The organism is Phocaeicola plebeius DSM 17135, from assembly GCF_000187895.1.
GTDB lineage: Bacteria > Bacteroidota > Bacteroidia > Bacteroidales > Bacteroidaceae > Phocaeicola > Phocaeicola plebeius.
Window position 1 is genome coordinate 346,029 of record NZ_DS990133.1, and the last position, 115,343, is coordinate 461,371.

The following is a 115,343-nucleotide window of genomic DNA, read 5'->3' on the forward strand; positions in this document are numbered from 1 at the left end:
GTCAGTTCAGCTATCAGAAAGACTCCGGTCAAAGGGGCATGCATGACGCCCGACATCAATCCCGCCATTCCCATCAGGGCAAAGTTCTTTTCTGGAATGTATGTACCTCCCAACTGGAACTCATTGCACACATACGAGAACACAAAGCCGGCAATACAGCCCAAGAACAAGCTCGGTGCAAAAATACCACCGCAACCGCCACCACCGTTGGTCGCACTCGATGCGAAGACCTTAAACAAGATAATCAACAGCAAATACACCACCAGCAACTGCGAATTCCCATAGAAAAGAGAATTGTTCATTACCGTATCCCACTCCGCACTCGAGCGTCCGTTGAGCAACAGGGAAATGGTGTCATAACCTTCACCATACAACGGCGGGAACAGGAAAATCAATATACTCAGCATGGCTCCTCCAATAAGGAACTTCACATATGGATTATTATAACGGCGGAAAATATTCTCAATCCAGTTCATGGAACGGGTAAAATACCAGGCTACCAGTCCGCAGAAAATTCCCAATGCAATGGCGTATGGAATACGTTCCAAAGAGAACGGATAATCCAGGTGAAACTGGAACATGGCTTCCGTACCTGTGAGCAGATAAGAAACAGAAGCTGCCGTCACACTGGTAATCAGCAAGGGAAGCAAAGAAGCCATGGTCAGGTCAATCATCAGCACCTCCAGCGTAAAGACCACACCGGCAATCGGTGCCTTGAAGATACCCGAAACCGCCCCGGCGGCTCCACATCCCACCAGCAGCATCAGCGTCTTGTGGTCCATACGAAAAATACTGCCCAGGTTCGAACCAATGGCAGAACCGGTCAGCACAATCGGAGCCTCGGCACCGACAGATCCACCACAACCGATGGTAATGGCCGAAGCAAATACAGAAGACCAGACATTATGTCGCTTAATACGACTTTGCTTACGCGAGATGGCATACAAAATCTTTGTCACACCGTGGCTGATGTCGTCACGCACCACTTTTCGAATGAACAGTCCGGTCAGGAAGATACCTACCACCGGATATACCAAGTACAACCAGTTTACTCCCGTAGAATCAAAGTTTTCTGTCAGGAACTCCTTGATATATTCTACCAGGAACTTCAACAAGCAGGCGGCCAGTGCCGTACAGATTCCGACTAAAAAGCTTAAAATCAATACAAACTGCTTGTCCTTTATATGTCTTTCTCTCCAACGGAGAAAGCCCTGGAGCAAGCTGTTCTTCTCGTCTATAACTTTCATGAAAGAAAAAATTTATTCTCTAATAATTTTTACCACGCCTCCTTTGCCTAATTTGACAATGCTGGAGGGTTTGGGGTGACCGGTTTCTTCCCGACGGTAATCTACCACATAATCTACTGCCTGCTTGATTTCTTCCGTGATTTCACTGAACACGGCCGGTGCAGGCTGTCCGCTGATATTGGCAGACGTAGATACAATGGCTTTGCGGAAACGGAAGCAAAGTTGTTTGGAAAACTCTTCCGAAGTGACACGAATACCTACACTGCCGTCGGCTGCAATCAGATTCGGAGCCAGATTCCTCGCTCCGTCGTAAATAATGGTCAAAGGTTTCGTAGTCATTTCAATCAAGTCCCATGCTACGGAAGGCACATCCTGTACATAAAAATCCACCTTCACCGGACTGTCTACCAGCACCAGCATCGCCTTGCTGTCAGCCCGCTGCTTTATTTCAAAAACGCGTTTCACCGCCTCTTCATTCGTCGCATCACATCCGATTCCCCACACAGTATCCGTCGGGTAAAGAATCACTCCTCCCTTCTGCAATACTTCACAGGCTTTCTTAATCTCATCTTTCATCATATTTCTTTATTTTTTGCTGTCAAAAAAGTCACCAGAACCATTTTACAAACAGCAAAAATACAAATGATTTTTAGGATATCCCAAGAATGTTTTGTTTTTTTGCAGAAAAGCTATCCACTCATTCATGCACACCGAACGAAAAATTATCCACATTGATATGGACGCTTTCTATGCGTCGGTCGAACAGCGCGACCACCCGGAACTACGCGGAAAGCCCATCGCCGTGGGGCATGCAGAGAAACGAGGAGTGGTAGCTGCCGCCAGCTATGAAGCCCGTAAATTTGGCGTACGTTCGGCCATGTCTTCACAGAAAGCGAAAAAACTGTGTCCGCAACTGATTTTCGTGGAGGGACGGATGGAGGTTTACAAAAGTGTGTCTGCACAGATACATGAAATCTTTCACGACTACACTGACCTCATCGAGCCTATCTCGCTGGACGAAGCGTTTCTGGATGTCACGGAAAACAAGAAAGGAATTCCATTGGCGGTGGATATAGCCAAAGAAATCAAGCAACGTATCCGCCAGGAACTTCATTTAGTGGCCTCAGCCGGTGTATCCTACAATAAATTCTTAGCTAAAATCGCCTCCGATTACCGAAAGCCTGACGGACTTTGTACCATTCACCCCGACCAGGCCGATGAGTTTATCCGCCGGCTGCCTATTGAAGCTTTCTGGGGAGTAGGCCCCATTACGGCCAAAAAGATGCATACCTTAGGTATTTATAACGGAGAGACCCTGCGTAAATGCTCGTTGGAAATGCTGCAACGGCAGTTCGGGAAAAACGGATTAATTTATTTCAACTTTGCCCGTGGCATGGACGACCGTCCGGTAGAAGCTGTACGCGTCCGCAAATCTATCGGCTGTGAACATACATTGGAAAAAGACCTTTCGGCAGAAATGTCACTCATCATCGAGTTGTATCATGTGGCACGCGAACTCACCGACCGACTAAAAGCCAAGGATTTTAAAGGGAATACCCTCACCCTGAAAGTGAAGTTCGACGACTTCTCCCAAATCACCCGCAGTGTGAGTGTGGAACGACCGCTTCAACGCCTGGACGATATTCTTCCACTGGCCAAACGGCTGCTGAAAGGAGTGGACTACAGTCAGCATCCCATCCGCCTGTTAGGTTTGTCGGTATCCAATCCGAAAGAGGAAGCTGAATTAGCTAATTCAGCCAGCTCCACCCCTGTCCAGCTAAGATTGGAATTTAAAGATTTTTATTATTAAAACCACTGTCTACATATAAAGTGTCCTATATATAATAAGGAACAGATCAGTAAAGCCCCCGAAAATCCGTATGTAAAAAACGCAAGGACGTTTTATTCCAAACACAAGGACATTTTACTTCAAACGCAAGGGCGTTTAAAAGGAAACACAAAGACGTTTTATCTTAAACACAAAGACATTCTGAATAATATAAAAAGAGCGGTTATGCAATCTCTGCCACCGCTCTTTTTTACTATATGTAATTATTTATATCAATGCGTGTGCACAATCTCAGTAGGAGCCATTTCTGCATTACGCTTTTCAGTCTGAGTCACCACATTGCGTGCCAGCTCCATAAAGGCCATACCGGTCATGGAGTTCTCATCAAGGGCAGCAGGTGTTCCCGCATCGCCACTCTCGCAGATGCTTTGCACAATAGGAATCTGTCCGAGCAACGGTACATTCAACTCTTCAGCCAGGCGTTTGGTACCTTCTTTACCAAACAAATAATACTTGTTTTCCGGAAGTTCCGCCGGAGTAAACCAGGCCATATTTTCCACCAAGCCAAGAATAGGCACGTTTACCTTATCATTAGTATACATATTAATACCCTTACGTGCATCGGCCAGTGCCACCTGCTGCGGAGTGCTGACAATCACGGCTCCCGTAATGGCCAATGTCTGTAACAAAGTCAGGTGAATATCGCTGGTGCCCGGAGGCGTATCCAATACGAAATAATCCAAATCTCCCCAATTGGCATCTGCCACCAATTGTTTCAAAGCGTTGCTGGCCATACCTCCACGCCAGAGAGTAGCCTGATCTGGATCTACAAAGAAACCAATAGAGAGCAACTTGATGCCGTATTTCTCTACCGGTACAATCAAATCACGTCCGCCCACTTCTTCTGCATACGGACGGGCGTCTTCTACCTGAAACATCTTCGGAACAGAAGGACCAAAAATATCGGCATCCAACAAACCTACCTTATAGCCCAGCTTAGACAGAGCCACAGCCAAATTGGCGGCCACAGTAGACTTTCCTACTCCTCCCTTTCCAGAAGATACCGCAATCACATTCTTTACCTGCGGTAACATTTTGCCCGGTTCCGGACGAGCAGCCTGTTTGCTTTCAGTAGCAATCGTTACTTCTACCTCTTTCGATACATACGTATGGATTGCGGTTTCGGCCGACTTGACTACCGACTTCATAAACGGATCGGTCGGTTTCTCAAAAATCAGCGAGAAACTCACCTTCATACCGTCAATGCGAAGATTGTCGGCCACCATCTCCGCTTCTACAATGTTTTTTCCGTTACCCGGATAACGCACCGTGGCCAGTGCGTCCATAATCAATTTCGGATAAAGTGTCATATCTTTTTTCAGTTTTGAATCATTTGCTTGTTTTCAGTCCGCTGCGCTTACTCCGGTTATAGCTCCGGTAATCGTCCAGCTCAATCTCCACATCCGGTTCCTGCAATTCACCGTCCTGTGGCAGGTGGAACTGGATGTACTTGATATTCAGTCCGCGGTCCAGCCACTGCTGTTCGTAATAGGTACGGATACTGAGAATATCATCATCCATACCGGAATGATACAAATCGTCAGTAATAAATTCTACCGGAAAATGATTGGTTTCAATCATGTACTTCGTATAGGTAAACATGAAATTACTATCCGTCTTCAGGTGTACCAGTCCGTCCGGTACCAAGAAACGACGGTAACGGTTCATAAAATAGGTAGATGTCAGTCGCTTAGTCGCTTTTTTCATCTGAGGATCCGAGAAAGTCAGCCAGATTTCGCTTACCTCTCCCGGGGCAAAGAAACGGTCAATTATCTCAATGTTCGTCCGCAGGAAAGCCGCATTCTTCAATCCTTCATTCAATGCTTCCGTAGCTCCGGTCCACATACGTGCACCTTTTATATCTACTCCAATAAAGTTCTTGTCGGGATAGCGACGTGCCAGCCCCACGGTATATTCTCCACGTCCGCAACCCAATTCGAGCACAATCGGATGGTCATTCTTGAAAAAGTCCCGATTCCAGTTACCTTTCATTTCGAACGGCACATCATCCACCACCGAATACGGATATTCAAACACATGCGGATATTCCGCCATATCTGCGAATTTCGCTAATTTTCCTTTTCCCATATTTTCGTGAAACGTTTCCTTTAGTCGATGCAAAGGTAAAGTTTTTCAATGTAATGCACAACTTTGACCAAAATTACCCTCAAAAAGTGGAAACGGAAAAAGGAATTTACGTTAATATAACAAAACTGCAATTATGAAAAGAAACATCTTTTGGACAATACTTTTTTTACTGACGGGTGGATGTACAAATGAAATGATTGAAACCAGCCACCACACATTACACATCAAAGGCAATGAAATAGGGTATTTCAATTCTCATTCACACAGCAGACTCAGTGAAACAAACGAAACATTACCCACAGGAAGCAATATAACCTTTTACAGCCAAGGAGGTATCCATGCCGATGAACTTCTGTTCACCTATAACGGAACTGCCTGGGAAGGAGACACCGACCTGAAATGGGAGGACGCACAACAGCAAGCCATCACAATGTCCTACTATCCTCCTTTGTATCGAAGCCATCAGTCTTTCTATCAGGAAGGTAGTTTATGTGACCAGCTTTACGCCTCAAGCACTACCACATATGGAAATGATATCAATCTATCTTTCCGGCATTTGTTTGCACGTATCATATTCAATGTATCCAGCCAACTGAACAGCCTGATTGACCAAATAGAATTTATTCCCTCCCTATCTGTCATAAATATTACGCCTGAAACAGGAGAAATATCCTGCCAGCAATCAGACACCCCCATTCTTATGAAAAAAGACGACGGAGGTGCATACGCTTTCCTAATTCCTCCAGCCACTTTATCCATTGCCATACGCATTCATACTACCACAGGAGAAGTGCATGAAACGCAACTGAATGAATACACCTTTGCATCCGGCCACGAATACACGTGCCCCATAAAGCAAAGCGGTGAAAGCCCCGGAATTTCCACTGTAGAAGATTTCATCGCCTTCACTCATCTAATCAACGGAGAAAGCTACGAAGGCAGAAGTCTGGAAGAATTTGGCGAAAAGACTGGAGAAACCATGACCTATTACCTGCTTAATGACTTGACTTTTACAGCTGAAGAATCAGCGCAAATTCAAATGATTGGAATGTATGGCACAAGCAGCACCTCACAAAAAAGACTATTCAATGATGTGTTTGACGGACAAGGGCATAGTCTGAATGACTTACAATACACCAACCCGACCAGCGGCTATTATTATTCCGGTCTTTTCAGTGGAATATCCGCTGATGCAACTATCAAAAATTTAATCATAAACCAGGCTGTATACAATAATCCAGATGATACCAACAAATCATCATTTCTGGCAGGTATCAACAAAGGAAAGATAGAGAACTGCATCATACGCAATTGCCAGATTGAACAAATTGATGAAAAGAACGAATTCGGGAGTATATCTTCCCGTAACGAAGGAAATATCATAAATTGTCATATAGACAACATCAATCTAAAAATCGCGACTAATTATGGTAATGGAATTACACGTTATAATTATGGTGGAAAAATTATGAACTGTGCCGTCAGCAATTGTAACTTCAGCAAAGTACAATTAGGAGGTGGACTTATTTGCAACAGAACCCGAGATGGAGAGATACAGAATTGCTATATCATAGGGAGTGCAAGCAGCACAAGCAAATGTAATGCTATCAGCCTGGTAGCAGAAGAATCCAACATTATTCGTTGTTGTTTTTATCCACAAGCATATACGAAGGCTCCTGTTGGCACCAATTATACGAGTTCACCCTCCGATTCTCTCATGAAATACGGGTCTCAGCAATCTATTACAGAAGAGACATTACCCCAAGTTTTAAACCAATGGGTACTAGGCACCGGCTCCCAACTTCATCCCGACCTCTCTTTCTGTCTGTGGGAAAAAGGAGAAAGCCTGCCTGCCATCCTTGTATCCCCATAATTTTTCTAAAAATAAAAAGAAGGTATCTATAAATATTGTATTTTTGCGACAAATGCAAAAATTGAAACCATGAACAATAAAAAATTTATCATCACCATCATTATATTGGCTGTCATTGTGGCTGCTGTATCATTCTTTGCCGTAAATGAAGCCCGTAAAAACAAAGAAATGAGTCAGCTCTTTGCGGTGGAAAAACAAGAAATGGAAAATGAATACAGCACGTTTGCTACCCAATACGATGAATTGCAGATTCAGATAAACAACGACTCCTTGCGTGAGAAACTGGAAAGCGAGAAATTGAAAACACAGCGCTTGCTGGAAGAGTTGCGTCAGGTGAAGACCAGTGATGCAGCTGAGATTATGCGACTGAAAAAAGAATTGAAAACCGTACGGGCCGTATTGCGAAGCTATGTAATGCAAATAGACTCTCTGAACAAAATCAATGCTGCCTTAATGCAGGAAAATCAGGAAGTAAAAAGTAAATATACTGCTGCTACTGCACAGATTTCCAATCTGTCACAAGAGACAAAGAATCTGAACGAAAAAGTTACACTGGCCGCACAACTGGATGCTACCAACATTCAAGTGCAGACACTGAACAAAAGAGGACGCGAAACAGAGCGCGTAAAGAATATCAAGAAAATCGCTATTTCATTTACTATTGTCAAGAATATTACTGCACAAACAGGTAACAAGACCCTCTATATTCGTATTGCCAAACCGGATAACGAGATACTAACCAAGAATCCGGGCAACCAGTTTAAGTTTGAAGACCGTAATATCAGCTATTCTATTAAGAAATACATTGAATATACGGGTGAAGAACAGAGTGTCACTGTATACTGGGATGTAGAAGAATTCCTGCCAGCCGGTACATACCATATCTATATATTTGCCGACGGCAATATGATTGGCCAGGGTTCATTCCGCATGAAATAATTTTTAAGCACATGAAAAAGCACATCAGTCACCTGATATACAGCTGCCTTACACTTATGGGGCTGCTATCTTCCTGCGGAGAAGACCGCTCGGGAGAATATTATGCCTTGATTGCTACCAAGACATGGATTTACGAGGTGATGCAGGAAAACTATCTTTTCTATGAAGATATTCCGGCAGAGGAAAAACTGGATTTCTTTAAAAAACCGGCTGAATTTCTGACTTCAGCCGCCTCTTCCAAAGATCAGAAAAACGGGTATGTGTTTTCTCATGTAGATTCTGTACTTACTACCTCACGTGCAACCAGCACCTACCCTTGCTTTGGCTTTGAAGCAGCTTTGGTACGTACTGATGGAGGAACAAATGCGTTGAGAGTATTATACACACAGCCTAACTCGCCAGCAGAAGAAGCCGGATTGAAACGGGGTGACTGGATTATTGCTGTCGACAACCAAAAAGTATCTACAAGTGATTATTCTACTTATATTACCCGACCTACAAAAGCTTACAGTTTTACACTAGGAAAATATAATCCTTATCCGGAAGATGTGGATGACCCGGAATTCAACTACATAGAATTCGATACGCTAGGGGTAGTCCAAATGCCTGAGCCTCGTTATGTAGAAGAGCAGGATGTACTTAAATATGGCATTATTTCTGCAGGTACACGAAAAGCTTTTTACTTGTTATATAACGAATTTGGAGAAAGCACTGATGCTCTTAAGGAAGTTTTTTCACAATTGAACGGACAGCAGTTTGACGATATAATCCTGGATTTGCGTTATAACCCGGGAGGATACGTAAACACATCTCATCAGCTTTGCTCAGCTTTGGCTCCAGCTACGGCAATAGGGCAGCCTTTCCTAAATATGATTTACAACGATAAAATCAACAAAACAGAGACTCTGAACTTTGAGTCCAGTTCATTGACGGGAGGGACGAGTATCTCTTATCAAAATCTATATGTTCTCACATCTGGAAATACGGCTTCAGCCTCTGAAATTGTCATCAATTGCCTGAAGCCTTATATGGAAGGCCGCCTGTATCAGGTAGGAACAGCAACTTACGGAAAGAATGTGGCCCAGCAATTATTTACCAATGCGGAAGCTCCAGGCATAGAGTTGTGGCTCACTACTACCTACTTGAGCAATTCACAAGGATATTATGACTATTTTACAAACGGCCTGTTACCGGATTACGAAATAGAAGAAAACTATGGAGGTGAATTAGGTGATTTCGGCTCAGCCGAAGATCAACTTCTGCAACCGGTACTCTATAAAATGGCCAACGGAAGCTTCCCGGTAATTACCAATCCAGACGAATCAGAGGATGCCACGACTTTAAGCCGTAGCCGGACTTCCAAGCATGTACAATTGCTAGTTGACCCCATCGCCCAAAAACCTCATTACAATCGCATAAAAAAGTAAAAGTAACCGATAAGACACACACTAAGAAAAATTAAATTTATTACTGATTCTTTTCAACAAAACGCTTTGACTATTTGTTCTAATGTCATACATTTGCAATGTTGCATAAGCAACCAAATAAAAAGTCAGCATCAGTAATGAAAAAAATTACAAGTTTACTCTTACTGCTTGGCGCAACTCTCAGCAGTTATGCCCAACAAGTACTTACTCTGGACAGTTGCCGGGCACTCGCTCTGGCCAACAACAAGGAGCTGCGAATTTCACAAGAAAAAGTTAATGCCGCCCACTATGAGAAGAAGGCTGCATTCACTAATTATCTGCCCAAAATTGATCTTACGGGGGGATATATGCGCACGCAAAAAGAAATATCCCTTCTCAGTGACGCACAGAAGCAAAGCATCGGCAACATGGGTACCAACTTAGGTAACCAGTTGCAACAAGGTATGCAGTCGGCTGAGTTCCAGGCTGCCATGCAACAACTTGCAGCTGCTAATCCCGGACTGGCTGCCGGCTTGCAGGGATTGCTACCTGGTGCCATAGCCGGATTAACGGATGGCCTGAACGCTGTAGGACAAGGTCTGGTGGATGCATTCCGTACAGATACCCGAAACATGACGGTGGGAGCTGCTACTCTTACCCAGCCTCTCTTTATGGGTGGAAAAATCATAGCTTACAACAAGATTACCAAATATGCAGAGCGCCTGGCTGAATCACAGCACGCCACAGGCATGCAAGACCTTATCCTACAGACAGACCAGATTTACTGGCAAATCATCTCACTCGTCAATAAGAAAAAACTGGCAGAGAATTTTTTAGAGCTGGTACAGAAACTGGATTCGGACGTAGACAAGATGATAAAAGAAGGAGTGGCTACTAAAGCCGACGGATTAAGCGTTAAAGTAAAGGTAAACGAAGCCGAAATGATGCTTACTCAGGTAGACAATGGCTTGAACCTCTCAAAAATGCTTTTGTGCCAACTCTGTGGTCTTCCATTGGAAACCGACTTCCAACTGGCCGATGAAAGCATGAAAGACTTACCCCTTCCTAACACCTATACGGAAGCGAACGTCAGCACAGCTCTCAGTAACCGTGAAGAACTGAAGAGTCTGGAATTAGCATCGGAAATCTATCGCCAGAAAGTAAACGTAGTCCGCGCGGACTTCCTTCCTTCTGTGGCATTGACCGCCAATTATCTGGTGACCAACCCATCGCTCGTCAACGGATTTGAAAATAAATTCCGTGGCATGTGGGCTGCCGGAGTAGTAGTAAAAATTCCTGTATTCCACTGGGGAGAAGGTATTTATAAGGTAAAAGCCGCAAAGGCAGAAGCCAACATCGCCCGCTACAAACTGGAAGATATCAAAGAAAAAGTGGAACTTCAGGTGACACAGAACTCCTATAAAGTAAATGAATCGACCAAGAAATTAGCTTTAGCCGAAAAAAACATGGAGAAAGCGGAAGAGAACCTGCGCTATGCCAATTTAGGATTTAAGGAAGGAGTCATTCCAACCAGCAATGTGCTGGAAGCACAAACAGCTTGGTTCTCAGCACAATCCGGAAAAATAGACGCACAGATAGACGTCAAAATGAGTGAACTTTATTTGAACAAATCAATGGGAATTTTAAAATAATACAGATATATGGAAAAGACTCAACGCAACAATATCATGCTGGCTTTCTTTACATTGTTAGCCGTAATCGTTATCGTCAGCATCATCGGATTCTTCACATTAGGAAAAGGTCCTGAAATCATACAAGGCCAGGCTGAAGCCACAGAATACAGGGTATCGAGCAAGGTACCGGGACGTATCCTGAAATTCTTTGTCAGCGAAGGAGATAAAGTGAAAGCGGGTGATACACTGGCTATTCTGGAGGCTCCAGACGTGATGGCTAAATTGTCACAAGCACAAGCTGCCGAGCAGGCTGCACAGGCACTGAACGAGAAGGCCCTGAGAGGTACAAGAAGTGAACAGCTGCAGGCTGCATACGAAATGTGGCAGAAAGCCAAAGCGGGACTGGAGATTGCCGAAAAATCATACAACCGTGTGAACCGCTTATACGAAGAAGGGGTGATGACCGCACAGAAAAGAGATGAAGCAAAAGCGCAATACGATGCCATGAAGGCGACCGAACGTGCCGCCAATGCACAATACACAATGGCCAAGAATGGTGCACAGCGTGAAGACAAGGCCATGGCTGCTGCACAGGTAGAACGTGCGAAAGGAGCTGTAGCCGAAGTTTCTTCTTACGTATCGGAAACTTACCTGGTGGCTGCGGCCGATGGAGAAGTAACTGAAATTTTCCCGAAAGTAGGTGAACTGGTTGGTACGGGCGCTCCCATCATGAACGTAGCCCAACTGGATGACATGTGGGTGACATTCAACGTACGTGAGGATTTTCTGAAAGATTTCACCGTAGGAAGCAAGATTAAAGCCTACGTCCCTGCTCTGGAAAAAGAAGCAGAATTTCAGGTAACAGTCATGAAGGACTTAGGTACGTATGCCGCATGGAAAGCAACCAAGACCACCGGTCAGTTTGACTTGAAGACTTTTGAAGTAAAGGCAAAACCCGTACAGCCTGTAGAAAACTTACGTCCGGGTATGTCTGCTATCATTGAAAAATAAACCCACATGTCGACAACCACCTATCAATGTTACCTGAAAGTGATGCGAAGAGAAATTCTCCGCATTGCAACCAAGCCGATGTACCTGTTCTGCATGGTCATCGCTCCATTGTTCTGTTTCCTGTTTTTCACCACCTTGATGGAAAACGGGCTGCCGACCAATCTGCCTGCAGGAGTGGTGGACCTCGACAACACCGCCACGACACGCAACATTATCCGTAATCTGGATGCGTTTCAGCAGACCCAGATTGTAGCTCATTACCCAAGTGTAACAGAAGCAAGGCAGGCCGTACAGCGCGGAGAGATTTATTCGTTCTATTACATCCCAAAAGGAACGACCGAAGAAGCTCTTGCCAGCAGACAGCCGAAAGTGTCCTTCTATGTCAACTATTCTTACCTGATTGCAGGTTCCTTGCTCTACAAGGACCAGAGAACCATGTCGGAGTTAGCCTCCGCGGCAGTGGGCCAAGCTACCCTATTAGCCAAAGGAGCTACCGAAGATCAGGCACTTGCCTTCCTGCAACCTGTAGTCATTTCGACCCATGCACTGAACAACCCCTGGCTGAACTACTCGGTGTACCTGTGTAATACCCTGTTTCCGGGTATCCTGATGCTGCTTATTTTCCTGACTACCGTATATACCATCGGAACAGAATTAAAGGAAAAGACTTCAAAAGAACTGATGCAACTGGCCGATAACTCCATTGTGACGGCACTAGTAGGAAAATTAATCCCCCAAACCGTTACGTTCTTCATCATGGCTACGTTCTATAACGTGTACTTATACGGATTTTTACACTATCCGTGTCACAGCGGAATCTTCCCGATGCTGTTAGCCGGACTATTACTAGTGCTTGCCTCACAAGCATTCGGCGTATTCCTTTTCGGCTTGTTCGGTTCACTCCGCCTGGCATTGAGTGCGGCTTCCCTGTGGGGAGTTATTTCATTCTCCATCTCGGGATTCACTTTCCCGGTCATGGCGATGCACCCTACACTGCAGGCTTTGTCCGTCTTGTTCCCTTTGCGGCATTATTTCCTGCTTTACGTGAATCTGGCCTTAAATGGCTATCCGGTCATTTACGCTTGGCATTCAGTCACCGCACTGCTGCTGTTCATGCTCCTGCCTTTCTTCTTCCTGAAAAGAATACGCACGGCCATGCTGCATTATGTCTATATCCCTTAACCCTTTGCGTTCATGAAAAAAGAATCGTTAAAACAAACCATACAACAAGGCTTTGCAGGTCTCTTCCATATATGCAAGCAGGAACTAAAAGCCGTTTTCAAAGACCAGGGAGTACTGATTTTCTTCTTGCTTGTCCCGCTGGCCTACCCGCTGGTATATGCTTTTATCTATACCAATGAGGTGGTGCGCGAAGTGCCTGTAGCGGTAATTGACAACAGTAACACGGCACTCAGCCGCCAGTTTATCCGTACGGTTGATGCAAGCGCCGACGTGCATATCCAGTCGCATTGTGCGGATATGGAAGAAGGGAAAAACCTGTTGAAAGAAACAAGAGTATATGGCATTCTCTACATTCCGGAAAGTTTCAGCAAAGACATCGCTTCCGGCAAACAGACTACAGTCAGTATTTACTGTGATATGAGTGGTATGCTATACTACAAAGCACTGGTATTGGCAAGTACCAACGCCTCACTCACCTTAAATAAAAAAATCCAGATACAACGGATGGGAAATACAACGGAACGGCAGGATGAGGTCAGTACGGCTCCCATCGAATACGAAGACATATCGCTATTCAACCCGCAAGACGGATTTGCCAGCTTCCTGATTCCGGCTGTACTTATCCTGATTATTCAGCAAACGTTATTGTTAGGTATCGGGCTCTCAGCAGGAACAGCACGCGAGACCAACCGCTTCAAAGACTTGGTCCCTATCAGCCGGCAGTATCAGGGTACGCTCCGCATTGTAGGCGGAAAGTCATTGGCCTATTTCCTGATTTATGCATTAGTATCTGCGTATGTGCTCTGCCTTGTACCACAACTGTTTGATTTGGTACAAATTGCACAGCCGATGACCCTGCTGGCTTTTGTGGTGCCTTACATCTTGGCATGTATTTTCTTTGCGATGACCTGCTCAATCTTTATACACCACAGAGAGTCGTGTCTGATGATTTATGTCTTTACCTCCGTGCCGCTCCTGTTTATCTCCGGAATCTCCTGGCCGGGAGCTGCCGTGCCTACGTTCTGGAAAGTATTCTCCTGGATATTCCCATCTACGTTTGGTATCAACGGGTTTGTAAGAATCAACAACATGGGCGCAACTCTTCCGGAAGTGTTAGTCGAATATCAGGCACTTTGGATACAAGCTATCGTATATTTCTTCACAACCTGCATCGTCTACCGGCGACAAATCATATTGAGCCGCCGACATGCCATGGAGCGCCTGCGTATGTTCAGACTACGAAAACTGGTTGCAAAGACATCCAAATAACCAAACTCTATTCCTATTATCCGGCTTCGTAAATTTTACCAAGCCGGATAATTTATCTTTATTAACACCTGAACAAGAGTGAATACCCCAGAATACTCGTAGCTTTGCGAATATTTATAAACAAGCTTATGAAACACCTTATTTATATATTCGCTGGGCTGATATGTTGCCTGGTTACATTGACTCAAGTGGGGGCTTCTCCATTAGAAAACAAGAAACAGCGTTTCCGAATTACCATACTGAATACCGGAGGAGAGCCGCAACAAGGTATCATTCTGAAAGTGGCAGGCTACAGCAACGAGTATATCAGTGACGAACAAGGTCTCATCGATTTCGAACAATCCACTGACAACAATTACGTTCGTACTGCCAATTTCTACTTCCCGACAGATAAGAACAGAACAATCAAATCTTTACGACTGGACGAAGCAGCACAAGATACAATCATCCGCATAGACCGTCCGGAAGATTTGGCACGCTTCAAGCAAAGTGGTAAGACTTTACTGGTAAACGGAGTGCTGAAAGAAGGAGGCAAACCTGTTCCTCATGCAGAAATCAGCATCCAGGGTACAGGAAAACGAACTTTCTCTAATGCACAGGGCGAATTCAGCATTGAAGCGGATTACAGTCACCTGATTATGATACGGGCAGAACGCATGGAAAACAAGTATCTCGACATCGAATCTTTCCTGCAGAACCCAAACCAGCCGTTGGAAATACGAATGACAAAGAAAGGAGCTGACCGAGTGTATCACGTGGTAGAGAAAATGCCGGAGTATCCTGGAGGTATGAAAGCCTTCTTCAACTATATCAGAAGAAAGGCGCATACCACGGAACTGGCCGAGGAAACTCAGAAAGAGGGGGCGGTCATGATTCAATTCATTGTAGAAAAAGACGGTAGTATCACTTCTCCCAGCATTGTAAGAGGGCTAGACGCACGTTTGGATACGGCCGCCTTAGATGCCATCATAGTGATGCCCGACTGGATTCCAGCACAGGAACACGGAGTTAACGTGCGCTGTAAATATTCTGTTCCGGTTCCTTTCAAGAAGCCGAAACCCGCTCCTCCTGTTGCTCCGAAACCCGCTCCTGAAATAAAGAAAGACAGCATTGCGGTACCTTCAGTTCCAGCTGACTCTCTTGCGCAGGATACGATTCTTCAGGTTATCCCTATGCCATCTGCAGACTCACTGGTCACGGATACACTGGTCACGGATACAACTTTTGTAGTCTCTGCTGACAGCACAGCCATACAAAAAGAAACAGTTGCACCATTGTCTACTTCTGAAGCCACAGAAGCCAAACCGAAAAAACGGAACTTCATAGTTCGTTTCTTCCGCTGGCTGTTCGGCATAAAAGACAAGGAAAATACACCCGCAGAGCCCAAAGAAGAAAAAACATCCGAAGTTGTACCAGAAGAAGGAATTCAGAAAGAAGAATAAATGTAAAACTTAAATAACACAGTCATGAAAAAACTTTTTGTACTTTTTTATGCGCTAATGTGCCTGGTTACTCTGCAGGCGCAAAAGGTAACGCTACAGGATGTAGCCAACGGTACCTATCGCGCACAAAGTATACAGGGATTAAAACCGATGTTGGACGGTGAACATTACACCCAAATCAGCAAGGACCACAAACGAATTGTCAAATACTCTTTTAAGACCGGTAAGGAGGTAGCCACCATTTTTGACGTAGCTACTGCCCGCAACCACAAGTTGAAAAGTTTCGATGACTATATCATGTCACCGGACGAAAGCTTGATATTGATTCAAACGGAAACCAAGCCGATTTACCGTCGTTCATTCACAGCTGTATATTATATATACAACGTGAGAAACCGTACACTTGAACCTTTGTCAAACAACGGTCCGCAGCAAGTTCCTTTGTTCTCACCCGACAGTCACCAGATTGCATTTGTGCGCAACAACAACATCTATCTTATCAAACTGCTTTTTGGTAACAGCGAATCGCAGGTAACGAAAGACGGAGAGTACAACAAGGTGCTCAACGGTATTCCTGACTGGGTATATGAAGAAGAATTCAGCTATAACCGCGCCTTCGATTTCAGTGCAGACAGTAAAATGATTGCATACGTCCGCTTCGATGAAAGCCAGGTTCCCATGTACTCTTTCCCATGGTATAAGGGTATGGCTCCGGAAAAAACTGAATATACCACTTATCCGGGAAGCTATGACTACAAATATCCCAAAGCAGGAGTCGTAAACTCAAAGGTTAGCGTACATTCTTTTGACATAAAAAGTCGTGTAACCCGTAAAATGGAACTTCCTGTGGATTCTGACGGTTATGTACCTCGCATCAAGTTTACTGATGACCCAGAAAAGCTAGCCATCATGACATTGAATCGCCACCAGAACCGCTTCGACCTTTATATGGCCAACCCACGCAGTGCTATCTGCAAAGTGGCCATCCGCGACGAGGCTGAACAATACATCAAAGAACAAGCTTACTCAGACATCACTTTCTATCCTGAACATATTGTGATGATGAGTGAACGGGATGGATACAACCACCTTTACCTGTACACCATTGGAGGAAACCTGGTGAAACAAATCACAAAAGGAGAATTTGAAGTAAAAGATTTCCTGGGATGGGACCAGAAAGCAAATGTTTTCTATTACACCAGCAACGAAGGAAGCCCCTTGCGCACTGCGGTGTACAAGATTGACGGAAAAGGTAAAAAGACCAAACTTTCTACACGCACCGGAACAAACAATGCGTTATTCAGCAAAAACCTGAATTATTACATCAACACCTATTCCAGTGCACAGACTCCTACCCTTATTACGCTGAACAATAACAAGGGGCAGGAAATGGTTACACTGCTTGACAACAAAGAACTGAAAAGCAAAACAGCGCAGCTGAACATGCCGACAAAAGAGTTTTTCTCTTTCAAAACCAGCGAAGGAGTAGAACTGAACGGTTGGATGATGAAACCAGCCAACTTCAATCCTTCCAAGAAATATCCGGTAATCATGCACCAATATAGTGGTCCCGGCTCTCAGCAGGTACTCGACAAGTGGGGTATCGGAAGCTTCGGCGATGGGGGTATGTTTGAAGCCGTAATGTGCGACAAAGGCTATATCATGGTCTGCGTGGACGGACGTGGTACCGGAGGTAGAGGAGCTGCATTCGAAAAATGCACTTACCTTTCCATCGGCGTGAAAGAAGCTACCGACCAGGCTGAAGCAGCTAAATACTTATCTACTCTGCCTTACGTAGATGGAAGCCGCATTGGTATCTGGGGCTGGAGCTATGGAGGATACAACACGTTGATGTCAATGAGCGAAGGTTCTGGCGCATTCAAGGCCGGAGTTGCCATTGCCGCCCCGACAGACTGGAGATTTTATGACTCAGTCTATACCGAACGCTTCATGCGTACACCGAAAGAAAATGGTGACGGTTACCAAGCTTCTTCTGCCATCAACCGGGCATCTAAGCTAAAAGGTAAGCTGTTGCTCATCCATGGAAGTGCAGACGACAACGTACACCTACAGAATTTCATGGAGTATAGTGAAGCACTGGTACAGGCAAATATCCAGTTTGACACGCAGATTTATACCAACCGTAATCACAGTATCTTCGGAGGAAATACCCGCAACCACCTGATGAACAGAGTGGCTAATTTCTTCCTGCAGAACCTATAATATTTCATTTTAGCAGATGACACCAGCAACAAGAAGCTGGTGTCATCTGCTTTTATTTGTTCTTTTATCTTACCACTATGACACATATCAGAAAGCCTGAATGGCTAAAAATCCAGATTGGCACCAATGCCCGATACACAGAAACCAAACGCATTGTAGATACTCATAAACTTCATACCATCTGCAGCAGTGGACGCTGTCCCAACTTAGGTGAGTGTTGGGGAAAAGGAACCGCCACCTTCATGATTGGAGGAGCCATCTGTACCCGTTCCTGCAAGTTCTGTAATACGCAAACCGGAAGACCTCTCCCATTGGACCCGGAGGAACCGCTCAGAGTGGCTCAGTCCATCCAGCTCATGAAGCTTGACCATGCTATCATCACCTCTGTCGACCGAGACGATTTGAAGGATTTAGGTGCCTCACACTGGGCGGCTACCCTGATGGCCATCCGAAAATTATGCCCTGACACCACCATAGAGGCGCTCATTCCCGATTTTCAAGGACACAGCGAATTACTACAACAGGTCATTGAAACGCGTCCCGATATTCTTTCACACAACCTGGAAACCGTCCGACGTCTCAGTCCACAGGTCAGAAGTGTAGCAGATTATGATACTAGTCTGAAAGTAATCCACCAAATTGCAGAGAATGGACTAAAAGCTAAATCAGGTATCATGGTCGGACTAGGAGAAACGGCAGAAGAAGTAGAAGAAACGATGGATGACCTTTTACAAAACGGCTGCCAGATACTGACCATCGGACAATACCTGCAACCAACCGCCAAGCACTATCCTGTAGCAGAATACATACATCCAGATCAATTCAAAAAATTTAAAGAAATAGGTGAAACCAAAGGATTTGAAATTGTAGAAAGCGGTCCATTAGTCCGCTCCTCTTATCATGCTGAAAAACATCTACGCAAATGATGAACAATTTACTTTTTTCGATTGTTCAAAATTTATCAACAGATGCTTTTCAACTATGAATCTATTGCTTAAATATAAGGACAAGATTGTATCGTTTGGTTTACTTCCTATCATTATCACACTGATAGGTATTCATTTTTTCCCAACAACAGCAATGCTGGGAACAGGGTTAGCTATCAGCATTGCTGGTTTACTTTATGATGTATTGCGGCTAAAAGGACTTAACTTCTTCTTGTTACAAGGAACTATAGGTATTGGTATTTGCTTTTTATTAAGACTGTTCACCGGATATGACTATATTCCGAAAAACAGTCTGACTCCTTCATTAGAATTCATGTTGCTGATATGTGCCTTCATACATGTCACAGCTCCGGAAATTTATCGGAATTTTTTAAGAAAGTTCCACCTGAATTTTACTTCCTCCTATTTATTGGAAGCAAAAATAATCGTGATTTTTTCCAGTATCCACTTAATTGTTTTATTTTTCCTCTACAACAAGCTGATACCTTTTTCGCCTGAGAATAACTTTGGAATTATTTATTTGATCCCCACATTAATCTATGTAATCTGTTTGGTTGTCAACATAATAGGAATACAAGTTGCTGCAGCAAACTCACCTCAGGAGCAGCATGTTATCCGAATTATTCCAATTTGTAATGGAAAAATCTATCTAGCTCCACATAGCGAAAATAAATCCATTTGGGATGCCCCTATTGCGTCTTTATTTGAAGGACCACTAAGAAAAAGTCAACGCTATGCCAAACATCTGGTCAAAAAACATCAACAAAATCTTCTAAGAAGTTTATATACGAAGAAAAAGTCTCTCCCCAGACTTATTCTGAGTTACAGAGCGCAAGGTATAGCTCCTGCTTTCACACAATTATATATACTTCCTGTCAGCCATGAAGATGAATTCAAACTCACAGAAGGATGCTTCTTTACTTGTGAAGAAATCAAGCAAAATCCAGAGAAATTCAGCAATGAACTGAGAATAGAATGCGAACGCCTACAGATGGTTGCCCAGGTATGGAAAGAATTCAAATAAATTTTATTTGTAAATCAAGAAAATACAAGGAATCTTATTCAGTTCCGGCAACTTTCCCTTCCATTCCTTCACTGTTTTCGTCTGAATAAATTCTCCTTCACAAGTAATATTAGCAGCAATGCATAATTTAGTCTGGGGACGACAAGTTTTCAAGATATCTTCCAACATCTTGTGATTACGATAAGGAGTTTCAATGAATAGCTGAGTCTGATTTTCAGAATAAACACGTCCCTCTAATTCTTTTAAACGACGCATACGCTCAGCAGGCTCTATTGGCAAATACCCATGAAAGGCAAAACTCTGTCCATTGAATCCAGACCCCATCACAGACAGAATAATCGAGGAAGGACCGACAAGAGGAACCACCTTTAATCCCCGTCGCTGAGCAATAGCCACTACATCTGCTCCCGGATCAGCTACGGCCGGGCAACCCGCCTCAGAGATAACTCCCATGGAATGTCCTTCTGCAAGCGGAGACAGATAACCAGATATAGCCTCTGGAGAAGTATGTTTATTTAAAGGATAGAAAGTAAGCTCATCAATACAGATAGATGCATCTACTTTTTTTAGAAAACGGCGGGCTGAACGTACATCCTCTACAATAAAATGTTTTATATTGACAATCACCTCCCGATTATAAGCAGGTAAAACCTTCTCGATAGACGTATCACCTAAAGTGACCGGTAACAAATACAACGCAACTTCCATAAGGAATCCTTTAAGTCAATCAGTTTAATTCTTTTATCATTTCCGCATAATCCGTTCTCTCTAGCAAACGCTTTATAGACAGCTCCGGATGCTTCTTCATATATCGATCTATCACCTTCATACCCAACCATATTCCCAAGAACGGAGGAGTCTTTTCACCATTAAATAAAAGTCGTGTATTAGAAGATATATAAGAACGGATTACCATAGGATCGGTAGTTTCCATATAATGATTCAGCTTCATTTCTTTCCACAGCTCTTCTTCATGCTGCTCACACCATTTGATTTCCTCTTTGGTGTAACCTAAAGCTGTTTTTCCACTTCTATCTCCTTCAAGCACATTCTCCACTGTCCAGGCTATTTTTCCTCGATACAATAGAATGTCCATTAAAGAACGGTGACCTTCCAGCCACAGAAAAGGATATTGTCCCAGCAGATAAAAAGTAAAGCAGTCAGGCACAATATATTCTGGTGACATCGAACGACGCTGGTTGGCGTAATAATATTTTTTATAGAGAGGATAATCATCTCCCATATACTTATCCAAGCTTATTCCCAAAATACTATCACCTACCACTATAGATTGATTGAGAGCAGAAATCTGTGTATAAATCTTTGGAACAGGTAGTTCACGGATTTCCTTCTTCAAGTTTTTAAATCCATGAGTCAGATTCTCTTCAATGCTGCTGACATCCTTGAACTTCTCTCCCACATCTTCCATCAAATGCACCAATATGGAATCTGAGAAATACGTACACAAACGCTCATTCATGTCTAACATATTTACAGAACCCAAATCAAGCACATCTTCCACTAACAGACGGGTTTCCTGAGCAAATTCAGTATTCATTCTCTGCAGAGAAAAGAAACTGTTTTGCACAGTAGCCTCATACTGCAAACGGTCATATCGGGCTATTTTTATTTCTGAAAACGAAAAATCGTCTTTCTGCTTGTCAGAACGACAAGCAGAAAAGACGATTACACTCAATAATATAAAAATAAGCCGATACATTCAATATTATCCGTAAATTATATTGCCATTGGCATCCTTATATTCATCCAGACCTTTTTCATAAGTTGCCATAGCTCTCAAACTCATACCTACGCTAGAGAAACCTCCATCGTGGAACAAATTCTGCATAGTTACCTTACGAGTCAGGTCAGAGAACATTACGATACAGTAATCAGCACATTCATCAGCCGATGCATTACCCAGAGGAGACATGCGATTAGCAAAGTCGAACAATTTGTCCATACCTTTTACTCCCGATCCGGCAGTAGTCATAGTAGGCGACTGAGAAATGGTATTGATACGTACATGGTGTTCACGTCCGTAAATATAGCCAAAACTACGAGCAATTGACTCCAGCAAAGCTTTTGCATCTGCCATGTCATTGTAACCATAGAACGTACGCTGTGCAGCGACATAACTCAAAGCTACAATAGAACCGTATTCATTGATGGCATCCAATTTTTTAGCAGACTGGATCATCTTATGGAATGATACGGCTGAAATATCCAATGTTTTACTCAACATATCATAGTCCAAATCGTCGTAAGTACGCTTTTTACGAACATTTGGAGACATACCGATAGAATGAAGTACAAAGTCAATCTTTCCGCCCAATACTTCCATTGAACGTTTAAAGACATTTTCCAAATCTTCTACAGAGGTTGCGTCAGCCGGAATCACTTCACAGTTTAATTTTTCCGCCAAAGCAGAGACCTCACCCATACGTACTGCTACAGGGGTATTAGAGAGTGTGATAACGGCACCTTCTTCTACAGCCTTTTCTGCCACTTTCCATGCAATAGACTGTTCATTCAGTGCACCAAAAATAATACCTCTTTTTCCTTTCAGCAAATTATAACTCATATTATTTTCAATTATAAATTTGGGGCAAAGATACAAACTTTATTTACACTATTTACATTTATTGGGGCAAAATATTTAATCACGTAAAATTATGCTCAGTTTTTTCACTGATAAAATCAAAAATTGCAAGCGTATATCAAACAGAAAGCTTATTTTTGCATCCTGAATAAAAAAGGTTTTTCATAATATTATTTAGGTTAGAATTAGATTTATTATCCTCCTGCATGTCCCCTGTGAAGGCAGCATGTTCAGGAGGATAATAGCTTAAAGAAACATACGTGAATCACATTAATCTTAATATATAAACACATTATTACAATGAAAAAATTTTCCATTCTTTGTCTCGCCTTCATCTACAGCGGGAGTATGCTTTTCGCCCAAACAACAGAAAAGACCATCAAAGTAATAGTCGAAAACCCTTGGAAGACAGCTAAAACAGACGAACCAGTAGTCATTGATATCCATTCCTTAAATACAGGGTTTACCGTTAAATCGGCCGTTGTGAAAGAAGGGAACAATGAAATCCCTTCACAGCTGGACGATTTAAACTTCGATTTAAGAGCTGATGAACTGGCTTTCGTAACTAATTTGCCGGCGCAATCAAAAAAAGTATTCACCCTGACTCTTTCCTCTGCCAAGACAAACAAGACCTATCCAGCCCGTGTGTTTGCAGAAATGCTGTTCCGCACAGCCAAATCAAATGAATACGCTCATGGCACAGCCGTATATGCTCCAGGCGACAGCTATACATATACCATTCTACAGCACCATGGCATTGCTTTTGAAAGTGAACTGGTTGCCTATCGTATCTATTTTAACGAAAAGCAGACAACTGATTTATACGGAAAGTTCAACAAAGGCCTGGAAATAGAAGAAAGCATGTTCTATCCTACAGACGAGCAATTACAAAAAGGATTCGGAGATGACGTGATTCTAGTAAGAGGCAGTTGCGGAGCCGGAACATTAAGAGGATGGGACGGTTCACAAGCTACCGACATTCAGCCCGTTGCCTTCCGTGGACAACGCCTCATCGCCAGCGGTCCGGTACGTACCATTGCTGATGCAGAAGTAAAAGGTTGGGAATACCAGGGAAAGGAACTGAACATGATTAACCGTTACACACTATATGCCGGACACCGTGACGCACAAGTAGACGTATTGTTTGACCAGCCTTTAGATAAAGAGACATTCTGCACAGGAGTGCAAAACATCGGTTACAGTGCTACCATGTATTCCGATCACGAAGGACTGGTTGCCAGCTGGGGCACCGACTGGCCCGTAGGCGACACCATCAAATACAAAAAAGAGACTGTCGGCCTGGCTACTTACATTCCGAAGAAATACATCAGAAAAGAAGCTAAAGACAAAGAAAACTTCCTTTATACAGTCAGTGCTCCACAAGAAAAATGTTTCCGCTACTATACCATGTTTACATCACGCAAGGAAACATTCGGATTTCCAGACTCACAGACCTGGTTCTCTTACGCACAAGAATGGAAAAAATCCCTCGAACAGCCCTGCAAGATAACCATTGAAAAGTAATCATAAAAAAACAGCCTCGACAAATTGCCGAGGCTGTTTTTTTATGATTACGAAATAAATTAGTTCTCTTTTACTTCCCATCCCAATGCACTAGCACCCAATACGGCTGCATCTGCATCTTTCAACTGAGAAAGCAATAATTTTGTCTTTCCTGCATAAATCTTCAGGATATTCTCATCAATGGCTTTCTGAATCGGTTTCATGATGTAATCGCCAGATTTTGCCAAGCCCCCGAACAATACAATTGCTTCAGGGCTTGAGAAAGCAATAAAGTCGGCCAAAGCCTGTCCTAAAATACGACCTGTAAATTCAAAGATATCCTGAGCCAGTTTATCTCCCTTCACTGCTGCATCATACACGTCTTTTGACTGAATCTCATCAGCAGGAATATTTCTCAGCAAACTCGGTTCCGTACGCTGTACCAGGAATTCGCGTGCAGTACGAGCCACTCCGGTAGCAGAGCAGTAAGTTTCCAGACATCCCTTACGACCACATCCACATGCACGACCGTTACGGTCTACAATTACGTGGCCCAATTCACCAGCAAATCCGTCATGACCATAAACCAACTGTCCGTTGATAACGATACCGCTACCTACACCAGTACCCAAAGTAATCATGATAAAATCTTTCATGCCACGTGCTGCACCGTAAGTCATTTCTCCGATAGCAGCCGCATTGGCATCGTTAGTCAGTGCAGTCGGAATACCCAGACGTTCCTCAAACATTGAAGCCAAAGGAATAATTCCTTTCCATGGCAAGTTAGGTGCAAACTCAATTGTACCGCTATAGTAGTTTCCATTAGGAGCACCCACTCCCATACCTTTTATCTTTTCAGCTCCGCCAAACTGCGACAACAGAGGAAGAAGTTTCTTACATACAGCATCCACATAATCTTCAATGTTGTCATATTGCTGTGTCTTGACAGAATCAGAAGCCAACACATTACCACGTGAGTCTACTACACCAAATACGGTGTTTGTTCCGCCAATGTCCATACCTACTACATAAGGTTTTTCCATGTTTATTGTCATGACATTTCTCTATTTAGGGTTAATTATCTACGGACAAAAGTAAATAATCAGTAAAAACAGAGCAAATTTTTAACGCATTATTTTTCGGAGCATTTCACTTTTCTTATTTTTGCGAAACCTGATAAATGAATAAATTCACACAAACCAAATGATACACTTAAAAAACGTTCACAAAACCTATTACAACGGCACCCCCCTTCATGTACTTAAAGGTATTGACCTCCACATAGGAAAAGGGGAATTTGTTTCCATTATGGGAGCTTCCGGCTCCGGAAAATCTACCTTGTTGAATATTCTAGGTATTCTGGACAACTATGATTCAGGAGAATATTATCTGAACAATGTACTGATTCGCGACCTGAGTGAAAGCAAAGCAGCCGAATACCGTAACCGTATGATTGGTTTTATTTTCCAGTCATTCAACCTTATTTCTTTCAAGAATGCGATGGAGAATGTAGCTCTTCCCCTGTTTTATCAAGGGGTAAGCCGGAAAAAACGTAATCTGCTGGCTATGGAATACCTCGATAAGCTGGGATTAAAAGAATGGGCTCACCATCTTCCGAATGAAATGTCGGGCGGACAAAAACAGCGTGTAGCTATTGCACGAGCATTAATATCAAAACCTGAAATTATTCTGGCAGACGAACCGACCGGAGCGTTGGATAGTAAGACATCGGTGGAAGTCATGCAGATTCTAAAGGAACTGCATGAAAAAGAAGGGCTGACCATCGTAGTAGTAACCCACGAAAGCGGAGTTGCCAACCAGACCGATAAAATCATCCATATCAAAGACGGACTGATAGAGCGCATAGAAGACAACATTGACCACAATGCATCTCCATTTGGCAAAAACGGATTCATGAAATAAAACACTAACCATGACAGAATTAATACAAGAAATCTACGGAACCATCATGCGCAACAAACTGCGCACCTTGCTGACCGGTTTTTCCGTAGCATGGGGCATTTTCATGCTAATTGTATTATTGGGAGCCGGAAACGGTCTCATTCATGCTTTTGAAAACCAGTCGAAGGGCATGATTATGAACTCCATGAAAATCTATCCAGGCACGACCTCACAACCTTACAAAGGTATGAAAGAGGGCCGCAGCATTTACCTGAAAGAAAGTGACCGCGAACTTACTGCTACATCATTTCCAGATCACATCATTCACACCGGTGCGACCGTCAGTAAAGGAGATGTCATTCTTACTTACGGAAAAGAAGCTGTCAGTATCGGAATCAACGGAGTCTTTCCTAATTATCCTTCACTTGAAGCTATCAAAATTAAAGAAGGACGCTTCGTTAACGCACGCGACATGGAGGAGCGACGAAAGATCATCGTACTACATGAAAAAACGGTAAAGAATCTTTTTCCTCACACTTCTCCTATCGGAAAGTACCTTAATGCGCAAGGCGTACCTTATCAGGTGGTAGGCATCTACACTGACCAGAATAGTTTTTCTCCTTCTGCTCTCGTTCCGTTCACTACCCTGCAAACCATCTATCAAAAAGGCGACAGCATAGACAACATCACGTTTACGACCAAAGGCCTGACTAATGAAGCGACCAACGAACAGTTTGAAGCGGAATACCGACAGGCTTTAGGACTGAAGAAACAATTCTCGCCTACCGATGAAGGAGCCATCTGGATATGGAACCGGTTTACGCAATATCTTCAACAACAGACGGCTACCCAAATCCTGCATACTGCCATCTGGGTAATCGGAATCTTTACCCTGCTCAGCGGTATCGTAGGAGTGAGCAACATCATGCTGATTACCGTCCGCGAACGCACACACGAGTTTGGCATCCGCAAAGCCTTGGGAGCCAAACCCGCTTCCATCCTCTGGCTGATTATCTCGGAAAGTGTGACCATCACGACTTTCTTCGGCTACATCGGCATGGTGGCAGGCATTGCCGTGACGGAATACATGAATCAAGTGGCAGGCAAACAGACCATGGACATGGGTGTATTTTCGATGACCTTTTTCGAAAACCCAACAGTAGACTTATCCATCGCCATAGAGGCTACCTTGACATTAGTTATCGCCGGTACACTGGCCGGACTCTTCCCGGCAAGAAAAGCAGCCAGAATCCGACCTATTGAAGCACTTAGAGCAGATTAATCATGAGACGATTTGATTTAGATACATGGGAAGAAATTCTTCTCACTATCACCCGCAACAAAACCAGAAGCTTTCTGACTGCCTTCGGTATTTTCTGGGGAATATTCATGCTGATTTCCCTGATGGGAGGTGCCAAAGGATTACAACAAATGCTTTCCCGACAGTTTGAAGGCTTCGCTACCAATTCCGGCTTTTTAGGTACAAACAAGACAAGCAAGGCCTACAAAGGTTTTCAACAAGGCAGATACTGGGACTTGGAAAACAAGGATGTGGAACGTGTGAGAAAACAGGTCAGTGAACTGGAAACCGTGACCGCCACCCTCGCCAAATGGGGTATCAATGCCATTTATAACGAAAATAAAATCTCAGGTACGCTGAAAGGACTTTATCCGGAATACCAGAAAATAGAAGAACCGAACATCGTGTTCGGACGGTTCATCAACGACGTTGACATACGCGACCAGCGAAAAGTCTGTGTGATTGGAAAGCGTATTTACGAGACCTTGTTCCCGGGAGGAGAAGACCCTTGCGGAAAGTTTATTGAAGTCAATGGCATCTACTACCGGGTAATCGGAGTAAGCATGGCGGTAGGAAATATTTCCATACAAGGCCAGTCCGAAACGTCGGTCATCATCCCGTTTTCTACCATGCAACAGAACTATAACTTCGGACAGAATGTGCAGCTGCTCTGTTATACGGCCCGTAAAGGATACTCCATCGGTGAGGTAGAGAAAAAGGTAGAGCAAGTGGTCAAAAAAGCCCACCTGATTCATCCGGACGACGGACAGGCCGTTATTTTGGTCAACGCTGAAGCCATGTTCAGCATGGTAGACAACCTGTTTTCCGGCATTCGGATTTTGGGATGGATGGTCGGCCTCGGCACCCTGCTGGCCGGAGCCATCGGTGTGAGCAACATCATGATGGTTACGGTTAAGGAACGGACCACCGAAATCGGCATACGTCGTGCCATCGGAGCTCGTCCGAATGATATCTTGTCGCAGATTCTCTCCGAAAGTATGGTACTGACCATCCTGGCTGGTATGGCGGGAATCTCCTTCGCCGTATTTTTATTAAACGTGACGGAAATGGGAACCTCCACCCCCACTTCTCCCACTGAATTTCAAATCAGTTTCTGGGAAGCTATCGGCGCCTGTCTACTCCTGCTAGTTTTAGGACTGTTAGCCGGACTTGCTCCTGCCTACCGCGCCATGAGTATCAAACCCATTGAAGCCATACGCGACGAATAAATAAAACCACAAAACAAAAACCAAAGTTGATATGAAAAAGTACATCAAGATTATCTCGCTGATAGTGATTGCACTCATCTTTATCGGCACATTTGTATTTCTGTACCAAAAGTCACAACCCAAAGATACGGTTTATGACATTCTTCATCCTCAAACCACAGACTTGGCACAAATCACCGTAGCTACTGGAAAAATTGAGCCACGCGATGAAGTGCAAATCAAGCCACAGATTTCAGGCATCATATCCGAGGTCTACAAGGAAGCCGGAGAAACGGTAAAAAAAGGAGAAATCATCGCCAAAGTCAAGGTAATCCCCGAATTAGGTTCGCTCAACTCTGCCGAAAGCCGCGTGCGCCTGGCCGAAATCAATGGCCGTCAGGCTGAAACCGACCTGGAACGTATGGAGAAGCTTTACAAAGACAAACTGGTAAGCAGTGAGGAATATGAAAAGACCTTGCTGGCCGCCAAACAAGCCAGAGAGGAACTCCAGGCTGCCAAAGATAACCTGGAAATCGTGAAGGAAGGTATCACCAAAAGCAGTGCCTCTTTCAGCAGCACACTGATTCGCTCTACAATTGACGGATTGATTCTGGACGTTCCCATCAAGGTCGGCAACTCGGTTATCATGAGCAATACGTTCAACGACGGTACCACCATCGCCACCGTGGCCGATATGAGCGACCTTATCTTTAGAGGAAACGTAGACGAAACAGAAGTGGGACGTATTCACGAAGGAACTCCTGTAAAAATCACATTGGGAGCCTTGCAGAACATGAAATTCGATGCCGTATTGGAATACATCTCTCCAAAAAGTGTAGAAAATAACGGAGCCAACCAGTTTGAAATCAAGGCCGCCATCACGGTACCCGACAGTATCACCATCCGTTCCGGCTACAGCGCCAATGCGGAAATCGAACTCCAGCGGGCCAACAATGCCCTGACCGTACCAGAAAGTACCATCGAATTCAGTGGTGACTCTACTTTCGTATATGTGCTGACGGACAGCGTACCGACACAGAAGTTTACACGCCGACAGGTACAGACCGGTATCAGCGACGGAGTGAATATCGAGATTAAAAGCGGGCTGAAAGCCAACGAACCGATACGCGGACTTAAAAAAGAAATGTAAGCCATGAAAATCAATACAAAACTACTGACCGTACTGAGCATCAGTATACTGCTGGCCAATGGCACACAAGCCCAGGAGGCATGGGACTTGACTCGCTGCATCGACTATGCCATTGCTCATAATCTGACCGTCAAACAACAGGAGGCAGCTCGTGACAAAAGCGAAGTGGAACTGAATACTGCCAAATGGAGCCGTCTGCCCGACCTGAACGGTAGTGCCTCTCACTCTTTCAACTTCGGACGAAGCTTGCAGGCCAACAATACGTACCAGAGTATCAATACCCAGAACACCGGCCTCAACCTGAGTACAAGCGTACCCTTGTTCACCGGTATGCAGATACCCAACAACATTGCGCTCTCCAAACTGAACCTGAAAGCGGCCACCGAAGACTTGAACAAGGCCAAAGAAGACATCAGCATTGAGGTAGCCTCTGCTTACCTGCAAGTGTTGTTCAACGAAGAACTGGTCAAGATAGCCCGGCAGCAGGTAGAGTTAAGCCAGGAAATGCTGACACAAAAGGAGGCCTATTTCAAAAATGGAAAGGCGTCTGAAGCGGAATGGTATGAAGCCAAGTCGCGCGTGGCACAAGACCAATTGTCACTGGTGCAGACTGAAAACGACTACCGTCTGTCTCTGCTCGACTTAAGCCAGCTGCTGGAACTGCCCTCTCCCGACAATTTCCGGATTGTCTCTCCCGACATCCAGCCGGAACAACTGTTCGGTACACTGACTCCTCCTGCCGAAATCTACAGTCAAGCTTTACTGACCAAGCCGTCCATCAAAGCCGCACAATACCGTCTGGAAGGAGCTGCACGCAGCATCCGCATTGCACAAAGTGCCTATTATCCGCAACTAAACTTCGGAGCCGGACTGGGAACAAGCTATTATAATGTATCGGGAAGAGAAAATCCGAGCTTCCACTCTCAGTTGAAAGATAATTTCAGCCAGTATGTAGGCCTCTCGTTAAGCATCCCTATCTTCAACCGACTGAGCACACGCAATCGGGTACGTACGGCGCGCATTGAACAGACAACCTTAAATTGGCAGCTGGAAGAAACCAAGAAGAAACTTTACAAGGAAATCCAGCAAGCCTACTACAATGCGGTCAATGCGGAAAGCAAATACCAAAGCAGCCAGGTGGCAGATGAAGCAGCAGAAGCCTCTTTCAAGCTGATGAAAGAAAAATACACGCACGGAAAAGCAAATGCTACGGAATACAACGAAGCCCGGACCAACTGGATGAAAGCTGTATCCGACTGCGTACAAGCTAAATACGATTACTTGTTCCGTACCAAGATACTGGATTTCTACAAAGGAATTCCCTTAACCCTAAAATAGAACAACTTTCTATATTTCAGAAAGTTACAAAAACTTCATCAAAACGCTTTAGCTCTTTCAGAAAAACATCTTTATGTTTGGATGAAAACACCAAAGCGTTTTGATTAAAATGAACTTGCGTTTCAAATAAAGCGTACTTGCGTTTGATTTGAAACGCACTTGTGTTTTATGACGAATGTAAAGAGTTTTTTATCCGAATAAATCCGGAATAATTTCCGGCAAATATCCGCTTCGGATTCGCCACTCCTGCGGGTACAAGTTATTGGCCCGGTTACCGATATTCTTGGCAAATCCTAATACCTGACCTTGATAAGTAAGTGTCACATACCCTCTCGGCACTTCCGGTGAAAGCACTACCGCTTCTTTCCGCAAATAAGCAATGGCCTGCGGGTAAGTCAGTTCAGCCATCGGAAACGAATCTCTCTCAAAAACGGTACTCATAGCCAGGGCATGCGAAGGCTGCCAGTCCTTTCCCTTCAATTCTCCCAAAGAGATTCCGGCATGCAGTATGCGCAGCTGGCTCTTCAGCAGGTCATACGTATCTTTATAGGCAGCAGGAAAAGCCATCGCTTCACTGTCATTTACTTCAAACACATAGTCTCCGGCTCCCTGCACCCAGGCTTTCATTTCCTTAGGTACTTGAAGCGCAACCACCTTACCTCCTTTTCCTTTTTTGGAAGCCTTCCCACCGGTCTTTGTCCGCATACTTACCGCGGGTTCATCCGCTGTTTTCTGCAGAACTGCCAGAAACAGGCCCTCGCCCGTAGTTTTATGAGGCAGGAAACGATAAACCGGAAACTCCGTACCGGTCAGATTTCCCGTAATGTGCCAGTCCGGCTGCATTTCCAAAGGAAGTACTTCTGCTCCAAGTTCTTGAGCAATCCATGCCACATTATCCTCATTTTCCTCCCGATTATATGTGCACGTGCTATAAACCAGCAGGCCTCCGGTCTTCAGGCAAGGCCATATATCCCGTAAGATACGGCGCTGCCGTTGCCAGCAGGTATCCACATTCTCTATGCTCCACTCCTGCACGGCCACTTCATCTTTGCGGAACATTCCTTCACCCGAACAGGGCACATCTGTCAGAATCACATCGAACAACGGTCCTAACTCTGTAAAATCAGCCGGATCATTATTGGTTACAATCACCCCCGAATTTCCCCACTTTATCAGATTCTCGGCCAGCACCTGCGAACGGTTGCGCATCACCTCATTGGCCACCAGCAAGCTGCCTTCCGGAAGTACGCTACGGGCCAAGGTAGATTTTCCTCCCGGAGCCGCGCACAAATCGAGCATCGTGACCGGCTCGTGCACATACTGACGTAACGCCTGTTCCAGGAACATGGACGAAGCTTCCTGCACATAATAGCAGCCCGCATGAAACAAGGGATCGAACGTAAACGACGGACGACCGGACAGGTAATATCCTTCACGGCACCAGGGCACAGCTGTGCTTTCCTGCGGAACAAGGTCACTTTTATCCGTATTCATCCGAATACTGACAGGCGTATCTTTTCCCAATGCTTCAGCCAAAGCAGCAAACTCCGCATCTCCCAGCAACTGACGTGTACGGAGGATAAAATCAGAAGGTAAATTCATGTTTCCAGCAATTGATTACGGCGGCAAAAATACAAAAAAATTAGCTACCTTTGCACAAACAAAAAAATCCAATCATGAAACAATATCTCGATTTGTTGCACCGCATCCGTACGGAAGGAGTACGAAAAGAAGACCGTACCGGAACGGGCACCATCAGCGTGTTCGGACATCAGATGCGCTTCAATCTGGAAGAAGGCTTTCCGCTTGTCACGACCAAAAAACTTCACTTGAAATCCATCATCCATGAACTGCTCTGGTTCTTACAAGGAGATACCAACGTGAAATACCTGCAAGAAAACGGGGTCAGAATCTGGAACGAATGGGCAGACGAAAACGGTGATTTAGGGCACATCTATGGTTACCAGTGGCGTTCATGGCCGGGTTATGACGGCAAGTTCATCGACCAGATTTCGGAAGCAGTGGAAACCATCAAGCATAATCCCGACTCACGACGCATCATAGTCAGTGCATGGAACGTGGGCGACCTGAACAACATGAATCTTCCGCCGTGTCATGCATTCTTCCAGTTTTACGTAGCCAACGGACGTCTCAGTCTGCAAATGTACCAGCGCAGCGCCGATACCTTCTTGGGAGTACCTTTCAACATCGCATCGTATGCCCTGTTGCTGCAAATGATGGCACAGGTAACCGGCTTGAAAGCGGGCGACTTTATTCATACACTCGGCGACGCTCATATTTACCTGAATCACCTGGAACAGGTAGACCTGCAGCTCACCCGTACCCCGCGCCCCCTGCCTACCATGAAAATCAATCCGGACGTGAAAGATATTTTCAGCTTCCACTACGAAGATTTCCAGCTGGAAAATTATGACCCCTGGCCTCATATTGCCGGAAAAGTATCTGTATAACATTAAAACCCTCAGACATGACACTATCCATCATTGCAGCCATCAATCAGAAAAGAGGAATAGGCTATCAGAACAAGCTGCTCTACTGGCTGCCAAACGACTTAAAACGCTTCAAGGCACTGACCACCGGACATACCATCATCATGGGACGCCACACGTTTGAATCTCTTCCGAAAGGAGCTCTCCCCAACCGGAGAAACGTGGTACTCAGCCGTCAGGAACTGCACTTTGAAGGTGCGGAATGCTTCCACACACTGGCCGATGCCCTGCATACCTGCAAGGAAGACGAAGAGGTATTTATCATCGGAGGAGCTACCCTCTACACGGAAGCACTCCCACTGGCCGACTGCCTGTACCTTACAGAAGTAGACGATGAGCAGGCACCCGCCGATGCGTTCTTCCCGGAAGTAAGTCCGGAGTTATGGAAAGAAAAAAGTAGAGAATGCCATCCGACAGACGAAAAGCATCTCTACTCCTATAGTTTCGTGGATTACGAACGTACGCAAAAATAAGCCTCGCGATTTTAATCTTCATCATTCGCCAGATCCATTATCGGCATCTGGCGCTTGATAGCTTCACGGAAAGAAATAATTGTTTCCGAGCGCGACAAGCCCAACGGTTGAAGTTTATCGTGGATAATTTCCAGCAAGTGATGATTGTTCTTCGCATAAATCTTGATGAACATGTCATACTGCCCTGTCGTAAAATGACATTCCACTACTTCTGGAATAAACTTCAAAGCTTCCGTTACAGTATCAAACTGCTCCGGATCTTTCAAATACAAACCGATGTAAGCACAGGTTTCATAACCTATCTTTTCCGGGTCAATGATAAATTCTGAACCTTTCAGAATTCCAAGGTTCGTCAACTTTTGAATTCGCTGATGAATAGCGGCTCCTGATACATTGCAAGCACGTGCTACTTCCAAAAAAGGAATACGTGCATTGCCTGCGATCATACGCAGAATTTGTTCGTCTAAACTGTCTAATTGATGATGTCCCATCTTCTATGTTTTTGTATTCATGCAAAGGTAATACTTTTTCTTCATACAATTTCAATATTTATTACTTTTACATGCCTTTAACCATAAACTTTGCAGAAGGACCGACATTTTTCATCAGATATTTATAATATCGGCCGCTCATTTCTAATTTTTGCAAATTCCAAATAGCAAAGAAGAATCAACCTCCAGCTTATTCTTCTTTGACTTCAGAATCAGCATTTGCTTCTTTTTCCTTTTCCCCTCTTCCTCCTTTCTGATAGACGGAAGGAGTCACACCAAACTGCAGTTTAAAACATTTACTAAAATAGAACGGATCGTTAATTCCTACCTGGTACGAAACTTCGGCCACCGTCAGATTCTCCGGAGAGGAAAGCAGTTCTGCCGCTTTTTTCATTCGCATAATACGTATGTATTCATTGGGAGAATAACCTGTTACCCCTCGCACCTTACGGTAAAAGATAGAACGTCCTACTCCCATCATGGAAGCAAACTCATCCACGGTAAACTGAGGATTACCAAGTTGCGTTTCCATAATGCGCCCCATCTTTTCTACAAAGAATTTATCCTTATCAGAGGAACAAAGAGCCGGACGCACCTGATTCGGGTCATGCGAGAATTTCTCCTTCAGTTTTTCACGCTGTTCTATCAACTTAAACGCACGTGTCAACAACAGTCGCGGACTAAACGGTTTCGTGATGTAAGCGTCGGCTCCACATTCCACTCCTTTCACATGATTGTCTACAGAAGTCATGGCCGTCAGCAGAATAACCGGAATATGACTGGTATTAAAATCAGTCTTCAATTTCCGTGTCAGTTCAAAACCTGAACATCCCGGCATGACCACATCACTGATAATCAAGTCCGCATCATAATTACGCGCACGTTCCAATCCTGCATCTCCGTCGGCTTCTGCTACAACCTCAAAATATACCCCCAGCTCCTCTTTCAGGAATTCACGCACATCATTATCATCCTCCACAATCAAGACCTTGTATTTATTCAGCGGATTCACCGGAAGAACTTCCTCCAGTCCTTCTTCATCTTTCAATACCACATCTGCCAAATGCTTTTCGGCCCTCTCTTCTTCACGCAGAAGTACATTGTTCGGCACAAGAAAATCTTTTTCTTCATATACAGACTTATCCGTTGGCAAAGTCACAATAAAGATGGAACCTCCTCCCGGATTCTCTTCATACGTAATTGTTCCTTTATGCACATTGACCAGTTCATGTGTCAGATGCAGACCTACTCCTACACTGTCACCAGAGAAATTACTTTGCATGAACCGCTTGAACAATTCTCCCCGTTTTTCTTTAGGAATGCCGACCCCCGTATCAGACACACTCATTTTCAGTTTACCGGCCGCTTCGTCTACATTCACCACAAACTCAATCTTTCCTTTTGACGGAGTGTATTTAAAAGCATTAGACAAAATATTATATACTACCTTATCTACATTTCCCTTATCAATAAACATCCGGTACGACTGGCAAGAAGGAATAAAACGGAACTCCATGTTTTTTGATTCTGCCGCATCCTTGAAGCTCAAATAAATTTCATACAGGAAAGCTATCACATCTGTCTCTTCCAGTGACAAGGCCAGTTTATTATTCTGCATCTTACGGAATTCAAGCAACTGATTAATCAGACGCAACATACGTTCCGTACTCTTGTCCATAATCTTAAGAGAGTATGCCATCTCCTTAGGTACTTTCAAACGGTGAATTTTCTCCAACGCACCTTGTATCAACGTCAACGGCGTACGGAACTCATGTGAAATATTGGTAAAGAACACCAGTTTGTACTCAGTAAGCTGTTCCTCTACCTTAATCTTGTTGCGCAAAGTATTCATATTACGTATAATACGGAATACAATGTACAACAATACAGCTATCACTATCACATACAAAATATAAGCCCACGGTGTTTTCCAGAAAGGAGGATTCACCACAATCTTCAATACTGACTCCTCCGCTCCCCATAATCCGGAAGCATCAGACGCTTTTACATGAAGATAATAGGTCCCGGGAGAAAGATTTTTGTAAGCCGCAAAGTTCAATGACGAAGGAACACTCCACCCCTTATCATAGTTTTCAAGCTTATAACTGAATTTAGAACCTCCAGCTCCCGAATAGTCAAACGTAGAAAACTCTACCACAAAAGAACTTTGATAATACTGTAAATTTACCTCTGAGGCATAAGCCAAAGACATATCCAAGGGAGAATCCGGTTCATCGGGACTGACAGAAATGCCATTCAACCGCAAATCTGTAAATGTAACTTTCGTTTTACTTTCCGGATGTTTCACTCTACGCGGATCAATCACCGTCAATCCATAGTTTGTACCAAAGGCAATACGACCGTCATCCAAACTTAGTCCACAATTCTCTGCATACACATTGCCCAGCATATTTGTAGAGAAAAAATAATTCTCGAACGTCTTACGAAGTGTATCAAAACAAGAAACACCAAATTCTGTGGTAATCCATATTTTACCATTCATATCCGGCACAAAAGTTTGTACCATTCCGTTAACCAAACCATCTTCCGGTCCAAAATGCTCAAACTTCAGTTGACTATAATCCCCGTTTTTCGGAAGAGAACAAACCGAAAATCCGGCTCCCGATTCTGCTACCAGGATATGCCCTTTTCCGTCAGAAGCAATACTCCGGATTTCGTTACTTCTCAGCATTCCGTTATCAAAGGTATAGCTATAATAAGCAGAAGGATCTTTCAACAGCTTATCTGGATGGAACACATAAACACCTTCACTGGTTCCAACCCAGATCCAACGGTTATTATCTTCAAAAATCACCCGAACCTGACGTTGTCCGTAAGTAGAAGTTAAAAAATGGCGGAAACTATAACCCGTCTTACCCGGAATAGCTAAATCAAGCCCTCCTTCAAAAGTTCCAACCCATATACGGTTTTTGCTGTCTTTCAACAAACAAAAGACTTGATTTGACCCCAAAGAAGACGAATCAGAAGGATTATGTGTATACACATGATTGCCTACTATCAGTCCTTTCGTACGCGAAGCATACCATTGAACTCCATCCATATCCTCCACTACTGCATAAATATTACTCCCATAAGCAGTTTCTTCCTTCTTGTTATTCAAATGTGAATCATATGCATACATTTTTCCATCACGGGTTCCAAGAATAATATCTCCCGAAGAACGACGATGTAAGGTACGCACCGTATTCGAACGATTAAACTTCCCTTCTCCAGCCGGGAAAATACGAAGCGTACCTTCATTCAAGACTTCCAAACGGGACACACCCGTATATTCAGAACTTACCCATATATTGCCAGAATGGTCTTCTATGACACATTGCAGAAAATCAGAGCCAATCTGACTTTGCGTATTGTCTGAGTCGGCCACGATATGTTTCATTTGTCCGTTTGCCACATCATATACAAACAGACCATTTCCATAAGTTCCAATCCAAATAATTCCACGTGAATCGTGTACCACATAATAACGTTCCCGATCCACATAATTGCGTTTCTCTTCCGGCATCAATAAAAAAGGTGTCACCTTCCCCGATTGTGAGTCAATCCAAGTCAGCACTCCATTATTTCCATAAACCCACGATTCTCCTCTATTATCTTTAATAACCTTCGCTCTTTTTATTTGAAGTGCCTCTTCGGCCAAAGTCAAAGCATTCGTATCAAAGTCAAAACACCACGTGCTGGTACCACTAAAAATCAGCCATTTCTTACCTAATATCAGGTTATCATAATAAGTAAAATCTCCTTCAATAGAAACTTCCTTTTTTAATGCCCCATTCCGGAAAGTATAAACCCCTCCTTTATTTGCCAAAAAATAGGTTTTCTGCCCATAAACTGCTATTTTCCTAAACTCCATACGCTCATCTACCGCATGGAGTTTCTTTCCATCCCAATAATAAAGCCCTTTTCCTGTGGCAATCCAGACCCAGCCTTCTGCACCCACCCTCAAATCGCGAATAAGATTTGACGCAAGCCCATTACGAGTATCGAAAGCAATTGAGGTAAAAGTACGGTCCTTCTGATAACGTATTAACCGACATCCTTCTCTTTCTCCCGTTACCCAAGCTTCATTTTTATTGACAAAATAGACATTCCAATAATGACGTAAATATTCACCACTCCCCGTAAAATCTACAAAACAGTCTTTTTTCAAATCGTAGCATCCTACCAACTCGCCAGTTGTTTTTATCCATAAGAAACAATTTTGATCCTCTACAATTTCCTGTACACGATGATCCGGCAAGGAGGGTTTATTTCCTTTTCGAGGACGGAATGTAACAAAAGAAGTTCCATCAAAACGACTAAGGCCATTAAGGGTACCCATCCAGATAAATCCCTTACTGTCCTGATACATATATCTGACCGAATTGTTCCCTAGCCCAGATGTAGTTGTAAAACGAGTGGAACGTACATCCACCGAAGCCTTAATACCTTCTACACACGATACTATTAAAAAGAATACGAAGAAGAATAACCTGTTCATTCCGCCTTATTTTGTATGAATTATTTGCAAAAATATAAAAAAAGTGCATCACTAAAAAAGCCATGCACTTTTTTCATTCTTTGTATTGAACTGCCTGCTTAATCCATGTGGAAAACCTCTGGCAAAGGAATGGTAACCGGAGAATTGTCAGGATTTACTTCCATAATGTCGGCCATATAATCCCACCATTTCTGCACAATCGGGTTATTTCCCATATCCTGTGAAGATTCTTCACCTTTCGTTTTCTGGCAAGCAAACAAGATATTGGTATCTTTATCCCAATAAATAGAATAATCATACACCCCATTTTCAGACAACATCTGTTTCAATTCCGGCCAGATAGCTGCATGACGTTTTTCATACTCTTTTTCAAATCCTGGTTTCAGGAACATTTTAAAAGCTTCACGTTTCATAGTACCTCCATTTATTTTAAGTAGTTTTTCAATGTACAATCTGTTTCTTTCAAACCTTCTGCAATGCTTTGCGCATTCAAGTGCGCTCCTTTCAATGATGTATGTGTATGGTCTTTACAGAAATAAGGAGCTACATACTTCAGGCCTTGTTCATAACCTATCTGCTGCAATTTATCTGCTGACAACTTATTCAAATCAATAAAATACGCACCTGTAGCTTCAGCAGCTTCCCGTGTCCATTTTCCAAAAGACGTAGTATTACGCTGTATCTCATTATTATCCCACATATTACGTGGCGTATGACTCAGCACAATAGGGATAGCTCCTTTTTCTTGAACATCGCGGATAAATTTACGCAAATACCAGCCAAATGTATACACGACATCATAAGTTTTAGTGGCTTCCATTAGAAAGACTTTACTTTCTTCTCCAGCTCCCGGAAGTTCGGCACGCGCCTTTCCGGTATTAATAGCTCCAGCATCGTTATGTCCAAACTGAATCAATACAAAATCGCCAGGTTGCAAGGCATTATAAACTTTATCCCAGCGACCTTCCTCCAAATAAGTACGCGCACTACGACCCGCTTTCGCACAATTTTCTACAGAAATTCTATTTAAGTCAAACAGTTCGGCAATCACGCTTCCCCATCCCCACTGACCATTCTCGTCTTTGTCCTGGTTACGTACCGTACTGTCACCTACAGTAAATAACACCGGACAACCTTTCTTTCGGGTTGATCCTGTAACTGTATCTTTTTCGACCGGTTTCAGGTAACGAGCCAGTTCCAGTTTTTTATATTCACGAATTCCTTCGGCGGCAGATTCAGCATTTACCCGTGCTCCAAACACACTGGTATGAATGCGATCCAAGTAGAACATATATTTTACCTTTTCCTTGCCAAAAGTCTCAAATTTACGAGCTGTTATCTCATTAAGGTCAATAAAAGGTACATGTTCTTTTTTAGCCACTTGCTTGGCCCACAAACCAAAAGTTTTATTTACACGAGTTATTATGGTACTGTCCTTATCCTCCCAAGCATTGCGCGGAGTAAGAGAAAAAAGAATTGGATGAGCTCCTTTGGCCTTGACTTCACGAATATAACGACGCATATATTCGCCATAAGTATACACTGTTTCCTTAACTCCTGTCTCCTTAATTGTTACTTCGAGACTGTCTTTACCAATGCCAGGAATAGACGCACGTGCCCGGCCGCTATCATACGGTCCGTTATCGTTATGTCCCAATTCGATAATAACCCAGTCACCTTTTTTTACTCCTTTCAGGACATCTTTCCACAAATGAGTATAAAATGTACGGCTACTGGTTCCACCCAACGCATGGTTTTCAACTGTAATCTTATTTTCATCAAAATATTCATGGAAGAAATATCCCCATCCCCACTGTCCGTTATTTCCATTGCCTAACGTTCCGGTGCGCATCGTTGAATTTCCTACCAAGAAAAGTACAGGATTATTCCCCTTACGGGTAGACCCCGCAACCGGACGAGCCGTTTTAGCCTTGTTCAAACTATCCAGAGTCAAATCTACGACCTGGTTAACATCTTCCATTGGCGCTTTCACCTTGTTTTGCGCATAAGCAGAAAAAGAAAAGCAGGTTGCCCCCAGCAACCAGACTCCCCACATTATGTGTTTTTTCATATACAATATCTAAATGTTTTTTAACTTGTCAAAGATAGCACAAAGAGATTATACCTACATGGAATATCGTACACAATCATGTGCTTTTGTACAGAAACATGTCTGTTAAAAGCATAAGAGCGAGCCGGATGCATACCGGTTCGCCCTTTTTCTCTCTACCCTAATATTGTTAGTATACCTATTAAAACTTATAATACTCAACCAACTTACAAAAATCAGTTTCCATCAGGTTTTTCAACCTCCGTGAAAGGACTGTCATTCCACTTAAACGTATCTACCCGATCAGGTGCTGCCGGATTAAACGGATGATAATCATCTCTCAAATATTTAACCCAGGGAAGATTCAACTGCTTAATACCTTCAATCACACATTTAGCAATTTCATAAGCTCCATAAGGATTGAAATGGGTATTATCAGCCAGATCCTTCGTTTGGTTCGGATAAGTTCCTGCCGGATAATGTACAAAAGCTTTTTTAGAAGGTTCTACCCCCATAGCTTCATAAAACACACGGGTCATGTCATGCAATTCTATCACCTGCACTCCCTCACGCTGAGCAACCCAACGCATTGCATCAGGATAGTCTTCGTGTGTTTCCTGTATTTTACCAGAATTATCAAATGAACGACGTTGGGTAGGAGTCACAAAAACCGGAATTCCTCCTTTTGCACGTACTACATCTACAAAATATTTCAAATTGCTGGCAAATGAATAATAGGCTCCCTTGCCAGGCCCTTTTAACTTCTGGTCATTATGTCCAAACTCAATAAACATATAATCCCCTTTTTTCATCTGAGTTAAAGCTTTCTTCAAACGACCAGCTTTAATAAAGGTATCGGCACGTTCACCACTTTCCGCATAGTTCGCAAAACATACATGTTCATCAAAAAAGCGCGGAATCATCTGTCCCCAGCTAGCCCATGGCTCATTATCCTGGTCTACTACAGTAGAGTTACCTGCTAAAAAAACGGTTACCACATCATTTACCGGCTCAATTTTCAGACTAGCCAAACAGGGAGCATCTCCATTAAACTCAAATGTCAACTTATCATCCCAGTTCAATTTATTCTTTTCCCGTTCCTTAATCTGTACTTTTTCGCCATCTGCTATTACTGTATTACGCTTATTTACAGTAAAACGATAGGTCAGAAACTCTCCCTTCCGAGTTGGTATATTTTCCAAAAACAAACGTCTAGACTCCGCACGTACCGTGGTAGAGCCAGCTTTCCGGGCATTGCCTAAAGTTACTGTTACCAAATAGTTTCCATCAGGAACGTCTACTGAAAAGAAAAAAGGCTCGTTACTTTTCTTCGCTGGTGCAGGTAAAAAATCATACCCGTAACCACCCTCACAAGGATATATGGAATCTGAAGAGATTTTAATCACTCCCTTCTCTACTTTTTTCTTCTCACTAAAATCAAACTGGTAATCTTGTGCATAAGCCATATTTACCAAAAACAGGCTGGCAAGACTAATATTCAGGAATCGCTTTGTTTTCATACATTTTCATCTTAGGTTATTGTAAAGGCAAAATTAGAGGCTTATTACCAAACAGAATGCAGACAAACGTACGGAATCATAGAATATCGTACAAAAATACATTTATAAGGACATTCACACCTGATTTATTTCAAAAAGAATAAGTTTCTTTGCTACCAAAGATATCCTAATTAATATATTACCATGAGAAGCAGAACATTACTTTCTATTTTTGTAGCAAGCCTGATGGCGTATACAACCTCAGCACAAAAGGTGCACGTACAACCTGTACATGTGGAAGCTCCTTTCCCCATGGACTCCGTATACTTATGCACATTCCCCAATAAAGAGTTCCCCATTACAAAATATGGAGCAAGAAAAGGGAACAATCATCTAAATACCCAGGCATTTGCCAAAGCAATTGAAGCATGTAACCGTGCCGGAGGCGGACGAGTGGTAGTTCCTGCTGGAGAATGGTTCACCGGACCTATTCATCTCAAAAGCCATGTCAATCTTTTTCTGGAAGAAGGAGCTGTGGTCAGGTTCTCCGACAATCCCAATGATTACCTTCCAGCCGTAATGACTTCCTGGGAAGGACTGGAATGTTACAACTACTCCCCACTTATCTATGCATTTGAATGCGAAAATGTAGGTATTTCCGGAAAAGGAACACTGGCCCCGGTCATGGATACCTGGCGTACATGGTTTAAACGTCCGGAAGCCCATTTAAACGCATTAAGACAATTATATTCCATGGGGTCAACAGATGTACCTGTAAAACAGCGTCAAATGGCAAAAGGAGAAAATCATCTCCGACCACACCTCATTCATTTTAACCGCTGCAAAAATATATTATTAGAAGATTTTCACATTCGCCAAAGTCCTTTTTGGACCATCCACCTCTATTTGTGTAACAGCGGTGTAGTACGTCATCTCGATGTGCAGGCTCATGGACACAACAATGACGGAATCGATTTGGAAATGAGCCGGAATTTTCTGATTGAGAACTGTAAGTTCGACCAGGGAGATGATGCAGTGGTCATCAAAGCCGGCCGCAACCAGGACGCATGGCGGCTTAACACACCTAGCGAAAATATCGTCGTCCGGGATTGTGACATCCTCAATGGACATACCCTGCTCGGAATCGGAAGTGAAATTTCCGGAGGAGTACGCAACATCTACATGACCCGCTGTAAAGCCCCACAGAATGTGCACCGTCTGTTTTTCTTAAAAACAAACCATCGTCGCGGAGGATTCATCGAAAATATTTACTTGGAAGACATCGAAGCTGGAGATATGCTTCGTACATTTGAAGTAGATACCGACGTATTATACCAATGGAAAGACTTGGTTCCAACTTATGAAACTCGTATCACACGAATAGACGGGATACATGTAAAGAATATCCATTGCCAGTCGGCCGATGCCATTTACGAACTAAAAGGAGATGCCCGATTACCAATCCGTAATGTATTTGTTGAGAATGTAAAAGTAGATACGGTACGTCAGTTTATCAATCGGTTATCAAATGTAGAAAATTTTCAGGCTAACGAGGTATCCGCTACTATCTTACTTCACAAAGAAACACCCAGCATTGATTTAGACAAACTATATAAGCAAAAAGCGGAATAATAAAATAGCGAGAAGTGGCGCCACATTGCCATCTTCTCGCTATTCCATTATAACTTAATCCAAATTAGAACTGGAACAAAGCTGTAAGAACAATACGGTTATTTTTTACCAAATGAGTATCAGTAACTCTGGCCTTATCAGTATAATCACCATACCATGCTCCGGTCCAAGTATATTCCGCTCCTAACTTCCAGTTCGGACGGTTATAAGTCAGTTCGGCTCCCAAGGTATTCAACTGATCAATATTTGTCCCTGTACCCAATACTCCGGTCACATTCTTCGACGCCCCCAAGTTTTTGAGATATCCGGCAAACACTCCGCCACGGAACTTACTTCCATACATCATATTTACCCAAGTATGCGATACACGCAAAGGAGTGTACTCCTGTTCACCCGTGCGAGAGTCGGTACACGTAATGCCATACCCGCCAATTGTACTGGTTTGCGTCAGGTTTGACCCTAACACGCTCTTGGCTGCCAGCAAGAAACGGCGGTGCACATATTTCACATGCGCCTCAGCTGAAACTCCTGTCACGCGTTCGCTTACCTTGTATATATTGTCATTGTATTTCGATTCTGTACGGGGAGACATGGAAGACACATGCACACCCGCTCCGGCAAGCAACCCGGGACGATTGTAATCCATACCCAAATAAAACTCAGGCAAGCAACCGTTCTTCATAAAGCTCTGGCTTTTAGTCGTAGTAATGGCTCCAGCCTCGTTTGAAGAAGGACCTACCGACAAATATTGTGACTGCCATATAGCAGCGGCTGTCAGCTTGAAATTTTTGTTCGTAAACCGGTAACGAACCTGCGGTGCACGACTAAAAGGCTGATAAGGTGCTCCCATGTTCAAGTTCAAAATTTCAGGAGCTACATCTCCATACAAAGGATGCCATGTTTGTCCAACCAGCAGGGCTGACTTTCCCCAATCAAGATTGAAATATACATGACGAATACGGAACAAAGAATAAGTGGTACCCGAACCACGGAAATCGACTTCCACTTTTGCCGAAGTCTTTGCCTTTCCCCAGGTAGGTCCGGTCACATCCACTCCCAATCTGGTATATAATGTATAGAAGTTACCATCTGGTTTAGCATTCAAATCCTTGCCGTCCGCATCAGGAGCTACATCCTTAGGATACATGTAAAAAAGTCCGTCGACAGTTTCTGAGTTGGAACGGCTATTATAGAATAAGTCGGTCCGCACCTGTCCATAAAATTTATAACCAAAACCTTCTTTCTGAGCCATTACCCCTGCCGAAGCGGCCATCATGACCCACATTAAAAAGCATCTTTTTTTCATTGGAAATTACTTTTATCTTTACTGCCCGCAAAATTATACATAATCTATAGAACAGCCAAACAATTCTTTATAAGGAACGTATCCGGCGAAACCAGCATACAAACCAGACCGCAGCCACCAGTGCACAACACAATCCGACAGGATATGCCACTTCGGCCGACAAGGCCAGCCCTTCGGGAGCAATGAGAATATATGTGGCACAAACACAAGTCATAAACAGAGCCGGTATCAAGGTTACCCAATAGTTTTTTCGTGCACAAACCAGCCAGACCGTAATGGCCCATAAGGTAAAGACTGACAAGGTCTGATTACACCAGGCAAAATATCGCCAGATAATCTTGAATCCTTCTGCATCTCCAAAGCTGTACACCAACAACAAGATGGTAACCAAGAATATAGGGATACAAATCAACAAACGCTTAGCGATAGAGCGCTGTTCTACATGAAAAAAGTCTGCCACAATCAGACGTGCCGAACGCAAGGCGGTATCACCACTCGTAATAGGAGCCGCCACAATTCCCAATATGGCCAAAATTCCACCGAATGCACCTAACCAGTCTTTTGATATATCCGTAGCAACCTTAGCCCCAGAATAAGCTACTCCAGTCACTTTATCCACAATACCGTTCTCCTGAAAGAAATAAGTTGCCGCTGCAGCCCAGATAAGTGCCACAATTCCTTCCGTTACCATCGCTCCATAGAAAATCGGACGGCAGTGCTTTTCATTTGTAATGCAACGCGCCATCAAAGGCGACTGGGTAGCATGAAAACCGCTGATAGCTCCACATGCAATGGAGATAAACATCATTGGGAAAATCGGGTTCTTCTCGTACTTTGTGCCAAATCCCTCCCACATTTCAGGCAAGGCCGGACTTTTGACATACAGCATAACAAGGATGCCTACAGCCATAAACAGCAAGGCAAAGGCAAATAAAGGATAAATGCGTCCGATGATTTTATCAATAGGAAGCATAGTCGCCAAAATGTAATACAAAAAAATCACGACCATCCAGAAATACACATCCAGCGCAGAAGGAGTCATACCGGCCAGCAGCTCTGCAGGTCCTGAAACAAAGACCGCACCAACCAGAATCATCAGCAAGACGGTAAACACACAGGCCACCTTTTTAGTCCGGCTTCCTAAATAACGACCGATAATTTCCGGAAGGCTTTCTCCATTGTTCCGCAGTGATAAAGCTCCGGACAAAAAATCGTGTACGGCTCCGGCGAAAATCGTACCGAACACAATCCACAAATAAGAAGCCGTACCAAACTGCGCCCCCATTATCGCTCCGAAAATAGGTCCGAGTCCGGCTATGTTCAAGAACTGAATCATAAAAATTTTCCATGTAGGAAGAGGAATAAAATCCACCCCATCGGCCATTGTCAAAGCCGGTGTTTTACGTGTGGAATCAGGAGCAAACAAGGAATTGACGTACTTTCCATAAACCCAATATCCCACCACCAATAATACCAATGCGAGAGTAAACGTTATCATATCTATCAATTTATCTTTTATTATCGCGCAAAAGTAATAAAAAGAAACAAACCATTACTGTTTTCAAGAAAAATTTACTCCAAAGCCCTCATTCTTTCACCTCTTCTTCCGGCTTATTATCTTCTTTCTCTACATATCCGTAATTTATATGTATATTTGCACAAACATTTAAAAGATATGCGCATACTATTAATCGGTCTTCTATTTATAAGCAGCTTGCTTTCCTTACAAGCTCAGCCTAAAGAGGAAATACGCGCCACCTGGCTGACCACTCTGGGAGGAATGGACTGGCCTACACGGAAAGCGAATTCGGCCAAAGGAATTGAAGCACAGAAAAATGAGCTGATCCGGCAACTTGATGCCTTAAAGGCAGCTAATTTCAATACCGTACTTTTTCAAACCCGTCTTCGGGGAGACGTTATCTACCCTTCTGCAATTGAGACCTTTGCAGAAAGTCTTACAGGACATACCGGCAAGAACCCCGGATATGACCCACTGCAATTTGCAATAGAAGAATGTCACAAACGAGGACTGGAACTTCATGCATGGCTGGTGTGTATTCCTATCGGAAACAAGCGCCAAGTAACGCTATTGGGAAAGAACTGTGTAGTAAAAAAACAACCGGCACTCTGCAAGCAGTTCAATGGGAGCTGGTACCTTGACCCCGGAAATCCAGGAACAGCCGATTACCTGAGCCGGATAGCCAAGGAAATCACAAGTCGCTATGACATTGACGGCATCCATTTGGATTATATCCGCTATCCGGAGCAGGGCGAAAAGTTCCCGGACAAAGATACCTATCGGAAATATGGAAAAAAGCAGGAGCTCAAGCAATGGAGACGGGATAACATTACCCGCATTGTCGCACGAATTTACGCGGAAGTAAAACAACTGAAGCCGTGGGTAAAAGTCAGCAGTTCCCCCATCGGGAAATTCAACGACACACGGCGTTATTCATCCTTTGGATGGAACGCATACAGCACAGTATATCAGGATGCGCAAAAGTGGCTGAATGATGGTATTCAGGATGCGCTTTTCCCCATGATGTATTTCCAGGGAAATCACTTCTACCCTTTTGCACTCGACTGGAAAGAAAACAAGAATGAACGTTGGGTCGTACCCGGACTGGGAATCTATTTTCTTCACCCTAAAGAACAGAACTGGAAAGTAGATGAAATCATACGCCAGATTTACTTCTCCCGAAGAATAGGATTGGATGGACAGGCTTATTTCCGTAACAAATTCATGCTGGAGAATACCAAAGGAATACTAGACGAACTGACGAGCCATTTTTACGCCTACCCGGCAGTAGTGCCTCCCATGCGATGGACAAAAGGCAATCTTCCTTCTCAGCCGACTTCTCCTTCTTTAGTATTAAAAGGAAACAATATCGAAATGAGTTGGAAGGCATCCCCATCTTTGCTGGGAGGAGTTTATTACCGGATTTATGCATCCGCAACTTATCCGGTAGATACAGAGAAGGCTCAAAACCTGATTATTACGCGTACGGACAGTTGTCAATACACTTTTGTGCCGGATTTGTCCACAAAGGGAGGTGTCTATTGGGCGGTTACAGCCGTAAACCGTTTTGGATATGAAAGCATCCCACTGGCTTTAAACGTACCGACTAAAGACAAGCCTGTGATTTATTACGGAAGCTTTCCGGCTATCCCAAGCGGATATATGCTCATTGTGAGTGACGCCACAGGCATGGAGATTCTCCGTACAATCCAGCCGGAGAAAGACATTCCTCTGAAAACGGGAAAAGGCTTTTTCCGATTCAGTCTGTTAGCTCCTGACGGCACAATTACCCCTGCCGGAGTGACGGTGTACTGATTTTATCCCGAAACGCATGGTAATAAAAGGAATAATCACTAAATTTGCACATTCAATTGAAACAAACAAACTTACTATACTCATGAGCAATCAACGATACATGCAGCGCGGCGTATCTGCATCTAAAGAAGATGTACATAACGCTATCAAGAACATTGACAAAGGTATTTTCCCAAAAGCATTCTGTAAAATCATTCCTGATATTTTAGGAGGTGACCCGGAGTACTGCAACATCATGCATGCCGACGGAGCCGGAACAAAATCTTCACTGGCTTATTTGTACTGGAAAGAAACCGGTGATTTGTCTGTATGGAAGGGTATCGCACAGGATGCATTGATTATGAACATCGATGACTTGTTGTGCGTAGGAGCGGTAGATAATATCTTAGTATCTTCTACCATCGGCCGTAACAAGCTGCTTGTACCAGGAGAAGTGATTTCTGCCATCATCAACGGAACAGATGAATTGTTGGCTGAACTTCGCGAAATGGGTGTCGGCGTATATGCTACAGGTGGAGAAACTGCCGATGTAGGCGACTTGGTTCGTACGATTATTGTAGACAGTACGGTAACTTGCCGTATGAAACGTGCCGATGTCATCGACAATGCCAATATCCGCCCGGGTGACGTAATCGTCGGTCTGGCTTCTTATGGTCAAGCTACTTATGAAAAAGAATACAACGGTGGCATGGGAAGCAACGGTCTGACCAGTGCCCGTCATGATGTATTCAGCAAATACCTGGCTGAAAAATATCCAGAAAGCTACGACAAGGCTGTACCAGAAGAATTGGTCTATAGCGGTAAACTGAAACTGACGGATGCCGTAGAAGGCTCTCCACTGGATGCCGGTAAGCTGGTTCTTTCTCCGACACGTACTTATGCCCCGGTGGTTAAGAAATTGCTGGATGCCCTACGTCCGGAAATCCATGGTATGGTTCACTGTTCAGGTGGTGCACAGACAAAAGTACTGCACTTTGTAGGTGACAATTGCCGTGTCATCAAAGACAACCTCTTCCCTGTTCCTCCTTTGTTCCGCACCATCAAGGAACAGAGTGGCACTGACTGGGACGAAATGTACAAAGTATTCAACATGGGACACCGTCTGGAAGTTTACTTGTCACCGGAACATGCGGAACAAGTAATTGAAATCAGCAAGTCGTTCAACATCGACGCACAGATTATCGGACGCATCGAAGAAAGTGACCACAAGGAACTGATTATCCGTTCTGAATTTGGAGAATTCAAATATTAATGACCGAACATAGATGGGCGCAGGGAATTTATTACCAACCTGCCCCATTATATTTATGAAGCCACAAGAAAAGAAGGGATGTCTTATAGGAATCGGCCTACTTGTTTTATACTGTATCCTTACCTATCTTAGTATGAAATTTGACTCCCCTATTCTTAAAACAAGAAGTTTCGGGATACCAGGATTTGTCTCTTCATATGTTTTGGGAAAATACTTTGGCATTAAAGATTTTCAATGGAAAACCCAAAGAGATCTACCTCTTATCTTGCTCGGACTCATAATCTTCATTTTCTTTACTTGGATAGCCTATGGTAGATTATGGTAAATAACTACCCTTTCAATAACCCAACAGTATAAGCATTCCACTTGAATGGCAGAAAACAATACATTATTAGAAAAATTAGAAGGCTTGGTATCACGCTTTGAAGAAGTGTCTACACTAATTACAGACCCCAACGTGATAGCTGACCAGAAACGATACGTCAAACTGACCAAAGAATACAAAGAGCTGGGCGACCTGATGGCTGCCCGCAAGGAGTATCTTCAATGCATCAACGGCTTGGAAGAAGCCAAAATGATGATGAGCGAGAACGATCCGGAGATGAAAGAAATGGCTCGTGAAGAAGCGGCCTCCTGTGAAGCTCGTATTCCGGAACTGGAAGAAGAAATAAAATTATTGTTAGTACCGGCAGACCCGCAAGATGACCGAAATGCCATTCTGGAAATCCGTGGTGGTACGGGAGGTGATGAAGCTGCTATCTTTGCAGGCGATTTGTTCCGTATGTATTCCAAATACTGCGAATCAAAAGGATGGAAACTGGAAGTATCCAGCGCCAACGAAGGAGCTGCGGGTGGCTTTAAAGAAATTATCTGTTCGGTAACAGGTGAAAAAGTATACGGTACACTGAAATATGAATCTGGTGTACACCGCGTACAGCGAGTTCCTGCAACTGAAACTCAGGGGCGTGTACACACCTCGGCTGCATCGGTAGCCGTACTTCCTGAAGCCGAGCCATTCGATGTAGAAATCAACGAAGGTGAAATCAAATGGGATACATTCCGAAGCGGTGGTGCCGGAGGTCAGAATGTCAACAAGGTAGAATCAGGCGTACGCTTACGTTACAACTGGAAAAACCCCAACACCGGTATCGTAGAAGAAATCCTCATAGAATGTACGGAAACTCGCGACCAGCCGAAGAACAAGGAACGTGCTCTCAGTCGTTTGCGTACATTTATTTATGACAAGGAGCACCAAAAGTACATTGACGACATTGCTTCCAAACGCAAAACCATGGTAAGTACTGGTGACCGTTCAGCTAAGATACGTACTTACAACTATCCACAAGGACGTATCACTGATCACCGCATCAATTATACCATCTACAACCTAGCCGCCTTCATGGACGGTGACATTCAGGATTGCATCGACCACCTGATTGTAGCTGAAAATGCAGAACGATTAAAAGAGAGCGAATTATAAATACGCATGTACGATTTTATCCCACCCCGCGTACAAAAGAATACATTATTACCATTAAAATAAACGTGTCATGAACAAACAAGAATTATTTGAAAACATCAAAAAGAAAAAATCTTTTTTGTGTGTAGGACTTGATACTGATATAAAGAAAATCCCGGAACACCTTCTGAAAGAAGAAGATCCGATTTTCGCATTCAATAAAGCTATCATTGATGCGACAGCTCCCTACTGTATCGCTTATAAACCCAACTTGGCTTTTTATGAAAGTATGGGTGTGAAAGGTTGGATTGCATTCGAAAAAACCGTTGAATACATCAAAAAGAACTATCCAGACCAGTTCATCATTGCTGATGCAAAACGTGGAGACATCGGTAACACTTCAGCCATGTATGCCCGTACGTTCTTTGAAGAACTGAATATTGATTCTGTAACCGTAGCTCCTTACATGGGAGAAGACAGCGTAACTCCATTCCTTACTTACGAAGGTAAATGGGTTATCCTACTGGCACTGACTTCCAACAAAGGCTCACACGATTTTCAATTGACTACTGATACAGAAGGCGAACGCCTGTTCGAGAAAGTATTACGCAAGTCACAAGAATGGGCTAACGACCAGAACATGATGTATGTGGTAGGTGCTACCCAGGGACGTATGTTTGAAGATATCCGCAAAATCGTTCCAAACCACTTCTTGCTGGTACCTGGTATCGGTGCCCAGGGTGGTTCACTGGAAGAAGTCTGCAAATACGGTATGACTAAAGAGTGCGGATTAATCGTTAATTCAAGTCGCGCCATAATTTATGCTGACAAAACAGAAAACTTTGCCAATGTAGCTGCGGAAGAAGCTAAAAAGGTACAACAGCAAATGGAAAAAGAGCTCGCTGCTATTCTTTAAGAAACAATTAGTTTCCACATACAAAGAAGTACAAAGATTTCGTCAGAGATTTTTGTGCTTCTTTTTTTATGTACAAAAACAAGTTCCAAAGCTGTTCACATGCAAGAGCAACGAAAATTAATGGCCTTTTCAGGCAAATAATTGTGTTTTTTCACTGATATGTAAAAAAAAAATACGTAATTTGCATAATTAAGTAGTAAGTATGCTTTTTTTAGGCGACTAAATATTGAAGAACAACCAAGGAAAACAAAGGAATTAAAGATAACTAATATGGAGTTCTCAGCTAAGCAAATTGCGGAATACATCCAAGGAATAATAGTTGGTGATGAAAATGCCACCGTACATACCTTTGCAAAAATAGAAGAAGGTGTACCAGGTGCATTATCCTTTCTGTCTAATCCAAAGTACACTCATTATATCTACGATACGAAATCTTCCATTGTATTGGTAAATAAAGATTTCGAACCAGAACATGAGTTGCAGACCACACTCATCAAAGTGGATAATGCATATGAGAGTCTGGCCAAACTCATGGCTTTATACGAAATGAGTATTCCTAAAAAACAAGGTGTAAGTTCGTTAGCTTTCATTGCAGAAAGTGCAAAAATCGGAAAGAATGTATACATTGGTCCATTTGCTTGTATCGAGGAAGGTGCAGAAATCGGGGATAATGTATGCATACATCCACAAGCAACAATCGGAAGCAATGTAAAAATAGGCATGAATACGATTATTTATCCGCACGTAACTATCTATCAGGATTGTAGAATTGGGAACAACTGTATTCTTCATGCCGGAGTTGTAATTGGTGCTGACGGATTTGGCTTTGCTCCCGGAGCTGAAGGCTATGAGAAGATTCCACAAATAGGCATTGTTGTATTAGAAGACAATGTAGAAATTGGTGCAAATACTTGTATTGACCGAGCCACAATGGGACATACCCTCATTAAACAAGGAGTTAAACTTGATAATCTAATACAGGTTGCCCACAACGTGGAAATCGGGAAGCACACAGTTATGGCATCACAAGTAGGAATTGCAGGTTCTGCAAAAATTGGCGAATGGTGTATGTTTGGAGGTCAAGTAGGAGTTGCAGGACATATCAAAGTGGGAGACCATGTCAATGTAGGAGCACAGTCTGGTATTCCAGGAAACACAAAATCAAACACTACATTAATGGGTTACCCAGCAATTGACCCGAAACAGTTCGCTCGTTCTGCCGCTATCTATAAAAAATTACCGGATATGTACGTAGAACTCGGACGCCTGCAAAAGGAAATTGAAGAATTAAAAAAACAACTAAATAAATAAACCCATGTTGAAACAACAAACCTTAAAAGGCAGCTTTTCACTCAATGGAAAGGGACTCCATACGGGAGTTAAACTGACCGTTACGTTCAATCCTGCCCCAGAGCACTACGGGTATAAGACACAGCGAATTGATTTGGACGACCAGCCCATATTAGATGCTGTAGCAGAAAATGTGGTAGACACAACCCGTGGAACAGTTTTAGCAAAAAACGGGGTAAAAGTTAGTACCGTAGAACATGCGTTAGCTGCATTATACGCAGCAGGTATAGATAACTGCTTGATTCAAGTCGACGGACCAGAATTTCCTATTTTGGATGGAAGTGCCAAAGCATACGTAGAATGCATCAAGCGCGTAGGCATCGAAGAACAAGCTGCTCCGAAAGACTATTACATCATCAAGTCAAAGATTGAATTCCGTGATGAAGAAACAGGTTCTTCTATCATTGTGCTTCCTGATGACAAGTTCAGCGTCAATACACTGATTTCATACGACTCTAAAATATTGACCAACCAATATGCTACGTTGGAAAATATGGAGTGCTTCCCTACAGAAATTGCTTCAGCACGTACTTTTGTGTTTGTTCGTGAAATTGAACCGTTGCTGAATGCTGGACTCATCAAAGGAGGTGACCTGGATAATGCCATTGTTATTTACGAAAAACAAATGACACAGGAGAACTTTGATAAGTTAGCTGACGTAATGGGAGTTCCTCACATGGATGCCAGCCATTTAGGGTATATCAACCATATTCCATTGGTATGGCCTAACGAACCTGCACGTCATAAATTATTGGACATTATAGGTGACTTAGCATTGGTTGGTAAACCAATTAAAGGACGTATTATTGCTACACGTCCGGGACATACCATTAACAATAAATTTGCACGTCAGCTGCGGAAAGAAATCCGTATGCATGAGATACAAGCTCCGATTTACAACTGTAATGAAGAACCATTAATGGATGTAAATCGTATTCGAGAATTACTGCCTCATCGTTATCCATTCCAGTTGGTAGATAAAGTCATAGCTATAGGAGCAAACTATATTGTCGGTGTTAAGAACGTAACATCTAATGAACCATTTTTCCAAGGCCATTTCCCGCAAGAACCTGTAATGCCTGGTGTGTTACAAATCGAAGCAATGGCTCAAGTAGGAGGCTTGCTAGTTTTAAACTCAGTAGACGAACCAGAAAAATACTCAACCTACTTCTTGAAGATAGACAACGTAAAGTTCCGTCAGAAAGTGGTTCCAGGCGATACTTTAATTTTCAGAGTTGAATTGATGGCGCCTATTCGCCGCGGAATATCGACTATGAAAGGATACGTTTTCGTAGGTGAAAAAATTGTCTGCGAAGCTGAGTTTATGGCACAAATTGTAAAAAACAAGTAACATGATCAGTCCTTTAGCATATATAGACCCAGAAGCTAAAATCGGGGAAAACGTAGAAATAGGCCCTTTTGTCTTCATTGATAAAAATGTAGTCATTGGTGACAATAACGTCATTATGCCCAATGCGAATATATTATATGGTTCTCGCATTGGGAACGGAAACCGCATTTTCCCCGGAGCAGTAATTGGAGCCATTCCACAAGACTTGAAGTTTCACGGAGAAGAAACCACAGCAGAAATCGGCGATAATAATACCATTCGTGAAAACGTAACCATCAATCGTGGCACAGCCGCCAAAGGTAAAACCGTGGTAGGTAATAATAACCTGCTGATGGAAGGAGTACACGTAGCCCATGACACGATTGTAGGAAGCGGATGTATTATTGGCAACCAGACTAAAATGGCAGGAGAAGTGATCATCGATGATAATGCCATCGTAAGTGCTTCTGTACTGATGCACCAATTCTGCCGTGTAGGAGGCTATGTGATGATTCAGGGAGGATGCCGTTTTAGTAAGGATATTCCGCCTTTCATCATTGCCGGACGTGACCCGATTGCTTATTGTGGTATCAATATTGTAGGCTTGCGACGCAGAGGATTCTCCAACGAATTAATCGAAAACATCCATAATGCTTACCGTATTATCTACAACAGCGGAAAGATGGTGACAGATGCCATAGAAGAAATCAAGCGAGAAGTTCCAATGAGCAAAGAAATTGAATACATCATTTCATTCGTGGAAAACTCACAGCGCGGGATCATCCGATAAAAAAGATTTTGTATATTTACCCCATCAACAAAAGACAAAAAGAAAATGGTATACAAATTTAGAATCATATCTGACGAAGTCGATGATTTTTTGAGAGAAATCCAAATCGACTCTGAAGCTTCTTTCTACGACCTGCACGAAGCTATTCTGAAATCAACTGGATACAAAGATGACCAGATGACTTCTTTCTTCATTTGTGACGATGACTGGGAAAAAGAAACAGAAATAACCCTGGAAGACATGGGAAGCGGTAGTTCGGAAGAAGATACATATATCATGAGAGAAACTCCTTTAAGCGAATTGCTGGAAGATGAAAAACAGAAGATGATATATGTATTTGACCCGCTTGCTGAGCGTGTATTCTTCATCGAACTTTCAGAAATCATCACCGGAAAAGATTTGGACAAGGCAGTATGCACTCGTAAAAACGGAGAAGCTCCTCAACAGACCATTGATTTTGACGAACAAATGAATACAAACGCTGCACTCGACCTTGACGAAAACTTCTATGGCGATCAAGACTACGACATGGAAGACTTTGACCCGGAAGGTTTTGACATCAACGAAGGAAGCGGAAATCCTTATGATGAAGATAAATATTAAACAGAGCTGACACGCAGTTACATCAGTGTAAAACAATATAAGAAATGTCATCCTGGGTCTGACTCAGAATGACATTTTCTTTTTTCCCTACCGACTATACTCGCACACAAATGAAAAAGCCCGTCCTTATCGTACTTATTGGTCCTACCGGTGTAGGAAAAACAGAATTAAGTCTTTCCATTGCCGAAAAGTATCATACCTCTATCATCTCTTCAGACTCTCGCCAGCTGTATAAAGACCTGAAAATTGGAACAGCAGCACCTACTCCCAATCAGTTGAAAAGAGTACCTCACTATTTTGTAGGTACCCTTGAACTGACCGATTACTACAGCGCAGCCCAATTCGAAACGGAAGTACTAAAGAAGTTGGAGGAGTTATTCAAGGCTAATCCGGTAGTGGTTATGACCGGAGGTTCCATGATGTACGTTGACGCCGTCTGTAAAGGTATAGACGATATTCCTACGGTGGATAAAGAAACACGCGAACTGATGTTGCGCCGCTACGAAAGTGAAGGTTTGGAGCAACTTTGTGCAGAACTGCGGGTGCTTGATCCGGAGTATTACCGCATTGTAGACCTGAAAAATCACAAACGAGTGATTCACGCACTTGAAATCTGTTATATGACGGGAAAAACCTATACTTCATTCCGTACCCGTAACACCAAAGAACGTCCGTTTCAAATCATCAAAATCGGACTCACACGCGACCGTGAAGAACTATACCAGCGCATTAACCAACGGGTAGATGAAATGATAAAAGAAGGATTGCTGGAAGAAGCCAAAAGCGTATATGCTTACAAGCACCTCAATTCACTCAATACCGTTGGCTACAAAGAGATATTCAACTACCTGGATGGAGAATGGGAACTTCCTTTTGCGATAGAAAAAATCAAGCAAAACTCACGCATTTATTCCCGGAAACAAATGACTTGGTTCAAGAGAGACCCGGAAATCACATGGTTCCATCCTGCACAAGCGGAAGAGATTATGAAATTCCTAGAAGAACGAATCAATCAGGCGTAGCCGATTGGTTATCTTCCAGCAAGAATTCTTTCCGGAACATATCCACAAACAGAAGGAACAGCGATACGAGCAACGGACCAAATATCACTCCCATAAAACCAAATAAAGGGAGACCAGCCACTACACCGAAAATCGTAATCAACGGATGCACATCCGCCATTTTTTTCTGAAGCAGGAAACGAATCAGGTTATCGCACTGTGAAACGATGATAGCCCCATATCCCAGCATCATCAGAGCGTTCACCCAGCTTCCTACAATCAGGAAGTAGATGGTGATTGGCACCCATACCAAAGCAGTACCTACCAAAGGAATTACCGAAGCAAAAGCTGTCAACATGGCACTTAGAAATGGATTGGGGGCATCGCAAATCAAATAGCCTCCTAATGATATAAATCCTTGGATAATGGCCAGCAAAGGAATACCAATGGCATTGGAACGCACCATCAACTGCACTTTCTTCAGTACTTCAATCTTATTCTCTGCCTTAAAAGGCAACAGTGTGGAGACATAGTGTTCCATAGATTTTCCTTCGTAAAGCATAAAGAACAACAGCATAATAGCTACGCACAAATTAACCAGCAGGTCGCTCACTCCACTCATCACCGACTGCCCGATGGAAGAAGCTTGTGATACAAAGAACGACAAACTTTTCTCCGACAAAATATCAAAGCCGGTACGGTCTTTGATAAAATCAATCACATGCCATGCCGGACGAATGATAGCCTCCGTATCAAAGTGCATCTTTGAAACCTGACTAACCAGTGCCCAGCCAAACAAAGAAAGTGGTATCAGAATGAAGAGTGTCACTCCAATTGTCACCAGCCATACAGCCAATGCCGGCTTCATCTTGGTCTGAAGCCAGAAAGTGACATTCCGCAACAGCAAATAAAGCGTAAATCCTCCCAAAATACCGTTCAGAAACGGCTGTGCCTGGCGGAACAGCAAATACCCCAATCCAAGGATAAACACAATCAGTGAATATTTCCAATACCTTTCTTTCATGATTCCTTGATTTAAACTGTCACATTAATTCTCTTTTGCTTCTTCCTGCGGAATACGGAATGCCGTGTAAAGTTCCAATACCGCGGCCACCGTAAGGCACACAATCCATTCATTCCGTTTCCACAGCAACATGATTACCCCTGTCAACACTAGCAACATAGCTCCCAAAAGCTGCTGACGGCGCAAACGACGGATAATGATATTCTTTCCTTTATAATCAGAAACCAACTGTACGTAAGCAAACAGACAAGCCCCTACCAGATACACATACGGAGCCCATACTAGTTTTACGAACTGCAATGCCAGACCAATAAACAACACAATGGCTCCCACTACAGCCAGTTTATCTTTCATCTTTGATTCCATTACTTGTCTTCTTCAAAAATAAAAATATCCTCATTTTCTTTCTTCATCAGGTATTTTTCACGAGCCACCTTCTCTAATGCTTCCTTATTGGAGGTAATCTCCTTCAGCAATTTGCTATCCTCTTCATACTGCTTCCGGTAACGCTCAATCTCTGTATTCAACTGATGAATTTCACGTTTATGTGCAATGCGGCGTATCAGACTATTTTCATCCAACACTCCGATAATCAACAGAAAAGCACCGATGGTTACCCAATACTTATGCCTTCCGATAAAAGCCCATATATTAGCCAGTTTACCCATAAAATACACACTTTATTACCCTTGCAAAGATAGAAATTATTTCCTAGCAAGCCCATGACAAGAAAGAGATTTTATGTACATTTGCAGAAATATCAAGGAATCAAACAAAAGAATCGACACATGGAAAATTATATCGTATCGGCACGCAAATACCGCCCCTCTACTTTCGATACCGTAGTGGGACAACGTGCATTGACCACGACCCTGAAAAACGCCATTGCCAATCATAAACTGGCGCATGCCTACCTGTTCTGCGGTCCGCGAGGAGTAGGAAAGACCACCTGCGCCCGTATCTTTGCCAAGACCATCAACTGTCTTCACCCAACCAGTGAAGGAGAGGCATGCAACGAATGTGAGTCATGCAAGGCTTTCAACGAACAGCGTTCCTATAATATCCATGAGTTGGATGCGGCCTCCAACAACTCAGTCGAAGACATCCGTTCCTTGATTGAGCAAGTACGCATCCCGCCCCAAATCGGCAAGTACAAAGTGTACATCATCGACGAGGTACACATGCTGTCTACCGCCGCATTCAATGCCTTTCTGAAGACATTGGAAGAACCGCCTCAGCATGCCATTTTCATTCTGGCCACCACTGAGAAACATAAGATTCTTCCCACCATCCTGAGCCGATGCCAGATTTACGACTTCAGCCGCATCACGGTCAACGATACGGTGGAACACCTGGAGAACGTAGCCCGCAAGGAGCACATCGAAGCCGAACCGGAAGCCCTGAACGTCATTGCACAGAAAGCCGACGGGGGTATGCGTGATGCCCTCTCCATCTTCGACCAGGTAGTGAGCTTCACCAATGGCCACATCACTTACCAAAGTGTGATTGAGAACCTGAACGTATTGGACTACGAATATTATTTCAAGCTGACCGATTTCTTCCTGGAAAATAAAGTAGCCGAATGCCTGCTCACGTTCAATGATATTCTTCGAAAAGGATTTGACGGCAACCATTTCATCACGGGACTGACTTCACATTTCCGAAACCTGCTGGTAAGCCGCGACCCGTCTACCCTGCAACTGCTGGAAGCCGGTGCTTCTATCCGGGACCGATACCAAGCTCAAGCGCAGAAATGTACGCCACAATTCCTGTACAAGGCCATGAAGCTGTGCAACGACTGCGACCTGAACTACCGACAAAGCAAAAACAAACGCCTGCTGGTAGAGCTCACCCTTATTCAGGTGGCACAACTCACAGCCGAACCGGAAGATGCCGGAAGTGGGCATGGCCCTAAGAAACAGTTATCTCCCGTCTTCCATACGGCACAAGCCAGTCAGCCTGTAGCCCCCGTACAAACGACTCCGGTAGCTACAGCTCCGGTTTCTCAGCCGACTCCTCAGCCTCAACCGGCGGCAGCAAGTGCACAACCTTATACAAGCACCTTGCAGCAATCGGAAGTACCCTACACCAAAAGCAGTCCCCTGCCCAAAGTCAGTACGGAAAGAAAGGCACCGGTCATCAAAGCCGGCAGTTTAGGCATGTCTATCCGCAAGACACAAACGGCCACCGCAGAACCAGCTGCACGAACAGCATCCAATGCACCCGTGCAACAGCCCATGACAGAGACATGGGAAGATTACATGTTCAATGAAAAAGACTTAGGCTATTACTGGCGTGAGTTTGCCAGTCTGCTACCTAAAGAGGAGGCCGCCAATGCCGGACGCATGATGAACATGCACCCTCACCTGCTGGCCGACCAGCAGACATTTGAAGTAGCGGTGGACAATGACATGGTTCAGAAATACATGCAGCAGCTCGCTCCGAAGATAGAAGCCCATCTGCAAGAAAAATTGCATAACCGCAAAATCAGAATGACTACACGGGTAAGCGAAGCCAACGAAAACGTGCGTGCCTATAGCCACGTAGAGCGTTTTCAGATGATGAGCAAGAAAAACCCCAGTCTGCTGAGACTCAAGGAAGCCCTCGGCCTGGAACTTTCCTGATACCGAAGTATTCATAAAAAATACGGGCGGAGAAACATTCACATGCTGTTTCTCCGCCCGCATTCTTTTATATTTCAGCAAACTCCGGCTTACAAATCATGATTCTTCATCCGATACTCAGCCAGTTCCTCGTACTTTGTTCCCGGACGACCGTAATTGCAATACGGATAAATGGAAATGCCGCCACGTGGAGTAAAAATACCCGTCACCTCAATGTATTTCGGATCCATCAGTTTAATCAAGTCTTTCATGATGATGTTCACACAGTCTTCATGAAAATCGCCGTGATTACGGAAACTGAACAAATACAGCTTCAAGCTCTTGCTTTCTACCATCTTCACATCCGGCAGGTAGCTGATACGAATTTCCGCAAAATCCGGCTGCCCCGTAATCGGGCAAAGACTGGTAAACTCCGGACAGTTGAAACGCACCCAGTAATCATTCTCCGGATGTTTGTTTACAAACGATTCCAGCACTTCAGGCGCATAATCCTGCTTATATACCGTTTTCTTATTACCCAATAAAGTGAGTTCGTCTTTTCTTTCCATACTTACTTATTTTGTTTTGAAGCCAAATATTTTTCCAATCCCTCACGGCGCAATTTACAAGCCGGACAATGTCCGCACCCGTCACCCGGAATTCCATTATAACAAGTCAGTGTCTCGTTTCGAACCAAGTCAAGCACTCCCAGTTCATCGGCTAGCGCCCAGGTCTGTGCCTTGTCAATCCACATCAACGGTGTATGAATCACAAACTGTTCTTCCATGGCCAGATTCAGTGTCACGTTCAGCGACTTGATAAACGAGTCCCGACAATCGGGATACCCGCTGAAATCTGTCTGCGATACCCCCGTCACCATGTGATGGATGCCTTTTTCACGCGCATAAACCGCTGCAATGCTCAGGAAAAACAAGTTTCTTCCCGGAACGAACGTATTCGGAAATGAATCTTTCGGTTTTTCCTCATCCATGTGAATAGACGTATCCGTCAGAGAGTTTTTTCCCAGGTGTCCGATAAATGACACATCCATGACTTCAAACTCTACCCCGGCTTTCCGTGCAATTTCACGCGCCAGTTCTACTTCCTTTTCATGCTTCTGCCCGTACAGAAAGCTCAATGCATATACTTTCTCAAAATGCTTTTTTGCCCAGAAAAGACAGGTCGTAGAATCCTGCCCGCCGCTAAATACGACGAGGGCCTCCTTATTATTTACCATATTTCTTAGATTTCCTTGATTCTTAATACATTATACGAGATATGCTCGTCATATACATCTGTATCATCCACTCGCTTGATGTACTTCACTACACGAACAGTTACCGGCAGTACAATCACTTCATACAAAGTCTTGAGTACCACCTGCACCAGCATCATCTTGGCCAGCTCACTCACCGGCATCAGTCCGCCAAAAGCCAGCGGGAAGAAAATCAGCGAGTCGGCTCCCTCTCCGGCTATGGTCGACAATACGGCACGGGCAGAGAAATTCTTTCCATGTGAAGCCACTTTCATGCGGCTCATCACATACGCATTGATAAACGAACCAACCAGAAAGGCTGTCAGACTGGCTACCGCAATTCGAGGTGCCATGCCGAATACGAAATTGAAGCTTTCTTCTCCCTCCCAGAACGGAGCAGCGGGAAGAGCCACTGCCAACTGTCCCATGGCCACTACCATGAAATTCATGAGGAAGCCCATCCAGATAATCAGACGCGCCTTACGGAAGCCCCATACTTCGGCAATACAGTCATTAATAATGTAAGAAATCGGGAAAACAATGAGTCCGGCAGTTACAGAAATCGGACCCAGCTGTACGACTTTGGTTTCTAACAGATTGGCTGCCACCAGACAGACACAAAACACAATGCCCAAAACCATAAAAGGCACTGATACGAGATTTTCTTTTTTCATCGCTCCTGTTTTTTACGTGGTGTTCTAGAATACACGACCGCTATTCACGGCATCGCATGTAAATGTTCTCTTTTTAATCGGGCGCAAAGATACAAAGAAATTTCGGGATTAAACTCCATTCCCCTCCAATTATCTTACAAACCTGCGGCAAATATGTAACAGATATTTCTTCACCTTCTATGTTTCCCAGTGCAGAACCCTATGTTTTCCTTACGCGAAACCTACGTTTCCCGGTGCGGAAACGTAAGTTTTACCTAAGGGAAACATAGAAAAGGAAACAACACCCCAAAAACGTCACAAGGTCAATCCCCGAATACCGTTTTCTCCTTACGCTTACAGAAAAAACAAATAAAAATCGTACCTTTGTGAATAATGTATCTAAATTTATTCCACACTATGGCTCAAATACATATCAATCAGAATACATGCATACGCTGTAAGAAATGCGTCAGAATATGCCCCTCTGCTCTGTTTACCCTTCAGGAAGATAAAGGTATTGAAGTGAATACCGACGACTGCATCAGTTGCGGACACTGCGTGGCCGTTTGTCCGACCAACTCCATTGAGCATGCTGATTTTCCACCTGAAAAGGTTCATACCATCGACCGGAGCCAACTTCCCACTGCCGACCAGATGGAACTGCTCATCCGTTCCCGCCGCTCGAACCGCGCATTTTCCAAAGAAAAAGTCTCGGAAGAGTTGTTACAGCGTATCATAGAAGCTGCCCATCGGGCCCCGACGGCAACCAATGCACAAGAAGTCAAAATGGTATTGGTCACCCGCCCGGAAACTTTGAAGGAAGTCAGCCGTATCACCATCGGTACTTTTATGTCGATAGTAAACTTGGTGGAAAATCCGTTACTGAAATTGATATTGAAGCCGCTTATGCCTTCGGGCTATCGCTACGTGCCGGTGTTCAAAAAACTGCATGAGGAATTTGAACGAGGTAACGACGGTATTTTGAGAGGTGCCACGGCTGCCATCTTTTTCTATACCGACAAAAAAGAACGTTTCGGATGTCAGGACTGCAACCTTGCCTACCAGAATGCTTCACTCATGGCAGAAGCAGCAGGAGTCTCACAGTTCTACACCGGATTCGTATGCAGTGCAGCAGGAATGGACCGGAAAAGAAAGTTGCAAAAGCTGTTAGGTATTGAAGGAACCGTTCATGCCGGTATCGCATTAGGCATACCGTCTTTCCACTTCGATAAATACATCGACAAAAAAGAGGTGGTATTGAAACGTATTGATTAAACCGAAAATGCCATGACAAAAAACAACCTGCTAAGCGAAAAGCTGAATTATACGGGAGCCAGCCATACGCCGACTCACCTGCATTTCTGTACATACAACACAGAAATTCTGGAATATCATCAGGGAGCTTCCATCAAAGAGTTTTCTCCTTTCATCCGGCCGGATGCCATCAACTGGGTACAGATTCACGGATTGCAGAATACAGAAATCGTGCAGGAAGTCTGCGATTTTTTCCACATCGATTTTCTTACCACACAAGATATTCTCAATGCGGAGCATCTGACAAAAATTGAAGAGCATGACACCTACAATGTGGTCATCCTGAAACAGTTGTCGGTAGACGAAGAAAACACGTACACTCCCCAACAGCTTTGCATTGTGCAGGGAAGTAATTTCGTACTTACCTTCATGGAACACGACAGCGATTTCTTCAATGAGATTCACACGGCACTGAAAAACAATACCCTGAAAATCCGGAACCGCCAGTCAGATTTTCTGCTAAGCGTCATGCTGAACAGCGTCATGGCCAGCTTTATGTCTATCATATCCCGAATGGAAGACCAGCTGGAAGATATGGAGGAATCGTTGCTGTCACCGGAAACCAGAAGCGGACTGACATTAGAGGATATACAACCCTATCGAAAGGATGCCCGCCTCATCAAGAAATGCATCCTTCCTCTTAAAGAGCAGATGAGCAAGTTGTTTCATGCCGACAACGTACTGCTTCACAAAGCCAACCGTCCGTTCTTTAACGACGTAAACGACCATCTGCAATTCGTACTACAGACTCTCGACGGCTGCCGCGACATGATTTCGGCCCTGGTAGACCTTTACCTGTCGAACAATGACCAGCGGATGAACAACATCATGAAGCAGCTCACCATCGTATCGACTATCTTCATTCCGCTAACATTCTTAGCAGGTATCTGGGGAATGAATTTCGAATGGATGCCTGAACTGGGATGGAAATACGGTTACCTGATGGCCTGGGGACTGATGCTGGTTACCGGCATCGGAGTATACCTGTTTTTCAAACGGAAGAAATGGTATTAATCACAAACTATTCACCTAAATTATTCTACACAGTATGCGAAAAAAAGAACTTTATCAGAAAGTCATCGAATATTTTCAGACGGCCATGCCCGTAGCCGAAACGGAACTGCACTATAGCAACCCGTTTGAACTGCTGATAGCTGTCATTCTCAGCGCACAATGTACCGACAAGCGGGTCAACATGATTACCCCTCCCCTGTTCAGGGATTTTCCTACTCCCGAAGCTTTGGCTGCCACCACTCCGGAAGTAGTGTTCGAATACATCCGCAGCGTGAGCTATCCCAACAACAAGGCCAAGCATCTGGTAGGAATGGCGCAGATGCTGGTACGCGATTTCCAAAGTACCGTACCCGACACACTGGAGGAACTGATTAAATTACCCGGTGTAGGACGCAAAACGGCGAATGTTATCCAGAGCGTGGTATTCAATAAGGCTGCCATGGCAGTCGACACTCATGTATTCCGCGTGAGTCATCGCATCGGACTGGTTCCCCGCACGTGTACCACTCCGCTGGCTACTGAAAAACAACTGGTAAAATACATCCCTGAATCGCTTATCCCGACCGCACACCACTGGCTGATTCTCCACGGACGTTACGTTTGTACGGCACGTGCCCCAAAATGTGAAAGCTGCGGACTGAACGGGATTTGTAAAGAGTCTTTAAAAAGTAGTTCAGGGCTGTCTATGACTAAAAACTAATTTATAAATGTATGGTGAGAGGCCATTATCTTAATTAAACACTACTATATACAGCCAACCAATCGCAAAGATTTAAGCAAAAGCCAATCAGAGAGCTATTGGATCCTAATAATCATACATGTTAATACAGATGGAAAGAATATTCTTAGAAATTAAAAGATACTTTAAGAATATTCTTTCTATGTATATTCCCATATACTAAAACTATTCCATTATCTTTGACCAACGATTATTATTGAAACTAAACTTTTATCTAACCTAAAGAATCTTTATGAGAAATATCACAATCCTCCTAAGCACTTGTAGTCTGATAAGCAGTACTTTATACGCACAAACAACCGATAAGCCCAACATTATCATGTTTTTAGTGGATGATATGGGATGGCAAGATACTTCCGTTCCATTTTTTGAGGACAATAGGACCCTGCTCAATGAACGTTACCATACACCCAACATGGAAAGATTGGCACAAATGGGAGTACGATTTACTGAAGCCTATGCATGTGCAATTTCCTCCCCTACCCGCTGCAGTCTAATGTCAGGAATGAATGCAGCCCGACATAAGGTCACCAACTGGACGCTGGAACTCAATCAAAAGACAGACGAATCAAGCGATGTAATAAAGTTGCCCGAGTGGCATTACAACGGCATCCAACCAGCTGAATCTAACATAAACAATTCTACTCCTATTACTTCTTTTCCCCAACTGCTAAAAGAAAACGGTTATCGAACAATTCATTGTGGTAAAGCACATTTCGGTGCACGCACTACACCTGGAGAAAATCCACTCAACATGGGATTTGATGTAAATATTGCAGGAGGCGCGAATGGTGCTCCAGGAAGTTATTTAGGGACAAGAAATTTCGGAGAAGGTAGCCGATTTGCCGTAAAAGGACTGGAAAAATATTACGGTCAGGATATATTTATCACAGAAGCGCTCACAAGAGAAGCGCTCAAAGAGATTGACCAATCTGTAGAAATGAACAAACCATTCTACCTGTATATGTCACATTATGCAGTGCATACTCCTTACGATGAAGATAAAAGGTTCAGTAGTAATTATAGAGACAAATATGACAAACAGCTCAAGGCTATACTCGACGAAAAAGAAGTCAAATATGCGGCACTGGTAGAGGGTATGGACAAAAGTCTGGGAGATATTCTTGACTATTTAAACTCACATCCACAAATAGCTCAAAACACTATTATCCTCTTCATGTCCGACAATGGAGGGCTGGCATTGAATCATGCTCGCCAGGGCATAGAAAACCGTGATGCGAATGCTCCAGCCCGTGCCGGAAAAGGTTCGGCTTTCATGGGAGGTGTACGCGAACCCATGATGGTATACTGGCCTGGAATAACAAAGGGAAACAGCATCTGCCACCAAAAAGTAATTATCGAAGACTTTTTCCCTACCATATTGGAGATGGCGGGTATAAAGAACTATACGACCAAACAAACCATTGATGGAGTGAGCTTTGTAGATGCATTAAAAAATCCGGACAATCTTAAAGAACGCACACTTATTTGGCATTTCCCTAACTTATGGGGCGAAACACAAAACAAGGAAGAGGGATATGGTGCTTATTCGGCTATTTTGAAAGAAGATTATCATCTGATTTATACTTGGGAAACTCAAAAGCTCAGATTATACCATATCAAAAATGATATAGGCGAACAACAAGACTTAGCATCTCAGCACCCGGAAATCGTAAAGCAGTTGAGCAAAGAAATGTCTGATTATTTGAGAGCAAGAAGTGCCCAAAGACCTTCCATGAAGACGACGGGTAAAATTATACCTTATCCTGATGAATTATAATTCCCTACGATATAATTTCTCATTATTAATATACTTACGTCCAAGTATCGCCTATTAATATAAACTTTATTCAATTCACCATGAACAGAATATCGCTTATCCCATTTTTGTTGTGTACTACTCCCCTTTCATCACATGCCCAAAAGATACAGCAGCCCCACATCGTGCTCATTCTATGCGATGACATGGGATTTTCCGATTTAGGATGCTACGGCAGTGAAATCCATACCCCCAATATTGATAAGCTGGCTCAGGATGGCATACGCTTCAGTCAGTTCAAAAATACGGGAAGAAGTTGTCCGAGCAGAGCCGCCCTACTTACCGGCAGATACCAACACCAAGTGGGAATGGGATGGATGGCAGAAGTGGATGAGCACCGTCCGGGATACAGAGGACAAATAGATAAAGAATACCCGACCATCGCTGAAATCATGAAAGCAGGAGGATATCGTACTTACATGAGCGGGAAATGGCATGTCACTACCACTGGTGGATACGATGCTCCCAACGGCAGTTATCCTGTGCAAAGAGGATTCGACAGGTATTACGGTTGTCTGCACGGAGGAGGAAGCTACTATAAACCTGACCCGGTATACAATGATTTAAAAAGAATCACTCAATTGCCCGACGATTATTACTACACAAAAGCCATTACCGATTCCGCGGTAAGTTTTATCCATACACATGATACAGACAAGCCCATGTTCTTGTATCTGGCCCATTATGCACCTCATCTGCCTCTTCAGGCTCCAGCAGAGTATGTTGAAAAATGTATGGACCGATATAAAGTAGGATACGATGTGCTACGAAAGCAGCGATTTGAAAAACAAAAGAGACTGGGACTTATTCCTGACAATATGGAATTGCCTATCTTCAATAAAGAATTCAATGGTAAACGTCCGTCATGGAATGAATTGACACCGGAACAGCAAGAGAAATGGATAAAAGACATGGCTACCTATGCTGCTATGATTGAAATCATGGACGAAGGTATCGGACTAGTCATAAAAGAACTCAAAAAGAAAAATATGTATGAAAATACAGTGTTTCTCTTCATGAGTGACAATGGAGCTACCAACGAAGGAGGATTTATCGGACAACTGATGTCTGACCTGTCAAACACTCCCTATAGAAGCTACAAAAAGTGGGGATTTCAAGGTGGAACCAGTAGTCCGCTGATTCTTAGTTATGGTAATAAGAACAAGAATCTACAAAAAGGAAGAGTATGTAATCAACCGGCCCATATCATTGATATAATGCCTACTTGTATGGCATTGGGAAACGTAGCATATCCTAAAACATTCTCACATGCAGACCTACCTGGAACAAACCTGCTTCCGGCTATAACCGGCCAATCCATTCACAAGCGAACGCTGTACTTTGAACACCAGAGTTCATGCGCTATTATAGAGGGTAACTGGAAACTGGTAAGGGCCGACAGAAACAGTCAATGGGAACTGATAGACCTCGACAAAGATCCGTTTGAAACGCATGACCTCTCTGCCACATATCCAGATAAGGTAGAGGAACTGGAAAGCAAATGGATTGAGTGGGCAAATACACATAAAGTTTTCCCCCTAGAAGATAAACCATGGACAGAAAGAATCAATTTCTATCAGGAAAAGAATTCCTATCAAAAAGGAGATTATTAACCTTAAAATAAACCATATCGTATGAAGAAACCATTTTTGGATATTCGAACTGCCCTATGTAGTTTGATACTCATGATTACCCAACTAGGATTTGCCCATCAACCGGAATTCTCTACAGCCGGTTTCTTTGAGCTTCCTAACACCGGAAGAACCGTTTACAGCATGAACCCTGCATGGCGTTTGCATAAAGGCAGTGCGGATGGAGCCGAACGTCCGGATTTCAATGACAAGGACTGGAATCTGGTCTCTCTCCCTGACGGCATAGAATATGTGCCTTCCGAAGCCAGCGGCTGCATCAATTATCAAGGTGAGGTATGGTATAGAAAACACTTTACTCCAGAAGAAGCATGGAAAGGCAAACAACTTTTTCTACATTTTGAAGCCATTATGGGAAAATCCAAGGTATGGGTTAACGGACAACTGATAAAAGAGCATTTCGGTGGCTTCTTGCCTGTCATCGCAAACATTACTGAATACCTGCGCTACGGACAAGACAATGTGATAGCAGTATGGGCTGATAACAGCAACGACCCGTCTTATCCTCCCGGAAAACCACAGGAAGCGCTTGACTTTACCTATTTTGGGGGAATTTACAGAGACTGCTGGCTCATTACACACAACGACATATTCCTCACCGATCCTAATTATGAAAATGAGACTGCCAGCGGAGGGTTGTTTGTCTCCTTCAACCATGTATCTGAGCAGTCTGCCGATATAAAGCTGGATGCACACATCCGGAACATGTCCGGAAAATCATTCTCTGGAAAGGTAGAATACCAACTGTTTAACACCTCACAGAAACTGGTTGCTCAAGCGGAAAAAGCATTCTCTGTAAGCAAAGGAAAAGGACGGCAGACATCCCTTGTGCTGCACGTGAACCAACCTGAATTATGGGAACCTGACTCTCCTACATTATACCAGCTTCACGTCATGATAAAGGATAAAGCAGGAAACATCATCGACGGATACCGCCACCGTATTGGAATCAGAAGCATTGAGTTCAAAGGGAAAGACGGTTTCTGGCTGAATGGAAAACCTTACCCTTACCCATTAATTGGCGCCAACAGACATCAGGATTTTGCCATCATCGGTAACGCCCTGTCAAACAGTCTTCACTGGAGAGATGCCAAAAAGCTTCGTGATGCGGGATTAAGAGTCATCCGCAACGCACACTATCCACAAGACCCGGCTTTCATGGATGCTTGCGATGAACTGGGACTGTTCGTCATCGTCAATACCCCTGGATGGCAGTTTTGGAACGATGAACCTATCTTTGCACAAAGGGTATATAGCGACATCCGTAACATGGTCAGACGCGACCGTAATCATCCTTCTGTCTGGATGTGGGAGCCGATTCTCAACGAAACATGGTATCCGGAAGATTTTGCCAAGAATGTAGTAAGCATTCTCCATGAAGAATATCCCTATCCTTATTGCTATGCAGGTTGCGATGTGACCGCTAAAGGACATGAATATTTTCCTATCCATTTCACACATCCTGTCAATGGGGCTGGAGGAGCATTTAACACATCAGACTTAGACCCTGACATTTCGTATTTCACCCGTGAATGGGGAGATAACGTAGATGACTGGAATTCTCACAATTCTCCCAGCCGGGTAAACCGCGCCTGGGGAGAAGTTCCGATGCTGATACAGGCTCAAGGATATGCTAAAACAGATTACCAGTACACTTGTTACGATGCGTTATATCGTAATTCACGCCAGCACATGGGAGGATGTTTATGGCATTCTTTCGACCATCAGCGCGGGTATCATCCTGACCCATTCTATGGAGGTATCATGGATGCATTCCGACAGCCTAAACTATCCTACTATATGTTCTGCTCACAGCGTCCGGCTGAAAAAAATGATAAACTGATTGCAGAAAACGGGCCTATGGTTTTCATTGCCAATGCCATGACTCCGTTCTCTCCTAAGGATGTAACCGTATACAGTAATTGTGAGGAAGTACACCTTACCTGTTGCAAAGGAGGGAAACAATATACCTACAAAAAAGCAGTCAAAGGAGAAGGTATGCCTTCACCCGTCATTACGTTCAATAATGTATGGGACGTAATGCACGACAAAGCGTTGGCCAGAGCCAATAAACATGAAGAATCATATCTGCTGGCAGAAGGTTTTGTCGACGGCAAACTGGTTGCAACTCATAAAGTTGTTCCTGCCCGACGTCCTTCAAAAGTAATTCTTTGGGCAGACAATGAGCAGACAGAAACCACGGCAGACGGTTCTGATCTGATTACCGTAGTAGCAGCTATAGCTGACGATAACGGAAACATCAAGCGACTAAACAACTACCATATTCAGTTTGAGATTGAGGGACCAGGTGAACTGGTAGCCAATAATGAGACCTTCACGAATCCTCGTGCTATCCAATGGGGAACTGCTCCAGTATTGGTTCGTGCAAAAACACAAGCTGGAGAAATAAAGGTAAAGGCATCAGTTGTATATAATGGCGTACATACTCCTGCACCGGCTGAAATCACTATTCAAACAGTAGAAGCCAAACATCCGCTTATTGCTGCCCCTAATGAACTGAAGCTTTTACAAAACCAGTCAAAGAATGACAAAAGATTTATGCCGCTCAATAAAGTAAGCCAGGAAGCACAACAGCAAAGCCGACTAAAACTGAAAGAAGTAGAAAAGCAACAAAGCGATTTTGAATAAAAGAGTTTTTCAACAGGTATCATCAATCGTGACTTACCAAAAGTCCATATACAAAATAGGCTGCTCTGTTCCGGGCAGCCTATTCCATTAAAAAACTTTATAAATCAAGTAAGATAATCCAACTCATTCCGCATGCTCACCAGTTCCTCGCGGATTCGTTTCAAGCGTTCTACCACATTGGCTGTCTGCATGGTTCCTTCCCTGTTCTGCCGTAACCGTTGCTTGGCACCGGCCAGCGTCATCCCTTTTTCTTTCACCAGATGATATACCAGACGAATATTCTCTATGTCTTCTTTTCGGTACTGACGCACATTTCCTCCTGTTTTCTTAGGAGAAATCATCGGAAACTCTTTTTCCCAATAACGCAGCAATGATTCATTTACATCAAACATTTTTGCCACTTCGCTGATGGAATAATAAAGTTTCAGTTCTTTATCTGTTTTCAAAGCCATAACAAGCAATTCTTTTTAATCAAATACACGACCGTGGTTGGCAGCCAGTTCAATCATCTTTTCATAATCGTCAGCATTCAAATCCATGAAATAATAGTTCACCGGATTGACAATCTTTCCCTTTACACGCACTTCATAATGTAAATGCGGACCGGTACTCTTTCCAGTAGAACCTACCTGACCAATCACTTCCCCACGCGCCACATTCTGACCCACTTTCACTTCTATTTTATTCAAATGAGCGTAACGGGTCACATAACCAAATCCATGGTCAATGATGATACAATTTCCATACAATCCATCCCAGCCAGCCTGTTTTACCCGTCCGTTTCCTGTAGCATATACCGGCGTACCGATATTGGCAGAAAAATCCATTCCTGCATGAAACTTCACGGTCTTATAAATCGGGTCAACACGCATACCGTATCCCGAAGCTGTCTGTTTCAGATTCTTGTTTGAAACGGGCTGGATAGCGGGAATACAGGCTAGCATTTTGTCATGCTGTTTACAGAGCCCCACCACTTCGTCGAAAGATTTGGACTGGGCATAAATCTTCTTCTCCAAATCATCCATTTTCTGCAGGGTATGGATGACCAGACGACTGTTGGCCATGTCCATCAGTTCATTATAACGTGCATTATTAGCGGTAGCCGAACGCTGTTCATCCGGTAACGGGTCTGCCTGCATCATTACGCGGTAGATGTTGTCGTCACGTTGCTGCAGGCGTTGCATCACTCCTTCCGCCTCATCCAGACGAGAGGAAAGAATGGCATATTGCGACAAAAGTCGGGAATTTTCCGTACGAAGGTCTTTTTCCGAAGGAGAACCGAAAATCCACAACAGCAGGATAAAACTGCCTGCTCCCAGTCCCATACCGACGAAGAGCTGACGCAAGTAGCTCAAAGCCCGCTGGCGTACGGTGGGATAAATACGGTCGTAAGTACGAGTTTTCGGGTTGTAGATATAATAGACTTTACGCATGTCGTTCGATTTTGGAAATTTTTAAGCAACAAAACATTAAGTTTTTGCACCAAACATACAGACAAAAATAATAAAACCAATTATCTTTGCAAATCAATTTTGAGAATATTAACTACAAGACGATATAACGATTATGTTGACAGCAAATGAAATCCGCGACTCATTCGTGAAATTCTTTGAGTCGAAAGGACATCAGATTGTGCCTTCTGCACCAATGGTTATCAAGGATGACCCTACCCTGATGTTCACCAATGCCGGTATGAACCAGTTCAAGGATATCATACTTGGAAACCACCCTGCTAAATACAAACGCGTGACTGACTCACAGAAATGTCTTCGTGTGAGCGGAAAACATAATGACTTGGAAGAAGTAGGCCACGATACCTATCACCACACCATGTTTGAAATGTTGGGTAACTGGTCATTCGGTGACTATTTCAAAAAAGAAGCTATCAGCTGGGCATACGAATACCTGGTAAGCATACTGAAGCTTGACCCGAAAGATTTATATGTGACTGTTTTCGAAGGTAGTCCAAGCGAAGGCATCTCACGTGATGACGAAGCTGCAAGCTACTGGGGACAGTTCTTCCCTGAAGACCATATCATCAACGGAAACAAGCATGACAATTTCTGGGAAATGGGTGACACAGGTCCCTGTGGTCCGTGTTCTGAAATCCACATCGACTCTCGTTCTGCAGAAGAAAAAGCAGCTGTTCCAGGACGCGAACTGGTAAACAAGGATCACCCGCAGGTTATCGAAATCTGGAACCTGGTGTTCATGCAATACAACCGCAAGGCAGACGGAACTTTGGAACCACTTCCTGCGAAAGTAATTGATACCGGTATGGGATTTGAGCGTCTGGTACGTACACTGCAAGGAAAAACATCCAACTATGATACAGACGTATTCCAGCCTATCATCAAAGTGATTGGTGATTTGTCTGGCAAGAAATATGGAGACGATGAAAAGACAGACGTGGCTATGCGTGTAGTTGCTGACCACATCCGTACCATTGCTTTCTCTATCACAGACGGTCAGTTGCCTTCAAACGCAAAGGCTGGTTATGTCATCCGCCGTATCCTGCGTCGTGCTGTTCGTTACGCTTACACCTTCCTCGGACAGAAACAGGCATTCATGTACAAGCTGGTTCCGGTGCTGATTGAAAACATGGGTGGTGCTTACCCTGAACTGAAAGCTCAGCAGGCTTTGATTGAAAAAGTGATGAAGGAAGAAGAAGAATCATTCCTACGTACACTGGAAACAGGTATCCGTCTGCTCGAAAAGACAATGAACGAAACCAAAGCTGCCGGCAAGACAGAAATTAGTGGAGTAGATGCCTTTACACTGTATGATACATTCGGTTTCCCATTCGACTTGACAGAGCTGATTTTGCGTGAAAACGGTCTGACAGCCGACGTGAAAGGCTTCGAAGCTGAAATGCAGAAACAGAAAGAACGTGCCCGCAATGCCGCTGCAGTAGAAACTGGTGACTGGGTTACCCTGAAAGAAGGTGAAACTACTTTCGTAGGTTACGATTATACAGAATATGAAACCAGCATCCTGCGCTACCGCCAGATTAAACAAAAGAACCAGACTCTCTACCAGATTGTATTGAGCGAGACTCCGTTCTATGCAGAAAGTGGTGGTCAGGTAGGTGATACCGGTGTATTGGTGAGCGAATTTGAAACTATCGACATCATTGATACAAAGAAGGAAAACAACCTTCCGATTCACATTGCCAAGAAACTTCCGGAACACTTGGAAGCTCCAATGATGGCATGTGTAGATACTGATAAGCGTGCCGCTTGTGCAGCTAACCACTCTTGTACGCACTTGCTAGACGAAGCTTTGCGTCAGGTATTAGGTACTCATGTGGAACAGAAAGGTTCTCTTGTAACTCCTGAATCACTGCGTTTCGACTTCTCTCACTTCCAGAAAGTGACTCCGGAACAGATTCGTGAAGTAGAACACCTGGTAAATGCCAAGATTCGTGAAAACGTACCTTTGACTGAATACCGTAACCTGCCGATTGAAAAGGCTAAGGAACTGGGTGCTATCGCTCTGTTCGGTGAAAAATACGGTGACGAAGTTCGTGTCGTACAGTTCGGTTCATCTATCGAATTCTGTGGAGGTACACATGTATCTGCTACCGGAAAAATTGGTATGGTGAAAATCATCTCTGAAAGTTCTGTAGCTGCAGGTGTACGCCGTATTGAAGCAGTTACCGGTGCGAAAGTAGAAGAGATGTTCGATACCGTACAAGATACTATTAACGACCTGAAAGCATTGTTCAACAATGCACCCGACTTGAAGGCTGCCATCTCCAAGTACATTGAAGAAAACGCTGGTTTGAAGAAGCAGATGGAAGAATTCATGAAGGAGAAAGAAGCTGCAGTCAAGAACAAACTGATTGAAGGCGCTAAAGAAATTAATGGCGTAAAAGTAATCAAAGCTGTACTTCCGATGCCGGCTGACGCAGTAAAGAACATTGCATTCCAGTTGAAAGGACAGTTCACAGAAAATCTGTTCGTAGTTATCGGTAGTGTATTTGAGAACAAACCGTTGCTGACTGTAACCATGAGCGAAGATCAGGTAAAAGCCGGATTGAATGCAGGTCAGTTGGTACGTGAAGCCGCCAAGCTGATTCAAGGTGGTGGCGGTGGTCAGCCTCATTTTGCAACTGCAGGTGGTAAAAATCCTGACGGATTGAATACGGCAGTTGACAAAGTGGTTGAACTGGCTGGATTCTAATTTTCAGAAAACCCTATCAACACTTAATTTTTTACTTTTCATCCCCCCTTATTTGCCCTTTTTAGGAAAATGAGGGGGATTTTTTTCGTACTTTTGCTCACATTCTACAAGCAGACAACCTATGCCTCAAGACAAATATACGCTTATGACCACGGCACCGGTACCCCGCCTTATCCGAGGATTGGCCGTTCCGACCATCATCAGTATGCTGGTCACGTCTTTCTATGTCATGGCCGACACTTATTTTGTCGGGAAAATCAATACTCAGTCTACTGCGGCTGTAGGTATTTCTTTTTCCATCATGGCCATTATTCAGGCATTCGGTTTTTTCTGCGGACATGGTTCAGGTAATTTCATTTCCAGAAGATTAGGTGCACGTGACTATCGCAGTGCGGAAAAGATGGCTGCAACGGGCTTTTTCAGCGCATTCCTTATCGGTTGTGCCATCGCGCTTGTCGGTCTGCTTTTTCTGGACCCTATCTGCCGGGCACTCGGCTCTACCCCAACCATTCTTCCATACGCCAAGACCTATTTAGGAATTATCCTGTTGGGAGCTCCTTTTATGGCTTCCTCGCTGGTACTCAACAACCAGATGCGATTCCAGGGAAACGCTGTTTATGCCATGATTGGCATCATTGTGGGAGCCGTACTTAACATCGGACTTGACCCGTTATTGATATTCGTATTCGACATGGGAATTGCAGGAGCCGCCTGGTCGACCTTCATCAGTCAGGTATGCAGCTTCACCATCCTGCTTTTCATGGACCGGAAAGGAGAAAACATCCGTATCCATTACCGACACTTTACTCCGACTCCAGCCTATCTGAAAGAAATCGTATACGGAGGAAGTCCTTCTCTTTGCCGGCAGGGACTGGCCAGTGTGTCAACCATTCTGCTGAATGTAGCAGCCGGAAATTTTGGAGATGCCGCCATTGCCGGAATGTCCATTGTAACCCGCGTCTGCATGTTCATCAATTCCTTTGTTATCGGTTTCGGACAGGGATTTCAACCTGTATGCGGATTCAACTACGGAGCAGGGTTAAACCGTCGTGTCCGCCAAGGATTCTGGTATTGTGTGAAGGTAGGCGTTATCTTCTTGGCTATCTGCTCCCTCATCGGCTACATTTATGCCCCAGAAGTAGTCTCCTGGTTCCGGAAAGAAGACCCACAAGTTATCGCCGTAGGAGCCGAAGCTCTACGCTGGCAACTCATCACGCTCCCATTAGGAGCCTGGGTGATACTGTGTAACATGCTGTTACAAACCATCCGTCAGCCTCGCCGGGCCGTCATTCTTTCCTCCTCCCGCCAAGGTTTATTCTTCATCCCCTTGATACTGATTCTGCCGTACTTTTTGCAGTTGCAGGGTGTGGAAATGTGTCAAGCCGCAGCCGACCTATGCTCTTTTCTACTGGCTCTTCCTCTTACCATTCCAGTATTGAAGTCACTGCGCGTAGACAGGACTCCCATGAAAGAAGAAAACACCCGATAAACACGAAACTCCTTATTCGTCTTTTCTTCGATAATCATTAGGAGTCATTCCAGCCATTCGCCGAAAATATTTACTGAAAAATGACGCATTGGGAAAGTTCAATTCATCGGCAATCTGATACACCAGCTTATCCGTGTGGCGCAACATCAGTTTAGCTTCCTGCATTACCGCCTCATTTACCCAGTCCATCACCGTGCGTCCGCTGGCCTGACGAACCAGTGTACTCAGATAACGGGGCGTCAGAAAAAGCCGGTCGGCATAAAACGCAATGCTTCGCTCGCGGACTGCATATTTGTTGACTAATTCCAGAAAACGATTGAAAATGTCCTCCTGACGCGTATGCTGCTGACGTTCGGTCGATTGGCTTCTTTTCCTGACAAAATCCAGTTGATGAAAGCACAGAGAAATCAGACTCTGCACGGAAGCTCTCGGAAAAGGCCGATCGTGTACAACTTCCCACAGTAAGGCAAACAACTGCTCCATGCGTTGCACTTCTTTCGCAGTTAAAGACAGATGCAAAAACAATCGCCCCTGCAAATAGGTCTGCAACAAATCTTCTTTCTGCCAATTCTCCATTAAGCTGTTTGAAAAAGCCAGCATAGCTAAATCCAAATCAGATGATATATAAAGGAACTCAAATACCGTTCCCGGAGATACAGCCAGCAAATCGCCCTCCTTAAATTCCACTTCACGAAGATTGATACGCAGCCGAAGCGTCCCCGCACGAAAAAACACCACTCGCCCCTCGGTCAACCGATAGGGCTGCCCTTCCATCGGGATAAAATGAATTACGTCGGCTATTCCCTGAATGGAACGAAGCAATCCCAATTCGGAAGTAAGAAAGCGGGAGGTGTTCGTCCCTTCTCCCACATGTTCACGCACTTTCTTCAATGCCAGCAACAACAGATGATTCGATTTCATTTGACACCTTGTTTTCCTGCAAAGATAATATTTCAAGCCTTTTTTACAGCAAAGACAAGCATTTATCGAACAAAAAGAACATTCCGTCACACATATAGGACCGAAAGATTACACAAAACCCTCTATCTTTGTCATACAATCTTTTAATAAACACCCAATGCCTATGATACGAACATTTCTCCTTTTGTGTGCATGGAGCCTGAGTGTGATAAGTCAGGCACAAATCACCTTGGAAAGTTGCAAGCAGCAGGCCCGTGAAAACTATCCGCTGGTACGACAATACGACTTGATTCAACTGTCCGAACAATATACGCTATCAAATGTAGCGAAAGGCAATCTGCCCCAAATCAGCGTGAGCGGAAAAATATCTTATCAAAGCGAAGCCACTACCTTTCCTTTCGAGATTCCGGGATCGGGCATGAGGGGACTACCGAAAGACCAGTATCAGGCATTGATTGAAATCAAACAAAATATATGGGACGGAGGAAAAATCCGCAACCAAAAAGCTCAGGTCAAAGCCGAAGCCGAAGCAAACGAGCGACAGCTTGATACCAGTCTGTATGCACTGGAAGAAAGGGTGAATCAGGTATTCTTCGGTATCCTGTTACTGGACGAGCAGCTGGCACAAAATGTATTATTAGAAGAAGAACTCGCACGCAACCAGAAAACGGTGGAGGCTTATCGGATAAACGGCACCGCCAATGATGCGGACGTAGACGCGGTAAAGGTAGAGATTCTTCAAACCAAGCAACAGCGTATCCAGTTGGAAAATAACCGTATGGCCTATCTGCGCATGCTGTCCTTACTTACAGGAAAAGAACTTCCGGCACAAACCCAGTTAGTACGTCCAGCCCTTGTGGAAACGAATGCATCTGAATTCAACCGCCCTGAACTACGATGGTATGAAGCACAAGAACAGACCGTCGCCGTACAACGAAAGGGATTGCAAACGGGTTATCTTCCAACTTTTAGTCTTTTTGCACAAGGAGCCTACGGCAATCCGGGACTGGATATATTAAAAGACAAATTCAGAACCTACTACTTAGTCGGAGCCCGGTTTACCTGGAATTTCGGAAGCCTGTACACTCTGAAAAACGACCGGAAAAACCTGGACAACCGCATCCAGCAAATTAGAAACGAACGCGACTTATTCTTATTCAACACACACTTTCAACTGGCAGAAGAAGACGGCACCATCCAAAGTCTTCGGCAGCAGATGAAAGAAGACGAGGAGATTATCCGATTACGGGAGAACATCCGACGGTCTGCCCAAGCCAAAGTAGCCAACGGCACCATGAGCGTCAGCGACATGCTGAAGGAAATTACAGCCGAGAATCTCGCGCGCCAAGCCAAGGCCGTACATGAAGTACAATTGCTTATGCATCTACACCAAAGAAAACACCTGACCAACTAACCCGTTTCACCCTAAAATACTCAAGCGTATGAAAAAAAGATATGTATTTCAAACTCTGTTACTGATTTGCCTGACTGCCTGCGGTTCCAAAGACGAATTTGATGCCACCGGCACCTTCGAAGCGACGGAAATCGTGGTATCTTCCGAAGCTACCGGAAAACTGTTCTACCTGAATGCGGAAGAAGGTATGCACTTTACGCAAGGAACTGAAGTGGGACTGATTGATACGGTGCAGCTTTATTTGAAGAAACGACAGCTGGAGGCGCAGATGAAATCGGTGGAGAGCCAGCGCCCCGACATCCACCGGCAAATAGCTGCCACAAAAGCACAGATTGCCACGGCACAGCGGGAACGAAACCGGGTAGAGAATCTGCTTAAAGCACAGGCTGCCAACCGCAAACAACTGGATGACTGGGATTCACAGTTGGCGGTACTCAACCGGCAACTGGAAGCGCAACTTTCTTCGCTGGGGAATACCACTGCCAGCCTGACAGAGCAAAGTTCATCAGTCGCCATCCAGGTGGCACAAGTAGAAGACCAATTAAATAAATGTCACATCACCGTTCCCATCAACGGAACCATCTTAGCAAAGTATGCCGAACCCAGTGAACTGGCTACAGTAGGAAAACCGCTGTTCAAGATAGCCGATATGGAGCACATCTTCCTGCGGGCATACCTCACCTCTTCACAGTTAGAGTCAGTGAAATTAGGTAACGAAGTCACCGTTTTTGCCGATTTCGGCAATGCGCAACTCAGAAATTATCCCGGCAAGATAGTCTGGATTTCCGAAGAAGCGGAATTTACGCCCAAAACCATCCTGACCAACGATGAACGGGCCAACCAGGTATATGCCGTCAAAATAGCCGTCGAAAACGACGGACACATCAAACTGGGCATGTACGGGAAAGTCAAATTCTGAAAACCGAAAGTGACATGAAAAACCTTATCGAAGTCAGCCATGTAAGCAAAAGCTACGGAAAGGTACAAGCCCTGCGCGATGTATCCTTCAGCGTAAAGCAAGGAGAACTGTTCGGCCTCATCGGTCCCGACGGAGCTGGGAAAAGTACCCTGTTCCGCATCCTGACCACCTTGCTGCTACCGGACCAGGGAAGCGCCCAGGTACTGGATGCGGATGTACGGGCCGACTTCCGTACAATACGGCAGAGCGTAGGTTACATGCCGGGACGCTTCTCTCTGTATCAGGACCTCACGGTAGAAGAAAACCTGCGTTTCTTTGCCACCGTATTTCATACGACCATTGAAGAAAACTACGAGCGGATACGCGCCATTTATGAACAGATTGCCCCCTTCAAGCAGCGTCGGGCAGGTGCATTGTCGGGAGGAATGAAGCAGAAACTGGCTTTGTGCTGTGCACTGGTTCACGCCCCGAAAGTCCTCTTTCTGGACGAACCGACCACCGGAGTAGACCCCGTTTCACGCCGGGAGTTTTGGGAGATGTTAGCCTACCTCCGCCAGGAAGGCATTACCCTTGTCGTATCCACTCCTTTCATGGACGAAGCCTTGCGATGCGACCGAGTGGCGTTTCTTTACGAGGGAGAAATTAAAGGCATCGACCGTCCGGAAGCCATACTAAAGCAATTCAGCGAGATTCTATGCCCTCCCGGCCTGCAACGAAAAGCCGTCGATAAACATACTCCGCCCATTATTCAGGTGGACAACCTCGTCAAACGATTCGGCTCGTTCACGGCCGTCGACCACATCTCATTTTCGGTACAGCGGGGAGAAATCTTCGGCTTCCTAGGGGCCAACGGAGCCGGAAAGACTACCGCCATGCGCATCCTGTGCGGGCTAAGTCTTCCCTCCGAAGGAAAGGCTGAAGTGATGGGGTTTGACGTACGGACGCAAAGCGAGGAAATCAAAAAACGAATCGGCTACATGAGCCAGAAATTTTCACTTTATGAAGACCTGACCGTACGCGAAAACCTCCGTCTGTTCGGAGGTATCTATGGTGTCAATGCCAAGGAAATCAGCAAGCGTACGGAAGAAACCTTACAGCGTATCGGACTTTACGAGGAACAACATACCCTGGTGCGTTCGCTGCCTTTAGGATGGAAGCAACGACTGGCCTTTTCAGTAGCTATCTTCCACCGTCCGGAACTGGTTTTTCTGGACGAACCGACAGGAGGAGTCGACCCGGCTACCCGCCGTCAGTTCTGGGAGCTGATTTATCAGGCCGCCAACCAGGGGATTACTATTTTTGTCACGACGCACTACATGGACGAAGCTGAATATTGCGACCGTATTTCCATGATGGTGGACGGACATATTCGGGCACTGGATACTCCCGACGGACTGAAATACCGTTTTGATGCCCGAGACATGGACGAAGTCTTCCAAAAATTAGCACGTGAAGCCCAACGAGGAGAACATGCCTTTACTCACACGCAAACAGAACAGCCATGAAACAGTTTATCGCTTTTGTCAGAAAAGAATTTCACCATATCCTGCGCGACCGGCGTACCATGCTGATACTGATAGGCATGCCGATTGTACAGATTATCCTTTTCGGCTTTGCCATCTCGACCGAAGTGCGTAATGTACAGACTGCCATCCTTGCACCTTCCCTCCAGACGGATGTACGGAAAGTGATGGAACAACTGGATGCCAGCGAGTATTTCACGGTGAAATATGTCGTCCAGTCTCCCGACGAAATCGAACGGCTGTTCCGACGCAACCTCATAGAACTGGCTGTAGTCTTTCCCTCCGACCTGCATCGCCTGCGTTTTGACTCGGAAGAGATACAGATTTTAGCCGATGCCACCGACCCGAACCTGGCCGTCACACGGAGCACGTATGCACAGACAATTCTAAGGCAAGCCCTACAAACCATCCGTCAAACTACAACCACCTCGGCCTATTCACAACCGGATAAGCAGCCTGTCATGGTGTACAATAAACTGCTCTATAACCCGCAGATGAAGAGCGCCTATAACTTTGTACCGGGAGTCATGGGATTGATTCTGATGCTGATTTGTGCCATGATGACCTCCATCTCCATCGTACGCGAAAAAGAAACAGGCACGATGGAAGTCCTGCTGGTCTCTCCCGTCAACCCGCTGTTCATCATTCTGTCGAAGGCAGTTCCCTATTTCGTGCTGTCCCTACTGAACCTGACGACCATCCTGCTGCTCTCCGTCTTTGTGCTCGACGTACCGATAGCCGGAAGCCTGCCTGCCCTGTTAGGCGTATCCCTATTGTTCATTTTCGTATCCCTGGCATTGGGACTGCTTATCTCCTGCATTACCCATACGCAAATAGCGGCCCTGTTAGTGTCGGCCATGGTACTGATGATACCCACCATTATCCTGTCGGGCATTATCTTCCCGATAGAAAGTATGCCGGGCATTCTGCAGGTCCTCTCCTGCCTTATTCCCGCACGCTGGTACGTAGAAACCGTCCGCCGGCTGATGATTGAAGGTGTACCACTAGTGTATGTATGGAAAGAAGTGGCAGTGATGTGCCTCATGGCAGTGGTACTGATTACGGCTACTGCCCATAAGTTTAAGAACCGACTGGAATAAACCGCCAAGCCTATGATGTTACGTTACCTGATAGAAAAAGAATTCAAGCAGTTGAAACGCAACAGTTTCCTGCCCCGCCTCATCCTGCTTTTCCCCTGCATGATGATGCTGGTCATGCCCTGGGCCGCCACACTGGAAATAGAGAACCTGCGCATTGCCGTCATCGATAACGACCGCAGTCCTTCTTCCGAAAGACTGGTGCACCGCATCGAAGCTTCCCGTTATTTTCAACTGACGGCACTTCCCCCGTCCTACGCACAAGGACTGCAAGCCATCGAGACAGACCAGGCCGACATGCTGCTGGAAATTCCACGCGGCTTTGAGAAAGCGCAAGCCAACGGACAAAGTCCGGCGGCACTCATTGCAGTCAACACCGTTAACGGCACGAAAGGCGGACTGGGCAGCGCTTACCTGCAACAGATACTCAACCCGTCTTCTTCGCAAAATTCTGTCCGCTACCGGTTCAATCCTTACCTGAACTATAAAGTATTCATGGTTCCTGCACTGATGACCATGATACTGGTCCTGCTCTGTGGCTTTCTGCCTGCCCTGAACGTGGTAAGTGAAAAGGAAGCGGGTACCATCGAACAAATCAACGTGAGTCCGGTCAGCCGCTTTACCTTCACCCTTGCCAAGCTGTTGCCTTATTGGGGCATCGGGTTTGTGGTACTGAACCTGTGCATGCTGTTGGCCTGGCTGGTGTACGGATTAACTCCGGCAGGAAACGTGCTGACCATTTACCTGGCCACCCTGATTTTCGCACTGGTCATGTCGGGACTGGGACTGGTCATTTCCAATTACTCTTCCACCATGCAGCAGGCCATGTTCGTCATGTGGTTCTGCATGCTGATTTTCATCCTGATGAGCGGACTGTTTACCCCCATCAGCAGCATGCCGGAATGGGCACAAGGCATCACCTACCTCAATCCGTTGCGCTACTTTATGGAAATCATGCGTATGGTCTACCTGAAGGGAAGCGGCATCTGTGACATCGGTTTCCAGCTTTCCGTACTTTCGTCCTTTGCCCTTCTGCTCTATGCATGGGCCATACGCAGCTACCGTAAGCAGCAATAAGCCCAAACGCGCCTGCCATCTTACCTCGACACGTACGTGCGGAGCTCTCATCACGTACGTGTCAAGGTCTCGTCACCTTCGTGTCAACACCTCGTCACGTACGTGTCGAGGTATTTACGCCAAGAAATTTCTTCAAAAATGCCCTTTTCGGGGGTAAGAATTGTAAGTCAATTATTTCCACCACACAGAATTATTCAGTAACTTTGCCCGAATCTCTTTACATAGGAACCATTTTAATATGAGCGAAGATACTTTTGACAAGGACGAAAAAGAAATGGCAAACTTGCCCGAGAAAGAAGAACACTCTGACTACAAACCGGTATCGACCACTGACGAGGCAGTAAAGCACCAGTTGAGTGGCATGTACCAGAACTGGTTTCTGGACTATGCTTCATACGTTATCCTGGAGCGTGCCGTACCGCATATCAACGATGGATTGAAACCGGTGCAGCGACGCATTCTCCACTCCATGAAACGGCTGGACGACGGACGCTACAACAAGGTGGCCAACATTGTGGGACACACCATGCAGTTCCACCCTCACGGAGATGCTTCTATCGGAGATGCCCTTGTACAATTGGGACAAAAGGACTTACTCATTGACTGCCAGGGAAACTGGGGTAACATCCTGACGGGCGACAGTGCGGCTGCTCCCCGTTACATCGAAGCCCGGCTTTCCAAGTTTGCGCTGGATGTGGTGTTCAACCCGAAAACGACCGAATGGCAGGCTTCCTATGACGGCAGAAACCGGGAGCCGGTCACACTGCCGGTCAAATTCCCGCTGCTACTGGCCCAGGGGGTAGAAGGTATTGCCGTGGGACTTTCCTCCAAGATTCTTCCACATAACTTCAATGAACTGTGCGATGCGGCCATCGCCTACCTGCACGGAGAAGACTTCCAGCTTTATCCGGATTTTCAGACAGGTGGTTCGATTGACGTATCACGCTACAACGACGGCGAGCGAGGAGGCGTAGTGCGCGTGCGTGCCAAAATCTCCAAGATTGACAACAAGACCCTTTGCATCAGTGAAATCCCTTATGGAAAGACTACGTCTTCGTTGATTGACTCTATCCTGAAAGCCATCGAGAAGGGAAAAATCAAGGTAAGAAAGGTGGACGACAACACGGCCGGAAAGGTAGAAATCTTAGTACACCTTACTCCTGGCGTATCGTCTGACAAGACACTGGATGCCTTGTATGCCTTTACTGACTGCGAGGTGAACATCTCGCCCAACTGCTGCGTCATCGACAACAAGAAACCGCATTTCCTTTCAGTGAGTAAGGTGCTGAAAAAATCGGTCGACAATACGCTGGCACTGTTACGCAAGGAACTGGAGATACAACGGGACGAAACACTGGAAACCCTGCACTTTGCTTCGCTGGAAAAAATCTTTATCGAGGAACGTATCTATAAAGACAAGCAGTTCGAACAGGCTGACTCTATGGATGCAGCTTGTGAGCACATCGACGAACGCCTGACGCCTTACTATCCGCAGTTCGTACGCGAAGTGACCAAAGAAGATATTCTCCGCCTGATGGAAATCAAGATGGCACGTATCCTGAAGTTCAACAAGGACAAGGCAGATGAGTTCATCGCACGCCTGAAAGCGGAACTGGAAGAGATAGACAATCACCTGGCGCACATCACGGAATATACCATCGACTGGTATCAACGCCTGAAAGAGAAGTATGGTAAAAACTTCCCGCGCCGCACGGAAATACGCAACTTCGATACCATCGTGGCTACCAAGGTGGCCGAAGCCAACGAAAAACTGTATATCAACCGTGAAGAAGGTTTCATCGGTACCGGACTGAAGAAAGACGAATATGTATGCAACTGTTCTGACATCGACGATGTAATCATCTTCTACAAAGACGGTAAATACAAGATTGTCCGCGTGTCCGACAAATTGTTCGTCGGAAAGAACATCTTGTACGTCAACGTATTCAAGAAAAACGACAAACGTACCATCTATAACGTCATCTACCGTGACGGAAAGGAAGGTTATTATTATATCAAACGTTTCAATGTCACTTCCATCATTCGTGACAGAGAATATGACGTAACGCAGGGCACTCCAGGTTCTAAAATCGTGTACTTCACCGCCAATCCGAATGGAGAAGCAGAAGTCATCCGTGTAGTGCTGCGTCCTACGCCCCGCATTAAGAAGCCTACGTTTGAAAGAGATTTCAGTACCATCAACATCAAGGGAAAACAATCCATGGGTAACTTGCTGACCAAGGCTGAGGTACACAAGATTTCCTTGAAACAGCGAGGGGGCTCTACGCTCGGAGGCAGAAAGGTGTGGTTCGACCACGATGTGCTCCGACTCAACTACGATGGAAGAGGACAATACCTGGGAGAATTCCAAAGTGAAGACAGCATTTTAGTAGTACACAAGAACGGAGAATTCTATACTACCAACTTCGACCTGAGCAACCATTACGATCCGGATATTCTCTGTATCGAGAAATTCAATCCTGACAAGGTATGGACAGCCGTGCTCTACGATGCCGACCAGCAGAACTATCCGTACCTGAAACGCTTCACCTTCGAAGCGACCACCAAAAAGCAGAATTTCCTGGGAGACAACAAACATACGCAACTTATCCTGCTGACCTGTCAGGTGTACCCGCGTATCCAGGTAGACTTTGGCGGACACGACAGCTTCCGCGAAGCACTCATTCTGGAAGCCAGCGACTTTGTAGGCGTGAAGAGCTTCAAGGCAAAGGGTAAGCGACTGACGACTTATACCGTCGGCCAGATTACGGAGCTGGAGCCAACCCGCATGCCGGAACCGGAGCCGGAAGAGCCTGAAAAGGAAGAAGAAGGCATGGAGGAAGATGACAGCCAGGAAGACGACGGACAAATGAAACTCTTTTAAAACCGTATGAAACTACGAATTTACCTTATACTTTGCGCATGCTGGGCTGCTTTTTCGCTTCAGGCACAAGAAGACAGCCTGCGTGCCACACGTTACGTAATGCGCTCCGTACTCTATGGAGCGGGAATGAGCAACGTGCTCGATACATATCTTTCTCCCTTGGAATACAAAGGGCCGGAGATTCGTATCCTTCGCGAAAACATGCGTATGACCCGGTTAATGAACGGAAACGTTTCGGCCCAAAATCTGTTGCAGGCCAATGTATCGTACACGCATAATCCGAGCCAGACCGCCAATATGTATGCCGGACTCGTAAACTGGACCTATGCACTGCACTATCAGTTTCGTCTGAACGAGCAACTGAAACTGCTGGCAGGTCCGATGATTGACCTGAACGGAGGATTCGTGTACAACACACGCAATTCCAACAATCCGGCACAGGCAAAAGCATACGGAAGTGTAGGTATATCCGGAATGGCCATCTACAAGTTCCGTATCGGAAACTATCCGCTGGTGGTACGTTATCAGGCCAATCTTCCGCTGTTGGGAGCCATGTTCTCTCCTGAATTCGGACAGTCATACTACGAAATGTTTTCCTTGGGACACAAAGGAAAGAACGTGCTGTTTACTTCGCTTCACAACAACCCGTCGCTCCGACAGATGCTGACGCTTGATTTCCCTATCCGGAAAGTCACCATGCGCGTGGGATACATCTGCGACCTCCAGCAAGCGAAAGTCAACCACCTGAAATACCATACTTATTCACACGATTTTATGATTGGCATCGTGAAAAACTTCTATCTGCTGAAAGGAAAGAACCGTATTTCCATGCCTTCAAACGTTACGCCTTATTGATATGAAACGGATTTATCATTGCTACTTATATAGCCTTCTGCTGACATTGTCCTGCTTCACATTCTCTTCCTGCATACGTGAAGACATTCAGGGTAATTCTCCGGAAGCCAACTTTGAATCGCTCTGGAAAATCATCGATGAGCAATATTGTTTTTTGGACTATAAGCACGAGACGTATGGACTGGACTGGGATGAAGTACATACCCGCTATGCCAAGCGGATTTCTTCCTCCATGAGTTGGGAGTCACTTTTCGAAGTTTTGTCGGAAATGGTCAATGAATTAAGAGACGGACACGTCAACCTGAGCAGTTCATTGGGTACATCGCAATACCGGGAATGGTTCGATGCTTATCCGCGGAATTTCAGCGACAGCATCCAGAGCAACTACCTGAAAAAGGATTACATCATTACCTCCGGACTGACCTACCAGATTCTGGAAAATAACATCGGTTACATCTATTGTGAAAGTTTCTCCGACGGTATCGGCGACGGAAACCTGGACCAGATGCTGAAGAAACTGGAGATTTGTGACGGACTGATTATCGACGTACGCAATAACGGAGGAGGCAACCTGACTACAGCACAGAAACTGGCCGCACGGTTTACAAATGAGAAAGTACTGGTCGGCTACATCCGTCATAAAACAGGTCCGGGGCATAATGATTTCTCGGACCCTGAACCTGTATATCAGGAACCATCCAACAGTATCCGCTGGCAGAAAAAGGCCGTGGTATTAACCAATCGCCGTTCTTACAGTGCCACAAACGACTTTGTGAATACCATGCGTCAATTCCCCAATGTAACTACCATGGGAGATACCACCGGAGGAGGATCTGGTCTCCCCTTCAGCTCGGAAATTCCCAACGGATGGTCCATCCGTTTCTCTGCCAGCCCGATGTTCGACCCGGACATGAACCAATTGGAATTCGGTATCGAACCAGACGTGAAAGTAGATATGACCAGCGAAGATATGCAGCAAGGAAAGGACACCATCATCGAGACCGCTATCAAAAAACTAAAGAATTAAGGTGCAGTATTTGGAGAATATGAAAATTCTTCCTATCTTTGTCCTCGCAAAACAGAAATACATATTTCTGCATGCGCCTGTGGCGTAATTGGTAGCCGCGCCAGACTTAGGATCTGGTGTCGTGAGACGTGTAGGTTCGAGTCCTATCAGGCGCACACGAGAATGGATTTAATAAAACCGAAAAAAAGGTTTATTAAATCCATTTTTATTTATGTTCCAATTACCACTATGCAGACCAGTCGCACGCAGGACCTTACTTCAGGAAGCATCACACAAAGCATGCTCAACCTTGCCTATCCGCTTATTTTAGGAAACTTGCTCCAGCAAGGATACAATATTGCCGATACATTCATCATCGGAAGGACATTGGGCGCAAAAGCCTTAGCCGCTGTGGGGTCCTCATACACACTCATGGTCTTTATCACCTCCATCTTTATCGGATTATGCATGGGATGCAGCGCATTGTTCTCCATGCGCTACGGAGCCAAGGATTATGAAAGCCTGAGACGTACGCAAGTTGCTTCCCTGCTGATTACAGGAACTTCCACACTGATTATATTCGCTTTCTCCTGCTACTATATACAAGATATTATCGCACTTATGCAAACCCCACAGGAGTTGCAGGATATGACCTACGACTACCTGAAAATCATTTTTATGGGAATCTGGTTTGTTTATCTTTATAATTACTATGCGTATCTCCTACGTGCATTGGGTAATTCACTGACTCCTCTCATTTATTTAGCCGTTTCCGTGGTATTAAACATCGTGCTGGATATATGGTTTATTGTGAAACTTCATTACGGAATAGAAGGAGCTGCGGCAGCGACCATCATTTCCCAGGCAGTTTCGGCCATTGGCTTATGCTTCTATTGCTGGAAAAAGGTTCCAGAAACCAGATTTTCCAGAAAGGATTTCAAGGTCAGCAGGCAGCTCCTGAAACAAGTCTTCTCATACGCTTCACTGACCTGCATTCAGCAATCCGTCATGAATTTCGGTATACTCATGGTTCAAGGCCTTGTCAACAGCTTCGGCACAGCCGTCATGGCCGCTTTTACAGCAGCCGTAAAGATTGATTCGTTCGCCTATATGCCTGTACAAGATTTCGGGAACGCCTTCTCTACTTTCACTGCACAAAACTACGGAGCCGGCAAAAATGCCCGCATTCTGAAAGGTATAAAAAGTGCATTTGGAGTAACCACTCTCTTCTGCCTGCTTCTCTCATTGGCAATCTTCCTGTTTGCACCGCAACTGATGCAAATCTTCATCTCTCCTGAAGAAACGGAAATTATCCGTATCGGTACTGAATACTTGCGGATAGAAGGCAGTTTTTACCTCGGTATTGGGTATTTATTTTTATGGTACGGATTCTACAGAGCCGTCTGCAAACCGGAAATGTCCATCATTTTAACGATTCTCTCTTTAGGAACCCGAGTGGTGTTGGCCTATGCACTGGCTGCCATCCCTTCCATTGGTGTACACGGCATCTGGTGGTCAATCCCTATCGGATGGGCATTAGCCGATATATATGGCTGGATGTATTACTGGAGGAAGAAGAATACTATGCTTTCCTTCCCTACCAAATAAAGATATAACTTTATATCCATCTTTCTATCACTGAAAATAGTATATCCTCGTATCAACATCGGGAGCTACACGCAAATAGTCAGCCCCGATACTCCTGCCATCTCTACTCTTCAGCCAAGTATCATCCAACTCAAACTAACACATAGAATAGATACACAAAAAAAGGCCGCCTCATAAGAGACAGCCTTTTTTCATATTTATAAAACTATTACTGACGCTGAGTAGCTGAATAGTTAATCTTCAGTGCGTATGCCTGACGAAGAGCCTGTTTTACTTCTGTTACGATACCCATCTTGGTTTTTGCATCCACCTTCAGGGAAACAGTCATAAACGGTTTATCTTCCTCTTTCATGTTTTCACGTTCCTGATAGATGTAGTCCTGAACTTCTGAAGATTCAGCGAATTTATCGTTCAACTGAATACGGTCGGTAGTACCCATCTTTTTCTGGAACTCCGGCATCGGTTTACCGATGTAGATGAAAGACACCAAAGATTTCTTTTCCAATTTTTCCAACTCTGTAGCCTGAGGAACCTTGAACTGAACCTTCAATGTAACTTCACGCATGGTTGTTACAATCATGAAGAAGAACAACATGGTAAAGATAAGGTCAGGCAAAGAAGAGGTATTCAACTCCGGCATGCCACGCTTACCAGTCTTATTAAATTTTCCCATGATTATTTTCCTCCATATTTTTTAGGTTCTGCTTCAGAAATCTTCTGCGGATAATAGTCTGTGATAGCTTTCTGTTCATCTTCAGAACATTCAGCGAATGTTTTGCCGAACTGAGACTGAGCCAATTCGTTACGCAACTCATTGTAAGCTGCTACCAATTCGTTCTGAACCTGAATATAAGCATCGTAGCTAGTACCCACGTCATTCTGTACAGAGATTACATGCTTTTCTGTAATCATTACGTCACCGAAGAACGGAAGATGTTTTGCATGCTTTTCAGGCAAGTTCTCATCGTTATTCGGATTGGCAATGAATTCTTTTGCCTTTTGTCTCAACTGTCTGATATCAGACCATTCTCCACCAACCATCAACTGGTCGTCTTTGTTCAAACGAACCTGAAGAACGTTTCTTTCCTTTACAATAATATCATCTTTCTGCTCCTTGTTTTCAGGCGGAGGCGGCAAACGTCTCGCCAAACCACGGTCAGTATCCATTGATGTTGTAATAAGGAAGAAAATAAGCAACATGAAGGCAATATCGGCCGTAGAACTTGAGTTAATTCCGGGCACTGATCTTTTCTTTTTTGCCATTTGACTTACTCCTTATATTTTAATTAAACTTCAATGATGATATTATTTCTTCAAAATTCCAGACAAGTTAATCAATGTACCGATAGCAGCTAAGCCGAACAATACATAAGTAGAGTACAGCAACATGTCTGTTACCTTCAACATGGTTACATTGGTATATTCTGTACCACCACCCATAATTACAGTTTCAGAAGAACCGATATTATAAGTAACGATCAGCAATACGATTAAAAGAATCAGTCCGATCAAAGACTTGATAGCACCTTTCGGATTGTCTTTCAAAGCTCCACCAAACTGTGCGATAGCTCCTACGAGTGTAGCAACCACAGTTACCGCAAACATACCGTACATCAGGTACATCAGGGCCTGTGTATAAGCCGGTTCAACCAAACCAGCTGCATTTGTTTCGCTGTATCCTACTCCGTAGAACATGCCCAACACTACCAAGATCAGTGCGATGCATACATAGAATACGTAGTATGATACTTTGTATGATAATTTAGCCATTGTTCTTATTATTTTTTGTATTTCAAGTTGTACTTCATGATCATATCAAGCAATGTGATAGAAGAATCTTCCATCTGGCTTGTAATAGCTTCAATCTTAGACAAGATATAGTTATAGAATACCTGAAGAATCAAAGCAACGATCAAACCGAAGATAGTAGTAATCAAGGCCACTTTCATACCACCTGCTACAACTGTCGGAGAAATATCACCAGCCTGCTGGATTTGGTCGAACGCCATAACCATACCGATTACAGTACCCAAGAATCCCAAAGACGGAGCCATAGCGATGAACAATGTGATCCAAGAGCATCCTTTTTCAAGGTAACCAGCCTGAACACCACCGTAAGAAACAACTGAACGTTCAACTACGTCCAAACCTTCGTCGATTCTCATCAAACCCTGATAGCAGATAGAAGCAACAGGACCACGAGTGTTACGGCAGATTGTCTTAGCACCTTCTACATCACCTTTTTCCAAAGCAGCTTCAATTTTAGCCATCAATTTCTTCACGTCAACTTCAGCCAAGCTCAAGTAAATAATACGTTCAATACAGAAAGCCAAACCAAGTACCAATGCGATAGCAACCAAAGACATGAAGCCTGCGTCACCTTCGATAAACTTAGTCTTTAATTCTTTGTGCAAACCACCTTCTTCAACAACTGCAGGTGCTGCTGCTTCATCAGCTGCTGCTACTTGTTCTGTCTGAGCCGGAGCTGCTGTAGCTGTAGAATCCTGAGCCATAGCTGTCTGAGTCATTCCAAATGAGAGGACTCCCATCACTGCAAGAATTGCAAATAACTTTTTCATTGTGTGTCTAATTTTTAAGATTAATTAATTAATAGTTTGTTAATTGTTTTTCTCTTTTTTCGCGGAGAGAACGGGATTCGAACCCGTGATACGCTTTTGGCGTATACACGCTTTCCAGGCGTGCCTCTTCAACCACTCGAGCACCTCTCCTTTTTACCATCAGTCGGGGAGATATTTCAGTTATTTTTATACCCCGCGCTGATTTCAGTCACAAATGTATTCTTTTTTTTCGTCTTACATAACATCAAGCCTGCAAAAGTTTATTTTTGAAGTCGAAATTAATAAACTTTAAAAACTTTTCTCCGCATTTGTGAAGACTTTTAAAGCATTTTCTGTAGTACGGGAAGCAATTTCCGACAAAGGTACTCCATAGATTACCGAAAGACATTCTGCCACCTTCACCAGATTTGCACTTTCATTCCGTTTGCCACGATAAGGCACAGGTGCCAAATAAGGAGAGTCGGTTTCGAGCACGACGCGCTCCAAAGGCACATTCTTCAATACTTCGGGAAGGGTACTTTTTTTGAAAGTAACTACTCCGTTTATACCTAACATAAAAGATTCGTACTCCAACAGCCGTTCTGCATCTTCACTAGTGCCCGTGAAACTGTGGAAGATTCCCCGCAAGGCTGTATGCTTGTAACCCGACAATACCTCCAGCAGTTCCGGATAAGCTTCCCGGCAATGTATAATCAGAGGCAGGTCGTATTCCAGTGCCCACTTCACCTGTTCTTCAAAGACAATCATCTGCTCCTCACGGAAAGTCTTGTCCCAATACAAGTCAATACCCACCTCACCGATTCCATAAAAGCGATGAGAAGAAGAAGTCAGATACCCTTTCACTTTTTCCAGACGTTCCTTCCAACCGGCATCTACCGATGTGGGATGAAAACCAATCATCGGATAGCAGCAATCGTGCGCCTCACACAGCTTGAGCATAGCCTCGACCGTCGTATCATCAATGTTAGGCATAAACAAGCGGGTCACTCCTGCTTCGACTGCACGAATCACCGCCAGTTCACGGTCGGCATCAAACTCTTCGGTATAAAGATGGGTATGAGTATCAATCAGGGCGTTCATATCTTTACAATTTACGGTCCATTAAATGACAAACAAACTTCTTCAGTTCTTCTTTAAGAGAGGATTCCACGTTTACCTTATCCAGCAACTCCAGCCCTTCCTTATAATAGGTATCAATGCGAGCCTGACAAAGTTCAGGAACTCCTACCTTATTATATAGAGCTGTAACCGACTGGATTTTTTCTTCAGCCACGTAGTCCGTAGCACGAAGCCAGTTCAGTAATGTTTCCTTATCTTCTCCTTCAGACAAGCTCAAGGCGGTAATCAGCATAAAGGTCTTCTTATTGCAAAGAATATCTCCTCCAATCTTCTTTCCAAAGACAGCCGGATCACCATACACATCCAGGTAATCATCCTGCAACTGGAAAGCCAGTCCCATCTTAATGCCAAAATCATAGAGCAACTGCGCATCCTTTTCGGGAGCACCTCCCAAGATGGCACCAATTTTCAAGGCTGCCGCAAGCAACACGGAAGTCTTCAGACGAATCATTTCGATATACTCGTCGACCGTCACATCCAGACGATGCTCGAACTCCATGTCCCACTGCTGTCCTTCACACACCTCAAGGGCGGTACGGCCAAACACTTCCATCACGCGTTCCACACATTCAAGCGGACATTCCTTCATCATGAACTGATAAGCAAGAATCAGCATTGCATCCCCGGAAAGGATAGCCGTATTCTCATCCCATTTTTTATGTACCGTAGGCTTGTTGCGTCGCATATCCGCCTTATCCATCAGGTCATCGTGCAGCAAAGTAAAGTTATGGTAGGTTTCAATGCCTGCTGCCTGTGAAAAGATACGGGTCACATCTTCCTTATATAAATTATAAGCCAATAGCATCAGCACCGGACGCAAACGCTTTCCGCCCAACCCCAATACATACTCAATCGGATCATAAAGTCCCATCGGCTCCCGCATATAAGAAAGGTTTCCGATATATTCGTGAATCTGCTGTAACAATTGTTCGCTTGTCTGTTGTTTCATGGAAATGTAATTTAAGATAAGAGAAAAAAGAAAGGCTGCAAAAATGCAGCCTTCACTTTATTATAACGGTCAATAGATTACTGCAACTTAAAGGTTACAGGCACGGTATATTTTACACGTACAGCTTTACCACGCTGCTTACCTGGTTTCCATTTCGGCATCATCTTGATCACGCGGAGTGCTTCCTTATCCAAGTACGGGTCTACACTACGCATAACCACCGGGTCAACGATAGAACCATCCTGGTTAACCACGAACTGGATGATTACACGTCCCTGTACACCGTTTTCCTGTGCGATAGTCGGATACTTGATGTTCTTACCGATGAACTTCAAACATTCAGCCATACCACCCGGGAATTCCGGCATTTCTTCTACCACCTGGAAAATCTGCTGTTCTTCCGGTTCTTCTTCTTCTACTTCAACCGGTACATACTTGATTTCCACAGCCTGGTTGTTTTCTTCACTTGACTGGATAGTAGATTCTTCTACGTTTGCATCATTTTCTGCAATCTGAAGAACTTCTTCCACTTTCGGAGCTTCAGGAGGAGGAGGTGCCTGCTTCTGTTCTTCCTGTTCAGTGATAGGAATCATTTCCTCTTCAAAGATTGGTTCGGTGATACCGGTATCGGTAGTGACCTGCTTGTCACGTTCTGTCCATTCGAACGCTACAAACATCGCTGCCAAAATCAGTACGAAACCTACCAATAACCACGTGGTCTTTTTGCCCTCGAGGTCCGCTTTCGGCGATTTCTTGACTTCCATAAATGTGTTTATTAAAGGTTAATACTCTATACGTGGCAAAGGTAGCATAATTCCCCGAAACTCCGACACCCCAACATGAAAATAATGTAAAACAATGCATATTTTTTATTTCCACTTGAAATAATCAGCATATCGCCTTACGTGTTCTATGTTTCCCTGTGCGGAAACGTAGGGTTCACGCAGGGAAAACCTACGTTTCCGCCATGAGAAACATAGGTTTTCCGGAAAAGAAATGTAAAAAACACAAACAGGTATCCGAATCATTGCTACAACGTTTTTTTTCATCTCTGGAATTCCAAACGAATTTCTACCTTATATTATGAAGAGACTCCAAAAACTTTATCCAAAACATCCGATATACAAAGGATTTACACTATCTTTGTCAATGCGAAATCTATTTTATCGAAGCCGAAACATGAAAAAAATTATTATTGCCATCGACGGATTCTCTTCCTGCGGGAAAAGTACCATGGCTAAAGACTTAGCCAAAGAAATCGGATACATCTATATAGACAGCGGCGCCATGTACCGGGCCGTTACACTGTATTGTTTGGAGAACGGATTGTTCAATGACGACGGAAGCATCCAGGAAGAAGCTCTTCGCCAGCAGATGGGACAAATTCAGATTTCCTTCCAGCTCAACCCGGAAACCCAGCGCCCCATGACCTTCCTTAACAGGAAGAACGTAGAAGAACGTATCCGTACCATGGAAGTCTCTTCACATGTCAGCCCAGTGGCAGCACTCGACTTTGTGCGCAAAGCCTTAGTTCAGCAACAGCAGGAAATGGGCAAAGAAAAAGGAATCGTGATGGACGGAAGAGACATCGGAACAGCCGTATTCCCGAATGCGGAACTGAAGATTTTCGTGACAGCCTCTGCCGAAATCCGCGCACAGCGCCGTTACGAGGAACTGAAAGCTAAAGGTCAGGATGCTTCGTTCGAGGAAATTCTTCACAACGTGGAAGAACGCGACCGCATCGACCAGAGCCGGGCAGTAAGTCCTCTGCGCAAAGCTGACGATGCGATTTTGCTGGACAACAGTCACCTGACCATTGCCGAACAAAAAGAATGGCTGAAAGAACAATTTGAAAAAGCTGCACATGCATCACATTGAAATAGATAAGGACTCTGGGTTCTGCTTTGGAGTGACAACTGCCATTTCAAAGGCAGAAGAAGAACTGGCAAAGGGTGTACCTCTGTATTGCCTGGGAGATATTGTACACAACGGTCAGGAGTGCGAACGACTGAAGGAAATGGGATTGATTACCATCAACCACGAAGAGTTTGCCCGACTGAAGAATGTAAAGGTCTTATTAAGAGCACATGGAGAACCTCCTGAGACTTACGAACTGGCCCGGAAAAACCACATCGAAATCATCGATGCCACTTGTCCGGTAGTGCTGCGCCTGCAAAAAAGAATCAAACAGGAGTATGACACTACTCCCAGTGATAAAGACAGACAGATTGTCATTTACGGTAAAAACGGCCATGCGGAAGTGTTGGGACTGGTGGGCCAAACCGAAGGCAAAGCCATCGTCATCGAGAAGCTGGAAGAAGTCAGCAAACTGGACATGAACAAAGACATCCGCCTGTATTCGCAGACGACCAAATCGCTCGACGAATTCCGCCAGATTGTGTCCTACATCGAGGCCCACATTTCACCGGAAGCATCCTTTCAGTACTTCGATACCATCTGCCGTCAGGTAGCTAACCGCATGCCGCATATCCGGGAGTTCGCCGCCAGCCACGACCTGGTATTCTTCGTTTGCGGACATAAGAGTTCCAACGGGAAAATCCTCTTTCAGGAATGCAAGAAAGTCAACCCCAACTCTTACCAAATTGACAAACCGGAAGAGATTGACAAGGCCTTATTGTCACATGCACATTCCATTGGAATCTGTGGAGCCACCTCTACCCCTAAATGGCTGATGGAAGCGTGTAAAAAAGTTATAATGGACGAATAATAAAGAAGAAAATCAGTTACAATATAAATTCATATTTGTACTTTTGCTTCATAAAAATCAAACTAACAACTAACAATTATGGGAACTATTAAATGTATTGGTATTCTTACATCCGGAGGAGATGCTCCCGGCATGAACGCCGCAATCCGTGCAGTCACCCGCTCTGCCATCTACAACGGATTACAAGTTAAAGGTATCTACCGTGGGTATAAAGGATTGATTACAGGAGAGATCAAGGAATTCAAGACTGAAAATGTCAGCAATATCATACAATTAGGAGGTACCATCCTGAAAACAGCTCGCTGCCAGGAATTCCGTACACCGGAAGGCCGTCAGATAGCTTATGAAACTATGAAACGTGAAGGTATCGATGCACTGGTAGTCATTGGTGGTGACGGTTCGTTGACCGGTGCCCGCCTGCTGGCTCAGGAATTTGATGTACCTTGTATCGGATTGCCCGGTACCATCGACAACGACTTGTATGGTACGGACACAACCATCGGATATGACACTGCCCTAAACACAATTTTGGATGCAGTAGATAAAATACGTGATACCGCTACTTCACACGAACGTTTGTTCTTTGTGGAAGTAATGGGACGCGACGCCGGCTTCCTGGCATTGAACGGTGCCATTGCTGCGGGTGCTGAAGCTGCCATCATTCCGGAATTCAATACGGAAGTGGACCAGTTGGAAGAATTCATCAACAACGGTTTCCGCAAATCAAAGAGCAGCTCTATCGTACTGGTAGCTGAAAGTGAAATCACTGGTGGAGCCATGCACTATGCAGAACGTGTGAAGAACGAATATCCGCAGTACGACGTACGTGTAACTATTTTAGGACACTTGCAGCGTGGTGGACGCCCGACCGCACACGACCGTATCATTGCCAGCCGTATGGGAGTAGCCAGCATCCAGGCCCTGATGGAAGGTCAGCGCAACGTCATGATTGGTATCGAAAACGACCAGATTGTGTATGTTCCGTTTGCCAAGGCTATCAAGAACGACAAGCCTATCGACCGCGAACTGGTTAGCGTATTGAACGAGTTGTCAATCTAACAGAACATTCCATATAAAGAATCCCCCTTCAAAAAGCATTTAAACGTCTTTTGAAGGGGGATTTTTGTATACTGTATTTTCTTCTTTTATTTTCTCCGGCGATTTCTGCGGTGCGTACGTGTATGACGTTTATAACGTATCCAGCGGCGGCGAATCTGCCAGGCGCTCAGTCCTACTACCACCAAAAGAATCAGAATCACAATCCCGCTATTCAGGTTGTCGCCTTTTACGCGCGACCAGATTTCCAATACATCTACCGTCTTGTCTCCAAAGTCACGTATCATGGCACAACGGGCTATCACAGACTTATCGGGATACTGTGTGTTACGCAGCTTCACCTTCTGTGCCTCCGGACCGAAGAAATAGCTGGCATCGACTTCCTTATCCAAGGTAGAATCAATGCAAGCTTCCAGAATTTCCGGAGCTGCAATGGCACTCACATACCCGTTCTCCTCCATGTTACGCAAAGCGATATCCGGCCTACAAAGGAAGTTGATAAAATAGCTGGCTGCCTTAGGATTCTTGGCATACTTAGGAATTACCCATCCGTCGTACCACACATTGCTACCTTCTTCCGGAATGGTATAGGCAAGGTCCACTCCTACCGTTGCCGCTTCTTCCATGGCCCACTGTGCATCTCCGCTCCAGGTCATGTTCATCCAGGCCTTTCCTTTGGTCATCATTTCCTTACCAAAGTCTGCTTCCCATCCGGCCACATTTGGCTTCAACAGTTTCAGATACTTTTCCACCGAGTCCATAGAAGCCGGTGAATAGTCGTTCATCAGGTCAGCCACACTGCGGGTACTGTCTTTCAAATCCTCGCGATGCGCATACAGCAAAGCCATGCCGTACGAATCGCGATAGGCATCCTTCATCAGAATCTTGCCGGAAAAGCGTTTCTCCCACAGGCACCCCCATGACTTCAGGTCTTTTTCGGAAACAAACTGCTTGTTGTAAAGCAGTCCGGCCGTCCCCCACATATAGCACACGGCATAACGGCTGGCCGGCAAATCGCCCTTCACCGTCAGTTTATCTATCTGCTGACGGATATAGGGTGCCACTCCGTTCATGTAATTGGGTGAATGAGCAAAAGTCGTATCAATAGGCTGCAACAAGCCTTTGTGCAGCATTCGTTCGATGATATACTCGGAAGGACATACCACATCAAAGTCTTCATGCCCTTTCTCAATTTTTGTCAGCATGATTTCGTTGATATCAAACGTCTGATACACGATGCGGATATCTTCTCCCGTCTGTTCCTTATAATATTCCTGAAAATCTTCCAGCACGCCTTCACCTATGTAGTCTGCCCAGTTGTACACCTTGAGCACATTTTCGCGCGATTCATTGGCGTTGTAGCATCCTGTCAACAGACAGCACATACAAAAAGCCACCCACCAGTTCCACCTTTTCATCTTCTGTTTCATTTATTCTTTGCTTTGTCAGCTCTACGGTTAATAATAATCAGCAGCACCAGTATCACCACAAAAATCACGGCCGACAGCGGACGAAGCTCCGGCGTCAGACCACCCTTACGGGCATCGGCATAAATATAGGTAGAAAGCGTTTCCAGTCCCTGATTTCCGATGGTAAACACCGTCACCGCAAAATCGTCGATGGAAATGGTCAGTGCCAGCAGGAATCCGCTTACCATTCCCGGACGGATTTCCGGAATAATCACTTTCCACAAAGCCTGCATCGGAGTAGCTCCCAAATCGAGTGCGGCCTCATACAGGTTCGGATTCATCTGCTTCAGACGCGGCAACACACTCAGCACCACGTACGGAGTACAGAAGGTAATGTGTGCCAGCACTACGGTGGTAAATCCCTGGGTAATGCCTAATGACACAAACAGCAGGAACAAGGAAATACCGGTAATAATATCTCCGTTCAATATAGGAATGGTATTGATGAATCCCATGGCTTTCCGGCTGCGAGCCTTCAGGTTATAGATTCCGATGGCAGCCACACTTCCTAACAAAGTTGATACCGTCGCAGCAATAAAGGCAATGGCTATTGTATTTATCAGCGCATTCATCAGGGAATGATGCGCTCCGGTATTACACAACGAGCGGTACAGGTTGAGCGAAAAGCCGGTCCAGTTGCCCAATACTTTTGCATCGGTAAAGGAATAAATCACAATAATCAATATCGGGGCATACAGCAACAACAGCAATACCCAAAGATAGGTCTGCATCAGCACTTTCTTTACCATACCTGTCCTCCTTTCTCTGAATCACTCTTTTCATCAGAACTAAAGAGTGAAGTGGCCGCAATCAGGAACAGCATAATCAAGGAAAGAGCTGCTCCATAATTCCACATACTGTTGTTGATATTCTCCTGAATAGTCGTACCAAACAACTTGATGTTGTTCATGGTCAGCAATTCTGCAATAGCAAAAGTAGAGATGGTCGGCATGAACACCATCATGATGCCGCTCACTACTCCAGGCATGGACAGAGGAAATACCACCTTCCAAAATACCTGGAAAGAATTGGCTCCTAAATCCTGGGCTGCTTCCACATAACTCGGGTCCATCTTCTGAAGGGTATTGTAAATCGGATAAATCATGAAAGGAATGAAGTTATAAATCATTCCGAATATCAACGCTCCTTCTCCTAAAGGCAGACTGGCAAAGTCGAACAAAGCTACGGTAGCCAGCGTACGTATCAGGATGTTGACCCACATCGGCAGGATAAACAGCAGAATCAGCGTACGCGAATAGCTTGAGTTACTGCGGCTCAGAATCCAGGCCGCCGGATACCCCAACACGATACAACCTATCGTTGTCAGTATGGCTATACCGATGGAATAAATAAAGGTATTGACTGCTTCCGGATGAGCCAGGAACTTCCGGAAGTTTTCAAGTGTCATACGACCTGCATCATCGGTAAATGCATATACCACAATCAGCAGAAGTGGAACAATCACAAAAATGACAGAGAAAATGAGATAAGGAAGTGTCCAGCTTCGGCGTGAAAGAAAAAACAAACGCAGTTTATTCATCGTTCCTCCTGTTTTACACGTACCCTAATATCTTCAGGAGCAATGGAAATGCCCACACGGTCTCCATCATCCCACACATCGTTCGTATCGACAAACACATTCTCATCCCAGTCTGACCATACCGTCAGGTGGTAATGGTTTCCTTTGTACAAAATAAACTTGACTTCTCCGGTCAGCATGCCGTCTTCTGCATTGTCCAACAAATTGATTTTTCCGAAATCCACGTCTACCAGCACATCGCCCAACGGCACTTTCTGAAGGTCCACCGGTGCACACTCAAACTCACATCCCAAGAATTCCACATGAGTTTCATCGATAAGCTTGCCTTCAAAGGTATTGCAGATACGCTCTTTCTTCATGATGTGAATATCAAACGGCTTGACCAGCATACCCACTTCGGTTCCGGCCTCGAAAGCGTGATAATCCTGCACCACAAACTCATAGCCGTGGCACAATACCACCATTTCATAGTGTACTCCTTTAAAAATACAGGACTGTACGGTACCACGAAGCTGTGCCATATCCGACACCGGGAAAATATACAAATCCTCCGGACGAATCACCACATCCACCGGTGTGTTTTCGCCGAATCCTTCGTCCACACATTCAAAGTCACGGTCACAGAAATGTACCAACTTATCTTTCACCATGACTCCGTTCAGGATATTACTTTCTCCGATAAAGTCGGCCACGAACGAGTTAATCGGCTCATTGTAGATATCGGTAGGGGTGCCAATCTGCTGAATACGCCCCTCGCTCATCACCACGATGGTATCACTCAATGTCAGGGCTTCTTCCTGATCGTGCGTCACGTACACAAAGGTAATGCCCAGCGTCTTGTGCATTTCCTTCAACTCCATCTGCATGTCCTTACGCATCTTCAGGTCAAGTGCTGCCAGCGGTTCGTCCAGCAACAACACTTCCGGCTCATTCACAATGGCTCGGGCAATAGCCACACGCTGCTGCTGTCCACCCGAAAGCGAGTTGACATCGCGGTACTCATAGTCGGTCATGCCCACCATCTTCAGGGCAGCTTTTACTTTTTTAAGTACCGTATCCTTTGGCATCTTTTTCAGTTTCAAGCCAAAAGCGATATTGTCATACACATTCAGATGAGGGAACAAGGCATATTTCTGGAAAACCGTATTGACAGGACGCTTGTGAGGAGGAGTCTGGGTAATCTCCTCCCCTGCAATACGAATCACCCCTTCCGAAGCGGTCTGAAATCCCGCTATCAGGCGCAGCAAGGTCGTCTTACCGCATCCCGAAGGGCCCAAGATGGTTACAAACTCTCCCTTTTTGATGGATAAATTGATATTATCCAAGGCTGTTTTTTCACCAAAAAACTTTGATACACCCTTTACCTCTATAATAGGTTTAATTTCACTTTGCATCATTTCTTGAAAATTAGTTCGCAAAGTTACATATTAATTCATTTCACAAGGCATATCACCCTTATTTTTCTTCCTTATTTTTAATTAGTCCAATAGAAACAGGCCGTTTTGAATATTTATTCATCACTCCTGCTTCAATCCGGAGAAGTACATTCCCAGTAGTTTTCTGGCTGCCGAGAAAGACGTTGCCCGTCCTTCCAGTACATCTTTTTCCTGCAAGGGAAGCAAGGAAGCGATTTCCGGATTCTGATAGAAGCTGTCGCGCAAATGCTCATTGATGGTTTCATACATCCAGTATTTGGCCTGCTCATTCCGACGGTGTTCAAAATAACCGTTCTTGCGAACGAAGTCGATATAGGCATACACCATATCCCAGATTTCCTTGACACCGATATTATAGAATCCGGAATACGTCAGCACCTGAGGAGTCCATCCGGATTCGGGAGCCGGGAAAAGATGGAGCGCATTACGGAAATGCGTAGCCGCCAACTGTGCCTTCTCTACATTGTTTCCATCGGCCTTGTTGATAATGATACCATCGGCCATCTCCATGATACCGCGCTTGATACCCTGCAACTCATCGCCCGTACCGGCCAGTTGAATCAGCAGGAAGAAGTCTACCATGGAATGTACGGCTGTTTCACTCTGACCTACTCCCACAGTTTCGACAAAGATTTTATCAAATCCGGCAGCTTCGCACAAGATGATGGTTTCACGGGTCTTACGGGCCACACCGCCCAATGAGCCAGCCGAAGGACTGGGACGGATAAAGGATTTAGGATGTACCGACAATTTTTCCATTCGGGTCTTGTCACCCAAAATACTTCCTTTGGAACGTTCACTGCTGGGATCTATGGCTAACACGGCCAACTTTCCTCCTTTTTCTTCGAGCACATGCAGTCCGAATACATCAATCGATGTACTCTTTCCAGCACCAGGCACTCCACTGATACCGATACGGATAGAATTACCCGAATAAGGGAGGCATTTTTCAATGACCTCCTGTGCCAGCACCTGATGCTCCGGCTTGACACTTTCTACCAGCGTGACCGCTTGGCTCAGCATGGTCACATCGCCTTTCACGATACCTTCCACATACTCGGCAGCAGAATACTGACGACGTTTAGGTTTCTTTCTCAGATTCAGATAAGGATTAACAATGGAGGGTTGTTCCACTCCCTGGTTCACAGTTAACCCCTTATAAGCTTCGTTGTTTTCGGGGTGTTCCATAAAAGTTTTTATTTTTCGGACGATTTCAGCCGGGCTTTCACACGGATGGTAATCATCGGTTGGTTAGGATCATCAGTAATCATCAGGACACGGGGCGTACCTTTCACACGATGAAGGTTCTGTGCCAGAACAGTAATCTTCATCTTGGTCGATTCACCCGGTTTCAGTACTCTCTTTTTCAGTTTCACGGCCAAAGCCATGCTGAACACCTGCATATCTTGAATATTCAGGTCAGAGCGACCTGTATTTGAAATGACAATCGTCTGTGACTTCTTTTGGTTAGGTTTCAAATCCACAAATTCCAGTTCCTTAGCCGACAACGTAATCTGAGGAGGATTGTTTTTCTGCTGTTCGGTCAGCTTTGAGAAGTCAGGCAGCAAGGCCACAGATACAGGTATTTCATTCTCACTGCCAACTTTATCGCCCGGGAAGCGGGACAGATAAACAGAAGCGCGTGTAATACCTAATTTCGGCAATTTCTCAGAATCCAGGGTCACCAGAATCTTTCCGGTCTTTCCACGTCCCAATTTTTCAGGTTCAGCCTTTGCTTCCAAATAAGGAGGAAGGTGCATCAGCACAGGTGAGTAAGCCTTATTGGAAGTATTGGCCACTAACAATTCAATGACCGGACGGTCTCCCTTATTGACAGATTTAAAATCAAGTTCATCCTGTGTCAGCCGGATGGCACCGATAGCATAAGGATGCGTAAAGGAATAGTTCTTGGCATCGGCTGTCACCTCTCCGTTAAAATCCAGGTAAATGGGCAGAGAAGCTGCATTGCAATACACACCCACGTCTTTATAGAAATGTCCGATGGCTTCTGCATCGAACACCACCGTAATCTTTCCTTTTCCTCCGGCAGGTACAGGTTCTTCTGTCCATTGTGCCTTGGCACATCCACAGGAAGTCGTCACATTGGAAATAACCAGTGGCTTGTCTCCCGTATTAGTAAACTGATAAGTCACAGTTGCCGGAGTGCGCCACAACACGTAGCCCAAGTCCTTAGTAGTCATATCAAAGGATATTTTAGGCTGAGCCCATAAGGATATGCAAGCGACAACACACAAAAAAAGAAGGGTATATATTCGTTTCATTGATTTTATTCTTTCTAAATTACGGAAACAAAGATAGGGAGAAAACGGAAACAAGCAAAATCAAGTCTGAAAATTTATTTTCTCCATAACCTCAGAAATTTGTAAAAATGTCCGAACCGGAATCCCGGCCCGGACGTGATTTTATTCGATATATAATGTATATCCTTCCGTATGACTGCCAAACTCAGGAGCGTATACTGACTGTATTTCCGATGTACCTACCTGATATACTCCAGAACGGTCTACATGCACTTCATATTCAATGACGTAAGTTCCTTTCCGCAAGTGATCCATAAAGAAGGTCGTCGCCGCATCACCACTTACCCGATACCGTCCCAAGCCATCGGACCATTCGTAGCCTGAGATTTGCCGCACTGGTTCCATACAAGCTGCACGCTCGTCTTTCAAACATACAAAATCCATATCCCGGTCGGCACGGAGAGTCAGGCGTACCGTCAACTTATCGCCTACTTGCAACTTTTCTTTGGCAGACAAGGTCTTACCTTTATATATATACTCACGTGAAACTTGCAGGCCCTTTCCTTCAAATGCCTTCACACGGTCCATATCTTCCAGATATTGTGCATATACAGCCCCCCATCCGGCAACTTTTCCCGTATGACTTACAGTCAGCGTCTTCACCTCCGCCTCCGCTCCACTTAACGTATGGCTGATACAGCCCAGTCCATCTTTCGGAGTTTCCAGTGTGACATTGCCTGCCACCGCCTGCATCTGTCCGGACTCCGTCAATGCCATGCCATCTGACAGCAAGGCATACACCGCATCCGCTGTAGCCAATGGCGTATTCCAGCACTGCACCTGCTTTTGCTTCAGCAACCAGAGTTTCATTTCCTCCAACATCTTTTCATCCTTCTCCACACACTGAATAGCTTCCATAGCAGCCACCTGCGTCGGAATGCGATAACCGTTCCATGCGTATCCGGCTTTCGGCGTATCAAAATAACGTCCCATTTCCGGTGTCACTACCGTATATTCCTTAATCGAGCGTACCAGTATTTCTGCCTGCGTACGTTTTCCCTGTGCCTGCAGAATCCGGGCAATCAATGCCTTCTCATAAATGGAATAAGTAGCAGAACGTTTTTCCAGTTTGGAGGTCATGTATTCCTTTGCTGCCTTGTTTACTTTTTCTCCTGCCATCGCATCCAGTGATGCTATATACAGATACCTCACCGCCTGCTCACTTGGCCATTGCGGGCTTTTGTTACGAGCCTCGTTTTTTTTCAGGTTCTCATATTCCTGACAGAAAGCATTTTCCAGGTAATTCAGACCTTTCAAGTACATGCCGGCCACTTGCGCATCCGCCATGATATGCATGGATTTCAGCCGGGCCAGCAGTTCCACCACTTGCGTAGTAACCAACCGACTTCCCTGCATGCCGTTAAACCAACTCCAGCTTCCATCCCCTTTTTGCAAGGCCTTCAATTTTTCCACGGTCTGCCCCATGCGGTAATTCATCGTATTCAGGTCGAACAACAATCCAATCCGTTGTTTCTGCTCCTGTTCATCTGCCGCCTGAGCCAGCCAAGGCGTTTCGGCCAGCAACAAGCTTTTCAGTTCCTGGTTTTTCTCCAGTTCACTCCACAACGTTTCTTTCTTTACTCCCTGCTTTTTCCAGGCTTCAAACACAGGCTGAATCTGCGGATTCAGTTCCACAATTTTCCGTGCCACCGCATTGGCGTAGTAAGCCGAAGCCCAGGAGAACGCATCGTCCTGCTGCGGATTTCCTACTACCGGAAGTGCCTGTACAGCATACCATATCGGAGTAGAAGTCAGTTCAATGGTCAGCTGCCGGTTCTGGGCCGTCTTGCTCTGTCCGTTAAACAAATCCTTCAGGCTCACTTCCTGAGATTCCCCGCCTTTCACCTGCAAGGACAAGGTTTCCGTCATCCATTGCTTGTCAGTCAGCACAGGAAGATAATGCTGTTCTCCGTCACTAAACTCACCGGCCTCTGCCTTCATCCGGCAAATCAATACCTCGCCATCCATATTTACCGGGAAAGTAAAACGTACACTACCCGTTTCTCCTGCCTTCACCTGAAAATCCTGCACTGCCTGATACACCACACTTTCATCCATCGGATTCACCAATTCCAGGCGTACTGCCCCTTTCACCTTTTCTGTTGACAGATTTATCAAAGAAGCTGCCAGTGAGGTTTCATCCCCTCTACGAAGGAAACGAGGCAAGTTAGGCTGAATCATAAACGGTTTTTCGGTCCGGGTTTCTGCCTGCAGGAGTCCGTAATCCATGTGGCGGGTATGTGCCAGCCCTCTGAACTTCCACTGCGTCAATGCATCTGGTACGGTAAATACCAATCGCACGGTTCCGGTTGAATCTGTACGCAAATCAGGATAGAAGAAAGCCGTTTCTGCAAAATTCTCGCGTAAAGTCATTGTCTGTTCCGTTTCCAAAGGAATCGTTTCAGACTGAAGTTCTACTTCTACCACTCCATCGTCCTGCGTGAACCCCGCCTGCGCATTCAAAGCCTCATCCGCCCTCATGGCATCTGGTGCTGCAGCCGCAGCCTTCATCATGATTCCTGCTCCGCGTACAATCAAACCGTTTCGAGAGAAGGTTCTATACTGACGCAAAGAAGGAATCCACAACCGGCTATACAACTGCCAGTTGTCAGGAGTATATACAGAAGACAATGAATAAGTATAGAAAGGTGAATAAGCCATCGCGATACTATTCACTGACTGAATAAACGGCATGACTGAAGGAGTATATCGGCTGAAGCCCAACTGGAAATTCCACGGGTTATCCCACAAACGGTCGAGCGAAGCATCATACAAGGTAGCCAGCAAACGAGCATCCGCCGGTTTGCCTGCCGCATCCAGAATCTGCATGATCCAGGTTTCTTCTGTGCCCGGACGCAAACGGTCACGGAAGACCTCCCACTTCAATGTCAGTTTTTTCTCCGGTACCGGACGTTTCAAAGCGACTTGCTTGGAATACCAGATACCGTCTTTCATAAATCCAAAGCTGACGGTGATTCCATCGCCGTATTCCGGCCGCCACGTATAATCAAACGGACGGATTTCCTCGTTCAGCACAAACGAGTCAGAAACCAACATCCGGTTGCCACTGTACACATGATAGAACAAATGTACATTCTTTTCACTGCTACCCACATACAAGGTCACCGGCTGCGTTTCCTCCAACTGTGTACCGTCCTGATAGAACCATTCCACAGTCTTTACCGGAGGAACCCGGTCTTTTAACGAAAAGAGTACAAACTCCTGCTCTGCACGACAAGGACGCCCATGCTCATCACTGGCGGTTACCTCCAGCATGTATTTTCCGGAGGCCAACTTCTTCCATGCTTCCGGCTGGAAAGGCTGTCCGGATTTCACCGTATCCACCCATACTGTTTGTTGCTTATTTCCAGCCTCATCCAATGCATAAAGCGAGCAGACCACATCCAATGCCACAGGCTGTTGCTGCATGTTCAATGCCTGCACCTGCATCTTATCCAGTTTCTCACGAGCCACTTTTCCGGCCAGTCCCTTTATCTGTAATCCGATGGCATGTTCACCCACCGGAAGCACCAGTACACCTTCCTGCGTTTCACCGGCCGCATCCGTCACTTCCACCTTCACCTGATAACGATAGAATCCGTCCCAGCCTAAAGAGACTTCCGCATCCGGACGTTCCAGACAAACCTTCACCGCAAATGTTCCGTCGGCTGAAGTCATCAGTTCACCCTCTGCCAACTGTTGTTCTCCTGCCATGTTCCGCCAGAACCAGGCCTTTGAACGGGTCAAGGTATAACGCACCTTACCGCCCTGCACCGGTGCACCGGAAAACTTTTTCGCCGTACCTTCCAGCTGCAAGGAATCCCCCATCGTGTAAGCTTCCTGCACTTCCTTCCAAGTGACTTCAAACGTCGGACGCTTGTATTCTTCCACCCGAATATAACAGGAAGCCTTGTCCGATTCTATACGGAACATGCCGGCCAATGTTTCCGAAGGCAACTGGAGTTCCGCTGAAAATGCACCGAAGTCATCCGTAGTCAATTCTTTCCGAGCTATCTCCCGGTTATTGGCATCCCGCAAGGCCAGCCAGATGGCCGCATCTTTGCGTACCTCTACACTATCGCCTTCCTGCGTATAAGCCACTCCGGACACATACACCGTCTGCCCCTTGCGGTACAGCGCACGGTCGGTAAACAAATCCATGCGGTCCACCTTCTTCTTGCTGTCATTGACCGTCGGCAACACCCTTCTGGACCAGTAAGCCACCTGCATAAACTCATCCTTGCCTGCACGTGCATGCATCCACAATGATTCTTTCATGTCTGGCACTACTACCTTGCCCTGCTTATCAGTTTTAAACGTCTTATATAAGGTATAATTGCCTGGCACAGGAATGGAATAGAACACCAATTCTGCCCCTGCGGCCGGCTTTCCTGTCTTACAATCCACCACATGACACTCCGTCTGCCTTCCTTCCATCGGGAAAGAAACCACCTGCAATGCAGACAGATGCACTACATCGTATCCCGTTTTATCCTGATAGCCGTCGGGGATTGATTTCAATATATAAATCCCCGCCTCGGGCATCCGGCTGGTCAGCACAGAAACCGTATCCTTGTACGTAGGAGTATCCGGCAAGTCCAACCGCACTTTATCCACCAGTGTACCATACTTCTTTATCAGGTCCGCATGCTCCAGATTCTGTGCAAACACAGAAGAAGAAGCCTTCAGGTTCAGTCTATACCATTCCAGTGTCGCCCCTCTCAGGTTCTTGCTGGTAACACGAAGTTCCGCTTCCGTCTGCGGATAAGGATGAGTTACCTGCACCGAGAGCGACGGCATGCACACTATTCGCTGCTTATCTTTCAAATCGGCCGTGAATTCTGAAGAAGGATACCGTTTTATTCCTTCTTCTATCACCTTCATTTCGGACACGAAGTCTTGTTTCTGATGATAGAAATCAGCCCATGACACATACAACGCCGCACAGGCATCTACTCCTTCATAGGCTTTTGCCCACGCCTGCAACTGCTCCAGCACCTGTTCGTCAGACAGCTGTTGCGGATACCTCCATCCATTACGCTGCCAGTACATCAATCGCTCCAGACGTGTCAATAATTCCGCGTCACGATTTCCTGCCGCCTCGTATTGCGCAATCAACTTTTCATACTTGTCGAACACTGCCAACTGTACGGCCTTGCTTCCTCCCCCATTCCATAGAAGCTGAAAGATGGACTGGCGCAACAGCAAATCGTACATATTGTCACCGAAATAGCGCTGGCTCCATTTGCCCTGTTCAGCCATCGGACGAAAATCGGTCGTAGCTACGCCCAGCAAAACCTCCTTATCCTTTACTGCCCGGTCAAACTCATACAATGCACTGTCCACTTCCTGAGGAGCGGATTCCAACTTATAGTATCCTGACAGAAACGACAACACGGCTTTCTGCAAAGGATCGTTCTCCTCTGCAGCCCATGCATTCAGTCGACAAAGTTCATGCTGCAAACTGTCCGGTGTCAGCCCTACCTGACATTCCACCCGCGAAAGATATGCTTTCAGCATCTGCGGAGCATTCTTCTCCTTCCTTGCCTTTTCATAAATCTGGTTCACCTGTGAAATCAAGGTCTGCGGCAAATCCTTCTTCCGGGTTTCCTCTACCTCCTTCCAAAGACGGTCGTAACTCTGAGCTATCCCCGCCAAAGGGAACATAAAAGCCAACAATCCCGTGGCACATATCAAGAATAGTCTGTTCATAATTTCCAATTTTAAGTTTTACAAGGTTGTCTTTATAAAGATAAAACCAAAACCCTGATTTACTGCACAGATTTTCATTAAAAGAAGTAAAACCACAGAAAATCGAAACAAAAAAAACGGAGACTGCCCCTTTCCCTTTTACGGGAATCGGACAGTCTCCGTATCTATTTATCCACTAACGAATATTACTTTTTCGGTGTATTTTCCAATGTAGCCAGCAAGAAATCATAGAACTTCTTCACAGACGGCACGTGGCAGCGTTCTTCTGGTGTATGCGGGCACTGCAAAGTAGGACCAAATGAAATCATATCCAGTCCTGGTACAACCGCACCAATGATACCACATTCCAGTCCGGCATGAATCACTTTCACTTCCGGTGTTTCACCAAACTGTGCCTTATAAGATTCCTTCATGGCATGCAGAATCGGAGAGTTTACATCCGGTTCCCATCCAGAGTAGCTGCCAGAACGTTCTACGTGCATACCTGCCATAGAGAAACAGCTTTCGATAGCCGTATTGCGATAGTCCTTCATTGATTCGCGAGAGCTGCGTGTCAATACCTTAATGGCAGCCTTTCCATTGCCGATTTCTACGATAGCCAGGTTAGAAGAAGTTTCCACTGTATCCGGAATAGTCGGGATGAAACGTTCCACCCCATTCGGACATGCATAAATCGCATCCACCAAGTTATCACGGATTTCTTCCGGCACCATCATCTTCGGCAAGTCCACACGTTCTGCCGTAAAGCTGATATTGTCTTCAATGGTTGCGAATTCATCACGCCATACCTGTTCGCATTCACCCACGAATGCCAGCACATCTTCTACCTCCGAAGCCGGTACGGTAATCACCACTTCACATTCACGCGGAATGGCGTTGCGCATGTTTCCACCTTCCCATGACACCAGACAAGCCTCATCGTAAGCAATCACCTGGTTCATGAAACGAGCCATCAACTTGTTGGCATTAGCATGTCCCCAGCCAATCTGAATACCAGAGTGGCCACCGCGTAATCCCTTCAGTGTCACCTTCAGCGCCACGTCTTCCGGATCTGTTTCTTCTTCCTTATATTCCAAAGTAGCCGTCAGGTCTTCTCCACCTGCACAGCCAATATAAAGTTCACCTTCTTCTTCTGAATCCAGGTTCAGCAGGATTTCTCCTTCCACCGTGCCCTGTTTCAAGCCGAATGCACCATACATACCGGTTTCTTCATCGGCAGTAATCAGCGCTGTCAGCGGACCGTGCTTCAGGGTCTTGTCTTCCATAATAGCCATAATGGCTGCCACACCCATACCGTTGTCTGAGCCTAATGTAGTACCTTTAGCCTTCACCCATTCGCCGTCTACATAAACCGGAATAGGATCTTTTTCAAAATCATGCTGTGTATGTTTGTCTTTCTGAGGAACCATGTCCATGTGAGCCTGAAGGATGACAGACTTCCGGTCTTCCATACCCGGAGTGGCCGGTTTGCGATAGATTATGTTTCCAGCCTCATCCTGAAATGATTCCACACCTACCTGCTTGCCGAATTCCAGCAAGAAAGCCTGAATTTTTTCCAAATGTCCAGACGGACGAGGAATTTGCGTCAACGAATAGAAATGCTTCCACACATTCTGCGGAGCCAAAGAAAGAATTTCGTTCATATTATATTTTTTGATTTTATTCCGGAAAAGCAATTTCACTTCCCGGTCCGTTTCTTATTTACAAGTGGTAAGGCTACAAGCCCGTAAACACCTAGCAAAATTAATAAAAAGGTTTGAATACCGTGCACCAGCAGGGCAAATATTCCGGCATCTTCCTTTCCCACCCCATACATCATCATCATGGTAATGACTGCAAAGTGCCACGGACCTGCTCCATTAGGAGTAGGAACGGCCACGGCAATACTGCCCACCACAAACATCACCAGTCCGGGCATCCAGCCCAATGAGGCAGAAAAGTCAAAGCAATAGAAACTCACATAGAATTGCAGGAAATAGCATGCCCAGATGCCCACGGTGTAAAAAGCGAACAGCCACGGATGTTTTACATGCCGAAGCGACAAACATCCGGCCCACACATCGTTCAATATGCCGCGCACCTTCGCAAATACCGTTAAATTGCGGACCAGGAAAAACGCCAGCACGCCCAATGCGAACAGACAGATGAGAGTGATATAAAAGTTGGTAGAAGTAAACAAGCCCGTAAAGAAGCCCATGTTCGTACCTGTCTTTTCAAAGAATGCCGCAAATACGCGCGACTGGAGCAACAGCGTCACTACGGTAATCAGCAGCACACAGATGGTATCAATAAGACGTTCCGTTACCACCGTACCCAGCGATTTGGAGAAAGAAACCCCGTCGTACTTCGACAGGATACCGCAGCGGGAAACCTCTCCTACACGCGGTACGACCAGATTGGCCGCGTACGACACAAAAACCGCATACACACTGTTCGACACCTTGGGGTATTCACCTAACGGGGCCAACGTCAGATTCCAGCGCCAGCCGCGGAACAGATGTCCCAACACACCAAACACCAGCGAAAAGGCCATCCAGCCATAATTCATGCCGCCATCCAGCACGCTCCCCACACGCCGGAAATCAAAATCGTGGTATGTCCAAAGCAGAATAGCCGCTCCGAGTACCAACGGAAGCGCTATCTGGAAGACCTTATTTAGTACTTTTTTTAAACCTGTTCGTTCCAAAATCAGTCTGTATATAAAGATTTATGTTTAACTTTGCAAGTCACAAAGATAATACGAACATTTAAAACCTGAGGTATGAAATTAGTTAAACCTAAAAAGTTTTTAGGACAACACTTCCTGAAAGACCTGCAAGTGGCACAAGACATAGCCGACACGGTAGACGCCTGCCCGGCCCTTCCCGTTCTCGAAGTAGGTCCCGGAATGGGAGTTCTCACCCAATACCTGCTGAAAAAAGACCGCCCGCTCAAAGTGGTGGAGCTGGATTTTGAATCGGTAGCTTACCTGCGTGAGAATTTTCCGCAATTAGGAGACCATATCATCGAGCAGGATTTCCTGAAAATGGACCTCCGGCAACTTTTCGACGGACAGCCTTTTGTGCTGACCGGCAACTATCCCTACAATATTTCCAGCCAGATA

The 115,343-nt window shown here is 44.8% G+C and carries 93 protein-coding genes and 2 tRNA genes (2 of these 95 cut by a window edge); 53 read left to right on the forward strand and 42 right to left on the reverse strand.

The genetic code is table 11. From position 1 onward, the window contains the following. Both BACPLE_RS14320 and BACPLE_RS14325 read right to left on the reverse strand, forming a co-directional pair. Positions 1–1,247: the 5' portion of a chloride channel protein gene (locus BACPLE_RS14320; protein WP_007563221.1), read on the reverse strand. Its footprint begins 553 nt before the window's first position; 1,247 of the gene's 1,800 nt are visible here — the first part of the coding sequence; the start codon lies at positions 1,245–1,247; its stop codon lies off the left edge, out of view. A 12-nt stretch (positions 1,248–1,259) separates the two neighbouring features. Then, the gene (locus tag BACPLE_RS14325; RefSeq protein WP_040313312.1) at positions 1,260–1,823 is read right to left on the reverse strand and encodes an L-threonylcarbamoyladenylate synthase; all 564 of its coding nucleotides are present in this window, start codon (positions 1,821–1,823) and stop codon (positions 1,260–1,262) included. Positions 1,824–1,950: 127 nt separating this feature from the next. On the opposite strand from BACPLE_RS14325, the gene dinB reads away from it, so the two are divergent. Next, complete coding sequence (gene dinB, locus BACPLE_RS14330; protein WP_007563223.1) at positions 1,951–3,057, forward strand: DNA polymerase IV; 1,107 nt, start codon at positions 1,951–1,953, stop codon at positions 3,055–3,057. Positions 3,058–3,308: 251 nt separating this feature from the next. Here the strand turns inward: dinB and BACPLE_RS14335 are convergent, their stop codons facing one another. Both BACPLE_RS14335 and trmB read right to left on the reverse strand, forming a co-directional pair. Next, positions 3,309–4,406: an Mrp/NBP35 family ATP-binding protein gene (locus BACPLE_RS14335; protein WP_007563224.1), complete on the reverse strand. Its 1,098-nt coding sequence runs from the start codon at positions 4,404–4,406 to the stop codon at positions 3,309–3,311. A gap of 19 nt (positions 4,407–4,425) precedes the next feature. Beyond that, positions 4,426–5,184 carry a tRNA (guanosine(46)-N7)-methyltransferase TrmB gene (gene trmB / locus BACPLE_RS14340; RefSeq protein WP_007563225.1) on the reverse strand — a complete coding sequence of 253 codons (759 nt, stop codon included), beginning with the start codon at positions 5,182–5,184 and terminating at the stop codon, positions 4,426–4,428. A 133-nt stretch (positions 5,185–5,317) separates the two neighbouring features. On the opposite strand from trmB, the gene BACPLE_RS14345 reads away from it, so the two are divergent. The 11 genes from BACPLE_RS14345 to BACPLE_RS14395 all read left to right on the forward strand — a co-directional run bounded on the left by BACPLE_RS14345 (position 5,318) and on the right by BACPLE_RS14395 (position 20,134). Further along, positions 5,318–7,057, forward strand: a complete 1,740-nt coding sequence (locus BACPLE_RS14345; protein WP_007563226.1) for a fimbrillin family protein — start codon at positions 5,318–5,320, stop codon at positions 7,055–7,057. A 69-nt stretch (positions 7,058–7,126) separates the two neighbouring features. Then, positions 7,127–7,996 (forward strand): hypothetical protein, encoded by an 870-nt coding sequence (locus tag BACPLE_RS14350; protein ID WP_007563227.1) that lies wholly within the window; start codon positions 7,127–7,129, stop codon positions 7,994–7,996. Between the two features lie 11 nt (positions 7,997–8,007). Next, positions 8,008–9,423, forward strand: coding sequence for a S41 family peptidase (locus BACPLE_RS14355; protein WP_040313248.1), 1,416 nt, complete (start codon positions 8,008–8,010; stop codon positions 9,421–9,423). 137 nt (positions 9,424–9,560) lie between these two features. Next, positions 9,561–11,054, forward strand: coding sequence for a TolC family protein (locus BACPLE_RS14360; protein ID WP_040313313.1), 1,494 nt, complete (start codon positions 9,561–9,563; stop codon positions 11,052–11,054). A gap of 9 nt (positions 11,055–11,063) precedes the next feature. Next, positions 11,064–12,047, forward strand: coding sequence for an HlyD family secretion protein (locus tag BACPLE_RS14365; protein WP_007563231.1), 984 nt, complete (start codon positions 11,064–11,066; stop codon positions 12,045–12,047). Between the two features lie 6 nt (positions 12,048–12,053). Continuing rightward, a complete protein-coding gene (locus BACPLE_RS14370) occupies positions 12,054–13,229 on the forward strand; it encodes an ABC transporter permease (protein WP_040313250.1) in 1,176 nt (391 codons plus the stop codon). Positions 13,230–13,241: 12 nt separating this feature from the next. Next, positions 13,242–14,498, forward strand: a complete 1,257-nt coding sequence (locus BACPLE_RS14375) for an ABC transporter permease (protein WP_007563235.1) — start codon at positions 13,242–13,244, stop codon at positions 14,496–14,498. Between the two features lie 128 nt (positions 14,499–14,626). Further along, positions 14,627–15,940 carry an energy transducer TonB gene (locus tag BACPLE_RS14380; RefSeq protein WP_007563237.1) on the forward strand — a complete coding sequence of 438 codons (1,314 nt, stop codon included), beginning with the start codon at positions 14,627–14,629 and terminating at the stop codon, positions 15,938–15,940. Positions 15,941–15,964: 24 nt separating this feature from the next. Beyond that, entirely contained in the window at positions 15,965–18,163 is a 2,199-nt protein-coding gene (locus BACPLE_RS14385) for a S9 family peptidase (protein WP_007563239.1), read from the forward strand. Positions 18,164–18,240: 77 nt separating this feature from the next. Beyond that, on the forward strand, positions 18,241–19,089 hold the full coding sequence (gene lipA, locus BACPLE_RS14390) for a lipoyl synthase (RefSeq protein ID WP_007563241.1): 849 nt from the start codon (positions 18,241–18,243) through the stop codon (positions 19,087–19,089). Positions 19,090–19,144: 55 nt separating this feature from the next. Then, entirely contained in the window at positions 19,145–20,134 is a 990-nt protein-coding gene (locus tag BACPLE_RS14395; protein ID WP_148374569.1) for a hypothetical protein, read from the forward strand. Positions 20,135–20,137: 3 nt separating this feature from the next. Here the strand turns inward: BACPLE_RS14395 and BACPLE_RS14400 are convergent, their stop codons facing one another. Genes BACPLE_RS14400 through BACPLE_RS14410 form a run of 3 tightly spaced genes read right to left on the reverse strand, consistent with a single transcriptional unit; the run spans position 20,138 to position 22,718 of the window. Then, complete coding sequence (locus tag BACPLE_RS14400) at positions 20,138–20,842, reverse strand: SAM-dependent methyltransferase (RefSeq protein WP_007563245.1); 705 nt, start codon at positions 20,840–20,842, stop codon at positions 20,138–20,140. A gap of 19 nt (positions 20,843–20,861) precedes the next feature. Beyond that, positions 20,862–21,854: a gliding motility protein GldB-related protein gene (locus BACPLE_RS14405; RefSeq protein ID WP_007563247.1), complete on the reverse strand. Its 993-nt coding sequence runs from the start codon at positions 21,852–21,854 to the stop codon at positions 20,862–20,864. Positions 21,855–21,860: 6 nt separating this feature from the next. Continuing rightward, on the reverse strand, positions 21,861–22,718 hold the full coding sequence (locus BACPLE_RS14410) for an enoyl-ACP reductase FabI (protein ID WP_007563250.1): 858 nt from the start codon (positions 22,716–22,718) through the stop codon (positions 21,861–21,863). Positions 22,719–23,036: 318 nt separating this feature from the next. On the opposite strand from BACPLE_RS14410, the gene BACPLE_RS14415 reads away from it, so the two are divergent. Continuing rightward, complete coding sequence (locus BACPLE_RS14415) at positions 23,037–24,260, forward strand: DUF4861 domain-containing protein (RefSeq protein ID WP_007563252.1); 1,224 nt, start codon at positions 23,037–23,039, stop codon at positions 24,258–24,260. Between the two features lie 59 nt (positions 24,261–24,319). Here BACPLE_RS14415 and BACPLE_RS14420 read toward each other — a convergent pair whose 3' ends face one another. Then, positions 24,320–25,294: an ROK family protein gene (locus tag BACPLE_RS14420; RefSeq protein ID WP_007563254.1), complete on the reverse strand. Its 975-nt coding sequence runs from the start codon at positions 25,292–25,294 to the stop codon at positions 24,320–24,322. A 148-nt stretch (positions 25,295–25,442) separates the two neighbouring features. On the opposite strand from BACPLE_RS14420, the gene BACPLE_RS14425 reads away from it, so the two are divergent. The 5 genes from BACPLE_RS14425 to BACPLE_RS14445 are packed head-to-tail and all read left to right on the forward strand — an operon-like array spanning position 25,443 to position 31,137. Beyond that, the gene (locus BACPLE_RS14425; protein WP_007563257.1) at positions 25,443–26,162 is read left to right on the forward strand and encodes an ABC transporter ATP-binding protein; all 720 of its coding nucleotides are present in this window, start codon (positions 25,443–25,445) and stop codon (positions 26,160–26,162) included. Positions 26,163–26,172: 10 nt separating this feature from the next. After that, positions 26,173–27,423: an ABC transporter permease gene (locus BACPLE_RS14430; protein ID WP_007563258.1), complete on the forward strand. Its 1,251-nt coding sequence runs from the start codon at positions 26,173–26,175 to the stop codon at positions 27,421–27,423. Positions 27,424–27,425: 2 nt separating this feature from the next. Next, complete coding sequence (locus BACPLE_RS14435) at positions 27,426–28,670, forward strand: ABC transporter permease (protein WP_007563260.1); 1,245 nt, start codon at positions 27,426–27,428, stop codon at positions 28,668–28,670. A 31-nt stretch (positions 28,671–28,701) separates the two neighbouring features. Further along, entirely contained in the window at positions 28,702–29,799 is a 1,098-nt protein-coding gene (locus BACPLE_RS14440) for an efflux RND transporter periplasmic adaptor subunit (RefSeq protein ID WP_007563262.1), read from the forward strand. A 3-nt stretch (positions 29,800–29,802) separates the two neighbouring features. Continuing rightward, positions 29,803–31,137 carry a TolC family protein gene (locus tag BACPLE_RS14445; protein ID WP_007563264.1) on the forward strand — a complete coding sequence of 445 codons (1,335 nt, stop codon included), beginning with the start codon at positions 29,803–29,805 and terminating at the stop codon, positions 31,135–31,137. A 189-nt stretch (positions 31,138–31,326) separates the two neighbouring features. On the opposite strand, the gene BACPLE_RS14450 is transcribed toward BACPLE_RS14445, so the two are convergent. Continuing rightward, positions 31,327–32,739, reverse strand: coding sequence for a methyltransferase RsmF C-terminal domain-like protein (locus BACPLE_RS14450; protein WP_007563266.1), 1,413 nt, complete (start codon positions 32,737–32,739; stop codon positions 31,327–31,329). Between the two features lie 74 nt (positions 32,740–32,813). Here BACPLE_RS14450 and BACPLE_RS14455 point away from each other — a divergent pair, with 74 nt between their 5' ends. Next, positions 32,814–33,608 (forward strand): thymidylate synthase, encoded by a 795-nt coding sequence (locus BACPLE_RS14455; protein ID WP_007563267.1) that lies wholly within the window; start codon positions 32,814–32,816, stop codon positions 33,606–33,608. A 17-nt stretch (positions 33,609–33,625) separates the two neighbouring features. Next, complete coding sequence (locus BACPLE_RS14460) at positions 33,626–34,120, forward strand: dihydrofolate reductase (protein ID WP_007563269.1); 495 nt, start codon at positions 33,626–33,628, stop codon at positions 34,118–34,120. A gap of 11 nt (positions 34,121–34,131) precedes the next feature. Here BACPLE_RS14460 and BACPLE_RS14465 read toward each other — a convergent pair whose 3' ends face one another. From BACPLE_RS14465 to BACPLE_RS14485, 5 genes are all read right to left on the reverse strand, one after another. Further along, entirely contained in the window at positions 34,132–34,611 is a 480-nt protein-coding gene (locus BACPLE_RS14465) for an Lrp/AsnC family transcriptional regulator (RefSeq protein WP_007563271.1), read from the reverse strand. Between the two features lie 190 nt (positions 34,612–34,801). After that, positions 34,802–39,112, reverse strand: a complete 4,311-nt coding sequence (locus tag BACPLE_RS14470; RefSeq protein ID WP_040313252.1) for a hybrid sensor histidine kinase/response regulator transcription factor — start codon at positions 39,110–39,112, stop codon at positions 34,802–34,804. Between the two features lie 98 nt (positions 39,113–39,210). Then, positions 39,211–39,525 (reverse strand): L-rhamnose mutarotase, encoded by a 315-nt coding sequence (rhaM, locus tag BACPLE_RS14475; RefSeq protein ID WP_040313315.1) that lies wholly within the window; start codon positions 39,523–39,525, stop codon positions 39,211–39,213. A gap of 11 nt (positions 39,526–39,536) precedes the next feature. Further along, positions 39,537–41,183: a rhamnogalacturonan acetylesterase gene (locus BACPLE_RS14480; RefSeq protein ID WP_007563279.1), complete on the reverse strand. Its 1,647-nt coding sequence runs from the start codon at positions 41,181–41,183 to the stop codon at positions 39,537–39,539. Positions 41,184–41,398: 215 nt separating this feature from the next. After that, positions 41,399–42,628: a rhamnogalacturonan acetylesterase gene (locus BACPLE_RS14485; RefSeq protein WP_235777943.1), complete on the reverse strand. Its 1,230-nt coding sequence runs from the start codon at positions 42,626–42,628 to the stop codon at positions 41,399–41,401. Positions 42,629–42,865: 237 nt separating this feature from the next. On the opposite strand from BACPLE_RS14485, the gene BACPLE_RS14490 reads away from it, so the two are divergent. Then, on the forward strand, positions 42,866–44,293 hold the full coding sequence (locus BACPLE_RS14490; protein ID WP_050792097.1) for an alpha-d-galacturonidase: 1,428 nt from the start codon (positions 42,866–42,868) through the stop codon (positions 44,291–44,293). A gap of 64 nt (positions 44,294–44,357) precedes the next feature. On the opposite strand, the gene BACPLE_RS14495 is transcribed toward BACPLE_RS14490, so the two are convergent. Both BACPLE_RS14495 and BACPLE_RS14500 read right to left on the reverse strand, forming a co-directional pair. Beyond that, positions 44,358–45,599: a hypothetical protein gene (locus BACPLE_RS14495; RefSeq protein ID WP_007563285.1), complete on the reverse strand. Its 1,242-nt coding sequence runs from the start codon at positions 45,597–45,599 to the stop codon at positions 44,358–44,360. Positions 45,600–45,666: 67 nt separating this feature from the next. Beyond that, positions 45,667–47,097: a carbon starvation CstA family protein gene (locus tag BACPLE_RS14500; RefSeq protein ID WP_007563287.1), complete on the reverse strand. Its 1,431-nt coding sequence runs from the start codon at positions 47,095–47,097 to the stop codon at positions 45,667–45,669. A gap of 177 nt (positions 47,098–47,274) precedes the next feature. Between BACPLE_RS14500 and BACPLE_RS14505 the strand changes: the two genes are divergently transcribed. From BACPLE_RS14505 to miaA, 9 genes are all read left to right on the forward strand, one after another. Beyond that, on the forward strand, positions 47,275–48,933 hold the full coding sequence (locus tag BACPLE_RS14505; protein WP_007563289.1) for a glycoside hydrolase family 10 protein: 1,659 nt from the start codon (positions 47,275–47,277) through the stop codon (positions 48,931–48,933). 82 nt (positions 48,934–49,015) lie between these two features. Further along, on the forward strand, positions 49,016–50,185 hold the full coding sequence (locus BACPLE_RS14510; RefSeq protein WP_040313253.1) for an AIR synthase-related protein: 1,170 nt from the start codon (positions 49,016–49,018) through the stop codon (positions 50,183–50,185). Between the two features lie 370 nt (positions 50,186–50,555). Beyond that, the gene (gene prfA / locus BACPLE_RS14520) at positions 50,556–51,665 is read left to right on the forward strand and encodes a peptide chain release factor 1 (protein WP_007563296.1); all 1,110 of its coding nucleotides are present in this window, start codon (positions 50,556–50,558) and stop codon (positions 51,663–51,665) included. A 70-nt stretch (positions 51,666–51,735) separates the two neighbouring features. Beyond that, positions 51,736–52,560, forward strand: a complete 825-nt coding sequence (pyrF, locus tag BACPLE_RS14525; protein WP_007563298.1) for an orotidine-5'-phosphate decarboxylase — start codon at positions 51,736–51,738, stop codon at positions 52,558–52,560. A 270-nt stretch (positions 52,561–52,830) separates the two neighbouring features. Further along, positions 52,831–53,871 carry a UDP-3-O-(3-hydroxymyristoyl)glucosamine N-acyltransferase gene (gene lpxD / locus BACPLE_RS14530; protein ID WP_007563301.1) on the forward strand — a complete coding sequence of 347 codons (1,041 nt, stop codon included), beginning with the start codon at positions 52,831–52,833 and terminating at the stop codon, positions 53,869–53,871. A gap of 4 nt (positions 53,872–53,875) precedes the next feature. Continuing rightward, a complete protein-coding gene (locus tag BACPLE_RS14535; RefSeq protein ID WP_007563303.1) occupies positions 53,876–55,261 on the forward strand; it encodes a bifunctional UDP-3-O-[3-hydroxymyristoyl] N-acetylglucosamine deacetylase/3-hydroxyacyl-ACP dehydratase in 1,386 nt (461 codons plus the stop codon). Position 55,262: 1 nt separating this feature from the next. Then, positions 55,263–56,030, forward strand: a complete 768-nt coding sequence (lpxA, locus tag BACPLE_RS14540) for an acyl-ACP--UDP-N-acetylglucosamine O-acyltransferase (protein WP_007563305.1) — start codon at positions 55,263–55,265, stop codon at positions 56,028–56,030. Positions 56,031–56,075: 45 nt separating this feature from the next. Further along, the gene (locus BACPLE_RS14545; protein ID WP_007563307.1) at positions 56,076–56,633 is read left to right on the forward strand and encodes an IS1096 element passenger TnpR family protein; all 558 of its coding nucleotides are present in this window, start codon (positions 56,076–56,078) and stop codon (positions 56,631–56,633) included. Positions 56,634–56,743: 110 nt separating this feature from the next. After that, entirely contained in the window at positions 56,744–57,655 is a 912-nt protein-coding gene (miaA, locus tag BACPLE_RS14550) for a tRNA (adenosine(37)-N6)-dimethylallyltransferase MiaA (RefSeq protein WP_007563309.1), read from the forward strand. On the opposite strand, the gene BACPLE_RS14555 is transcribed toward miaA, so the two are convergent. The 3 genes from BACPLE_RS14555 to BACPLE_RS14565 are packed head-to-tail and all read right to left on the reverse strand — an operon-like array spanning position 57,642 to position 59,326. Further along, positions 57,642–58,658 carry an AI-2E family transporter gene (locus tag BACPLE_RS14555; protein ID WP_007563311.1) on the reverse strand — a complete coding sequence of 339 codons (1,017 nt, stop codon included), beginning with the start codon at positions 58,656–58,658 and terminating at the stop codon, positions 57,642–57,644. The genes miaA and BACPLE_RS14555 overlap by 14 nt on opposite strands. Before the next feature lie 24 nt (positions 58,659–58,682). Next, positions 58,683–59,024, reverse strand: a complete 342-nt coding sequence (locus BACPLE_RS14560) for a hypothetical protein (RefSeq protein WP_007563312.1) — start codon at positions 59,022–59,024, stop codon at positions 58,683–58,685. Further along, positions 59,024–59,326, reverse strand: a complete 303-nt coding sequence (locus BACPLE_RS14565) for an FtsB family cell division protein (RefSeq protein ID WP_007563314.1) — start codon at positions 59,324–59,326, stop codon at positions 59,024–59,026. The genes BACPLE_RS14560 and BACPLE_RS14565 overlap by 1 nt, the downstream gene beginning before the upstream one ends. A 120-nt stretch (positions 59,327–59,446) precedes the next feature. Between BACPLE_RS14565 and BACPLE_RS14570 the strand changes: the two genes are divergently transcribed. Further along, a complete protein-coding gene (locus BACPLE_RS14570) occupies positions 59,447–61,282 on the forward strand; it encodes a DNA polymerase III subunit gamma/tau (protein ID WP_040313318.1) in 1,836 nt (611 codons plus the stop codon). A gap of 89 nt (positions 61,283–61,371) precedes the next feature. Here BACPLE_RS14570 and queF read toward each other — a convergent pair whose 3' ends face one another. From queF to BACPLE_RS14585, 3 genes are read right to left on the reverse strand one after another with little or no spacing between them, the layout of a single operon-like run. Then, entirely contained in the window at positions 61,372–61,830 is a 459-nt protein-coding gene (gene queF / locus BACPLE_RS14575) for a preQ(1) synthase (protein WP_007563319.1), read from the reverse strand. Between the two features lie 2 nt (positions 61,831–61,832). Beyond that, a complete protein-coding gene (gene queC, locus BACPLE_RS14580; RefSeq protein WP_007563321.1) occupies positions 61,833–62,498 on the reverse strand; it encodes a 7-cyano-7-deazaguanine synthase QueC in 666 nt (221 codons plus the stop codon). A gap of 5 nt (positions 62,499–62,503) precedes the next feature. Then, the gene (locus BACPLE_RS14585) at positions 62,504–63,190 is read right to left on the reverse strand and encodes a queuosine precursor transporter (RefSeq protein ID WP_007563322.1); all 687 of its coding nucleotides are present in this window, start codon (positions 63,188–63,190) and stop codon (positions 62,504–62,506) included. Between the two features lie 396 nt (positions 63,191–63,586). Between BACPLE_RS14585 and BACPLE_RS14590 the strand changes: the two genes are divergently transcribed. The 6 genes from BACPLE_RS14590 to BACPLE_RS14615 all read left to right on the forward strand — a co-directional run bounded on the left by BACPLE_RS14590 (position 63,587) and on the right by BACPLE_RS14615 (position 72,353). Further along, on the forward strand, positions 63,587–64,444 hold the full coding sequence (locus BACPLE_RS14590) for a nitroreductase family protein (protein WP_040313258.1): 858 nt from the start codon (positions 63,587–63,589) through the stop codon (positions 64,442–64,444). 12 nt (positions 64,445–64,456) lie between these two features. Further along, on the forward strand, positions 64,457–65,497 hold the full coding sequence (gene corA / locus BACPLE_RS14595; RefSeq protein ID WP_007563326.1) for a magnesium/cobalt transporter CorA: 1,041 nt from the start codon (positions 64,457–64,459) through the stop codon (positions 65,495–65,497). 34 nt (positions 65,498–65,531) lie between these two features. Beyond that, a complete protein-coding gene (gene nth, locus BACPLE_RS14600) occupies positions 65,532–66,197 on the forward strand; it encodes an endonuclease III (protein ID WP_007563328.1) in 666 nt (221 codons plus the stop codon). Between the two features lie 271 nt (positions 66,198–66,468). Next, positions 66,469–68,016 carry a sulfatase gene (locus tag BACPLE_RS14605; protein ID WP_007563330.1) on the forward strand — a complete coding sequence of 516 codons (1,548 nt, stop codon included), beginning with the start codon at positions 66,469–66,471 and terminating at the stop codon, positions 68,014–68,016. 80 nt (positions 68,017–68,096) lie between these two features. Then, complete coding sequence (locus tag BACPLE_RS14610) at positions 68,097–69,668, forward strand: arylsulfatase (protein WP_007563332.1); 1,572 nt, start codon at positions 68,097–68,099, stop codon at positions 69,666–69,668. Between the two features lie 21 nt (positions 69,669–69,689). Beyond that, positions 69,690–72,353 carry a glycoside hydrolase family 2 TIM barrel-domain containing protein gene (locus BACPLE_RS14615; RefSeq protein WP_007563334.1) on the forward strand — a complete coding sequence of 888 codons (2,664 nt, stop codon included), beginning with the start codon at positions 69,690–69,692 and terminating at the stop codon, positions 72,351–72,353. A gap of 104 nt (positions 72,354–72,457) precedes the next feature. Here BACPLE_RS14615 and BACPLE_RS14620 read toward each other — a convergent pair whose 3' ends face one another. Together BACPLE_RS14620 and BACPLE_RS14625 are read right to left on the reverse strand one after the other, a co-directional pair. After that, positions 72,458–72,805, reverse strand: coding sequence for a MerR family transcriptional regulator (locus BACPLE_RS14620; RefSeq protein ID WP_007563336.1), 348 nt, complete (start codon positions 72,803–72,805; stop codon positions 72,458–72,460). A gap of 15 nt (positions 72,806–72,820) precedes the next feature. Continuing rightward, positions 72,821–73,786, reverse strand: coding sequence for a M23 family metallopeptidase (locus tag BACPLE_RS14625; protein ID WP_022052635.1), 966 nt, complete (start codon positions 73,784–73,786; stop codon positions 72,821–72,823). Positions 73,787–73,919: 133 nt separating this feature from the next. Between BACPLE_RS14625 and alaS the strand changes: the two genes are divergently transcribed. Together alaS and BACPLE_RS14635 are read left to right on the forward strand one after the other, a co-directional pair. Then, on the forward strand, positions 73,920–76,538 hold the full coding sequence (alaS, locus tag BACPLE_RS14630; protein ID WP_007563340.1) for an alanine--tRNA ligase: 2,619 nt from the start codon (positions 73,920–73,922) through the stop codon (positions 76,536–76,538). A 121-nt stretch (positions 76,539–76,659) separates the two neighbouring features. Continuing rightward, on the forward strand, positions 76,660–78,027 hold the full coding sequence (locus BACPLE_RS14635; protein WP_007563342.1) for an MATE family efflux transporter: 1,368 nt from the start codon (positions 76,660–76,662) through the stop codon (positions 78,025–78,027). A 12-nt stretch (positions 78,028–78,039) separates the two neighbouring features. Here the strand turns inward: BACPLE_RS14635 and BACPLE_RS14640 are convergent, their stop codons facing one another. Then, positions 78,040–78,948: a helix-turn-helix domain-containing protein gene (locus BACPLE_RS14640; protein ID WP_007563344.1), complete on the reverse strand. Its 909-nt coding sequence runs from the start codon at positions 78,946–78,948 to the stop codon at positions 78,040–78,042. A 157-nt stretch (positions 78,949–79,105) separates the two neighbouring features. Here BACPLE_RS14640 and BACPLE_RS14645 point away from each other — a divergent pair, with 157 nt between their 5' ends. The 10 genes from BACPLE_RS14645 to BACPLE_RS14690 all read left to right on the forward strand — a co-directional run bounded on the left by BACPLE_RS14645 (position 79,106) and on the right by BACPLE_RS14690 (position 91,331). Further along, positions 79,106–80,362: a TolC family protein gene (locus BACPLE_RS14645; RefSeq protein ID WP_007563346.1), complete on the forward strand. Its 1,257-nt coding sequence runs from the start codon at positions 79,106–79,108 to the stop codon at positions 80,360–80,362. Positions 80,363–80,390: 28 nt separating this feature from the next. Further along, complete coding sequence (locus tag BACPLE_RS14650) at positions 80,391–81,281, forward strand: HlyD family secretion protein (protein WP_007563348.1); 891 nt, start codon at positions 80,391–80,393, stop codon at positions 81,279–81,281. A 14-nt stretch (positions 81,282–81,295) separates the two neighbouring features. Then, the gene (locus BACPLE_RS14655) at positions 81,296–82,786 is read left to right on the forward strand and encodes an ATP-binding cassette domain-containing protein (RefSeq protein WP_007563350.1); all 1,491 of its coding nucleotides are present in this window, start codon (positions 81,296–81,298) and stop codon (positions 82,784–82,786) included. Next, complete coding sequence (locus tag BACPLE_RS14660; RefSeq protein WP_007563352.1) at positions 82,783–83,904, forward strand: ABC transporter permease; 1,122 nt, start codon at positions 82,783–82,785, stop codon at positions 83,902–83,904. Before BACPLE_RS14655 ends, BACPLE_RS14660 begins: the two co-directional genes overlap by 4 nt. A 15-nt stretch (positions 83,905–83,919) precedes the next feature. After that, positions 83,920–84,978 (forward strand): ABC transporter permease, encoded by a 1,059-nt coding sequence (locus tag BACPLE_RS14665; RefSeq protein ID WP_040313321.1) that lies wholly within the window; start codon positions 83,920–83,922, stop codon positions 84,976–84,978. 238 nt (positions 84,979–85,216) lie between these two features. Continuing rightward, on the forward strand, positions 85,217–87,862 hold the full coding sequence (locus BACPLE_RS14670; protein ID WP_007563355.1) for a DNA gyrase/topoisomerase IV subunit A: 2,646 nt from the start codon (positions 85,217–85,219) through the stop codon (positions 87,860–87,862). A 6-nt stretch (positions 87,863–87,868) separates the two neighbouring features. Next, positions 87,869–88,717, forward strand: a complete 849-nt coding sequence (locus tag BACPLE_RS14675; protein ID WP_007563357.1) for a DUF3316 domain-containing protein — start codon at positions 87,869–87,871, stop codon at positions 88,715–88,717. A 1-nt stretch (position 88,718) separates the two neighbouring features. After that, the gene (locus BACPLE_RS14680) at positions 88,719–89,744 is read left to right on the forward strand and encodes a S41 family peptidase (RefSeq protein ID WP_007563358.1); all 1,026 of its coding nucleotides are present in this window, start codon (positions 88,719–88,721) and stop codon (positions 89,742–89,744) included. 73 nt (positions 89,745–89,817) lie between these two features. Further along, positions 89,818–89,899, forward strand: a tRNA-Leu gene (locus tag BACPLE_RS14685). Positions 89,900–89,972: 73 nt separating this feature from the next. Beyond that, positions 89,973–91,331, forward strand: coding sequence for an MATE family efflux transporter (locus BACPLE_RS14690; protein WP_040313262.1), 1,359 nt, complete (start codon positions 89,973–89,975; stop codon positions 91,329–91,331). Positions 91,332–91,539: 208 nt separating this feature from the next. On the opposite strand, the gene BACPLE_RS14695 is transcribed toward BACPLE_RS14690, so the two are convergent. The 8 genes from BACPLE_RS14695 to BACPLE_RS14730 all read right to left on the reverse strand — a co-directional run bounded on the left by BACPLE_RS14695 (position 91,540) and on the right by BACPLE_RS14730 (position 96,742). Continuing rightward, positions 91,540–92,004 carry an ExbD/TolR family protein gene (locus BACPLE_RS14695; protein WP_007563361.1) on the reverse strand — a complete coding sequence of 155 codons (465 nt, stop codon included), beginning with the start codon at positions 92,002–92,004 and terminating at the stop codon, positions 91,540–91,542. Positions 92,005–92,006: 2 nt separating this feature from the next. After that, complete coding sequence (locus BACPLE_RS14700) at positions 92,007–92,594, reverse strand: ExbD/TolR family protein (protein ID WP_007563363.1); 588 nt, start codon at positions 92,592–92,594, stop codon at positions 92,007–92,009. 42 nt (positions 92,595–92,636) lie between these two features. Continuing rightward, complete coding sequence (locus BACPLE_RS14705; protein WP_007563365.1) at positions 92,637–93,101, reverse strand: hypothetical protein; 465 nt, start codon at positions 93,099–93,101, stop codon at positions 92,637–92,639. Positions 93,102–93,109: 8 nt separating this feature from the next. Further along, positions 93,110–93,910 carry a MotA/TolQ/ExbB proton channel family protein gene (locus BACPLE_RS14710; protein WP_007563367.1) on the reverse strand — a complete coding sequence of 267 codons (801 nt, stop codon included), beginning with the start codon at positions 93,908–93,910 and terminating at the stop codon, positions 93,110–93,112. 62 nt (positions 93,911–93,972) lie between these two features. Continuing rightward, positions 93,973–94,060: transfer RNA gene (locus BACPLE_RS14715), tRNA-Ser, on the reverse strand. Positions 94,061–94,198: 138 nt separating this feature from the next. Continuing rightward, on the reverse strand, positions 94,199–94,990 hold the full coding sequence (locus BACPLE_RS14720) for a TatD family hydrolase (RefSeq protein ID WP_007563369.1): 792 nt from the start codon (positions 94,988–94,990) through the stop codon (positions 94,199–94,201). A 4-nt stretch (positions 94,991–94,994) separates the two neighbouring features. Then, positions 94,995–95,978 (reverse strand): polyprenyl synthetase family protein, encoded by a 984-nt coding sequence (locus BACPLE_RS14725; protein ID WP_007563371.1) that lies wholly within the window; start codon positions 95,976–95,978, stop codon positions 94,995–94,997. A 77-nt stretch (positions 95,979–96,055) separates the two neighbouring features. Beyond that, positions 96,056–96,742 carry an energy transducer TonB gene (locus BACPLE_RS14730; RefSeq protein ID WP_007563373.1) on the reverse strand — a complete coding sequence of 229 codons (687 nt, stop codon included), beginning with the start codon at positions 96,740–96,742 and terminating at the stop codon, positions 96,056–96,058. A gap of 415 nt (positions 96,743–97,157) precedes the next feature. On the opposite strand from BACPLE_RS14730, the gene cmk reads away from it, so the two are divergent. The 3 genes from cmk to pfkA all read left to right on the forward strand — a co-directional run bounded on the left by cmk (position 97,158) and on the right by pfkA (position 99,765). Continuing rightward, entirely contained in the window at positions 97,158–97,856 is a 699-nt protein-coding gene (gene cmk, locus BACPLE_RS14735) for a (d)CMP kinase (RefSeq protein ID WP_007563375.1), read from the forward strand. Further along, positions 97,843–98,706 (forward strand): 4-hydroxy-3-methylbut-2-enyl diphosphate reductase, encoded by an 864-nt coding sequence (locus BACPLE_RS14740; protein WP_007563377.1) that lies wholly within the window; start codon positions 97,843–97,845, stop codon positions 98,704–98,706. Before cmk ends, BACPLE_RS14740 begins: the two co-directional genes overlap by 14 nt. A gap of 78 nt (positions 98,707–98,784) precedes the next feature. Beyond that, a complete protein-coding gene (gene pfkA, locus BACPLE_RS14745) occupies positions 98,785–99,765 on the forward strand; it encodes a 6-phosphofructokinase (protein WP_007563379.1) in 981 nt (326 codons plus the stop codon). 86 nt (positions 99,766–99,851) lie between these two features. Here pfkA and BACPLE_RS14750 read toward each other — a convergent pair whose 3' ends face one another. The 9 genes from BACPLE_RS14750 to BACPLE_RS14790 form a co-directional block, all read right to left on the reverse strand. Beyond that, positions 99,852–101,192, reverse strand: coding sequence for an ABC transporter substrate-binding protein (locus BACPLE_RS14750; protein WP_007563381.1), 1,341 nt, complete (start codon positions 101,190–101,192; stop codon positions 99,852–99,854). Then, a complete protein-coding gene (locus BACPLE_RS14755; RefSeq protein ID WP_007563382.1) occupies positions 101,189–101,980 on the reverse strand; it encodes an ABC transporter permease in 792 nt (263 codons plus the stop codon). Before BACPLE_RS14755 ends, BACPLE_RS14750 begins: the two co-directional genes overlap by 4 nt. Then, positions 101,974–102,771 (reverse strand): ABC transporter permease, encoded by a 798-nt coding sequence (locus BACPLE_RS14760; protein ID WP_007563384.1) that lies wholly within the window; start codon positions 102,769–102,771, stop codon positions 101,974–101,976. The genes BACPLE_RS14755 and BACPLE_RS14760 overlap by 7 nt, the downstream gene beginning before the upstream one ends. Next, positions 102,768–104,168: a polyamine ABC transporter ATP-binding protein gene (locus BACPLE_RS14765; RefSeq protein ID WP_007563385.1), complete on the reverse strand. Its 1,401-nt coding sequence runs from the start codon at positions 104,166–104,168 to the stop codon at positions 102,768–102,770. Before BACPLE_RS14765 ends, BACPLE_RS14760 begins: the two co-directional genes overlap by 4 nt. Before the next feature lie 120 nt (positions 104,169–104,288). Continuing rightward, the gene (gene meaB, locus BACPLE_RS14770; RefSeq protein ID WP_007563386.1) at positions 104,289–105,395 is read right to left on the reverse strand and encodes a methylmalonyl Co-A mutase-associated GTPase MeaB; all 1,107 of its coding nucleotides are present in this window, start codon (positions 105,393–105,395) and stop codon (positions 104,289–104,291) included. A gap of 8 nt (positions 105,396–105,403) precedes the next feature. Then, positions 105,404–106,489 carry a DUF1573 domain-containing protein gene (locus BACPLE_RS14775; protein ID WP_007563387.1) on the reverse strand — a complete coding sequence of 362 codons (1,086 nt, stop codon included), beginning with the start codon at positions 106,487–106,489 and terminating at the stop codon, positions 105,404–105,406. A 141-nt stretch (positions 106,490–106,630) separates the two neighbouring features. Beyond that, entirely contained in the window at positions 106,631–112,240 is a 5,610-nt protein-coding gene (locus tag BACPLE_RS14780) for an alpha-2-macroglobulin family protein (protein ID WP_007563388.1), read from the reverse strand. A gap of 185 nt (positions 112,241–112,425) precedes the next feature. Continuing rightward, complete coding sequence (locus BACPLE_RS14785) at positions 112,426–113,883, reverse strand: aminoacyl-histidine dipeptidase (RefSeq protein WP_040313324.1); 1,458 nt, start codon at positions 113,881–113,883, stop codon at positions 112,426–112,428. A gap of 35 nt (positions 113,884–113,918) precedes the next feature. Next, positions 113,919–114,926, reverse strand: coding sequence for a lysylphosphatidylglycerol synthase transmembrane domain-containing protein (locus BACPLE_RS14790; protein WP_007563390.1), 1,008 nt, complete (start codon positions 114,924–114,926; stop codon positions 113,919–113,921). A 75-nt stretch (positions 114,927–115,001) separates the two neighbouring features. Here BACPLE_RS14790 and rsmA point away from each other — a divergent pair, with 75 nt between their 5' ends. Next, positions 115,002–115,343, forward strand: partial view of a 16S rRNA (adenine(1518)-N(6)/adenine(1519)-N(6))-dimethyltransferase RsmA gene (rsmA, locus tag BACPLE_RS14795; protein WP_007563391.1) — the beginning only. 462 nt of this gene lie beyond the right edge of the window; 342 of the gene's 804 nt are visible here — the first part of the coding sequence; it begins with the start codon at positions 115,002–115,004; its stop codon lies beyond the right edge, outside the window.

Coding starts and splice junctions, on each gene's coding strand:
- BACPLE_RS14565 (WP_007563314.1), bottom strand. CDS start 59,326: ATGGGTAAACTGGCTAATATATGGGCTTTTATCGGAAGGCATAAGTAT.
- BACPLE_RS14570 (WP_040313318.1), top strand. CDS start 59,447: ATGGAAAATTATATCGTATCGGCACGCAAATACCGCCCCTCTACTTTC.
- BACPLE_RS14655 (WP_007563350.1), top strand. CDS start 81,296: ATGAAAAACCTTATCGAAGTCAGCCATGTAAGCAAAAGCTACGGAAAG.
- BACPLE_RS14785 (WP_040313324.1), bottom strand. CDS start 113,883: ATGAACGAAATTCTTTCTTTGGCTCCGCAGAATGTGTGGAAGCATTTC.
- BACPLE_RS14675 (WP_007563357.1), top strand. CDS start 87,869: ATGAAACTACGAATTTACCTTATACTTTGCGCATGCTGGGCTGCTTTT.
- rhaM (WP_040313315.1), bottom strand. CDS start 39,525: ATGAAACGTGAAGCTTTTAAAATGTTCCTGAAACCAGGATTTGAAAAA.
- BACPLE_RS14400 (WP_007563245.1), bottom strand. CDS start 20,842: ATGGAAGTTGCGTTGTATTTGTTACCGGTCACTTTAGGTGATACGTCT.
- BACPLE_RS14335 (WP_007563224.1), bottom strand. CDS start 4,406: ATGACACTTTATCCGAAATTGATTATGGACGCACTGGCCACGGTGCGT.
- BACPLE_RS14355 (WP_040313248.1), top strand. CDS start 8,008: ATGAAAAAGCACATCAGTCACCTGATATACAGCTGCCTTACACTTATG.
- BACPLE_RS14455 (WP_007563267.1), top strand. CDS start 32,814: ATGAAACAATATCTCGATTTGTTGCACCGCATCCGTACGGAAGGAGTA.
- BACPLE_RS14325 (WP_040313312.1), bottom strand. CDS start 1,823: ATGAAAGATGAGATTAAGAAAGCCTGTGAAGTATTGCAGAAGGGAGGA.
- BACPLE_RS14460 (WP_007563269.1), top strand. CDS start 33,626: ATGACACTATCCATCATTGCAGCCATCAATCAGAAAAGAGGAATAGGC.
- BACPLE_RS14750 (WP_007563381.1), bottom strand. CDS start 101,192: ATGAAACAGAAGATGAAAAGGTGGAACTGGTGGGTGGCTTTTTGTATG.
- BACPLE_RS14445 (WP_007563264.1), top strand. CDS start 29,803: ATGAAAATCAATACAAAACTACTGACCGTACTGAGCATCAGTATACTG.
- BACPLE_RS14775 (WP_007563387.1), bottom strand. CDS start 106,489: ATGAAACGAATATATACCCTTCTTTTTTTGTGTGTTGTCGCTTGCATA.
- BACPLE_RS14470 (WP_040313252.1), bottom strand. CDS start 39,112: ATGAACAGGTTATTCTTCTTCGTATTCTTTTTAATAGTATCGTGTGTA.
- BACPLE_RS14395 (WP_148374569.1), top strand. CDS start 19,145: ATGAATCTATTGCTTAAATATAAGGACAAGATTGTATCGTTTGGTTTA.
- BACPLE_RS14680 (WP_007563358.1), top strand. CDS start 88,719: ATGAAACGGATTTATCATTGCTACTTATATAGCCTTCTGCTGACATTG.
- BACPLE_RS14370 (WP_040313250.1), top strand. CDS start 12,054: ATGTCGACAACCACCTATCAATGTTACCTGAAAGTGATGCGAAGAGAA.
- BACPLE_RS14710 (WP_007563367.1), bottom strand. CDS start 93,910: ATGAAAAAGTTATTTGCAATTCTTGCAGTGATGGGAGTCCTCTCATTT.
- BACPLE_RS14765 (WP_007563385.1), bottom strand. CDS start 104,168: ATGATGCAAAGTGAAATTAAACCTATTATAGAGGTAAAGGGTGTATCA.
- queF (WP_007563319.1), bottom strand. CDS start 61,830: ATGGAAAGAAAAGACGAACTCACTTTATTGGGTAATAAGAAAACGGTA.
- cmk (WP_007563375.1), top strand. CDS start 97,158: ATGAAAAAAATTATTATTGCCATCGACGGATTCTCTTCCTGCGGGAAA.
- BACPLE_RS14700 (WP_007563363.1), bottom strand. CDS start 92,594: ATGGCAAAAAAGAAAAGATCAGTGCCCGGAATTAACTCAAGTTCTACG.
- trmB (WP_007563225.1), bottom strand. CDS start 5,184: ATGGGAAAAGGAAAATTAGCGAAATTCGCAGATATGGCGGAATATCCG.
- BACPLE_RS14560 (WP_007563312.1), bottom strand. CDS start 59,024: ATGGAATCAAAGATGAAAGATAAACTGGCTGTAGTGGGAGCCATTGTG.
- BACPLE_RS14650 (WP_007563348.1), top strand. CDS start 80,391: ATGAAAAAAAGATATGTATTTCAAACTCTGTTACTGATTTGCCTGACT.
- BACPLE_RS14345 (WP_007563226.1), top strand. CDS start 5,318: ATGAAAAGAAACATCTTTTGGACAATACTTTTTTTACTGACGGGTGGA.
- BACPLE_RS14640 (WP_007563344.1), bottom strand. CDS start 78,948: ATGAAATCGAATCATCTGTTGTTGCTGGCATTGAAGAAAGTGCGTGAA.
- lpxD (WP_007563301.1), top strand. CDS start 52,831: ATGGAGTTCTCAGCTAAGCAAATTGCGGAATACATCCAAGGAATAATA.
- miaA (WP_007563309.1), top strand. CDS start 56,744: ATGAAAAAGCCCGTCCTTATCGTACTTATTGGTCCTACCGGTGTAGGA.
- BACPLE_RS14695 (WP_007563361.1), bottom strand. CDS start 92,004: ATGGGAAAATTTAATAAGACTGGTAAGCGTGGCATGCCGGAGTTGAAT.
- BACPLE_RS14705 (WP_007563365.1), bottom strand. CDS start 93,101: ATGGCTAAATTATCATACAAAGTATCATACTACGTATTCTATGTATGC.
- BACPLE_RS14420 (WP_007563254.1), bottom strand. CDS start 25,294: ATGACAATAAACATGGAAAAACCTTATGTAGTAGGTATGGACATTGGC.
- BACPLE_RS14730 (WP_007563373.1), bottom strand. CDS start 96,742: ATGGAAGTCAAGAAATCGCCGAAAGCGGACCTCGAGGGCAAAAAGACC.
- BACPLE_RS14435 (WP_007563260.1), top strand. CDS start 27,426: ATGAGACGATTTGATTTAGATACATGGGAAGAAATTCTTCTCACTATC.
- BACPLE_RS14725 (WP_007563371.1), bottom strand. CDS start 95,978: ATGAAACAACAGACAAGCGAACAATTGTTACAGCAGATTCACGAATAT.
- BACPLE_RS14585 (WP_007563322.1), bottom strand. CDS start 63,190: ATGAAAAAAGAAAATCTCGTATCAGTGCCTTTTATGGTTTTGGGCATT.
- BACPLE_RS14405 (WP_007563247.1), bottom strand. CDS start 21,854: ATGTATCGGCTTATTTTTATATTATTGAGTGTAATCGTCTTTTCTGCT.
- BACPLE_RS14645 (WP_007563346.1), top strand. CDS start 79,106: ATGCCTATGATACGAACATTTCTCCTTTTGTGTGCATGGAGCCTGAGT.
- BACPLE_RS14380 (WP_007563237.1), top strand. CDS start 14,627: ATGAAACACCTTATTTATATATTCGCTGGGCTGATATGTTGCCTGGTT.
- BACPLE_RS14505 (WP_007563289.1), top strand. CDS start 47,275: ATGCGCATACTATTAATCGGTCTTCTATTTATAAGCAGCTTGCTTTCC.
- BACPLE_RS14615 (WP_007563334.1), top strand. CDS start 69,690: ATGAAGAAACCATTTTTGGATATTCGAACTGCCCTATGTAGTTTGATA.
- prfA (WP_007563296.1), top strand. CDS start 50,556: ATGGCAGAAAACAATACATTATTAGAAAAATTAGAAGGCTTGGTATCA.
- queC (WP_007563321.1), bottom strand. CDS start 62,498: ATGGTAAATAATAAGGAGGCCCTCGTCGTATTTAGCGGCGGGCAGGAT.
- nth (WP_007563328.1), top strand. CDS start 65,532: ATGCGAAAAAAAGAACTTTATCAGAAAGTCATCGAATATTTTCAGACG.
- BACPLE_RS14425 (WP_007563257.1), top strand. CDS start 25,443: ATGATACACTTAAAAAACGTTCACAAAACCTATTACAACGGCACCCCC.
- BACPLE_RS14660 (WP_007563352.1), top strand. CDS start 82,783: ATGAAACAGTTTATCGCTTTTGTCAGAAAAGAATTTCACCATATCCTG.
- lipA (WP_007563241.1), top strand. CDS start 18,241: ATGACACATATCAGAAAGCCTGAATGGCTAAAAATCCAGATTGGCACC.
- corA (WP_007563326.1), top strand. CDS start 64,457: ATGACAAAAAACAACCTGCTAAGCGAAAAGCTGAATTATACGGGAGCC.
- BACPLE_RS14605 (WP_007563330.1), top strand. CDS start 66,469: ATGAGAAATATCACAATCCTCCTAAGCACTTGTAGTCTGATAAGCAGT.
- BACPLE_RS14625 (WP_022052635.1), bottom strand. CDS start 73,786: ATGCGTAAAGTCTATTATATCTACAACCCGAAAACTCGTACTTACGAC.
- BACPLE_RS14510 (WP_040313253.1), top strand. CDS start 49,016: ATGAGCAATCAACGATACATGCAGCGCGGCGTATCTGCATCTAAAGAA.
- alaS (WP_007563340.1), top strand. CDS start 73,920: ATGTTGACAGCAAATGAAATCCGCGACTCATTCGTGAAATTCTTTGAG.
- BACPLE_RS14485 (WP_235777943.1), bottom strand. CDS start 42,628: ATGGCTTATGCACAAGATTACCAGTTTGATTTTAGTGAGAAGAAAAAA.
- BACPLE_RS14495 (WP_007563285.1), bottom strand. CDS start 45,599: ATGAAAAAAAGATGCTTTTTAATGTGGGTCATGATGGCCGCTTCGGCA.
- BACPLE_RS14415 (WP_007563252.1), top strand. CDS start 23,037: ATGAAAAAATTTTCCATTCTTTGTCTCGCCTTCATCTACAGCGGGAGT.
- BACPLE_RS14450 (WP_007563266.1), bottom strand. CDS start 32,739: ATGAATTTACCTTCTGATTTTATCCTCCGTACACGTCAGTTGCTGGGA.
- BACPLE_RS14535 (WP_007563303.1), top strand. CDS start 53,876: ATGTTGAAACAACAAACCTTAAAAGGCAGCTTTTCACTCAATGGAAAG.
- BACPLE_RS14440 (WP_007563262.1), top strand. CDS start 28,702: ATGAAAAAGTACATCAAGATTATCTCGCTGATAGTGATTGCACTCATC.
- BACPLE_RS14755 (WP_007563382.1), bottom strand. CDS start 101,980: ATGGTAAAGAAAGTGCTGATGCAGACCTATCTTTGGGTATTGCTGTTG.
- meaB (WP_007563386.1), bottom strand. CDS start 105,395: ATGGAACACCCCGAAAACAACGAAGCTTATAAGGGGTTAACTGTGAAC.
- BACPLE_RS14590 (WP_040313258.1), top strand. CDS start 63,587: ATGGCTCAAATACATATCAATCAGAATACATGCATACGCTGTAAGAAA.
- BACPLE_RS14545 (WP_007563307.1), top strand. CDS start 56,076: ATGGTATACAAATTTAGAATCATATCTGACGAAGTCGATGATTTTTTG.
- BACPLE_RS14385 (WP_007563239.1), top strand. CDS start 15,965: ATGAAAAAACTTTTTGTACTTTTTTATGCGCTAATGTGCCTGGTTACT.
- BACPLE_RS14480 (WP_007563279.1), bottom strand. CDS start 41,183: ATGAAAAAACACATAATGTGGGGAGTCTGGTTGCTGGGGGCAACCTGC.
- BACPLE_RS14365 (WP_007563231.1), top strand. CDS start 11,064: ATGGAAAAGACTCAACGCAACAATATCATGCTGGCTTTCTTTACATTG.
- pfkA (WP_007563379.1), top strand. CDS start 98,785: ATGGGAACTATTAAATGTATTGGTATTCTTACATCCGGAGGAGATGCT.
- pyrF (WP_007563298.1), top strand. CDS start 51,736: ATGAACAAACAAGAATTATTTGAAAACATCAAAAAGAAAAAATCTTTT.
- BACPLE_RS14555 (WP_007563311.1), bottom strand. CDS start 58,658: ATGAAAGAAAGGTATTGGAAATATTCACTGATTGTGTTTATCCTTGGA.
- BACPLE_RS14430 (WP_007563258.1), top strand. CDS start 26,173: ATGACAGAATTAATACAAGAAATCTACGGAACCATCATGCGCAACAAA.
- BACPLE_RS14740 (WP_007563377.1), top strand. CDS start 97,843: ATGCATCACATTGAAATAGATAAGGACTCTGGGTTCTGCTTTGGAGTG.
- BACPLE_RS14375 (WP_007563235.1), top strand. CDS start 13,242: ATGAAAAAAGAATCGTTAAAACAAACCATACAACAAGGCTTTGCAGGT.
- BACPLE_RS14720 (WP_007563369.1), bottom strand. CDS start 94,990: ATGAACGCCCTGATTGATACTCATACCCATCTTTATACCGAAGAGTTT.
- BACPLE_RS14490 (WP_050792097.1), top strand. CDS start 42,866: ATGAGAAGCAGAACATTACTTTCTATTTTTGTAGCAAGCCTGATGGCG.
- BACPLE_RS14760 (WP_007563384.1), bottom strand. CDS start 102,771: ATGAATAAACTGCGTTTGTTTTTTCTTTCACGCCGAAGCTGGACACTT.
- BACPLE_RS14690 (WP_040313262.1), top strand. CDS start 89,973: ATGCAGACCAGTCGCACGCAGGACCTTACTTCAGGAAGCATCACACAA.
- BACPLE_RS14780 (WP_007563388.1), bottom strand. CDS start 112,240: ATGAACAGACTATTCTTGATATGTGCCACGGGATTGTTGGCTTTTATG.
- BACPLE_RS14665 (WP_040313321.1), top strand. CDS start 83,920: ATGTTACGTTACCTGATAGAAAAAGAATTCAAGCAGTTGAAACGCAAC.
- BACPLE_RS14500 (WP_007563287.1), bottom strand. CDS start 47,097: ATGATAACGTTTACTCTCGCATTGGTATTATTGGTGGTGGGATATTGG.
- BACPLE_RS14410 (WP_007563250.1), bottom strand. CDS start 22,718: ATGAGTTATAATTTGCTGAAAGGAAAAAGAGGTATTATTTTTGGTGCA.
- BACPLE_RS14620 (WP_007563336.1), bottom strand. CDS start 72,805: ATGGCTTTGAAAACAGATAAAGAACTGAAACTTTATTATTCCATCAGC.
- BACPLE_RS14610 (WP_007563332.1), top strand. CDS start 68,097: ATGAACAGAATATCGCTTATCCCATTTTTGTTGTGTACTACTCCCCTT.
- BACPLE_RS14360 (WP_040313313.1), top strand. CDS start 9,561: ATGAAAAAAATTACAAGTTTACTCTTACTGCTTGGCGCAACTCTCAGC.
- BACPLE_RS14670 (WP_007563355.1), top strand. CDS start 85,217: ATGAGCGAAGATACTTTTGACAAGGACGAAAAAGAAATGGCAAACTTG.
- BACPLE_RS14465 (WP_007563271.1), bottom strand. CDS start 34,611: ATGGGACATCATCAATTAGACAGTTTAGACGAACAAATTCTGCGTATG.
- BACPLE_RS14350 (WP_007563227.1), top strand. CDS start 7,127: ATGAACAATAAAAAATTTATCATCACCATCATTATATTGGCTGTCATT.
- dinB (WP_007563223.1), top strand. CDS start 1,951: ATGCACACCGAACGAAAAATTATCCACATTGATATGGACGCTTTCTAT.
- lpxA (WP_007563305.1), top strand. CDS start 55,263: ATGATCAGTCCTTTAGCATATATAGACCCAGAAGCTAAAATCGGGGAA.
- BACPLE_RS14635 (WP_007563342.1), top strand. CDS start 76,660: ATGCCTCAAGACAAATATACGCTTATGACCACGGCACCGGTACCCCGC.